This window comes from Kitasatospora sp. NBC_01539 (assembly GCF_045040525.1).
Lineage (GTDB): Bacteria > Actinomycetota > Actinomycetes > Streptomycetales > Streptomycetaceae > Kitasatospora.
Genome location: NZ_CP109390.1, coordinates 2,685,845 through 2,799,844, shown reverse-complemented (window position 1 = coordinate 2,799,844; position 114,000 = coordinate 2,685,845). Strand labels below are relative to the sequence as shown.

The 114,000-nt window shown below is 73.1% G+C and carries 102 protein-coding genes, 1 tRNA gene, 3 rRNA genes and 1 pseudogene (2 of these 107 only partly in view); 61 read left to right on the top strand and 46 right to left on the bottom strand.

The genetic code is table 11. The features are described 5' to 3' along the window. Positions 1-628, top strand: partial view of a DUF6286 domain-containing protein gene (locus OG335_RS12015; RefSeq protein ID WP_405011077.1) — the 3' portion only. 116 nt of this gene lie to the left of the window's left edge; only the last 628 of its 744 coding nucleotides appear in the window; the start codon falls outside the window, past its left edge; it ends in the stop codon at positions 626-628. Next, complete coding sequence (locus tag OG335_RS12010; RefSeq protein ID WP_405011076.1) at positions 625-1,248, top strand: alkaline shock response membrane anchor protein AmaP; 624 nt, start codon at positions 625-627, stop codon at positions 1,246-1,248. Before OG335_RS12015 ends, OG335_RS12010 begins: the two co-directional genes overlap by 4 nt. 7 nt (positions 1,249-1,255) lie before the next feature. On the opposite strand, the gene OG335_RS12005 is transcribed toward OG335_RS12010, so the two are convergent. From OG335_RS12005 to OG335_RS11985, 5 genes and pseudogenes are all read right to left on the bottom strand, one after another. Next, the gene (locus OG335_RS12005) at positions 1,256-2,017 is read right to left on the bottom strand and encodes an SDR family oxidoreductase (RefSeq protein ID WP_405011075.1); all 762 of its coding nucleotides are present in this window, start codon (positions 2,015-2,017) and stop codon (positions 1,256-1,258) included. Positions 2,018-2,118: 101 nt separating this feature from the next. Further along, the gene (locus tag OG335_RS12000) at positions 2,119-3,114 is read right to left on the bottom strand and encodes a right-handed parallel beta-helix repeat-containing protein (RefSeq protein ID WP_405015368.1); all 996 of its coding nucleotides are present in this window, start codon (positions 3,112-3,114) and stop codon (positions 2,119-2,121) included. Between the two features lie 54 nt (positions 3,115-3,168). Then, a pseudogene (locus OG335_RS11995) lies at positions 3,169-3,603 on the bottom strand (carbohydrate binding domain-containing protein); the annotation flags it as partial. A 126-nt stretch (positions 3,604-3,729) separates the two neighbouring features. Then, positions 3,730-4,527, bottom strand: coding sequence for an SURF1 family protein (locus OG335_RS11990; protein ID WP_405011074.1), 798 nt, complete (start codon positions 4,525-4,527; stop codon positions 3,730-3,732). Positions 4,528-4,544: 17 nt separating this feature from the next. Beyond that, entirely contained in the window at positions 4,545-5,555 is a 1,011-nt protein-coding gene (locus OG335_RS11985) for a DEDDh family exonuclease (protein WP_405011073.1), read from the bottom strand. A 166-nt stretch (positions 5,556-5,721) separates the two neighbouring features. Here OG335_RS11985 and OG335_RS11980 point away from each other — a divergent pair, with 166 nt between their 5' ends. The 4 genes from OG335_RS11980 to moaA all read left to right on the top strand — a co-directional run bounded on the left by OG335_RS11980 (position 5,722) and on the right by moaA (position 10,061). Further along, complete coding sequence (locus OG335_RS11980) at positions 5,722-6,765, top strand: zinc-dependent alcohol dehydrogenase family protein (RefSeq protein WP_405011072.1); 1,044 nt, start codon at positions 5,722-5,724, stop codon at positions 6,763-6,765. 182 nt (positions 6,766-6,947) lie between these two features. After that, complete coding sequence (locus OG335_RS11975) at positions 6,948-7,364, top strand: DUF485 domain-containing protein (protein WP_405011071.1); 417 nt, start codon at positions 6,948-6,950, stop codon at positions 7,362-7,364. After that, positions 7,361-8,971 carry a cation acetate symporter gene (locus tag OG335_RS11970; RefSeq protein ID WP_405011070.1) on the top strand — a complete coding sequence of 537 codons (1,611 nt, stop codon included), beginning with the start codon at positions 7,361-7,363 and terminating at the stop codon, positions 8,969-8,971. The genes OG335_RS11975 and OG335_RS11970 overlap by 4 nt, the downstream gene beginning before the upstream one ends. 100 nt (positions 8,972-9,071) lie before the next feature. Further along, positions 9,072-10,061 (top strand): GTP 3',8-cyclase MoaA, encoded by a 990-nt coding sequence (gene moaA, locus OG335_RS11965; RefSeq protein WP_405011069.1) that lies wholly within the window; start codon positions 9,072-9,074, stop codon positions 10,059-10,061. 160 nt (positions 10,062-10,221) lie between these two features. On the opposite strand, the gene OG335_RS11960 is transcribed toward moaA, so the two are convergent. The 7 genes from OG335_RS11960 to OG335_RS11930 form a co-directional block, all read right to left on the bottom strand. After that, positions 10,222-10,467 carry a hypothetical protein gene (locus tag OG335_RS11960; RefSeq protein WP_405011068.1) on the bottom strand — a complete coding sequence of 82 codons (246 nt, stop codon included), beginning with the start codon at positions 10,465-10,467 and terminating at the stop codon, positions 10,222-10,224. A 368-nt stretch (positions 10,468-10,835) separates the two neighbouring features. Beyond that, positions 10,836-11,264: a DUF3099 domain-containing protein gene (locus OG335_RS11955; RefSeq protein WP_405011067.1), complete on the bottom strand. Its 429-nt coding sequence runs from the start codon at positions 11,262-11,264 to the stop codon at positions 10,836-10,838. A 91-nt stretch (positions 11,265-11,355) separates the two neighbouring features. Then, positions 11,356-11,901 carry an RNA 2'-phosphotransferase gene (locus OG335_RS11950; protein WP_405011066.1) on the bottom strand — a complete coding sequence of 182 codons (546 nt, stop codon included), beginning with the start codon at positions 11,899-11,901 and terminating at the stop codon, positions 11,356-11,358. Between the two features lie 31 nt (positions 11,902-11,932). Next, positions 11,933-13,330, bottom strand: a complete 1,398-nt coding sequence (locus OG335_RS11945) for a metallopeptidase TldD-related protein (RefSeq protein ID WP_405011065.1) — start codon at positions 13,328-13,330, stop codon at positions 11,933-11,935. Beyond that, positions 13,330-14,862 (bottom strand): TldD/PmbA family protein, encoded by a 1,533-nt coding sequence (locus OG335_RS11940; RefSeq protein WP_405011064.1) that lies wholly within the window; start codon positions 14,860-14,862, stop codon positions 13,330-13,332. Before OG335_RS11940 ends, OG335_RS11945 begins: the two co-directional genes overlap by 1 nt. A 109-nt stretch (positions 14,863-14,971) precedes the next feature. Then, on the bottom strand, positions 14,972-16,609 hold the full coding sequence (locus OG335_RS11935; RefSeq protein ID WP_405011063.1) for a serine/threonine-protein kinase: 1,638 nt from the start codon (positions 16,607-16,609) through the stop codon (positions 14,972-14,974). Between the two features lie 69 nt (positions 16,610-16,678). Continuing rightward, positions 16,679-17,824: an MBL fold metallo-hydrolase gene (locus OG335_RS11930; RefSeq protein WP_405011062.1), complete on the bottom strand. Its 1,146-nt coding sequence runs from the start codon at positions 17,822-17,824 to the stop codon at positions 16,679-16,681. A gap of 293 nt (positions 17,825-18,117) precedes the next feature. Here OG335_RS11930 and fabG point away from each other — a divergent pair, with 293 nt between their 5' ends. Next, positions 18,118-18,837 (top strand): 3-oxoacyl-[acyl-carrier-protein] reductase, encoded by a 720-nt coding sequence (fabG, locus tag OG335_RS11925; RefSeq protein ID WP_405011061.1) that lies wholly within the window; start codon positions 18,118-18,120, stop codon positions 18,835-18,837. Between the two features lie 2 nt (positions 18,838-18,839). Continuing rightward, positions 18,840-19,607: an enoyl-ACP reductase FabI gene (gene fabI / locus OG335_RS11920; RefSeq protein WP_405011060.1), complete on the top strand. Its 768-nt coding sequence runs from the start codon at positions 18,840-18,842 to the stop codon at positions 19,605-19,607. Between the two features lie 165 nt (positions 19,608-19,772). Here fabI and OG335_RS11915 read toward each other — a convergent pair whose 3' ends face one another. After that, the gene (locus OG335_RS11915) at positions 19,773-20,453 is read right to left on the bottom strand and encodes a FadR/GntR family transcriptional regulator (protein WP_405011059.1); all 681 of its coding nucleotides are present in this window, start codon (positions 20,451-20,453) and stop codon (positions 19,773-19,775) included. Between the two features lie 110 nt (positions 20,454-20,563). Here OG335_RS11915 and OG335_RS11910 point away from each other — a divergent pair, with 110 nt between their 5' ends. From OG335_RS11910 to OG335_RS11900, 3 genes are all read left to right on the top strand, one after another. Continuing rightward, a complete protein-coding gene (locus OG335_RS11910) occupies positions 20,564-21,829 on the top strand; it encodes an MFS transporter (RefSeq protein ID WP_405011058.1) in 1,266 nt (421 codons plus the stop codon). Between the two features lie 43 nt (positions 21,830-21,872). Further along, positions 21,873-21,995: an SGM_5486 family transporter-associated protein gene (locus OG335_RS11905; RefSeq protein ID WP_405011057.1), complete on the top strand. Its 123-nt coding sequence runs from the start codon at positions 21,873-21,875 to the stop codon at positions 21,993-21,995. 87 nt (positions 21,996-22,082) lie between these two features. Further along, a complete protein-coding gene (locus tag OG335_RS11900) occupies positions 22,083-22,610 on the top strand; it encodes a SixA phosphatase family protein (protein ID WP_405011056.1) in 528 nt (175 codons plus the stop codon). Between the two features lie 67 nt (positions 22,611-22,677). Here the strand turns inward: OG335_RS11900 and serB are convergent, their stop codons facing one another. Further along, complete coding sequence (gene serB, locus OG335_RS11895) at positions 22,678-23,943, bottom strand: phosphoserine phosphatase SerB (RefSeq protein ID WP_405011055.1); 1,266 nt, start codon at positions 23,941-23,943, stop codon at positions 22,678-22,680. Between the two features lie 230 nt (positions 23,944-24,173). On the opposite strand from serB, the gene OG335_RS11890 reads away from it, so the two are divergent. From OG335_RS11890 to OG335_RS11880, 3 genes are all read left to right on the top strand, one after another. Beyond that, entirely contained in the window at positions 24,174-26,708 is a 2,535-nt protein-coding gene (locus OG335_RS11890) for an FHA domain-containing protein (RefSeq protein WP_405011054.1), read from the top strand. A gap of 166 nt (positions 26,709-26,874) precedes the next feature. Further along, a complete protein-coding gene (locus OG335_RS11885; RefSeq protein WP_405011053.1) occupies positions 26,875-28,026 on the top strand; it encodes a GAF domain-containing sensor histidine kinase in 1,152 nt (383 codons plus the stop codon). Further along, positions 28,019-28,666: a response regulator gene (locus OG335_RS11880; protein WP_405011052.1), complete on the top strand. Its 648-nt coding sequence runs from the start codon at positions 28,019-28,021 to the stop codon at positions 28,664-28,666. The genes OG335_RS11885 and OG335_RS11880 overlap by 8 nt, the downstream gene beginning before the upstream one ends. A gap of 66 nt (positions 28,667-28,732) precedes the next feature. Here the strand turns inward: OG335_RS11880 and OG335_RS11875 are convergent, their stop codons facing one another. After that, on the bottom strand, positions 28,733-29,533 hold the full coding sequence (locus OG335_RS11875) for a hypothetical protein (RefSeq protein WP_405011051.1): 801 nt from the start codon (positions 29,531-29,533) through the stop codon (positions 28,733-28,735). Positions 29,534-29,735: 202 nt separating this feature from the next. On the opposite strand from OG335_RS11875, the gene OG335_RS11870 reads away from it, so the two are divergent. The 8 genes from OG335_RS11870 to OG335_RS11835 all read left to right on the top strand — a co-directional run bounded on the left by OG335_RS11870 (position 29,736) and on the right by OG335_RS11835 (position 36,623). Continuing rightward, entirely contained in the window at positions 29,736-30,527 is a 792-nt protein-coding gene (locus OG335_RS11870) for an ABC transporter ATP-binding protein (protein ID WP_405011050.1), read from the top strand. A gap of 178 nt (positions 30,528-30,705) precedes the next feature. Further along, on the top strand, positions 30,706-31,116 hold the full coding sequence (locus tag OG335_RS11865; RefSeq protein ID WP_405015367.1) for an NfeD family protein: 411 nt from the start codon (positions 30,706-30,708) through the stop codon (positions 31,114-31,116). 9 nt (positions 31,117-31,125) lie between these two features. Further along, positions 31,126-32,109, top strand: a complete 984-nt coding sequence (locus tag OG335_RS11860) for an SPFH domain-containing protein (protein WP_405011049.1) — start codon at positions 31,126-31,128, stop codon at positions 32,107-32,109. Between the two features lie 102 nt (positions 32,110-32,211). After that, positions 32,212-32,970 (top strand): SDR family oxidoreductase, encoded by a 759-nt coding sequence (locus OG335_RS11855; RefSeq protein WP_405011048.1) that lies wholly within the window; start codon positions 32,212-32,214, stop codon positions 32,968-32,970. Between the two features lie 253 nt (positions 32,971-33,223). Beyond that, a complete protein-coding gene (locus OG335_RS11850) occupies positions 33,224-33,988 on the top strand; it encodes a sulfite exporter TauE/SafE family protein (RefSeq protein ID WP_405011047.1) in 765 nt (254 codons plus the stop codon). A 51-nt stretch (positions 33,989-34,039) separates the two neighbouring features. Then, positions 34,040-34,216, top strand: coding sequence for a DUF1272 domain-containing protein (locus OG335_RS11845; protein ID WP_405015366.1), 177 nt, complete (start codon positions 34,040-34,042; stop codon positions 34,214-34,216). A 3-nt stretch (positions 34,217-34,219) separates the two neighbouring features. Continuing rightward, the gene (locus OG335_RS11840; protein ID WP_405011046.1) at positions 34,220-34,516 is read left to right on the top strand and encodes a 4a-hydroxytetrahydrobiopterin dehydratase; all 297 of its coding nucleotides are present in this window, start codon (positions 34,220-34,222) and stop codon (positions 34,514-34,516) included. 97 nt (positions 34,517-34,613) lie between these two features. Beyond that, positions 34,614-36,623 (top strand): PQQ-binding-like beta-propeller repeat protein, encoded by a 2,010-nt coding sequence (locus OG335_RS11835; RefSeq protein WP_405011045.1) that lies wholly within the window; start codon positions 34,614-34,616, stop codon positions 36,621-36,623. Positions 36,624-36,704: 81 nt separating this feature from the next. Here the strand turns inward: OG335_RS11835 and OG335_RS11830 are convergent, their stop codons facing one another. Further along, on the bottom strand, positions 36,705-37,220 hold the full coding sequence (locus OG335_RS11830) for an HNH endonuclease (RefSeq protein WP_405011044.1): 516 nt from the start codon (positions 37,218-37,220) through the stop codon (positions 36,705-36,707). Between the two features lie 250 nt (positions 37,221-37,470). On the opposite strand from OG335_RS11830, the gene tyrS reads away from it, so the two are divergent. The 6 genes from tyrS to OG335_RS11800 all read left to right on the top strand — a co-directional run bounded on the left by tyrS (position 37,471) and on the right by OG335_RS11800 (position 47,495). Beyond that, positions 37,471-38,736: a tyrosine--tRNA ligase gene (gene tyrS / locus OG335_RS11825; RefSeq protein WP_405015365.1), complete on the top strand. Its 1,266-nt coding sequence runs from the start codon at positions 37,471-37,473 to the stop codon at positions 38,734-38,736. 565 nt (positions 38,737-39,301) lie between these two features. Next, positions 39,302-40,823: ribosomal RNA gene (locus OG335_RS11820) — 16S ribosomal RNA — on the top strand. A gap of 278 nt (positions 40,824-41,101) precedes the next feature. Next, positions 41,102-44,211, top strand: a 23S ribosomal RNA gene (locus OG335_RS11815). Between the two features lie 111 nt (positions 44,212-44,322). Continuing rightward, a 5S ribosomal RNA gene (gene rrf, locus OG335_RS11810) occupies positions 44,323-44,439 on the top strand. The 16S, 23S and 5S rRNA genes sit together here, the layout of an rRNA operon. 369 nt (positions 44,440-44,808) lie before the next feature. Next, positions 44,809-46,536, top strand: coding sequence for a hypothetical protein (locus OG335_RS11805; RefSeq protein ID WP_405011043.1), 1,728 nt, complete (start codon positions 44,809-44,811; stop codon positions 46,534-46,536). Next, positions 46,521-47,495: a hypothetical protein gene (locus tag OG335_RS11800; RefSeq protein ID WP_405011042.1), complete on the top strand. Its 975-nt coding sequence runs from the start codon at positions 46,521-46,523 to the stop codon at positions 47,493-47,495. Before OG335_RS11805 ends, OG335_RS11800 begins: the two co-directional genes overlap by 16 nt. Before the next feature lie 72 nt (positions 47,496-47,567). Here the strand turns inward: OG335_RS11800 and OG335_RS11795 are convergent, their stop codons facing one another. Further along, positions 47,568-48,932, bottom strand: coding sequence for a DUF1015 family protein (locus tag OG335_RS11795; protein WP_405011041.1), 1,365 nt, complete (start codon positions 48,930-48,932; stop codon positions 47,568-47,570). A 103-nt stretch (positions 48,933-49,035) separates the two neighbouring features. Here OG335_RS11795 and OG335_RS11790 point away from each other — a divergent pair, with 103 nt between their 5' ends. Beyond that, positions 49,036-49,530, top strand: a complete 495-nt coding sequence (locus tag OG335_RS11790) for a tetratricopeptide repeat protein (RefSeq protein ID WP_405011040.1) — start codon at positions 49,036-49,038, stop codon at positions 49,528-49,530. Positions 49,531-49,559: 29 nt separating this feature from the next. Further along, positions 49,560-50,675 (top strand): HAD-IIA family hydrolase, encoded by a 1,116-nt coding sequence (locus OG335_RS11785; RefSeq protein WP_405011039.1) that lies wholly within the window; start codon positions 49,560-49,562, stop codon positions 50,673-50,675. Between the two features lie 90 nt (positions 50,676-50,765). Here OG335_RS11785 and OG335_RS11780 read toward each other — a convergent pair whose 3' ends face one another. Beyond that, complete coding sequence (locus tag OG335_RS11780) at positions 50,766-51,113, bottom strand: SCP2 sterol-binding domain-containing protein (protein WP_405011038.1); 348 nt, start codon at positions 51,111-51,113, stop codon at positions 50,766-50,768. 160 nt (positions 51,114-51,273) lie between these two features. Here OG335_RS11780 and OG335_RS11775 point away from each other — a divergent pair, with 160 nt between their 5' ends. The 4 genes from OG335_RS11775 to OG335_RS11760 all read left to right on the top strand — a co-directional run bounded on the left by OG335_RS11775 (position 51,274) and on the right by OG335_RS11760 (position 54,283). Next, positions 51,274-52,275 (top strand): hypothetical protein, encoded by a 1,002-nt coding sequence (locus OG335_RS11775; protein ID WP_405011037.1) that lies wholly within the window; start codon positions 51,274-51,276, stop codon positions 52,273-52,275. After that, positions 52,268-52,423, top strand: a complete 156-nt coding sequence (locus tag OG335_RS11770; protein ID WP_405011036.1) for a hypothetical protein — start codon at positions 52,268-52,270, stop codon at positions 52,421-52,423. The genes OG335_RS11775 and OG335_RS11770 overlap by 8 nt, the downstream gene beginning before the upstream one ends. A 58-nt stretch (positions 52,424-52,481) precedes the next feature. Further along, complete coding sequence (locus OG335_RS11765; RefSeq protein ID WP_405015364.1) at positions 52,482-53,288, top strand: TlyA family RNA methyltransferase; 807 nt, start codon at positions 52,482-52,484, stop codon at positions 53,286-53,288. A gap of 92 nt (positions 53,289-53,380) precedes the next feature. After that, a complete protein-coding gene (locus OG335_RS11760; RefSeq protein WP_405011035.1) occupies positions 53,381-54,283 on the top strand; it encodes an NAD kinase in 903 nt (300 codons plus the stop codon). A gap of 51 nt (positions 54,284-54,334) precedes the next feature. Here the strand turns inward: OG335_RS11760 and OG335_RS11755 are convergent, their stop codons facing one another. Further along, positions 54,335-55,840 carry a PLP-dependent aminotransferase family protein gene (locus OG335_RS11755; RefSeq protein ID WP_405011034.1) on the bottom strand — a complete coding sequence of 502 codons (1,506 nt, stop codon included), beginning with the start codon at positions 55,838-55,840 and terminating at the stop codon, positions 54,335-54,337. 79 nt (positions 55,841-55,919) lie between these two features. Between OG335_RS11755 and OG335_RS11750 the strand changes: the two genes are divergently transcribed. From OG335_RS11750 to OG335_RS11740, 3 genes are all read left to right on the top strand, one after another. Then, positions 55,920-56,741 carry a YitT family protein gene (locus OG335_RS11750; protein WP_405011033.1) on the top strand — a complete coding sequence of 274 codons (822 nt, stop codon included), beginning with the start codon at positions 55,920-55,922 and terminating at the stop codon, positions 56,739-56,741. 75 nt (positions 56,742-56,816) lie between these two features. Beyond that, entirely contained in the window at positions 56,817-58,550 is a 1,734-nt protein-coding gene (recN, locus tag OG335_RS11745; protein ID WP_405015363.1) for a DNA repair protein RecN, read from the top strand. 267 nt (positions 58,551-58,817) lie between these two features. Continuing rightward, positions 58,818-59,987 (top strand): glycosyltransferase family 4 protein, encoded by a 1,170-nt coding sequence (locus tag OG335_RS11740; RefSeq protein ID WP_405011032.1) that lies wholly within the window; start codon positions 58,818-58,820, stop codon positions 59,985-59,987. A gap of 30 nt (positions 59,988-60,017) precedes the next feature. Here the strand turns inward: OG335_RS11740 and OG335_RS11735 are convergent, their stop codons facing one another. Continuing rightward, positions 60,018-61,961 (bottom strand): glycoside hydrolase family 15 protein, encoded by a 1,944-nt coding sequence (locus tag OG335_RS11735; RefSeq protein ID WP_405011031.1) that lies wholly within the window; start codon positions 61,959-61,961, stop codon positions 60,018-60,020. Between the two features lie 628 nt (positions 61,962-62,589). Between OG335_RS11735 and OG335_RS11730 the strand changes: the two genes are divergently transcribed. The 10 genes from OG335_RS11730 to OG335_RS11685 all read left to right on the top strand — a co-directional run bounded on the left by OG335_RS11730 (position 62,590) and on the right by OG335_RS11685 (position 75,368). Next, complete coding sequence (locus OG335_RS11730; RefSeq protein WP_405011030.1) at positions 62,590-64,269, top strand: CTP synthase; 1,680 nt, start codon at positions 62,590-62,592, stop codon at positions 64,267-64,269. Positions 64,270-64,400: 131 nt separating this feature from the next. Further along, positions 64,401-65,042 carry an NUDIX domain-containing protein gene (locus tag OG335_RS11725; RefSeq protein ID WP_405011029.1) on the top strand — a complete coding sequence of 214 codons (642 nt, stop codon included), beginning with the start codon at positions 64,401-64,403 and terminating at the stop codon, positions 65,040-65,042. Between the two features lie 164 nt (positions 65,043-65,206). Further along, positions 65,207-67,195, top strand: a complete 1,989-nt coding sequence (locus OG335_RS11720; protein WP_405011028.1) for a tetratricopeptide repeat protein — start codon at positions 65,207-65,209, stop codon at positions 67,193-67,195. Positions 67,196-67,438: 243 nt separating this feature from the next. Beyond that, positions 67,439-68,554 (top strand): alanine dehydrogenase, encoded by a 1,116-nt coding sequence (ald, locus tag OG335_RS11715; protein WP_405011027.1) that lies wholly within the window; start codon positions 67,439-67,441, stop codon positions 68,552-68,554. A gap of 385 nt (positions 68,555-68,939) precedes the next feature. Then, on the top strand, positions 68,940-70,097 hold the full coding sequence (locus tag OG335_RS11710) for a ParA family protein (RefSeq protein ID WP_405011026.1): 1,158 nt from the start codon (positions 68,940-68,942) through the stop codon (positions 70,095-70,097). A 41-nt stretch (positions 70,098-70,138) separates the two neighbouring features. Next, a complete protein-coding gene (locus tag OG335_RS11705) occupies positions 70,139-70,573 on the top strand; it encodes a hypothetical protein (protein WP_405011025.1) in 435 nt (144 codons plus the stop codon). A 147-nt stretch (positions 70,574-70,720) separates the two neighbouring features. Next, on the top strand, positions 70,721-71,668 hold the full coding sequence (locus OG335_RS11700; protein WP_405011024.1) for a segregation and condensation protein A: 948 nt from the start codon (positions 70,721-70,723) through the stop codon (positions 71,666-71,668). A gap of 407 nt (positions 71,669-72,075) precedes the next feature. After that, positions 72,076-72,663, top strand: a complete 588-nt coding sequence (gene scpB, locus OG335_RS11695) for an SMC-Scp complex subunit ScpB (protein ID WP_405015362.1) — start codon at positions 72,076-72,078, stop codon at positions 72,661-72,663. A 67-nt stretch (positions 72,664-72,730) separates the two neighbouring features. After that, complete coding sequence (locus tag OG335_RS11690; protein WP_405011023.1) at positions 72,731-74,191, top strand: pseudouridine synthase; 1,461 nt, start codon at positions 72,731-72,733, stop codon at positions 74,189-74,191. A gap of 196 nt (positions 74,192-74,387) precedes the next feature. After that, entirely contained in the window at positions 74,388-75,368 is a 981-nt protein-coding gene (locus tag OG335_RS11685) for a helix-turn-helix domain-containing protein (protein ID WP_405011022.1), read from the top strand. A 127-nt stretch (positions 75,369-75,495) separates the two neighbouring features. Here the strand turns inward: OG335_RS11685 and OG335_RS11680 are convergent, their stop codons facing one another. From OG335_RS11680 to OG335_RS11670, 3 genes are read right to left on the bottom strand one after another with little or no spacing between them, the layout of a single operon-like run. Then, positions 75,496-75,858: a DUF952 domain-containing protein gene (locus OG335_RS11680; protein ID WP_405011021.1), complete on the bottom strand. Its 363-nt coding sequence runs from the start codon at positions 75,856-75,858 to the stop codon at positions 75,496-75,498. Between the two features lie 54 nt (positions 75,859-75,912). Further along, positions 75,913-77,517, bottom strand: coding sequence for a mucoidy inhibitor MuiA family protein (locus OG335_RS11675; protein WP_405011020.1), 1,605 nt, complete (start codon positions 77,515-77,517; stop codon positions 75,913-75,915). Positions 77,518-77,519: 2 nt separating this feature from the next. Beyond that, positions 77,520-79,634: a DUF4139 domain-containing protein gene (locus OG335_RS11670; protein WP_405011019.1), complete on the bottom strand. Its 2,115-nt coding sequence runs from the start codon at positions 79,632-79,634 to the stop codon at positions 77,520-77,522. Between the two features lie 279 nt (positions 79,635-79,913). On the opposite strand from OG335_RS11670, the gene OG335_RS11665 reads away from it, so the two are divergent. From OG335_RS11665 to der, 3 genes are all read left to right on the top strand, one after another. Beyond that, positions 79,914-80,999: a prephenate dehydrogenase gene (locus OG335_RS11665; protein ID WP_405011018.1), complete on the top strand. Its 1,086-nt coding sequence runs from the start codon at positions 79,914-79,916 to the stop codon at positions 80,997-80,999. Between the two features lie 214 nt (positions 81,000-81,213). Further along, on the top strand, positions 81,214-81,930 hold the full coding sequence (gene cmk / locus OG335_RS11660; RefSeq protein WP_405011017.1) for a (d)CMP kinase: 717 nt from the start codon (positions 81,214-81,216) through the stop codon (positions 81,928-81,930). 203 nt (positions 81,931-82,133) lie between these two features. Beyond that, entirely contained in the window at positions 82,134-83,588 is a 1,455-nt protein-coding gene (der, locus tag OG335_RS11655; RefSeq protein ID WP_405011016.1) for a ribosome biogenesis GTPase Der, read from the top strand. Positions 83,589-83,678: 90 nt separating this feature from the next. On the opposite strand, the gene OG335_RS11650 is transcribed toward der, so the two are convergent. After that, a complete protein-coding gene (locus OG335_RS11650; protein WP_405011015.1) occupies positions 83,679-84,317 on the bottom strand; it encodes a hypothetical protein in 639 nt (212 codons plus the stop codon). Between the two features lie 213 nt (positions 84,318-84,530). Continuing rightward, positions 84,531-85,436, bottom strand: a complete 906-nt coding sequence (locus OG335_RS11645) for a hypothetical protein (RefSeq protein WP_405011014.1) — start codon at positions 85,434-85,436, stop codon at positions 84,531-84,533. 580 nt (positions 85,437-86,016) lie between these two features. Between OG335_RS11645 and OG335_RS11640 the strand changes: the two genes are divergently transcribed. Both OG335_RS11640 and OG335_RS11635 read left to right on the top strand, forming a co-directional pair. Beyond that, positions 86,017-86,748, top strand: a complete 732-nt coding sequence (locus OG335_RS11640; RefSeq protein ID WP_405011013.1) for a transglycosylase family protein — start codon at positions 86,017-86,019, stop codon at positions 86,746-86,748. A 244-nt stretch (positions 86,749-86,992) separates the two neighbouring features. After that, positions 86,993-87,568, top strand: a complete 576-nt coding sequence (locus OG335_RS11635; RefSeq protein ID WP_405011012.1) for a transglycosylase family protein — start codon at positions 86,993-86,995, stop codon at positions 87,566-87,568. Here OG335_RS11635 and OG335_RS11630 read toward each other — a convergent pair. Then, positions 87,493-88,296: an MBL fold metallo-hydrolase gene (locus OG335_RS11630; protein ID WP_405011011.1), complete on the bottom strand. Its 804-nt coding sequence runs from the start codon at positions 88,294-88,296 to the stop codon at positions 87,493-87,495. The two genes, OG335_RS11635 and OG335_RS11630, sit on opposite strands and share 76 nt — an antisense overlap. Positions 88,297-88,638: 342 nt before the next feature. On the opposite strand from OG335_RS11630, the gene OG335_RS11625 reads away from it, so the two are divergent. The 5 genes from OG335_RS11625 to OG335_RS11605 all read left to right on the top strand — a co-directional run bounded on the left by OG335_RS11625 (position 88,639) and on the right by OG335_RS11605 (position 93,008). Next, positions 88,639-89,376 carry an alpha-ketoglutarate-dependent dioxygenase AlkB family protein gene (locus OG335_RS11625; protein ID WP_405011010.1) on the top strand — a complete coding sequence of 246 codons (738 nt, stop codon included), beginning with the start codon at positions 88,639-88,641 and terminating at the stop codon, positions 89,374-89,376. A gap of 223 nt (positions 89,377-89,599) precedes the next feature. Beyond that, positions 89,600-90,463 carry an acyl-CoA thioesterase II gene (tesB, locus tag OG335_RS11620; RefSeq protein ID WP_405011009.1) on the top strand — a complete coding sequence of 288 codons (864 nt, stop codon included), beginning with the start codon at positions 89,600-89,602 and terminating at the stop codon, positions 90,461-90,463. Between the two features lie 85 nt (positions 90,464-90,548). Continuing rightward, positions 90,549-91,376, top strand: coding sequence for a DUF1684 domain-containing protein (locus tag OG335_RS11615; protein ID WP_405011008.1), 828 nt, complete (start codon positions 90,549-90,551; stop codon positions 91,374-91,376). 34 nt (positions 91,377-91,410) lie between these two features. Beyond that, positions 91,411-92,781, top strand: coding sequence for an MFS transporter (locus OG335_RS11610; RefSeq protein ID WP_405011007.1), 1,371 nt, complete (start codon positions 91,411-91,413; stop codon positions 92,779-92,781). Between the two features lie 153 nt (positions 92,782-92,934). Then, positions 92,935-93,008, top strand: a tRNA-Pro gene (locus OG335_RS11605). Positions 93,009-93,079: 71 nt separating this feature from the next. On the opposite strand, the gene OG335_RS11600 is transcribed toward OG335_RS11605, so the two are convergent. The 18 genes from OG335_RS11600 to OG335_RS11515 all read right to left on the bottom strand — a co-directional run bounded on the left by OG335_RS11600 (position 93,080) and on the right by OG335_RS11515 (position 107,820). Continuing rightward, the gene (locus tag OG335_RS11600) at positions 93,080-94,378 is read right to left on the bottom strand and encodes a tyrosine-type recombinase/integrase (RefSeq protein WP_405011006.1); all 1,299 of its coding nucleotides are present in this window, start codon (positions 94,376-94,378) and stop codon (positions 93,080-93,082) included. Then, positions 94,378-94,554 carry a helix-turn-helix domain-containing protein gene (locus OG335_RS11595; protein WP_405011005.1) on the bottom strand — a complete coding sequence of 59 codons (177 nt, stop codon included), beginning with the start codon at positions 94,552-94,554 and terminating at the stop codon, positions 94,378-94,380. The genes OG335_RS11600 and OG335_RS11595 overlap by 1 nt, the downstream gene beginning before the upstream one ends. Positions 94,555-94,694: 140 nt before the next feature. Further along, positions 94,695-95,795, bottom strand: a complete 1,101-nt coding sequence (locus OG335_RS11590; protein ID WP_405011004.1) for an AAA family ATPase — start codon at positions 95,793-95,795, stop codon at positions 94,695-94,697. Further along, positions 95,792-96,667 carry a DNA primase gene (locus tag OG335_RS11585; RefSeq protein ID WP_405011003.1) on the bottom strand — a complete coding sequence of 292 codons (876 nt, stop codon included), beginning with the start codon at positions 96,665-96,667 and terminating at the stop codon, positions 95,792-95,794. The genes OG335_RS11590 and OG335_RS11585 overlap by 4 nt, the downstream gene beginning before the upstream one ends. Positions 96,668-96,757: 90 nt before the next feature. Continuing rightward, the gene (locus OG335_RS11580; RefSeq protein WP_405011002.1) at positions 96,758-97,465 is read right to left on the bottom strand and encodes a hypothetical protein; all 708 of its coding nucleotides are present in this window, start codon (positions 97,463-97,465) and stop codon (positions 96,758-96,760) included. Positions 97,466-97,487: 22 nt separating this feature from the next. After that, positions 97,488-97,838: a hypothetical protein gene (locus OG335_RS11575; RefSeq protein ID WP_405011001.1), complete on the bottom strand. Its 351-nt coding sequence runs from the start codon at positions 97,836-97,838 to the stop codon at positions 97,488-97,490. Next, on the bottom strand, positions 97,835-99,373 hold the full coding sequence (locus OG335_RS11570; protein WP_405011000.1) for a DNA cytosine methyltransferase: 1,539 nt from the start codon (positions 99,371-99,373) through the stop codon (positions 97,835-97,837). The genes OG335_RS11575 and OG335_RS11570 overlap by 4 nt, the downstream gene beginning before the upstream one ends. Next, positions 99,370-99,960, bottom strand: a complete 591-nt coding sequence (locus OG335_RS11565) for a hypothetical protein (RefSeq protein ID WP_405010999.1) — start codon at positions 99,958-99,960, stop codon at positions 99,370-99,372. Before OG335_RS11565 ends, OG335_RS11570 begins: the two co-directional genes overlap by 4 nt. 119 nt (positions 99,961-100,079) lie before the next feature. Beyond that, positions 100,080-100,574, bottom strand: a complete 495-nt coding sequence (ssb, locus tag OG335_RS11560; protein ID WP_405010998.1) for a single-stranded DNA-binding protein — start codon at positions 100,572-100,574, stop codon at positions 100,080-100,082. Between the two features lie 1,219 nt (positions 100,575-101,793). After that, positions 101,794-102,333: a hypothetical protein gene (locus OG335_RS11555; RefSeq protein ID WP_405010997.1), complete on the bottom strand. Its 540-nt coding sequence runs from the start codon at positions 102,331-102,333 to the stop codon at positions 101,794-101,796. 42 nt (positions 102,334-102,375) lie between these two features. Next, a complete protein-coding gene (locus OG335_RS11550) occupies positions 102,376-102,582 on the bottom strand; it encodes a hypothetical protein (protein WP_405010996.1) in 207 nt (68 codons plus the stop codon). A gap of 15 nt (positions 102,583-102,597) precedes the next feature. Continuing rightward, a complete protein-coding gene (locus OG335_RS11545) occupies positions 102,598-102,789 on the bottom strand; it encodes a hypothetical protein (RefSeq protein ID WP_405010995.1) in 192 nt (63 codons plus the stop codon). 263 nt (positions 102,790-103,052) lie between these two features. After that, on the bottom strand, positions 103,053-105,377 hold the full coding sequence (locus OG335_RS11540; protein ID WP_405010994.1) for an FtsK/SpoIIIE domain-containing protein: 2,325 nt from the start codon (positions 105,375-105,377) through the stop codon (positions 103,053-103,055). A 105-nt stretch (positions 105,378-105,482) separates the two neighbouring features. Continuing rightward, positions 105,483-105,749 (bottom strand): hypothetical protein, encoded by a 267-nt coding sequence (locus OG335_RS11535; RefSeq protein WP_405010993.1) that lies wholly within the window; start codon positions 105,747-105,749, stop codon positions 105,483-105,485. A 26-nt stretch (positions 105,750-105,775) separates the two neighbouring features. Beyond that, positions 105,776-106,945, bottom strand: a complete 1,170-nt coding sequence (locus OG335_RS11530; RefSeq protein WP_405010992.1) for a hypothetical protein — start codon at positions 106,943-106,945, stop codon at positions 105,776-105,778. A 28-nt stretch (positions 106,946-106,973) separates the two neighbouring features. Beyond that, positions 106,974-107,204 carry a hypothetical protein gene (locus tag OG335_RS11525; RefSeq protein ID WP_405010991.1) on the bottom strand — a complete coding sequence of 77 codons (231 nt, stop codon included), beginning with the start codon at positions 107,202-107,204 and terminating at the stop codon, positions 106,974-106,976. Beyond that, a complete protein-coding gene (locus OG335_RS11520; RefSeq protein ID WP_405010990.1) occupies positions 107,204-107,581 on the bottom strand; it encodes a WhiB family transcriptional regulator in 378 nt (125 codons plus the stop codon). Before OG335_RS11520 ends, OG335_RS11525 begins: the two co-directional genes overlap by 1 nt. After that, positions 107,581-107,820 carry a hypothetical protein gene (locus OG335_RS11515; protein WP_405010989.1) on the bottom strand — a complete coding sequence of 80 codons (240 nt, stop codon included), beginning with the start codon at positions 107,818-107,820 and terminating at the stop codon, positions 107,581-107,583. Before OG335_RS11515 ends, OG335_RS11520 begins: the two co-directional genes overlap by 1 nt. Positions 107,821-108,454: 634 nt before the next feature. Between OG335_RS11515 and OG335_RS11510 the strand changes: the two genes are divergently transcribed. Together OG335_RS11510 and OG335_RS11505 are read left to right on the top strand one after the other, a co-directional pair. Then, positions 108,455-109,225: a helix-turn-helix domain-containing protein gene (locus OG335_RS11510; protein ID WP_405010988.1), complete on the top strand. Its 771-nt coding sequence runs from the start codon at positions 108,455-108,457 to the stop codon at positions 109,223-109,225. Continuing rightward, positions 109,222-109,695 (top strand): NUDIX domain-containing protein, encoded by a 474-nt coding sequence (locus OG335_RS11505; RefSeq protein WP_405010987.1) that lies wholly within the window; start codon positions 109,222-109,224, stop codon positions 109,693-109,695. Before OG335_RS11510 ends, OG335_RS11505 begins: the two co-directional genes overlap by 4 nt. Here OG335_RS11505 and OG335_RS11500 read toward each other — a convergent pair. Beyond that, positions 109,692-110,252, bottom strand: coding sequence for an HD domain-containing protein (locus OG335_RS11500; RefSeq protein WP_405010986.1), 561 nt, complete (start codon positions 110,250-110,252; stop codon positions 109,692-109,694). The genes OG335_RS11505 and OG335_RS11500 overlap by 4 nt on opposite strands. 2 nt (positions 110,253-110,254) lie before the next feature. Further along, on the bottom strand, positions 110,255-110,710 hold the full coding sequence (locus tag OG335_RS11495) for a GntR family transcriptional regulator (RefSeq protein WP_405010985.1): 456 nt from the start codon (positions 110,708-110,710) through the stop codon (positions 110,255-110,257). A 348-nt stretch (positions 110,711-111,058) separates the two neighbouring features. Between OG335_RS11495 and OG335_RS11490 the strand changes: the two genes are divergently transcribed. Both OG335_RS11490 and OG335_RS11485 read left to right on the top strand, forming a co-directional pair. Further along, complete coding sequence (locus OG335_RS11490; protein WP_405010984.1) at positions 111,059-111,391, top strand: trypco2 family protein; 333 nt, start codon at positions 111,059-111,061, stop codon at positions 111,389-111,391. 644 nt (positions 111,392-112,035) lie between these two features. Continuing rightward, positions 112,036-114,000, top strand: partial view of a tetratricopeptide repeat protein gene (locus OG335_RS11485; RefSeq protein ID WP_405010983.1) — the 5' portion only. It continues 1,605 nt past the right edge of the window; the window shows 1,965 of its 3,570 coding nt (coding positions 1-1,965); it begins with the start codon at positions 112,036-112,038; its stop codon lies off the right edge, out of view.

Below are 114,000 nucleotides of genomic sequence, written 5' to 3'. Positions count from 1 at the left end.
CGCGGACGGGCCCGGCCCGCTGCCGGAGGACGACCGGCCGCGGCCGACCGCGCCGCCCGGCCCGCCCCGGCGGCCCCGGGCGGCCCGGACCGTCGCGACCGCGACGGTCGTCACCTGCCTGCTCGTACTCGCCGGTGCGCTGCTGTACGACGCCGTGGCCGTCCGCACCGGCCACACGGGCTCGCAGTGGCGGACGGACGTCACCCGGGACCTGGCGGACCGCCGGGTCGACGACCCCTGGGCGCTCGGTGTGGCGGGCGGGGCCGTGGTGCTCGGCGTCCTCCTCTGGGTGCTGGCGTTCGCGCCGGGCCTGCGCGGCTGGCTGCCGCTGCGGCGACCGGGCGCGGCCGTCCACCGGGCCGGGATCGAGGCCCTGATCGCGGCGCGCGCCGCCGAGCTGCCCGGGGTGGAGCGCTGCACCGTCAAGGCGGGCCGCCGCAAGGCCCGCGCCACCGTCACCGGCATCGCCGAACCGGCCTTCGTGCAGCGCGAGTTGCGGGAGGAGCTGGCCCGTGTCCACCTCGCCGGCCCGTACCGGCTGGACGTCCGCCACCGGCTGTCACGCCCCGCGGACCCGCACGACCGGCGGCACGGGCACCGGCGGCTCGCCCAGGAGGCGCCCCGATGAGCAGGTCCGCCGTCAACCGGACGATCCTGGCCGTCACCGGCCTCGCGCTGCTCGTCGGCGGGCTGGCGGTGCTCGCCGGCGGCCTCGACCTCTACAACCGGCTCGACGTCACGATGCCGCACGGCTGGCCGCTCACCGAGACCTACCAGCCGGTGCTCAGCGACGCCGAACGCCACCACTGGTCGGACCGGGACTGGTGGTGGCCGGTGGCGATCGCCGTGCCCGCCCTGGTCGTGGCCGGAGCCCTCTGGTGGCTCTACACCCAACTGCGCCGCACCGGCCCGGGCACCGTCACCGTGCCGGTGCCCGACGGCGACGGCACGGCGCTGCGGCTGCGCACCCGGGCACTCGCGGACGCCGTCGAGACCGAGGCCGTCGCGCTGCCGGACGTCGAGAAGGTCTCCGTGACCGTGACCGGTACGGCGCGCCGGCCGTCGGTGCGCGCTGCCCTGCGCCTCGTGCCCGGCGGCGGGGTGGGCGAGGTCGTGGACGCGCTCGACGCCGGGCCGCTGGAGAACGCCCGCGGCAGCCTCGGGCTCGATGCCCTGCCGGCCGAGCTGCGGCTCAAGGTGTCGGCCCGGCGCAGGCGCGCCGGGCCGAAGCCCCCTCGGGTGGTCTGACGGTTCGTCAGAGCCCGCGCAGGGCGCCGCCGTCGACCGGCACCATCACGCCGGTGAGGTAGGAGGCGGCGGGGGAGAGCAGGAAGGCGGCGACCTTGCCGAACTCCTCCGGGGTGCCGTACCGGCCGAGCGGGATCGCCGCGCTCGCCCGGGTGCGGGCGGCGGCCGCGTCGCCGCTCAGCGCGTCCAGCTCCCGGACGCGGTCGGTGTCGATCCGGGCGGGCAGCAGGCCCACGACGCGGATGCCGCGCGGGCCCAGCTCGTCCGCGAGCGACTTGGCGGCCATGGCGAGGCCGGGCCGCAGGCCGTTCGACATGCCGAGGCCGGAGATCGGCTCGCGGACCGACCCCGACAGGACGAAGCCGATCACACCGCCCTCGGTGAGGGCCTCCGCGGCGACCCGGGCGATCCGGAGCGCGCCGAGGAACACCGACTCGAAGGCGCCCCGCCAGGCGTCGTCGCCCGCGCCGAGCACCGGGCCGGCGGCCGGGCCGCCGACGCTGATCAGCACCCCGTCGAGGCGGCCGAACCGCTCCTGGGCCGCCTCGACCAGGGCGGCCGCGGTCGCCGGGTCGCTGTTGTCGGCCACCACGCCGTGGGCGTGATCGGGGCCGCCGAGTTCGGCGACGGCCGCCTCGACCGACTCCTTCGTCCGCCCGCTGACGACCACCCGGGCGCCGTCGGCGACGAGCTCGCGGGCCGAGGCGAGGCCCAGGCCGCGGGTCGCGCCGGTCGTGACGTACACCTTCTGCTGAAGTCCGAGATCCATGGGGCCATCCTGCCCGGTCGGCGGCCCGGGTGTGCGGTCGGTCCCGTCCGACGGCGCCGGGGGGCTCCGGAGGGCCCGGTCGGGTGCGGGCCCCGGCGGCGTCAGCCCACCGGCACGCCCGGGTTCGCCAGGCCGTCACCGCCGGTCACGGTGTTGTCCGCGGTGATCGTGGCCGGGCAGGAGGCCGCCGCGTAGTTCGTGAGGTCGAAGGCGTAGCGCCCGGTGCCGGACGCGCCGGTCAGGTCGGAGCGGTTGGCCCGGAAGACGGTGCCGCAGCCCCAGCCCGCGTACTGGCTGTGCGTCTGGTAGCCGTCGTTGGTGGTGCGGGTGCCCGTGTTGTGCTCGACGACGTAGTCGTTGCCCTTCACGTCGACCCACGAGTCGTCGTAGTTCACGCCGGTGAGGCCGTTGCCGTCGAAGGTGTTGCCCGACACCAGGCCGCCGGTCGTGCCCTCCTTGAGGTCGATGTTCTCGCCGCCGATGTTCGGGCCGATCGTGTTGCCGGTGATCTGCACGTGGTCGCTGCGGTCGGTCAGCGTGTTGGCGGTGCCGACGTACACGCCCTCGCCCTTGCCGTCGCGGGCCGTGCCGGTGTCGTGGACGGTCGAGCCGCGCAGCACGCCGTAGCTGCTCGACGAGCGGAAGTGCACGCCCTCCATGGTGGTGTGGTGCACGGTGACGGCGTCCAGCTCGACGTGGTCGGCCGCGTCCACCATGATCCCCTTCTGGGCGCCGGTGACGGTGACGCCGTGCACCGTCCAGTACGCGGCCCCGTCGAGGTGCAGGCCGTAGCCGCCGCCGGTGGAGGTGGTGAGCACGGCGTTCGGCGAGCCGGTGACCGTGATCCGCGCGGCGGCGGTGCCCGGGGTGGTGGCCTTGAAGTTGCCGGTGTAGGTGCCGTCGGCGAGCCGGATCGTCCGGCCGGGCACGGCGGCGGTCAGCGCCGCCTGGAGCTCCTTGCCGGTGGACACGTCGACGGTGGAACCGCCGGTCGGGCTCGCGGTGGGTGTCGGGGTGGGTGTCGCGGTGGGTGTGGGTGTCGGGGTGGGTGTCGCGGTGGGGGTGGGCGCCGACGTGCCCGGATCGCCGCCGGTCAGTGAGACGTCGTCCACGGCGTAGGCGCCCGAGCCGTACCAGCCGCTCACCGTGACGGTCACCGGGCCGGCCGACGCTCCGGTGGTGAAGGTGCGGGTGAGCCTGGTCCAGGCGGTGCCGCCCGTCCAGGTGGAGACGGAGACGGCGGAGCCGGAGGCGGCCAGCGTGACGTACGGGCCCTTCACCCACGCGGTCAGCGTGTAGGCGGTGTCCGGCCGGAGGGTGACGGTCTGCGAGCACGGCGCGAGGTCGCCGGCGCCCGGGGTGGCGACGAGGGCCCATCCGCCGCCGTGCGGAGCGGCGGAGTCGGCCTGCGAGGTGCCGGAGCAGGTCCAGCCGGTGAGCGAGCCGGCCTCGAAGCCGCCGTTGGTGAGGAGTTCGGCGGCGGCGGCGCCCGCGCGGTCGGGCAGCAGCGCGAGCGCGCCGGCGGCGAGGAGCAGGGGGGCGGCCGCGGCGAGGCCGCGGGCGCGCAGGGACCGGTACTGCGTCATGGGGTCGCTCCGTGTGGGGGTGAGAGCGTGCCGGAAGAGCGGTCGCCCCACACTTTGGACTAGACCATTGAGGCCGTCAACCCCCGTCAACCCCCGTCCGCGCCGGGCCCGTTGCCCGTCGGCCGGTCAGGCCGCGGCGAGCTCCTCGACGGGCGCCGCCGCCGCGAGCGCCGCGGTCCGTTCCTTCTCCTCGCGGCGGGCCAGCACGACCAGGCCGACCGGCACCAGGGCGGCGAAGAGCCACCACTGCACGGCGTACGCCATGTGCGGGCCGATGTCGGAGTGGTTCGGCTCCGCGAGCAGGGTCGGCGAGTCGCCGGCGGCCGGCTCCGAGGAGGCCAGCTCCAGGTAGCCGCCCAGCACCGTGGCCCCGGTGAGCCCGGCCTGCCTGGTGCTGTCGATCAGCTTGAACTGCCGGTCCGGCAGGCCGCCGCGGTCGCGGATGCCGCTGCTCGCCGTGGTCTCGTCCGCCCGCAGCCACCCGGTCGCCGTGACCCGGCCGGCCGGCGGCGCGGCCACCGCCGGGTAGCTGGTCGCGTCGGCACCGGACTCCACCCAGCCGCGGTTCACCAGCACCGAGCCGCGGCCGTCGGCCAGCACCAGCGGCGTCACGACGAAGTACCCGATGCTGCTGCCGCCCGGCTCGGTGCGCCCGCGGATCACGAACTCGTGCGCGGTGTCGTACGCGCCCACCGCCGTCACCCTGCGCCAGGTGAGGTCGCCCGGCACCGTGAAACCCGGCGCGGAGAGCGAGTCGAACGCGACCGGCGACGCCTTCAGGTTGTGGGCGATCAGCGTGTTGCGGGCCACCCGCGCCTCGTGCCGGTGCAGCTGCCAGAATCCCAGCCGGATCATCGCGGGGATCAGCAGCAGCGCGACGAGCGTGATGACCGCCCAACGCCGGGACAGCAGAAATCGGTACACACCCGGCACGCTACGCCCTAGACGTCCGCCGCCCGGACACCGGGGTGGGGTGCGACCTCGCGGAGCAACTGGAGGAAGGCGTCCTCGCCGACCACCGGGGTGCCGAGCTCCCGGGCCTTGCGGGCCTTGCCGCTCCAGCTGCCCGGTTCGTTGGTGACGAGCAGGCTGGTGAGCCGGCTCACCGAGGTCGCGATGTGCAGGCCGGCCTCGACGGCGCGGTCCTCCAGCAGCTCGCGCTCGGTGGCGGTGTCGCCGGTGATGGCCACCCGCATGCCCTGCACCAGCGGCGAGCCGTCCGCCCACCGCCCCGGGTTCGGGTACGGGCAGGCGGGGCGCTTGCGGCTCGGACGGTACGAGGGCGACCACGAGCCGCGGGCCGGCGCGGGCGGGTCGCCCTCGCCGAGGTCGGTCACCGCGACGCAGGTGGTGAGCGGCAGCGCCAGGCCGACCTGCCGGGCCAGCTGCAGGCTCGGCCGGAACGCCTCGGCCAGCACCCGGGCGTCGTCGAGCGCGTTGTGCGCCTGGCGCTGCTGCACGCCGAAGTGCGCGACCAGCGAGGACAGCTTGCCGTTCGGCAGCGGCAGGCCCAGGTCGCGGGAGAGCACCATGGTGCAGAGCCGCTGGTCGACAGGGGCGCTCAGACCGGCCCGGGAGAACTCCCGCGAGAGCATGTTCCAGTCGAAGAGCGCGTTGTGCGCCACCATCACCCGGCCGCGGAGCTTCTCCGCGAGCTCGCCGGCGATCTCCGGGAAGGACGGCGCGTCCGCGAGCATCGCCGGGGTCAGGCCGTGGATCCAGACCGGCCCGGGGTCGCGGTCCGGGTTGACCAGCGTGTACCAGTGCCCGGTCACCTCGCCCTGCGCGTCCAGCTGGTACACACCCACCGACACGACCCGGTCGGAGCGGCCGAGCCCCGTGGTCTCGACGTCGACGACGGCGAACCCGGCGTCGGACTCGGCGGCGGGGCGGGGTGCCGGGAACGGCGTGGGCCCGGACAGGCCGTCCCACGGGGACTGGATCGCATGCATGGTGCACCACTCTAAGGCCGGGCGGCCGCCGCCCAGGGCCGATCGCCGCGGGCGGTGGCCCGCACGGTGCGGGAATAGAGTGGTCGTCGGAGCAGTCGTACAACCTCTCGACCTGCTCCCGGTCGTCAGCACCCCGACGAGACCCCCCTCCCGCGAAGGACAGCCCATGCGCGCCACCGTGATCCACGGCCCCAACGACATCCGGATCGAGGAGGTGCCCGACCCGGTGCTGCGCAAGCCCACCGACGCGATCGTCCGGGTGGTCAACGCCTGCATCTGCGGCAGCGACCTGTGGGCGTACCGCGGCGTCGCGGCCCGGGCGGCGGGCCAGCGGATCGGCCACGAGTTCCTCGGCGTCGTGGAGGAGGTCGGCCCCGAGGTGACCGGCTTCCGGCCGGGCGACTTCGTCGTGGCGCCGTTCGTCTGGTCGGACGGCACCTGCGACCACTGCCGCGAGGGCCTGCACACCTCCTGCCCCGAGGGCGGCTTCTGGGGCGAGGTCGGTTCGGACGGCGGCCAGGGCGAGGCCGTCCGCGTGCCGTACGCCGACGGCACGCTCGTGCAGCTGCCGCGCGAGACGGCCGGCGAGGAGAAGCTGCTGCCCGGCCTGCTGGCGCTCTCGGACGTCATGAGCACCGGTCACCACGCGGCGGTCGCCGCGGGCGTGCGGCCCGGTGCCACCGTCGCGGTGGTCGGCGACGGCGCGGTCGGCCTGTGCGGCGTGCTCGCCGCGCAGCGGCTCGGCGCCGGCCGGATCATCGCACTGGGCCGGCACGAGGCCCGTACCGCGATCGCCCGCGCCTTCGGTGCCACCGACGTGGTCGCCGAGCGCGGCGACGCCGCCGTCGAGGCCGTGAAGGAGCTGACCGGCGGTCAGGGCGCACACGCCGTCCTGGAGGCCGTCGGCACCGCCGAGTCGATGCGCACCGCGATCTCGATCGCCCGCGACGGCGGCGCGGTCGGCTACGTCGGCGTGCCGCACGGCGGCAGCGCCGGCGTCGACCTCGGCCAGATGTTCGGCCGGAACGTGTCGTTGCGCGGCGGGGTCGCCCCGGCCCGCGCGTACATCCCCGAGCTGCTCCCCGACGTGCTCTCCGGTGCCATCGACCCCGGACTCGTCTTCGACCGCACCGTGGGCCTCGACGGCGTGCCGGACGGCTACCGCGCCATGGACGACCGCTCCGCGCTCAAGGTGCGCATCGCGCTCTGACAGGGGCGCGCGACGCGCCGCACCACGCCCGGGCCGAGGGGCGGTACCGCTGCCGCGGTGCCGCCCCTCGGTCGTGCGCGGGCGCTTTTCGGCCAGATCGGGCGGTGCCCGTCCCCGATCGTGCGCAGACGCTGTTCGGCCCCCGCGCGGTGGATCTAGCATGCAGCCGCACCGCACCTGTGATGCCCCTCACACCCCAGCGATCCACCCGTGCACCCGAAGACGTCAGGAGACACCGAGTGGACACCCCACCGGCCCCCGGGGCCGCCGCAGAGGTCCGACGCATCGAGGAGAGCGAGGAGTTCCGCGGCCTCAGGTCGGCCTTCCGCAGCTTCGCCTTCCCCGTCACCGCCGGATTCATCGTCTGGTACCTGCTCTACGTCCTGCTCTCCAGCTACGCGCACGCGTTCATGGCCACCAAGGTGGTCGGTCACATCAACGTGGCGCTGGTGCTCGGCCTGCTGCAGTTCGCCTCCACCTTCGCGATCGCCGCCTGGTACGCCCGCTACGCGGACCGCCGGCTCGACCCGCCGTCCGAGGCCATCCGCACCGCCCACGCGCCCGCCGCCGTCGACGCGCCCCGGGAGGCCGCCGAATGAACGCCCTGGCCACCGCCGCGAGCGACCACCGCGGCATCACCATGACCCTCTTCGGCGTGTTCGTGCTCGCCACGCTCGGCATCACGATCTGGGCCGGCCGGCAGACCAAGGACGCCGCCGACTTCTACGCCGGAGGCCGCGGCTTCACCGGCTTCCAGAACGGCCTCGCCATCTCCGGCGACTACATGTCGGCCGCCAGCTTCCTCGGCATCGCCGGGGCCATCGCACTCTTCGGCTACGACGGCTTCCTCTACTCCATCGGCTTCCTGGTGGCCTGGCTCGTCGCCCTGCTGCTCGTCGCCGAACCGCTGCGCAACTCCGGCCGCTACACCATGGCCGACGTGCTGGCCTTCCGGATGAAGCAGCGCCCGGTCCGCACCGCGGCCGGCGTCTCCACCATCGTCGTGTCGATCTTCTACCTGCTGGCCCAGATGGTCGGCGCGGGCTCGCTCGTCGCCCTGCTGCTCGGCGTCAGCGGCGACGGGGCCAAGCGCTGGACGATCGTCGCGGTCGGCGCCCTCATGGTGATCTACGTCGCGGTCGGCGGCATGAAGGGCACCACCTGGGTGCAGATCGTCAAGGCCGTACTGCTGATCGCCGGCACCGCGCTGATGACCGTCCTCGTGCTCGCCAAGTACCACTTCAACCTCTCCAGCCTCCTCGGGGCGGCCTCCGAGGCCAGCGGCAAGGGCGCGGCCTTCCTCGAACCCGGGCTGAAGTACGGCACCACCGGCACCACCAAGCTCGACTTCCTCAGCCTCGGCCTCGCGCTCGTGCTGGGCACCGCCGGCCTGCCGCACATCCTCGTGCGCTTCTACACCGTGCCCACCGCCAAGGCCGCACGGAAGTCCGTGCTCTGGGCGATCGGCATCATCGGCGGCTTCTACCTGATGACCCTCGCCCTCGGCTTCGGCGCCGCCGCCATCGTCGGCCCGACGGCCATCAAGGCCTCCAACGCGGCCGGCAACACCGCGGCCCCGCTGCTCGCCCAGGAGCTCGGCGGCGGCGCGGGCTCCACCGGCGGCGCCATCCTGCTGGCGGTGATCTCGGCGGTGGCCTTCGCCACCATCCTCGCCGTGGTCGCCGGGCTCACCCTCGCCTCGTCGGCGTCCTTCGCCCACGACCTGTGGGCCAACGTGATCCGGCGCGGCAAGGCCTCCGAGAAGGAGGAGGTGCGCTCCGCCAAGCTCGCCGCCGTGGCCATCGGCGCCGTCGCCATCGTGCTGGCGCTGTTCGCCGACAAGCTGAACGCCGCCGCCCTGGTGGCGCTCGCCTTCGCCGTCGCCGCCTCGGCCAACCTGCCGACCCTGCTCTACTCGCTGTTCTGGAAGCGCTTCACCACCGCCGGCGCGGTCAGCTCCGTCTACGCGGGCCTGATCAGCTCGGTCACCCTGGTGATCTTCTCCACCGTCGTCTCCGGCGGCAAGAACTCGCTCTTCCCGCACAGTGACTTCCACTGGTTCCCGCTGGAGAACCCCGGCCTCGTCTCCATCCCGATCGGCTTCCTCGCCGGCTGGATCGGCACCCTCCTCTCCAAGGAGTCCGCCGACCCGGAGAAGTACGCTGAACTGGAGGTGCGTTCGCTCACCGGGCTCGGAGCCCACTGACCGGACGGGCCCTCGGACGGACACCACCGCATCGTTAGACTGGCCCGGCCCGCCCGCACAGGCGGCCGGGCCACCCGGCTTTCAGGGGAAGGGCGCCGCCATGCTGCTCGACACCTTCGGCCGTCAGGCCGTCGACCTGCGCGTCTCCCTCACCGACCGCTGCAACCTGCGCTGCACGTACTGCATGCCCGAGGAGGGCCTGCAGTGGCTGGCCAAGCCCGACCTGCTGACCGACGAGGAGATCGTCCGCCTGGTCGGCATCGCGGTGCGCGACCTCGGCGTACGGGAGGTCCGCTTCACCGGCGGCGAGCCGATGCTGCGCCCCGGCCTGGTCGGCATCGTCGAGGCCTGCGCCGCGCTCGAACCCCGCCCCGAGCTGTCGCTCACCACCAACGGCATCGGCCTCGCCCGGACGGCCGACGCCCTGAAGCGGGCCGGCCTCGACCGGGTCAACGTCTCGCTCGACACCCTCGACGAGGACGTCTTCCACACCCTCACCCGGCGCCGCCGCCACCACGACGTCATCGCGGGCCTGGCCGCCGCGGAGGACGTCGGCCTCAGCCCGGTCAAGCTCAACGCCGTGCTCATGCGCGGGGTCAACGACCACGAGGCCGCCGACCTGCTCGCCTGGTGCATCGAGCACGGCTACGAGCTGCGCTTCATCGAGCAGATGCCGCTCGACGCCCAGCACGGCTGGGACCGGTCGCAGATGGTCACCGCGGAGGAGATCCTCGACCTGCTCCGCACCCGCTTCGCGCTCACCCCCGAGCCGTCCGCCGCCCGCGGCGCCGCCCCCGCCGAACGCTGGCTGGTCGACGGCGGGCCCGCGCAGGTCGGCGTGATCGCCTCCGTCACCCGGCCGTTCTGCCGGGCCTGCGACCGCACCCGGCTCACCGCCGACGGACAGGTGCGCAACTGCCTCTTCGCCACCGGTGAGACCGACCTGCGCGAGGCGCTGCGCTCCGGCGCCCCCGACGAGCGGATCGGCGCCCTGTGGCGAGCGGCGATGTGGGGCAAGAAGGCCGGGGCGGGCATCGACGACCCGGAGTTCCTCCAGCCCGACCGCCCGATGTCCGCGATCGGCGGCTGACCGGGCCGTACGGTAATTCCCTGCCGTCGGAGGGTTGTTCGGGTACGCTGCCGTCTTCCGGACCGGAGGGGGCGCTGTGGCGCAGGAGACGGGCATGCCCGACGTCGAACGCCGGTACCAGGTGATCCGCCGGCAGCGCTGACCCCGGGGCCGTGCGGCCTCAGCCGGTGAAGCCGTCCAGCGGGACGACCTCCTTGAGGAAGCCGCGCACCCCCAGGAACTGCGCGAGGTGCTCGCGGTGCTCGTCGCAGGCCAGCCAGGTCTTGCGGCGGTCCGGCGTGTGGAGCTTCGGGTTGTTCCACACCAGCACCCACACCGCCGCGCTGCGGCACCCCTTGCCGGAGCAGACCGGCGGGCCCTCGGGGCCGTCGGTACCGCCGAAGAGGCCGAGCGGAGGGGTGTCCATGCGATGCCGTCCTGTCGGGTGCTGCCGGAGTGTTCACGGCCAGTCTCGCACCCGCCGGGCAGCCGCCCGTACGCGGACATGACGACGCCGGGCAGCCACGGGGGGAGCCGCCCGGCGTCGGTCTGTCGCTCCGACGGGGGATGCGGAGCGCGTACGCAGTATGTCACGGCCCGGCCCCGGCGTGGCTAGGTCTTTCATGATTAATCTGAGCTTCCGCTGAGCCTTCTACCGGGCGAAACGCGGCAGAAGCGGACGTAACGGGTGATCGCTCCGGGCACGACTCAGTCCGCCGGGACGGCGCTGTCGGTGACGGCCGGGCCCGCCGTGCCGCCGGATGTTCAGGCCGTGCCGCCCGGGTCGCCGGGTGCTCAGGCCGTGGTGCCCGCATCCGGAGCGCCGGGAGCGTCCGGAGCGCCGGGAGCATTCGGCGCGTCCGGCGCGTCCGCGGGGTGGGCGAAGCCGGCGCCCTCGGGCCGTCCGCCGCCGCCCCGGCCGCCGGGGCCGAGCATCAGCGGGGTCTGCGGCGACACGTCGAAGGTGCTCGGCAGCCCCGGCGCGCGCTCGCGGCCGGCGTTGGCGATCAGCACCGCGAAGTACGGCAGCAGCACGGCCGCGCCCAGCGCCGCGAACGCCACGAAGCGCTGGACGTCCCAGAGCACCACCGCCAGCAGCACGCACACGGTGCGGACAAGCATGGAGATCACGTACCGCCGCTGCCGCCCGCGCACGTCCTCGGTGAGGCTGCTGCGGGCTCCGGTGATCCGGAAGACCTGTCCGTTGCCGGGGCTCTTCGCCATCTCCAACCGCCTTCGTCCGTGCGCGTACCCTCCCACGGGTGCGGCCCCGTTCACGGTACGCCGTGCCGGGGCCGCACCGGAGCCCGGGGGCTCAGGCCGTGCGGAGGTACCGCGCGGGCACCGCGTCGGTGAGCCACACGCCGTTCGCGCTGACGCGGAACTCGTGGCCGTCGGCGGCCATCGCGGCGGCGTCCACCGCCAGCACCACCGGGCGCCCGTGCCGCGAGCCGACCCGCACCGCGGTCCCGGTGTCCACCGACAGGTGGACGTCCCGGCGGCCCATCGGACGGAGTCCCTCGCGGAAGACCGCCTCCAGGACCCGCCCGGTGGTGCCGTGGTACAGCACCGCGGGCGGGTCGGAGGGGGGCAGGCCGAGGTCGACCTCGACGGAGTGCCCCTGGCTGGCCCGGATGGAGAGGCCGTCCTCGGAGAAGGCGAAGCGCCGCTTGTCGTTCGTCGCCACGACGTGGTCCAGCTCGGCCCGGCCGACCCGCACGCCGTGGCGCGCCAGGGCGCCGAGCAGGGTGTCCACCCCGACCCATCCGGCGTCGTCGAGCGTGATGCCGACGGACTCCGGATCGTGCCGCAGGACGCGGGACAGCCGTTTGGACACCCTGACCGTCTGTTTCTCGTCCACTTCTCCCGTCCCCCTCCGAGGGCCGGGCCTCCTACGAGGCCTGGCTGACCGAACTCATGTTGAAGCCCGCGACCCGCACCGGCGGCATCGCGGCGCGCGTGAACCAGTCGCCCCACTCGCGGGGCAGGCAGCGCTCGGTGCGGCCGACCTCGGTGATCCGCCCGAGGATGTCGACCGGCGACTCGTTGAACCGGAAGTTGTTGACGGCGCCCACCACCTCGCCGTTCTCCACCAGGTAGACGCCGTCCCGGGTGAGGCCGGTGAGCAGCAGGGTGGCCGGGTCGACCTCGCGGATGTACCAGAGGCAGGTGAGCAGCAGGCCGCGCTCGGTGCGGGCGATCATCTCGTCGAGGGTCGGCGCCGCGGCCTGGTCGGCGGTCTCCAGCACGAGGTTGTCGACCGGCGGGTGCAGCGGCAGGCCGGTGAGGCCCGCGGAGTGCCGGGTGGTGATGAGGTTGACCAGCTCGCCGTCGCGGATCCAGTCGGTGGCGGTCAGCGGGTGGCCGTTGTCGAAGACCGAGTCGCTGTCGCCCGAGGAGTGCGCGAGGACGAACGGCGAGGCCTCGATGCCGGGTTCGGCCGGGTCGGAGCGCAGCGTCAGCGGCAGCGGGCTGAGCCGCTCGCCGATCCGGGTGCCGCCGCCGGCCTTGGAGAAGACCGTGCGGCCCTCGACCGCGTCCCGGCCGCCGGACGACCAGCTGAGGTAGACGAGCAGGTCGGCGACGGCGGACGGCGGCAGCAGCGCCTCGTAGCGGCCGGCGGGCAGGTCCACCCGCTTGGCGCCCCAGCCGAGCCGGCGGGTGAGGCCGGCGTGCATCGCGGCGACGTCGACGTCGGTGAAGTCGCGGGTGGCGGCGCCGGCCCAGGCGGAGCCGGTGAGGTCGGCGGTCTTGGCGTTCAGCTCGACCGTGCCGGTCGGCTGGTCGTGGCGCAGCCGCAGGCCGGTGGACGTGCCGAGGTAGCTGCTGGTGACCTCGTGCCGGGCGAAGCCGTAGAGGAGTTCGCCGTTGGCGCGGGCCCGGGCGAACGCCTCGCCGAGGGCGGGGGCGAACGCGGAGAACACCTCGGCGGAGGTCTCGGCGGGCGGCGCCGTGAAGTCCGCGGAGGCCGGCCGCGTCGGGATCAGCGGCCCGGCGTCCTCGGCGGGTCCGGCGGAGCGGGCGGCGTCCTCGGCGGCGCGCACCAGGCTCTCGACCTCGTCGAGGGTGACGGCCTCCCGGGAGACCACGCCGGAGGCGGTGCCCTCGGCGCCGTCGACGGTGGCGATCACGGTGAGGCGGCGGCCCCGGGTGACGCCGTTGGTGGTGAGGCCGTTGCCGGCCCAGCGGAGGTTCGCGGTGGAGTCCTCGTCGGCGATGACGACGGTGCCGTCCGCCCGGGAGAGCTCCAGGGCGCGCTCGACCAGCTCGTGGGGCTTGATCCCGCTCATCAGTGACCGGCCTCCTGCTGCGTGTTGAGCACGTTGACGTTGCGGAAGAGAGCGGACGGGCAGCCGTGGCTGACCGCGGCGACCTGTCCGGGCTGGGCCTTGCCGCAGTTGAAGGCGCCGCCGAGCACGTACGTCTGCGGGCCGCCGACGGCGCTCATCGAGCCCCAGAAGTCGGTGGTGGTGGCCTGGTAGGCGAAGTCCTTGACCTGCCCGGCGAGGCGGCCGCCCCGGATCGCGTAGGCGCGCTGCCCGGTGAACTGGAAGTTGTAGCGCTGCATGTCGATCGACCAGGAGCGGTCGCCGACGATGTAGAGGCCGTTCTCCACCTGGGAGATCAGCCCGTCGGTGTCCGGGCCGGCGGCGTCGGGCTGCAGCGAGACGTTGGCCATCCGCTGCACCGGCACGTGCGCGGGGGAGTCGGCGAACGCGCAGCCGTTGGAGCGGCCGAGGCCCTTGAGCTTCGCCATGGCGCGGTCGAGCTGGTAGCCGACCAGGGTGCCGTCCTTGACGAGGTCCCAGGACTGCGTGGCGACGCCCTCGTCGTCGTAGCCGATGGTGGCGAGGCCGTGCTCGGCGGTGCGGTCACCGGTGACGTGCATCAGGCCGGAGCCGTACGCGAGCGAGCCGAGCTTGTCGAACGTGGCGAAGGAGGTGCCCGCGTAGGCGGCCTCGTAGCCGAGGGCGCGGTCGAGCTCGGTGGCGTGGCCGATCGACTCGTGGATGGTCAGCCACAGGTTGGACGGGTCCACCACGAGGTCGTAGCGGCCGGCCTCGACGGTCGGGGCCTTCATCTTCTCGGCGAGCAGCGTGGGCAGTTCGGCGAGTTCGGCGTCCCAGTCCCAGCCGGTGCCGCGCAGGTACTCGAAGCCGCGGCCGGCCGGCGGGGCGATGGTGCGCATCGAGTCGAAGGCGCCGGTGCGCTCGTCGACGGAGGTCGCCTCCAGCCACGGGTGCAGCCGGACGCGCTGCTGGGTGGTGACGGTGCCCGCGGTGTCGGCGTAGAACTTGTTCTCCTGCACCGTCAGCAGGGCCGCCGTCACGTGCGAGACGCCGTCGGCGGCGAGGAGCCGGCCGCTCCAGTCGGCGAGCAGCGCGGTCTTCTCCGCGTCCGGCACGTCGAAGGGGTTGACCTCGTACGAGGACAGCCACACCGCGTCCGCGTGGACGGGCTCGTCGGCGAGCTCCACGACGTCGTGCGAGCCGGCTGCGCGGCTGATCCCGCCGGAGAGGCGGGCCACCGCGACGGCCTGCTCGGCGACCCGCGCGGCGGCGTCGACGGTCAGGTCGACACCGGCGGCGAAGCCCCAGGCGCCGTCGAGCAGCACCCGGACGGCGAAGCCCAGCTGCACGGTGTCCGAGGTGCCGGAGGGCCGGGCGTCACGCAGCCGCCAGGCGGCGCTGCGCACCCGTTCCAGCCGGAAGTCGGCGTGCGTGACGCCGAGTTCCCGGGCCCGGCCGAGCGCGGCGTCGGCGAGCGTGCGCAGCGGATAGCCGAGGAACAGCGGGTCGACGGCGCGGGGTGTGGGCGGCATCGGGCTCCCTGGGTCGTACGGTCGGGGTCGTCGGGTGCCCCGCGCAGGGGCACCCGATCGCATCATGGCCCGTCGCGGGGCCGACGGGCCAGCGGATTACCACGGCGTGTCAGCCCGGGTTCAGCGAGGCGTCGATGTCGGCGTACAGCTGCTGGTTGGCCGGGGCCGGGTCGGTCTTCTGCTGCTCCCGGTGGTTCCACACGAAGCTGACGGTGAAGTGCAGCACCCGGCCGTCGCGCACCATGTACTGCTCCATCGCCTCGTCGGCCTGGACGCTCTGCAGGCACGGGTACTGGTCCTCCGCGCGGGTGCTGTACGCGTACTCGATCGCCGAGCCGTCGACGTCGCCGTGCAGCACCGACTGCGGCCCGTGCACCACCCGTACGTGGAACCGCTCGGGCGCCGGGTGGGAGTCGCCGCAGAACGTGCCGATGCCCTTGCTCACCTCGGCGAGCCGCGCCGCGGCGTACTGCGCCGCCGACCGGACGGCCTTGCCCTCGTCGCGGAGCTGGATCTGCACGAGCGTGTCGGGGCTGCTCCAGTTCGCCTCGTCGGCGCCGATCCGGGCGATGTAGCCCTCCGGGACGGCGATGCCGATGCCGAGGGAGGCCACCGACCGCGCGGTGAAGCCGGCCGGGACGGTGCGCGGCTCCGGCGTGGAGTCGCGGCCGAGGGCCAGCCAGCCCGCCGCGCCGGTCGCGGCGAGGCAGGCCGCCGTCACGGCGGCGAGTGCGGGTCGGCTGCTCCGGATCCGGCGGAGCAGCCGGTGGCCGCGGTCGGCGGGGGCGCCGACCGGGGAGGCGCCGGCCGCGGTGGCAGGTGCGCCGGAGGTGGCCGCGGCGCGCAGCCGTACGGTGCGGCCGGCCTCGACGGTCTCGGTCGGGGTCCGGTCCGGCGGGGCGACCGGTGCGGCCGGGGCGGCGAACAGTGCCACGGCCTGGGCCGCGGTCGGCCGCCGCTGTGGGTCGCGCTCCAGCAGCGCGGTCACCGGCCCGGTGAGCGCGCCGGCCCGGCGGGGCGGCGGCAGGGGGTCCTGTACGACGGCCAGCAGGGTGCCCTGCGCGGACTGCCGCCGGTAGGGGTGCACGCCCTCCAGGGCCTCGTACAGCACCAGGCCGAGCGCCCACAGGTCGGCGGCCGGGCCGGGCCGCAGGCCGGCGACGCGTTCGGGGGAAAGGTACGGCAGGGAGCCGACGACGGAGCCGGTGCGGGTCAGGTCGGTGCCGCCGTCCAGCTGGGCGATGCCGAAGTCGGTGAGGACCAGTTCGCCCGCGGGGGTGCGCATGACGTTGGCGGGTTTGACGTCCCGGTGGACGATCCCGGCGGCGTGCACCGCGGCGAGGGCGGAGGCGAGCTGCCGGCCGATCGCGGCGGCCTCGGCGACGGTGACGGTGCCGGAGGCGAACCACGCCTCCAGGCTCTCGCCCTCGATCAGCTCCATCACGAGCCAGGGCAGGCCGCCGACGGTCTCGATGTCGTGCACCCGCACGATGCCGGGGTGGCGCAGCCGGGCCGCGGCCTGGGCCTCGCGCTCCATGCGGCGGCACAGTTCGTCGCGGGTGCGGTCGTCGACGCCCGGCGGCAGCTCCGGCTCCTTGAGGGCGACCGGGCGGCGCATCCGCTCGTCGGCGGCCCGCCAGACGGTGCCCATGCCGCCGCGGCCGAGCCGCTCCTCCAGCCGGTAGCGGCCGGCGAGCAGCGCGCCCGGCCCGATCCGGCCGGTCGCCGGCCCCCCGAAGTCGTCCATGGCGCACCATCCTGGCGTGCCCCGCCCCGGGCCGTCAGCCCGGGGCGGGGAACCGGTGTCGGCGGGGCGTCAGGCGACCGTCTCCCACCAGCCGTCGAGCTCCTGCGGCTGGTCGACGTCGACCCGCTCGCCGGGCCGCGGCACGACGAGCGGCACCGCCTGCGCCTTGGCCTCGACGAGCAGCCGCTCGATCGGCTCGGACCACGGGTGCAGGCCGAGGTTGAAGGTGCACCAGTGCACCGGCACCAGCAGGCCCGCGCGCAGCTCCCGGTGGGCGCGGACGGCGTCCTCGGGCGTCATGTGGATGTCGGCCCAGGCGTCGTCGTACGCGCCGATCTGCACGAGGGCGGCGTCGAACGGGCCGTGCTGCTCGCCGATCGCCGCGTAGCCCTCGAAGTAGCCGGAGTCTCCGGTGTAGTAGACCTTGCGGCTCGGGCCGGCGATCACCCACGAGCCCCAGAGAGTGGTGTTGCGGGTGGTGCCGCGGCCGGAGAAGTGGTGCGCCGAGGTGAGCGTGAGGGTGAGGTCGCCCAGGGTGCAGGTCTCGTCCCAGTCGAGCTCGATGATCCGGTGCTCGGGCACGCCCCAGCGCCGCAGGTGGCTGCCGATGCCCAGCGGCACCAGGAACGGCGCCGACTGCAGGGTGACCAGGCGCTTCACGGTGGCCATGTCGAGGTGGTCGTAGTGGTCGTGCGAGATCAGCACGGCGTCGACCGGCGGCACCTCGGCGAGGTCGGACGGCACCGGGTGCAGGCGCTTCGGGCCGACGTGCGCGGAGGGCGAGCAGCGGTCGCTCCAGATCGGGTCGAGCAGCACCCGGCTGCCCTGGACCTCGACGAGCACCGAGGCGTGCCCGTACCAGACGATCTCGACGCCCTCGGCGGCCGCGGCGCCGTGCCGCGGGCGGACGGTCGGCACCGGCAGCGCGGGCACCCGGCCCTCGCGGTCGAAGAGCATCCGGCGCACGGTCTCCGAGCTCGGCGTGCCGGGGGCGGCCGCGCCGGCCACCTCGGACGGGGCGTTGTGGAAGACGCCGTCGCGGTACTGCGGGGAGCGGCCGATGCGCTCCTCGCGGGCGCCGTCGGGGCGTCCGCCGAACGCCGCGGGCAGGTCGCGCAGGGCCCATGCGGCGGTACCCACGGCCGCGGCCAGGGCGGTGAGGGTCAGCAGGCGGCCGCGCCGCCCGGTCGTCCTGGGGGGCTGTGCCTCGGTCATCCGTGCTCCCGCTTCCTTGTCACCGACCGTGTGCCGGGCCTCGCTCTGCGCGCCGCGCGTGATGCGTACGCCCAGAGGGCAACGGGTACGGCGGTGTCGGTTGTTCCCGCACCGGGGGGCCGTTGTCGGGATGTCACAGTTCCCGCCGGACGGACCTGTGGGACGTCGATTCGTCGCGGGCCGACAGGGACCGATAGCGTCACAGTGCGTACGCGTCACGGCGTACCGCAGCGGCCCGGCGGCCACCGGCCGCCTCCCGACGGGCCCAGCCAACCAGGGAGAGAGGTGGATCGTTGAGCCGCTCGGTTCTCGTCACCGGAGGCAACCGGGGCATCGGCCTCGCGATCGCCCGCGCCTTCGCGGAGGCAGGCGACAAGGTCGCCATCACCAGCCGTTCGGGCGACGTCCCGGCGGAGCTCGCCGCCCACGAGGTGATCGCCGTCAAGTGCGACATCACCGATGCCGCCCAGGTCGACGCGGCCTTCGCGGAGATCGAGGAGAAGCACGGCGCGGTCGAGGTGCTGGTCGCCAACGCCGGCATCACCAAGGACACGCTGCTCCTGCGCATGTCCGAGGAGGACTTCACCTCCGTCGTCGACACCAACCTCACCGGCACCTTCCGCGTGGTCAAGCGCGCGGCCGCGAAGATGCTGCGCGCCCGCAAGGGCCGCGTCGTGCTGATCTCCTCGGTGGTGGGCCTCACCGGCTCGCCCGGCCAGGCGAACTACGCGGCCTCCAAGGCCGGCCTGGTGGGCTTCGCCCGCTCGCTCTCCCGCGAGCTGGGCTCGCGCAACATCACGATCAACGTGGTCGCGCCCGGCTTCGTCGACACCGACATGACCGCGGTGCTCAGCGACGAGCGCCGCAAGGAGATCGTCGCCGGGGTGCCGCTGGGCCGTTACGCCCAGCCCGCCGAGGTGGCCTCCGCGGTCCGCTTCCTCGCCTCCGACGAGGCCGCATACATCACCGGAGCCGTCGTTCCCGTCGACGGCGGATTGGGCATGGGGCACTGACCATGAGTGGAATCCTTGAGGGCAAGCGCATCCTGATCACGGGTGTGCTGATGGAGTCGTCCATCGCGTTCCACACCGCGAAGCTGGCCCAGGAGCAGGGTGCCGAGATCATCCTCACCGCGTTCCCGCGGCCGAGCCTGACCGAGCGCATCGCGAGGAAGCTGCCGAAGCCGGTGAAGGTGCTGGAGCTGGACGTGTCCAGCGACGAGCAGCTGGCGGGCATCGCGGAGCAGGTCCGCGAGCACCTGCCGACCCTCGACGGCGTCGTCCACTCGATCGGCTTCGCGCCGCAGGACGCGCTCGGCGGCAACTTCCTGAACACCCCGTGGGAGTCGGTCGCGACCGCGATGCAGGTCTCGGCGTTCTCGCTGAAGTCGCTGACCACGGCGCTGCTGCCGCTGATGCAGGACGGCGGCTCGGTGGTCGGCCTGACCTTCGACGCGCAGTTCGCGTGGCCGAAGTACGACTGGATGGGCCCGGCGAAGGCCGCGCTGGAGGCGACCAACCGCTACCTGGCGCGCGACCTCGGCGAGCGGAACATCCGCTGCAACCTCATCTCGGCGGGCCCGATCGGGTCGATGGCCGCGAAGTCCATCCCCGGTTTCGGCGAGCTGGCCGACACCTGGAACCAGCGCTCGCCGCTGAAGTGGGACCTCAACGACCCGGAGCCGGCCGGCCGCGGCGTCGTCGCCCTGCTGTCGGACTGGTTCCCGAAGACCACCGGCGAGATCGTGCACGTCGACGGCGGTCTGCACGCCATCGGCGCCTGACGTCCGCCGCCCGCGGGGGCGGCCACGGCGGCGCGGGGAGCCCGGCTCCCCGCGCCGCCGTTCGCGTGTCCCGGGGACGTCCGCCGGGGACGTCCCGCGGGGCCTGCCGCCGGTGTCGGCCGAAGGGCCGGCCGGTGGTGTCGGCCGCGGTGTCAGCCGGTGGTGTCAGCCGGTCGTGTCGAGGGCGCCGCAGGCGCCGATGGCCCGGCCCGCCTCGGCGGAGGCGCGGACGGCGTCCCCGGCGCGGACGGCGTCGAGGATGCCGTCGTGCGGCACGTACCGCTCCGGGACCAGCTCGGGGCCGACGTCGCGCCGCAGGTGGGCGCGCATGACCTCGCCGAGGTCGGCGTAGACGGCGGCGATCACGTCGTTGTGCGCGGCGGCCACCACGGCCTGGTGGAAGGCGGCGTCGGCCTGCACGAACGCCTCCGGGTCGCCGGACCGCCAGGCCCGGTCGCGCCGGTCGAGGGCGGCCGAGAGCAGCTCCAGGTCGGCGGCGGTGCGCCGGGCGGCGGCGAGCCCGGCGGCGGACATCTCCAGGCTGGCGCGGAGTTCGGCGACCTGCTCCTGCGCGGCGTCGGCGAAGCGGCGGTGCATCACGCCGGCGAGTTCGCTGGTGGCCTGCACGTACGTGCCGGAGCCCTGCCGGATGTCGAGCAGGCCGTTGTGCGCGAGGGCGCGGACGGCCTCGCGGACGGTGTTGCGGGCGACCCCGAGCTGTTCGACGAGCTCGGCCTCGGTGGGGATGCGGGAGCCGACCGGCCACTCGCCCGAGGTGATCTGGGCGCGCAGCTGTGCGATCACCTGATCGGACAGCGGTGTGCGGCGGGTGGTCGACAGTGCCACGGGGACTCCTGATCCTGTGTCGGGGGCCTCAGACCCTAGCCGTTCCGGGCTTCGGCCGTGTTCCGTCGAACCGGGTGCATCAATTCATCCCATCATTCTATGATGGGCCCATGTCGACCGCAGCAGGGCCTGCCGCCCCCACCCGCGCCGAGGCCCCGCCGTCCGCGCCCGCCCGCCCCCGACCCGCCGCCTGGCTCCTCGCCGCCGCCGTCGCCCTCGCGGCCGTCAACCTGCGGCCCGTCGTCACCAGCCTCGGCCCGCTCCTCGACGACGTCCGGGCCGACCTCGGCATGAGCGCGGGCGTGGCCGGCCTGCTCACCGCCGTCCCCCCGCTCTGCTTCGCCGTCTTCGGCCTCGCCGCCCCCGGCCTCGCCCGCCGGATCGGCCCGATCGCCGCGATCGCCGCCGGCATCGGGGCCGTCACCGTCGGCGTGGCCGCCCGCGCCTTCGCCGGCGGCACCGCGGCCTTCCTGCTCCTCACCGCCCTCGCCCTGGCCGGCGTCGCGCTCGCCAACGTGCTGCTCCCGGTCGTCATCAAGCGGTACTTCCCCGACCGGGTCGGCCCGATGATCGGCCTCTACTCGATGGCCCTGTCGGTCGGCACCGCCGTCGCGGCCGCCGCCACCGTGCCGCTCACCGGCGCCCTCGGCGGCAGCTGGCGGGCCGGCCTCGGCCTCTGGAGCGTGCTCGCCGCCGCGGCCCTCGCCCTCTGGCTCGCCCTCGCCCTGCGCCGCCGCGAAGGCGGCGAGAACGCCGGCCGGGCCCGGGCCCGCCGCCTGCCGATCGCCCGCTCCGGCACCGCCTGGGCGCTCGCCGTCTTCCTCGGCCTCCAGTCGACCGGCGCGTACGCCACGATGGGCTGGCTCCCCAAGATCTACCAGGACGCCGGCGTCCCCGACGCGACCTCGGGCATCCTCCTCGCCCTCGTGATGGCCGTCAGCGTGCCCGCCTCCTTCGTCCTGCCCAACCTCGCCGTCCGCCGCGGCGACCAGCGGCTGTTCGTCGTCGTGCTCGGCCTGTGCGGCATCGCCGGCTACACCGGCCTCGCCCTCGCCGCGGGCACGGCGTCCTGGCTGTGGGCCTGCCTGATCGGCCTGTCGATGTGCGCCTTCCCGCTGGCACTCACCATGATCGGCCTGCGCGCCCGCACCCCCGGCGGCGTCGCCCAGCTCTCCGCCTTCGCTCAGAGCGTCGGCTACCTCATCTCCATCCCCGGCCCGATCCTGGTCGGCGGCCTCTACCAGGCCACCGGCCGGTGGTACCTGCCGCTCGGCCTGCTCGGCCTGCTGCTGCTCCCGCAGATGCTCGTCGGCAGCCGCGCGGGCCGCGACCGGCACATCGAGGACGAGGTGCCGGCCGTCCCCGCCCCGGCCTGACCCCGGTTTCGGCGCGCAGCCGTCCGGATGCGACACTCGGCCCATGCCAGTGCTCGAACCGGATCCGCAGGACGGCCAGAAGAAGCTCCTCCAGCTCATGGGGGTGATCGCCGGCGTGGTCGTGCTCGTCGCCGTCGTCGCGATGATCGCCGCCCGGATCGGCTGACCGCGGCAGGGCCCGGCGGCACACCCGGGGGTGGCGACGACCGGGACCACGCGCCCGACGGCGCATTTTCTGCAAAGCTCTAGGGGTATGAGCGCCGACACACCCCGAAGGATCATCGTCTTCCGTCACGCCAAGGCCGACTGGCCGAACCAGGTGCCCGACCACGACCGGCCGCTGGCCGACCGCGGCCGCCACCAGGCGCCGGAGTCGGGCCGCTGGCTCGCCGACTCCGGCATCAACCCCGACTACGTGCTCTGCTCCTCCTCGTTGCGCACCCGCGAGACCTGGAAGCTCGCCGCGCACGAACTGCCCAAGCGGGCCCGGCGCACGGTCTACGAGGACCGCGTCTACGAGGCCGCCCCGGGGGAGATCATCGCGGTGATCCAGGAGACCCCGGACGAGTTCGCCGACCTGATCCTCGTCGGCCACAACCCCGGCGTGCTCGGTCTCACCCAGGTCCTCGCCGGGGACGAGGGGGACCGCGACGCGCTCAACCGGCTGCGCCTCACCAGCTTCCCGACGTCGGCCGTCGCGGTGCTGAGCTTCGCGGGCCCGTGGAAGTCCGTCGAGCCGGGTGTCGCCAAACTGGAGTCGTACCACACGCCGCAGGACTGACCGCGGCGACGGCACGAGGGGCGGCGGGGAGCTCCGGCCCCCGCCGCCCCTCGCGCCGCCGGTGCGGTCAGTCGCCGGACGGTGCGGTGCCGTCGTCGAGCTCGTCGGCGGCCTCGACCTCGTCACGGGTGATGCCCAGCAGGTAGAGCACGGTGTCGAGGAACGGCACGTTCACCGCGGTGTGCGCCGCCTCGCGGACCACCGGCTTGGCGTTGAAGGCCACGCCCAGGCCGGCCGCGTTCAGCATGTCGAGGTCGTTGGCGCCGTCGCCGATCGCGACCGTCTGCGCCAGCGGCACCCCGGCCTGCTCGGCGAACCGCGCCAGCCAGCGGGCCTTGCCCGCCCGGTCCACGATCTCCCCGGTGACGCGCCCGGTGAACTTCCCGTCCGCGACCTCCAGGGTGTTGGCCGCCGCGAAGTCCAGCCCCAGCTGCTCCACCAGGTGGTCGGTGACCTGGGTGAACCCGCCGGAGACGATCGCCACCTGGTAGCCGAGCCGCTTCAGCGTGCGGATCAGTGTGCGGGCGCCCGGGGTCAGCCTGACCTCGGAGCGGACCTTCTCCACCACGTCGGCGTCCAGCCCGGCCAGCAGCGCCACCCGGGCCCGCAGCGACTCGGCGAAGTCCAGCTCGCCGGCCATCGCCGCGGCCGTCACCTCGGCGACCTTCTGCTCGCAGCCCGCGTGCGCGGCGAAGAGCTCGATCACCTCGTCCTGGATCAGCGTCGAGTCGACGTCCATCACGACCAGGCGCTTCGCCCGGCGGTGCAGGCCCGCGCCCACCACGGCGATGTCGACGCCCAGCGCGGACGCCGCCGGGGCCAGCCCGGCCCGCAGCCGCTCGGTCGGCAGGCCGGAGACGGCCAGCTCCACCGCCGTCACCGGGTACTTCGCGAGCCGGAACACCCGGTCGATGTTGCCGCCCGCCTCGCTGATGCGGCCCGCCAGCGCGGCCACCGCCTCCGCGGTCAGCGGGTGGCCGAGCACGGTCACGTGCGAGCGGCCCTCCCGGCGGGGCCGGTTGTCGCCGGTGCCGGAGATGACCTCGGCCTGGAGCTTCAGCGACTCCGCCCAGCGGTGCACGGTCACCCGCAGCCCGCCCTCGGCGCCCGGCGAGTCCGGCGGCGTCACCAGGACGCACAGCGTTATCCGGCCACGGGTGACGACCTGCTCGATGTCGATCACGTCGACGCCGAACCCGGCGAGCGTCGCGAACAGGCCCGCGGTGATACCGGGGCGGTCCTTGCCGAACACCTTGACCAGCAGGGTGCGCTCGTCGTCGGTCCGCGGCTGCGGGGCGGGGAGGGGCTCTGCGGCCGGATCAGTCACGTTCATGGTGCCTCCCACGCTACCCGGCCCGTCCCGGGCGCCACGTCCCGCGTCCGCACGGTGGGACGACGGCGCAGGTCCGCCCGGCGGCCCGGTTTCGTTGCCGGCCGGTCACAACAGGCCCGGGTGACTTTCAGGTACGGCGGCGGGGCTGGAATGATTCCCCCGTCAGATCACAGGCACGACTCCCCGGCCGGGGAGCCAATCGGGGGACCGAGAGAGCGGGGCAGCGGACAGTGCCGCAACTCGTACTGGAGCTCAACGGGCAGCAGCGCGTGCTGGATCCGGGCCGCGCGTACACCATCGGACGCGACCCGGCCTCGGACTTCCCGTTCGACGACGCGCGGGTCTCCTGGCGTCACGCCACCATCTCGTTCGACGGCACGGCGTGGCAGCTGGTCGACCACGGCTCCACCAACGGCACGTACACCGCCGGCGCCCGCACCCAGCACGTGCCGCTCGCACCGGGCGCCGTCGTCCACCTCGGCAACGCCCAGAACGGGCCCCGGCTCGCCTTCTCGGCGCCCGTCGCGGCCCAGCCGCACGCCGCCGACCTGCACTCCGCCGCCACCAGCCGCGCCCAGCCCGGGCAGCTCGCCCAGCAGCCGTGGGCCCCGCAGGAACCGCCGGTCCACCAGGAGTGGAACACCCCGGCCCCGCAGCCCGCCGTGCCGCAGCAGCCCTTCGCCCCGCAGGCGCACGCCCCGCAGCCGCACGTGCCGTCGCAGGCCCGGCAGCCGTCCGTGCCCGGCGGCCTCGGCAACCCCACCGTGGTGCGCAACCTCACCGCGGGCATGCGCACCATCCGCATCGGCCGCGCGCTCGACAACGACGTGGTCGTCTCCGACCTGCAGGTCTCCCGCCACCACGCCGAGCTGCGGCAACTCGCCGACGGCCGCTGGGAGATCGTCGACCTCGGCAGCCACAACGGCATCTTCCTCAACGGCCAGCCGGTGCAGCGCCAGCTGATGGGCCCGCAGGACCGCCTGACCGTCGGCCACTCCAGCTTCGTACTCGTCGGCGACCAGCTGCAGGAGTTCGTCGACACCGGCGAGGTCACCTTCTCCGCCCGCCACCTGACCGTCGAGGTCGACTTCAAGGGCGGCAAGAAGGTCCTGCTGAACGACGTCTCCTTCTCCGTGCCGGAGAAGTCGCTCGTCGCCGTCATCGGCCCCTCCGGCTCCGGCAAGTCGACCCTGCTGCGCGCCCTCACCGGCTACCGCCCCGCCGACCGCGGCGAGGTGCTCTACGACGGCCACAACCTCTACCAGCGGTTCGCCGAGCTCCGCTCCCGCATCGGCCTGGTGCCGCAGTCGGAGATCCTGCACAAGGAGCTCACCGTCCGCAGCGGCCTCAAGTACGCCGCCCGGCTGCGCTTCCCCGGCGACACCGAGCCCGCCGAGCGCGAGCGCCGCATCGACGAGGTGCTGTACGAGCTGCGCCTCGACAAGCGCGCCGACAACCGCATCACCGCCCTCTCCGGCGGCCAGCAGAAGCGCGTCTCCGTCGCCCTGGAGCTGCTCACCAAGCCGTCGCTGATCTTCCTGGACGAGCCCACCTCCGGCCTCGACCCGGGCATGGACCGCGAGGTCATGCAGACCCTGCGCGGCCTCGCCAACGACGGCCGCACCGTGCTCGTGGTCACCCACTCGGTCGCCGAACTCGCCCTCTGCGACCGGCTGCTCGTCATGGCGCCGGGCGGCTCGGTGGCCTACTTCGGCCCGCCGTCCGAGGCCCTGCACTTCTTCGGCTACGAGACCTGGGCCGACGTCTTCCAGGCGTTCGAGAACTACCCCGACCACGACTGGGCCGGCCGCTACCGCGGCTCCGTCCACTACCGGCAGTACTCGGCCGACGTCGACGCCCCCGTGCACCACGCCACCCCGAGCGTGCCCGCCGCCCAGGTGCGCCCGCCGAAGCCGCAGAGCTGGGGCTCCCAGCTGTGGACGCTGATCCGCCGCTACCTCGCGGTGATCGCCTCCGACAAGGGCTTCATGCTGCTCTCGCTGCTGCTGCCCCTGGTGCTCGGCGGTGTCTCGGCGTTCATCCCCAGCGAATGCGGGCTCGTCGCCTGCGCCAACGGCCGCAACGACATCGCCCGCATGATCCTCCTGGTGGTGGCGTTCGGCGCCTGCCTCTCCGGCTCCGCGAACTCCGTCCGCGAACTCATCAAGGAACGCGCGATCTACGAACGGGAACGCGCCACCGGCCTCTCCCGGTCGGCGTACCTGGTCTCCAAGATCGTCGTGCTGGGCCTGGTCAGCTTCGTCCAGGGCACCGTCATCTCCGCGATCGCCTTCAAGGTCCGCGAGCTGCCCGCCGAGGGCCTGCTGCTCACGAACCTCCCCGCGGTCGAGATGGCCATCGGCGTCATCCTGCTCAGCTTCACCTCGATGATGGTCGGCCTCACCATCTCCGCCCTGGTGAAGACCTCCGAGAAGACCATGCCGCTGCTCGTGATGTTCGCCATCGTCCAGATGGTCTTCACCGGCTCGATCTTCCAGGTCTTCGACAAGCCCGGCCTGGAGCAGTTCGCCTGGCTCATGCCCGGCCGCTGGGGCCTCGCCGCGAGCGGCAACACCCTCGACCTGGCCCACACCTCCGCCGTCAGCTACACCAACCGGGTGCCGCTGATCGACGGCCTGTGGGAGCACTCGATCGGCCACCTCTTCCTCAACTGGTTCGCCCTGCTGGTCATCTCCACCGGCCTCGCCCTGCTCGTCCAGCGCCTGCTGCGCCGCCACGAGCCCGAGGTCATGCAGAAGGGCTGACCGCCCGGCACCACCACCCCGCACCATCGCATCGCCCCGCGCCACGACGGGCGGCACACCCCCGGGACGGGGGAGTGCCGCCCGTCCGCGCGCTCCCGGCGTACACCCCTGGTCCTACACCCGCCGACCCATGACCCGCCCCGGGCCCGGCGGTAGCGTGGGCACCATGCCGCCCGAGGAACCCGCCCCCGCCTGCGACCCCTGCCTCGGCGGGATCGAGGCCATCAGCACCGCCGTGCTCGCCATGAGCGGCCACCTGGAGGTCCGCGAGGTCCTGCGGCGCATCACCGCCTCCGCCCGCTCGCTGCTCGGCGCCGAGTACGCGGCCCTCGGCGTGCCCGACGACCACGGCGGCTTCGCCCAGTTCGTCGTCGACGGCGTCACCGACGAGCAGTGGCGCGCCATCGGCCCGCTGCCCCGCCAGCACGGCGTGCTCGCCACCATGCTCCACGAGACCACCCCCACCCGGCTCGCCGACGTCCGGCAGGCCCCCGCCTTCGAGGGCTGGCCCGCTGCCCACCCCGACATGACCGACTTCCTCGGCATGCCGATCGTCGACGGCGACGAGATCCTCGGCGCCGTCTTCCTCGCCAACAAGGCCGGCGGCTTCACCGCCCACGACGAGGAACTCCTGCGCATCCTCGCCGCGCACGCCGCCCTCGCCCTCGCCAACGCACGCCTGTACGAGCGCAGCCGCGAACTCACCCTCGCCGGCGAACGCGCCAGGATCGCCCACGACCTGCACGACGCCGTCTCCCAGAAGCTCTTCTCGCTGCGCCTCACCGCCAAGGCCGCCGCCACCCTCGTCGACCGCGACCCCGCCCGGGCCCGCGCCGAACTCGCCGAGGTCGCCCGGCTCGCCGCCGAGGCCGCCGACGAACTGCGCGCCGTCGTCGTGGAGCTGCGCCCCGCCGCCCTGGAGGAGGACGGCCTCACCGCCACCCTCGCCTCCCAGGTGCAGGTGCTCGACCGGGCGCACACCGCCGCCGTCACGTTCGGCGCGCAGCACGTCCGGGCACTGCCCGCCGCACAGGAGGCGGCGGTGCTGCGGGTCGCCCAGGAGGCGCTGCACAACGCGCTGCGGCACTCGGGCGCGCAGCGCGTCGAGGTGTCGCTCACCGGCACCCCCGCCCGCGGCGCGGTGCTGCGGGTCGCCGACGACGGGCACGGCTTCGACCCGGACACCGTCCGGCGGGCCGGCCGCCACCTGGGCCTGGTCTCGATGCGCGACCGCGCGGCGTCCGTCGGCGGCACCCTCACGCTGGAGTCGGCCCCCGGCAGCGGGACGGTCGTGGAGATGGAGGTCCCCGGTGCCTGACGGCTCCGCACCGATCCGGGTGCTGCTCGTCGACGACCACCAGGTGGTGCGGCGCGGACTGCGCACCTTCCTGGAGGTGCAGGACGACATCGAGGTGGTCGGCGAGGCCGCCGACGGCGCCGAGGGCGTCGCCCGCGCCCAGGAACTCGCCCCGGACGTCGTGCTGATGGACCTCAAGATGCCCGGCGTCGACGGCATCGACGCCCTGCGGATGCTCCGCGACCAGGGCTCCCGCGCCCGCGTGCTGATCGTCACCAGCTTCACCGAGCATCGCACCGTCGTGCCCGCCCTCCGCGCGGGCGCCGCCGGCTACGTCTACAAGGACGTCGACCCGGAGGCGTTGGCCGGCGCGATCCGCTCCGTCCACGCCGGGCACGTCCTGCTCCAGCCCGAGCTCGCCGAAGCGCTGCTCTCCGACGCCGGCCCGCGGCCCGCCCAGGGCCGCGGCGGCACCCTCACCGAGCGCGAGCGCGAGGTGCTCGGCCACATCGCCGACGGCCGCTCCAACCGGGAGATCGCCCGCAGCCTGCACCTGTCGGAGAAGACGGTGAAGACGCACGTCTCGAACATCCTCATGAAACTCGACCTGGCCGACCGCACCCAGGCCGCCCTGTGGGCCGTCCGCAACGGCGAGGCCTGAGCCGCGTCGCCCGGCGCCCGCGGCTCAGCGCCCGTCGTTCAGCACGCGTCGTTCAGCACGCGTGGCTCAGCGCCGCTCCTCGTCGACCAGCGCGTTGTACGCCGCCGTCTGGGCCCGGCGCGCGGTCCGCTCCAGCGGCACCAGCACCTCCCGGCGGGCCGCCATCTCGGACGCCGACACGGCGGCGCCGTGCCCGTCCGCGGCGATCGCCAGCAGCGCCCCGACCTGCCGCGCCGACTGCAGCACCCGCACCGCCCGCGGCGGGTAGCCGGGTGCCAGCAACTCGTCGTGGCCCCGCCGCCGGTACGCCTCCAGCGCCCGCAGCGCCTCCGGTCCGGCGCCCGCCACGTCCAGCCGGGCGAGCATCACGGTGGCCCGCCGCAACCCCTCCGCGAGCTCCCGCTCGGCCTCGTCCAGCGACGGCACGTCCGCGGGCGGGCCGTCGCCGACCGCGGAGCAGCGCCACAGCACCGTCGCCGAGCGGTCCCCGGCCGGGCCGAACTCCGTGACCTCGGGCACGAACCCGATCGGCGCCCCCACCGCGAGCACCGCCTCCCCGGCCGCCAGCGCCGCCGCGTTGAAGGCCGCCGGGCCGGTCAGCCCCAGCGGGTGCCCCGCGGCCGGCAGGGCCAGCCGCAGGCCCCTCACACCCATCACCCGGAGCCGGCCCATCGCCCAGGTCAGCGCGTGGAGCTCGCCGTCCGCGTCGCCGGGCAGCCCGGTGACGCGGTGCGAGTCGTCGTGGCCGAGCACGGCCGCCGCGGCGTCGTCCGGTGACGCGGCACCGGCGAGGAGGGCGTTGCCCCAGGCGGTGAACCGGGCCGAGCGCGGCTCCTGGAAGGGATTGTCGGCAGGTGTGGCGAGCATCCCGCCAGCCTACGGACAACTCCGCCATCCGCGTGGCGTAGGTTTGCCCTGTGCTGCGTGCCGCGCACCCCGTCCCGCCCCGTTCAGACCGGCGGGAGTACGCTGCCCGCTCGCACCGACCGAGACACGAATGGACCGCACCCCGAGGCCGATGCCGCCGGCCCTCGGACGGCCGACATCTGCATTTGGGGAAGGCGTAGGCATGAGTGACGTGCTGGAGCTGGTGGACGTATCCGTGGTCCGGGAGGGGCGCGCGCTGGTCGACCAGGTCTCCTGGTCGGTCGCCGAGGGCGAGCGCTGGGTGATCCTCGGCCCGAACGGAGCAGGCAAGACCACCCTGCTGCAGATCGCCTCCACGTACCTCTACCCGACCACCGGCACCACCGCCGTCCTCGGCGAGAAGCTCGGCTCGGTGGACGTCTTCGAGCTGCGCGCCCGGATCGGCCTCGCCAGCGCCGCCATGTTCGACAAGCTCCCCGGCGAGCAGACCGTCCTGCAGACGGTGCTCACCGCCGCCTGGGGCATGACCGCCACCTGGCACGAGCAGTACGAGACCAGCGACGAGGTCCGCGCGCTCGCCCTGCTCGACCGCCTCGGCATGTCCGACTTCACCACCCGCCGCTTCGGCACCCTCTCCGAGGGCGAGCGCAAGCGCACCCTGATCGCCCGCGCCCTGATGACCGACCCCGAGCTGCTCCTGCTCGACGAGCCGGCCGCCGGCCTCGACCTCGGCGGCCGCGAGGACCTGGTGCGCCGCCTCGGCGCGCTCGCCCAGGACGCGTACGCGCCGTCGATGGTGATGGTCACCCACCACGTCGAGGAGATCGCGCCGGGCTTCACCCACGTGCTGATGATCCGCCAGGGCAAGGTGCTGGTCGCCGGGCCGATCGAGACCGAGCTGACCGCCCGCAACCTCTCGCTCTGCTTCGGCCTGCCGCTGACCGTGGAGCGCCACGGCGACCGCTGGTCCGCGCAGGGCCTGCCGCTCGGCTGAGCACGCCCGACCGGCCCGGCCCGCCGGTCCGCGGGGCCGGGCCCGACGGCGGCCTGAACCACTGAACTCCGCTGAACCACGGGGCATCCGCACGTACGACCGGTTTCCGCCCCTCCACCTGCGGGAAGCTACGCGTCGTAAGCACTCCCCTCCCTAGGATGGCCCTGTGGACAGCTGGATCTGGTGGCTCCTGGCCGCCGTCGGCCTCGGCATACCGCTGGTGCTCACCGCGATGCCGGAGTTCGCCATGTTCGCGATCGGCGCCGGCGCCGCCGCCCTGACCGCGGCGGTCGGCGGCGGGGTGGTACCGCAGTTCCTCGTGTTCGTCGCGGTGTCGGTCGCCCTGCTGGTGTTCGTCCGCCCGATCGCGTACCGCCAGCTGCAGAAGGGCCCGACGGTCAGGACGGGCATCGAGGCGCTCACCGGCGCCACCGCAGTCGTACAGGAGAAGGTCGACGGGGAGGGCGGCCGGATCAAGCTCAACGGTGAGATCTGGTCGGCTCGCGCGCTGAACCCCGGCAGTGTCTACGAGCCGGGGCAGCAGGTCGACGTCGTCGAAATCCAGGGCGCGACCGCCCTGGTCGTCTAGGGGAGAAACGTGGAACCCGTCCTCATCGTGCTGGTCGTCCTGGTCGTGGTGGCCTTCATCGCGCTGATCAAGACGATCCAGGTGATCCCGCAGGCCAGCGCGGCGATCGTCGAGCGCTTCGGCCGATACACCCGCACGCTGAGCGCGGGCCTCAACATCGTGGTGCCGTTCATCGACACCATCCGCAACCGCATCGACCTCCGCGAGCAGGTCGTGCCGTTCCCGCCGCAGCCGGTCATCACCTCCGACAACCTCGTCGTCAACATCGACACCGTCATCTACTACCAGGTGACCGACCCGCGGGCCGCCACGTACGAGGTCGCCAGCTACATCCAGGCCATCGAGCAGCTCACCGTCACCACCCTCCGCAACATCATCGGCTCGATGGACCTCGAATCGACGCTCACCTCCCGCGAGGTCATCAACGCCGGCCTGCGCGGCGTCCTCGACGAGGCCACCGGCCGCTGGGGCATCCGCGTCAACCGCGTCGAGCTCAAGGCGATCGAGCCGCCGACCTCCATCCAGGACTCGATGGAGAAGCAGATGCGCGCCGACCGCGACAAGCGCGCCGCGATCCTCACCGCCGAGGGCGCCCGGCAGGCCCAGATCCTGCGCGCCGAGGGCGAGAAGCAGGCCGCCGTCCTCCAGGCCGAGGGCGAGGCGCAGGCCGCCGTGCTCCGCGCCGACGGTGAGGCCGCCGCCATCCGTACGGTCTTCGAGGCCATCCACGAGGGCGACGCCGACCAGAAGCTCCTCGCCTACCAGTACCTGCAGACCCTGCCCGAGCTCGCCAAGGGCGACTCCAACAAGCTGTGGATCATCCCCAGCGAGATCGGCGACGCCCTCAAGGGGCTCGGCGGCGCCTTCAACGGCATGACCGGCGGCAACGGCACCCCGCCCGCCGCCGGACCCCGCCCGGTCGACACCGAGAGCAAGGGCGCCGCCCGCCCCCGCGTCGAGACCCGCGAGTACCCGAAGATCGACCCCGAGTGACCCGGCGCTGACCGGACCGGCTCCGGCCCGTACCCCTCCCGCCGCGGAGGGGCACGGGCCGGAGCCGTGTCACATCCGGGCGGGCTGCGTCGTCCCCCTCACATGAGAATCGCCATTGTCGGAGGAACGGGCACGCTCGGACGACGCGTCGCCGAAGAACTGCGCACCCGCGGCCACGAGGTCCGCATCCTCAGCCGCCACTCGCCGGACCACCCGGTCGACCTCACCACCGGCGCCGGCCTCGACACCGCCCTCGCCGGCTGCGACACGGTGGTCGACGCCAGCAACAGTCGCGGCTCCGCCAAGGAGGCCGAACGCACCCTCGTCGCCGGCACCCGCAACCTGCTCGCCGCCGAGCAGCGCGCCGCCGTCGGCCACCACGTCTGCGTCTCCATCGTCGGCTGCGACCGGGTGCCCGTCGGCTACTACCGGGTCAAGACCGCCCAGGAACGCGCCGTGACCGAAGGACCGACCCCGTGGACGGTCGTCCGCGCCGCGCAGTTCCACGAACTGCTCGGCGAGGTCTTCACCCTCCTCGGACGCCTGCGGGTGCTGCCCGTGCCGAGCGTCCGGCTGCAGAGCATCGCCTGCGCGGAGGCCGCCCGGGCCGTCGCCGACGCCGCCGAGCGCCCGCCGCGCCTCGGCCGGATGGAGGTCGTCGGCCCGGAACCCGCCGACGCCCGCGAACTCGCCCGCACCTGGCGGGCCGTCACCGGACGCCGCGCACTCCAACTGCCGGTGCCGCTGCCCGGCGGCGTCGGACGGGCCCTGCGCGCGGGCGCACTCACCACCGACCGGCCCGACGTCCGCGGCACCGTCCCGTTCGCCGTCTGGCTGGCGGGGGAGACCGCCGGCCGCTGACCCCCGCCCCCGGGCCGCCCCGCTCCCGTCGCGCCCGCCCGGGGATCGGCCGTGCCCGGGATCGGCCGTGTCCGGGGAGCGGCTGTGTCCGGGATCGGCCGTGTCCGGGGAGCGGCTGTGTCCGGGGAGCGGCTGTGTCCGGGATCGGCCGTGTCCGGGGAGCGGCTGTGTCCGGTATCACGGAACGGATCGGTCCGCACACACCCGGCCTCCGGCATGATCCTTGCTGACGCCACGAAGGAGGACGGGACCGATGACGCTCTGGGAGGGCCTCGCGGTGCTGCTCGCCGGCATCGGCGCGGGCACCATCAACACCATCGTGGGCTCCGGCACACTCATCACCTTCCCCGTGCTGCTCGCCATCGGACTTCCCCCCGTCACCGCCAACGTCTCCAACACCCTCGGCCTCGTCCCCGGCTCCGTCAGCGGCGTCATCGGCTACCGCCGCGAACTCGCCGGCCAGCGGAACCGCCTGCTGCGCCTCGGCTCCGCCTCCCTCGTCGGCGGCCTCACCGGCGCCTGGCTGCTCGTCCAGCTCCCCAGCTCGGCGTTCGACGCGATCGTCCCCGCGCTCATCCTGATCGCCCTCGTGCTCGTCGTCATCCAGCCGCGGGTCGCCCGCGCGATGGCCGCCCGCCGCGCCGCCGACGCCGGCCCGCCCCCCGAGGCCGGGCCGCTGCTCCTCACCGGCGTCCTGCTGTCGGGCGTCTACGGCGGCTACTTCGGTGCCGCCCAGGGCGTCCTGCTGCTCGCCCTGATGGGCATGCTGCTCCAGGACGACATGCAGCGGATCAACGCCACCAAGAACGTGCTCGCCCTGATCGTCAACGGCGTCGCCGCGGTGTTCTTCCTCTTCGTGGCGGAGATCGACTGGACGGTCGTCCTGCTGATCGCCGTCGGCTCGGCCGCCGGCGGCCAGATCGGCGCCCGCGTCGGACGCCGCCTGCCGCCCCCGGTGCTGCGCGCCGTCATCGTGGTCGTCGGCCTGGTGGCGGTCACCCGCCTCCTGCTCACCTGACCCGCCGTCGGCCCGACCGGAAGGAACCCGGCGGCCCCGGAGACGCGACCGATCTGCGAACGCTGCGCAGTGTCGCTCCGCCCGGACGCCGCCGCCTTCCTATGCTCCTACGAGTGCACGTTCTGCCCGGACCGCACCGGGGCCATGGCCGCCGACCGTCCCGACCGCGGCGGCGGACCGGTCCGCCGGCCGCGCCGGGCCACCGCAGACCGCCCCGACGGGAGCTGACCGATGAGCCGTAACCGGCTGACCGAGGACGAGATCACCACCGCCCTCGCCGACCTGCCCGACTGGCACCGGGAGGGCGGCGCGATCGTCCGCACCGCCGAGACCGCAGGCTTCATGACCGCGATCCGCGTCGTCGACACCGTCGCCGTCGCGGCCGAGGAGCTCGACCACCACCCCGACATCGACATCCGCTGGCGCACCCTGCGCTTCGCCCTCTCCACCCACAGCGCGGGCGGCCTGACCGGCCTCGACACCACCCTCGCCGCCCGCATCGACGAGATCCTCCGCAGCACGGCCTGACGGCCGGTCAGGCGGGCCCGGCCGACGCTCCGGCCGGGCGCCGTCCGGGCCGTGAGATGCTGGCCGCTGGCAGCAGCAGTCGGGACGGACGGATTTCATGGCTCAGGACCCTCCCCGGACCTACGACCAGGGGTACCCCCACGACGGTGCCGGGCAGCAGCCCGACGGCGGCTACGACCCTCAGCAGCAGTGGTACCAGCCGCAGCCGGACGTACCCGCGGACCCGTGGGCCACCACCGGCGCCCAGCAGCCGTACGCGGCCGCCGGCGACCAGCAGGCGTGGCAGCAGTACCAGCCGACCGCGTCCTGGGACGCCCCGCAGCCCGCTGCCCCCGCCGGCACCGACGCGTACTACCCCCAGCAGGGGTACTACGCCACCGGCTACGAGCAGCAGCCCGCGGCCGACCCGTACGCCTCGGCCTACACCGACCCGTACGCCGCCGCCTACACCCCGTACGCGGCGGACCCCGGGACGGCCGCCGCCGACACGGCGCAGCAGGCCCCCGAGCCGCCGCTCCACGCACCGGCCGGCACCCACCAGGGGTACGGCGGCCAGCAGGCGTACCAGCCCTACGAGGCGTACACCGAACCGGTGCAGGGCCTCGACGCCCACGGCCTCGACGAGCCGCTGGGCCACCCGCCCTTCCCGCAGGGCGCGCCGCAGTACGCCGCGTCGGGCGGGGACACCCCGGACCCGGCGGAGCACGGCTCCGACGCCGCCGGGACGGCCGGGCGGCCCTCGCTCGCCGAGCGTGCCCGGTCGGCCGCGGCCGCGGTGGTCTCCGCGGACCACGGCCCCGGCCGCCGCACCCTGATGATCAGGACGGGAGCCGGCGTGGCCGCGCTCGCCGTCCTCGTCACCGCGGGCATCCTGGCGACCGGCGACGACGACCCCGACCGCGGCGGCGCGGGCACCGGCACCGCGTCCGGGCCGTCCGTCACGGTCGCCCACGCCAAGGCCTGGACCGCCAAGCCCGCCGAGGCGTCCGCAGGCGCCGACGACACCCTTGTCGGCAGCTGGGTCACCGCCGACGCGGCCGTCCGCGCGGACGGCACCGGCGTGCACGCCTACGCGCTCGCCGACGGCACCCCGACCTGGTCCGTCACCGCCCCGACCGCCGGAGCCGCGCCCTGCGGGCTCTCCGCGACGGTCGGCGGCACCGGCCTCGGCGGCGTGCTCTTCCGCAGCGGCACCGACGCCAAGAGCCCCTGCACCGCACTCGCCGTGGTCGACACGAAGACCGGGAAGACCGCCTGGACGAAGACCCTCTCCGACACCGAGAACGGCTACGACGCCAAGGTGTCCGTCCTCGGCGACAAGGTGGTGGCGGTCGGCGAGGACAAGGTCTACGCCTGGGCCGCCGCCGACGGCAAGGACCTCTGGCAGTACACCGGGCAGGGCAAGTTCTGCAGCCTCTCCGGCGGCGGCTCCGGGGCCACGGTCGTCCTGCACAGCAGCTGCGCCGACAGCACCCCGGTCGACCAGGCGGTCGCGCTGAACGCCGCCGACGGCAAGGTCACCTGGTGGCGCGGGCTCAACAACAAGCCCAAGACCGTGACGGTGCTGTCCGCGGAGCCCGCCGTGGTCGCCACCAGCGGCGAGACCCCGGCCGACGACCGGATCTTCGCCTGGAGCGCCACCGGCGACCCGGCCGCCGAGATCCCGGTGACCGGCACCGCCGGACGCCTGGACACCGCCCGCGGCTCCTTCGACGTCGCGCCGACGGTCTACTTCCACGAGCACACCATGGTCACCACCGTCGGCCCGGCCGACGGCGGTGTCGCCACCGCGGTCACCGCCTACGACCTCAGCACCGGCAAGACCGCGTGGACGACCGCCGTCGCGGAGAAGCGCAAGGCACGCGCGGTCGGCGTGGAGAACGGCACCGGCCTGCTGCTCGCCGTCGACGAGCGGCTCGACCAGCCCGCGCACATCAGCCGCTTCGCACTCGCCGGGGGCCAGGAGACGCAGGGCGGGGCGTTCCCGCTGGGCACCGGCTCGCTGCTGACCTCGGGACGGGTGCTCAGCGGCGGCGGCAAGGTCGTGGTGCTCCCCGAGCACTCGGCGAACTTCGGCACCGCCACGGGATTCCAGGCCAAGGGCTGATCCGGCGGCACGTCCACGGCCGGCCCGTCCCCCGATCGGGCCGGCCGTCGACGTCCCCGCCCGTCACCCGTCCGCCGGACCTCAGGCGGTGGCGGGCAGGGGCAGCCAGGCGGCGAGCTCGCGCATCTCGGTGTCGCGCAGGCCGAGGGCGAGCATCAGCGTCGCCTCCGGGGTCGGCTCGAACGGGCGCCGCAGCAGTTTCATCCCGGCCTGCTCGGGCGTCCGGTCGGCCTTCCGCTGGTTGTCCTCGGAACAGGCCGCCACGGTGTTGAGCCAGCTGTCGGCACCGCCGCGCGAGCGGGGCACGAGGTGGTCGACGGTGGTCGCCCGCCGCCCGCAGTAGGCGCACAGGTGCTGGTCGCGGACGAGCACACCGCGCCGCGACCACGGAGCGCGTTGTCGGAACGGCACGCGCACGTACCGGTTCAGCCTGATCACCCGGGGCACGGGCACGGCGACGCCGGTACCGCGGACCATCCGGAGCGGATGCGCGTGCTCCACGACCGCCTTGTCCTGCAGGACCAGCACGACGGCGCGCTTCAGGGACACCGTCGTCAGCGGTTCGTAGCTCGCGTTGAGCACCAGCGTGTTGCGCATCGTTCCGGCCACCTCCCTGCGCGGCCGCGCCCCGTGGCACGGCCGGACCCGTCACTGCCGCTCCACGGCGGTGGGTCCACTGTGAACGTCCGGGGCCGGTGCAACAACGGAATTTCCGTCCGCGCCGTGACCGCCCGGAAACCCGCTGGCCGGATGCGCGTACTCTCTAGAACGCTGGAGCCGTCCAGGCACGGGCCCACATGCCGGGCCCGCACCGACGCCGGGACGCGACCGAAGGAGAAGCGTGACCGTGACGGACATCGTCGACGAGCTGCGGTGGCGAGGGCTGATCGCCCTGTCCACCGACGAGGACGCACTGCGCAAGGCGTTCGCGGACGGCCCGGTCACGTTCTATTGCGGCTTCGACCCGACGGCGCCCAGCCTCCACCTCGGCAATCTGGTGCAGATCCTCACCATGCGCCGGATCCAGCAGGCCGGAAACCTGCCGCTCGGCCTCGTCGGCGGTGCCACCGGCCTGATCGGCGACCCGAAGCCCAATGCCGAGCGGGTGCTCAACGACCCCGAGACGGTCGCCGGCTGGGTCGAGCGCCTGCGCGGCCAGATCGCGAAGTTCCTCGACTTCGAGGGCGAGTACGCGGCCCGCATGGTCAACAACCTGGACTGGACGTCCGGGATGTCGGCCATCACGCTGCTGCGCGACGTCGGCAAGTACTTCCGCGTGAACAACATGATCGCGAAGGAGGCCGTCGCCCGGCGGCTCAACTCCGACGCCGGCATCAGCTACACCGAGTTCAGCTACCAGATCCTCCAGGGCATGGACTTCCTGGAGCTGAACCGCCGCTACGGCTGCACCCTGCAGACCGGCGGCAGCGACCAGTGGGGCAACCTCACCGCCGGCACCGACCTCATCCGCAAGGCCGAGGGCAACTCGGTGCACGCCGTCGCCACCCCGCTGATCGTCAAGGCGGACGGCACCAAGTTCGGCAAGACCGAGTCCGGCACCGTCTGGCTCGACCCCGAGCTGACCACGCCGTACGCCTTCTACCAGTTCTGGCTGAACGCGGACGACCGTGACGTCCCGACCTTCCTGCGCATCTTCTCCTTCCGCTCGCGGGAGGAGATCGAGGAGCTGGAGCGCGAGACGGCGGAGCGCCCCGCGGCCCGGCTCGCCCAGCGGGCGCTGGCCGAGGAGCTCACCACGCTGGTGCACGGGGCGGAGCAGTACGAGCGGGCCGTCGCCGCGTCGAAGGCGCTGTTCGGCCAGGGCGACCTCGCGGACCTGGAGCCGGCCACGCTGGCGGCAGCCCTCGCCGAGGTGCCCAGGGCCGAGGTCGCCGAGCTGCTGCCGATCGTCGACCTCCTCGTCGAGACCGGCCTGGCACCGAGCCGGTCCGGGGCCCGCCGCACCATCAAGGAGGGTGGGGCCTACCTCAACAACGCCAAGGTCGCCGACGAGGAGGCCGCGCCGGCCGCGTCGGACCTGCTGCACGGCCGCTGGCTCGTCCTGCGCCGCGGCAAGCGCAACCTCGCCGCGATCGAGGTCCGGCCGAGCTGACGCCAGCCGGCCGAAAACGCACGGTGGTTGAGCAGCCACGACACCCCACAGGGGCCGGATCCAGCCGGATCCGGCCCCGCGTGTTTGACGCTCGCCATCCGGTGCCCTAACGTTGGACGAGTCGCCGAAACCGGTCGTGACCGGGTGGCGGACCCCCCAAACTCTGATGAGCGACCTGTCGCGCACCTATTCGAGAAATCGACCAGGAAATGCGGGCCGAATAACTCTGCTAGAGTCGGGGAGTGCCGAAAGGCAAGAGTGAATCCGATGAAAGAGTCTCCGGAAAGCGGAGCGGAAAGCATCTGATAAGCTCGGAACACGAAAGAGCGAAACGCCCGGAGGGTCCGCTGGAAGGCGGTCCGAAGGAAGTGTCCGTTCCTTGAGAACTCAACAGCGTGCCAAAAGTCAACGCCAGATATGTTGACATCCCCGGTCTCGGACTTGTTCCGGGGTTGGAGATTCCTTTTGTAGTAAATAACACAGCGAGGACGCAGTGCGCGGGGCTCCCTATTCCGGGGGTTGCCGTGCCGCTCAACGCGGGTGTGAACCCGATTGCGGGTAATCATTCACGGAGAGTTTGATCCTGGCTCAGGACGAACGCTGGCGGCGTGCTTAACACATGCAAGTCGAACGGTGAAGCCCTTCGGGGTGGATCAGTGGCGAACGGGTGAGTAACACGTGGGCAATCTGCCCTGCACTCTGGGACAAGCCCTGGAAACGGGGTCTAATACCGGATATGACCGTCTTCCGCATGGTTGACGGTGTAAAGCTCCGGCGGTGCAGGATGGGCCCGCGGCCTATCAGCTTGTTGGTGGGGTAATGGCCTACCAAGGCGACGACGGGTAGCCGGCCTGAGAGGGCGACCGGCCACACTGGGACTGAGACACGGCCCAGACTCCTACGGGAGGCAGCAGTGGGGAATATTGCACAATGGGCGAAAGCCTGATGCAGCGACGCCGCGTGAGGGATGACGGCCTTCGGGTTGTAAACCTCTTTCAGCAGGGAAGAAGCGCAAGTGACGGTACCTGCAGAAGAAGCACCGGCTAACTACGTGCCAGCAGCCGCGGTAATACGTAGGGTGCGAGCGTTGTCCGGAATTATTGGGCGTAAAGAGCTCGTAGGCGGCCTGTCGCGTCGGATGTGAAAGCCCGGGGCTTAACCCCGGGTCTGCATTCGATACGGGCAGGCTAGAGTGTGGTAGGGGAGATCGGAATTCCTGGTGTAGCGGTGAAATGCGCAGATATCAGGAGGAACACCGGTGGCGAAGGCGGATCTCTGGGCCATTACTGACGCTGAGGAGCGAAAGCGTGGGGAGCGAACAGGATTAGATACCCTGGTAGTCCACGCCGTAAACGTTGGGAACTAGGTGTTGGCGACATTCCACGTCGTCGGTGCCGCAGCTAACGCATTAAGTTCCCCGCCTGGGGAGTACGGCCGCAAGGCTAAAACTCAAAGGAATTGACGGGGGCCCGCACAAGCAGCGGAGCATGTGGCTTAATTCGACGCAACGCGAAGAACCTTACCAAGGCTTGACATACGCCGGAAACGTCTAGAGATAGGCGCCCCCTTGTGGTCGGTGTACAGGTGGTGCATGGTTGTCGTCAGCTCGTGTCGTGAGATGTTGGGTTAAGTCCCGCAACGAGCGCAACCCTTGTTCTGTGTTGCCAGCATGCCTTTCGGGGTGATGGGGACTCACAGGAGACTGCCGGGGTCAACTCGGAGGAAGGTGGGGACGACGTCAAATCATCATGCCCCTTATGTCTTGGGCTGCACACGTGCTACAATGGTCGGTACAAAGGGCTGCGATGCCGCGAGGCGGAGCGAATCCCAAAAAGCCGGCCTCAGTTCGGATTGGGGTCTGCAACTCGACCCCATGAAGTTGGAGTTGCTAGTAATCGCAGATCAGCATGCTGCGGTGAATACGTTCCCGGGCCTTGTACACACCGCCCGTCACGTCACGAAAGTCGGTAACACCCGAAGCCGGTGGCCTAACCCTTGGGAGGGAGCCGTCGAAGGTGGGACCAGCGATTGGGACGAAGTCGTAACAAGGTAGCCGTACCGGAAGGTGCGGCTGGATCACCTCCTTTCTAAGGAGCACATAGCCGCTTGCGAGCGAATGTCTCGCACGGTTGCTCATGGGTGGAACGTTGACTATTCGGCACATCGAGTACGGCTCTGTAAGTACTGCTTCGGCGTGGAAAACAGGGATACGGCTTGGTGGGTCGGGCACGCTGTTGGGTCCTGAGGGGACGGCCGTCTGGTCTGTTGCCTCTGGGTGCCGGCCTCACGTGAGGCGCGCTGGTCGCGTCGAGGGTGGGTGTCTGGTCGTTGTTTGAGAACTGCACAGTGGACGCGAGCATCTGTAGGCCAAGTTTTTAAGGGCGCACGGTGGATGCCTTGGCACCAGGAACCGATGAAGGACGTGGGAGGCCGCGATAGGCCCCGGGGAGCTGTCAACCGAGCTTTGATCCGGGGGTGTCCGAATGGGGAAACCCGGCAGTCGTCATGGGCTGTCACCCATACCTGAACACATAGGGTATGTGGAGGGAACGCGGGGAAGTGAAACATCTCAGTACCCGCAGGAAGAGAAAACAACCGTGATTCCGGGAGTAGTGGCGAGCGAAACCGGATGAGGCCAAACCGGCATGGTGTGAGACCCGGCAGGGGTTGCCATGACGGGGTTGTGGGAAAGTTCTTCAGTCGTCTGCCGGCGGCTGGGCGAGTCAGAAACCGTATGGGTAGTCGAAGGACATGCGAAAGGTCCGGCGTAGAGGGTAAGACCCCCGTAGACGAAATCTGTACGGCTTGCTTGAGCTTCTCCCAAGTAGCACGGGGCCCGAGAAATCCCGTGTGAATCTGGCGGGACCACCCGCTAAGCCTAAATATTCCCTGGTGACCGATAGCGGATAGTACCGTGAGGGAATGGTGAAAAGTACCGCGGGAGCGGAGTGAAATAGTACCTGAAACCGTGTGCCTACAAGCCGTGGGGGCATCTCCTTGTGGGGTGTGACTGCGTGCCTTTTGAAGAATGAGCCTGCGAGTTTGCGGTGTGTAGCGAGGTTAACCCGTGTGGGGTAGCCGTAGCGAAAGCGAGTCCGAATAGGGCGGTCATAGTTGCATGCCCAAGACCCGAAGCGGAGTGATCTAGCCATGGGCAGGTTGAAGCGCGGGTAAGACCGTGTGGAGGACCGAACCCACCAGGGTTGAAAACCTGGGGGATGACCTGTGGTTAGGGGTGAAAGGCCAATCAAACTCCGTGATAGCTGGTTCTCCCCGAAATGCATTTAGGTGCAGCGTCGTGTGTTTCTTGCCGGAGGTAGAGCACTGGATAGGCGATGGGCCTCAACGGGTTACTGACCTTAGCCAAACTCCGAATGCCGGTAAGTGAGAGCGCGGCAGTGAGACTGTGGGGGATAAGCTCCATGGTCGAGAGGGAAACAGCCCAGAACACCGACTAAGGTCCCTAAGCGTGTGCTAAGTGGGAAAGGATGTGGAGTCGCAGAGACAACCAGGAGGTTGGCTTAGAAGCAGCCACCCTTGAAAGAGTGCGTAATAGCTCACTGGTCAAGTGATTCCGCGCCGACAATGTAGCGGGGCTCAAGCACACCACCGAAGTCGTGTCATTCACAGAATACGCCCAACGGCGCTGTGGATGGGTAGGGGAGCGTCGTGTGCCGGGTGAAGCAGCGGAGGAATCCAGTTGTGGACGGTTCACGAGTGAGAATGCAGGCATGAGTAGCGATACAAGAGTGGGAAACTCTTGCGCCGATTGACCAAGGGTTCCTGGGTCAAGCTGATCTGCCCAGGGTAAGTCGGGACCTAAGGCGAGGCCGACAGGCGTAGTCGATGGACAACGGGTTGATATTCCCGTACCCGCTTTGAAGCGCCAACGTCGAACCAGGTGATGCTAAGGCCGCGAAGCCGGCCCGGAGTCTTCGGACAAAGGGACGTGGTGGAGCCGCCGGTCCAAGCCTGTAGTAGGTGAGCGATGGGGTGACGCAGGAAGGTAGTCCAGCCCGGGCGGTGGTAGTCCCGGGGTAAGGGTGTAGGCCGAACGGTAGGCAAATCCGCCGTTCATTGAGGCTGAGACCTGATGCCGAGCCGATTGTGGTGAAGTGGATGATCCTATGCTGTCGAGAAAAGCCTCTAGCGAGTTTCATGGCGGCCCGTACCCCAAACCGACTCAGGTGGTCAGGTAGAGAATACCGAGGCGTTCGGGTGAACTGTGGTTAAGGAACTCGGCAAAATGCCCCCGTAACTTCGGGAGAAGGGGGGCCATTCCTGGTGATGAGTCTTGCACTCTGAGCTGGGGGTGGCCGCAGAGACCAGCGAGAAGCGACTGTTTACTAAAAACACAGGTCCGTGCGAAGCCGTAAGGCGATGTATACGGACTGACGCCTGCCCGGTGCTGGAACGTTAAGGGGACCGGTTAGTCCGATTTCGGTCGGGCGAAGCTGAGAACTTAAGCGCCAGTAAACGGCGGTGGTAACTATAACCATCCTAAGGTAGCGAAATTCCTTGTCGGGTAAGTTCCGACCTGCACGAATGGCGTAACGACTTCTCGACTGTCTCAACCACAGGCCCGGTGAAATTGCATTACGAGTAAAGATGCTCGTTTCGCGCAGCAGGACGGAAAGACCCCGGGACCTTTACTATAGCTTGATATTGGTGTTCGGTTCGGCTTGTGTAGGATAGGTGGGAGACTTTGAAGCCGTGACGCCAGTCATGGTGGAGTCGACGTTGAAATACCACTCTGGTCGTGCTGGATGTCTAACCTGGGTCCGTGATCCGGATCAGGGACAGTGTCTGGTGGGTAGTTTAACTGGGGCGGTTGCCTCCTAAAGAGTAACGGAGGCGCCCAAAGGTTCCCTCAGCCTGGTTGGCAATCAGGTGTTGAGTGTAAGTGCACAAGGGAGCTTGACTGTGAGACTGACGGGTCGAGCAGGTACGAAAGTAGGGACTAGTGATCCGGCGGTGGCTTGTGGAAGCGCCGTCGCTCAACGGATAAAAGGTACCCCGGGGATAACAGGCTGATCTTCCCCAAGAGTCCATATCGACGGGATGGTTTGGCACCTCGATGTCGGCTCGTCGCATCCTGGGGCTGGAGTAGGTCCCAAGGGTTGGGCTGTTCGCCCATTAAAGCGGTACGCGAGCTGGGTTTAGAACGTCGTGAGACAGTTCGGTCCCTATCCGCTGTGCGCGTAGGAGTGTTGAGAAGGGCTGTCCCTAGTACGAGAGGACCGGGACGGACGAACCTCTGGTGTGCCAGTTGTCCTGCCAAGGGCATGGCTGGTTGGCTACGTTCGGGAGGGATAACCGCTGAAAGCATCTAAGCGGGAAGCCTGCTTCGAGATGAGCACTCCCACCTCCTTGAGAGGGTAAGGCTCCCAGTAGACGACTGGGTTGATAGGCCGGATATGGAAGCCCTGTAAGGGGTGGAGTTGACCGGTACTAATAGGCCGAGGGCTTGTCCTCAGACGCTCGCGTTCACTGTGTGGTTCCCGGGTAGCGAACAGCTATCGCCGGCGAATCCAAGAAACACTTTATTCAACTAAAAAGTGTGTTTCGCTGAATACCCGATAGGGTTTCGGTGGTCATAGCACGAGGGAAACGCCCGGTTACATTCCGAACCCGGAAGCTAAGCCTCGTAGCGCCGATGGTACTGCAGGGGGGACCCTGTGGGAGAGTAGGACGCCGCCGAACAATTCTTCAAAGGCCGCGGCCCCAGCGATTCGCTGGGGCCGCGGCCTTTTGTGTTTTCCGCGGACATGGAGCAGTACCCCGGTTGTGAGTTCGAGCCCGGACGCGGCTCGGCACTCGATGCCGGACAATGGAAGTGGTGCACGGCCACGTGGCCGGCACCGGGCCGTACAGGGCGTTGGTTCACTGGACGACGACGCGGCCTGGCTGAAGCAGCAGAAGGAGTCACCGGAATGTCGAACCCGCCCCAGGACCGTCCCGAACGTCGATCGGACGACGGCCGTGGCAACGAGCCCCGGTCCCGTGGGGGTTGGTCGAACGATCGGGACCGCGGCCCCCGCCGCGACGATCGCGGTGACCGCCCGTCGTACGGTGACCGCCCCCGCAGCGGCGATCGCCCGTCCTACGGTGACCGTGACCGTGGCGGCGACCGCCCCTCGTACGGTGACCGCCCGCGCAGTGGTGGCGACCGTCCGTCCGGTGGCGGCGGCTTCAACCGTGGTGGTGACCGTCCGTCGTACGGCGACCGCCCCCGCACGGGTGACCGTCCCTCCTACGGTGACCGTCCGCGTACCGGTGACCGCCCCTCGTACGGTGACCGCCCGCGCAGTGGTGGCGACCGTCCGTCCGGTGGCGGCGGCTTCAACCGTGGTGGTGACCGTCCGTCGTACGGCGACCGCCCCCGCACGGGTGACCGTCCCTCCTACGGTGACCGTCCGCGTACCGGTGACCGCCCCTCGTACGGTGACCGCCCGCGCAGTGGTGGCGACCGTCCGTCCGGTGGCGGCGGCTTCAACCGTGGTGGTGACCGTCCGTCGTACGGCGACCGCCCGCGCACGGGTGACCGTCCGTCCGGTGGTGACCGTGAGCGTGGTGGCGACCGTCCTTCGGGTGGTGGCTTCAACCGTGGTGGTGACCGTCCCTCTTATGGCGACCGTCCCCGCACGGGTGACCGTCCGTCCGGTGGTGGCTTCCGTGACCGTGGTGACCGTCCGTCGTACGGTGACCGTCCGCGTACGGGTGACCGTCCCTCGTACGGTGACCGTGAGCGTGGTGGCGACCGTCCTTCGGGTGGTGGCTTCAACCGTGGTGGTGACCGTCCGTCGTACGGCGACCGCCCGCGCACGGGTGACCGTCCGTCCGGTGGTGGCTTCCGTGACCGTGGTGACCGTCCGTCGTACGGTGACCGTGAGCGTGGTGGCGACCGTCCTTCGGGTGGTGGCTTCAACCGTGGTGGTGACCGTCCGTCGTACGGCGACCGCCCGCGCACGGGTGACCGTCCGTCCGGTGGTGACCGTGAGCGTGGTGGCGACCGTCCTTCGGGTGGTGGCTTCAACCGTGGTGGTGACCGTCCGTCGTACGGCGACCGCCCGCGCACGGGTGACCGTCCGTCCGGTGGTGACCGTGAGCGTGGTGGCGACCGTCCTTCGGGTGGTGGCTTCAACCGTGGTGGTGACCGTCCCTCCTACGGCGACCGCCCGCGTACGGGTGACCGTCCCTCCTACGGTGACCGTCCGCGTACGGGTGACCGCCCGTCCTACGGTGACCGTCCGCGTACGGGTGACCGTCCCTCGTACGGTGACCGTGAGCGTGGTGGCGACCGTCCCTCGGGTGGTGGCTTCAACCGTGGTGGTGACCGTCCCTCCTACGGCGACCGCCCGCGTACGGGTGACCGTCCCTCCTACGGTGACCGTCCGCGTACGGGTGACCGCCCGTCCTACGGCGACCGCCCGCGCACGGGTGACCGCCCGTCCTACGGCGACCGTGACCGTCCGCGTGGTGACTTCAACCGTGGCGGCGACCGTCCGTCGTACGGCGACCGTCCCCGTACCGGTGACCGTCCCTCCTACGGTGACCGTCCCCGTCGGGACGACCGGCCGTCCGGCGGTGGCTTCCGTGGGCGCGAGGACCGTCCGTCGTACGGCGACCGTGACCGCGGTGGGGACCGTGGCGGCCGCTTCGAGGGGCGCCGTGACGACCGTCGCGACGACCGCGGGGACTACGACGACCGTCGTGGCTCGTTCGAGCCGGTCAAGCGGCTGCCGATCCCGGACGAGGTCACCGGTTTCGAGATCGACGCGGACGTGCGTCAGGACCTGAAGAGCCTGCCGAAGACCCTCGCCGACGACGTCGCGCGCAACCTCGTGATGGTGGCGCGGCTGCTCGACACCGAGCCGGAGGAGGCCTACAACTACTCGCGGGTCGCGCTGCGGCTGGCGTCCCGTGTGGCGAGCGTGCGTGAGGCCGCCGGCTTCGCCTCGTACATGACGCAGCGGTACGCGGAGGCGCTGACCGAGTTCCGCGCCGCGCGCCGGATGACCGGGCGTTCGGACCTGTGGCCGGTGATGGCCGACTGCGAGCGCGGCCTCGGCCGTCCGGAGCGGGCGCTGGCGATGGCCGGTGAGCCCGAGGTGAAGCAGCTCGACAAGGCCGGCCAGGTCGAGATGCGCCTGGTCGCCGCGGGTGCCCGGAGCGACCTGGAGCAGTTCGACGCGGCCGTCGTGACGCTGCAGAGCCCGGAGCTCGCCTCCAACACCGTCCACCCGTGGACTGCGCGCCTCCGGTACGCCTACGCGGAGGCGCTGATCGCCGCCGGCCGTGGCGAGGAGGCCCGCGACTGGTTCGCGAAGGCCGCAGACGCGGACACCGATGGTGCGACCAACGCCTCGGAGCGGCTGGCGGAGATCGACGGTCTCGAGTTCGTCGACGCTCTGGAGGACGACGAGCCCGGTGTTGAGGCCGCCCAGGACGTGGACGACGCCGACGGTGACGCCCGGGACGAGGACGACGTCCGGGACGACGCCGATGACGACGATGATGACGACGACCTTCGGGACGCCGACGACATCGACGGCGACGTCGACGGCGACATCGACGAGGCCGAGGACGTGGCCGACGAGCGGCAGGCTCCGGCCCGTCGTATCGCCCGCGACGAGGTCGGCGACGACCGCGTGATCTTCGAGGACGAGGAAGACGTCGAGGAGTTCTACGACGAGGACGACCTGGAGATCGACGAGGACGACGAGGACGACCGCGACGGCGCGCCGCGCCGCGGCTGACCGGCCGACCACGAAGGGCCCCGCCCCACGGATCATCCGTGGGGCGGGGCCCTTCGGCGTTTCAGCCCGGTTTCAGCCGAGCCCGAGCGAACGCAGCACCAGCCCGGTCGCCGGCTTCGGACCGAACGAGGTCGACTTGCGCGGCATCGTGACCCCCTGCTCGGCCAGGCGGCGCACCACCCGCTCCTGGACCGGGTGCAGCAGCACGGCGGTGCCGCCGGTGCGGGCGGCCTCCTGCTCGGCGGCGGCCGCGGTGTGCAGGTAGCCGATGTGGTCGGGCGCGTCGGGCACCCGCCAGGTGTGGTCGAGCAGGGTCGCGTGGAGGACGGTGGCGTCCAGGCGGCGCCACTCCTCCGGCCGGTCGGCCCGGACGGTGTCGGCGATCAGTTGCTCGTCCGGATCGGCGACCAGGCGGTAGGTGCCGTCGCCGCCGGTCAGCAGGAACGCGTTGCCACCGTGCTGCTTGGCCTCGCCGAGTGCCTCCAGGGCGGTCTCCAGCGGGCCCGGCACGTCCTTGACGTGCCAGTGCTCACCGAGCGCCGCCAGCGCCCCGGCCACCGGCAGCCGGTACAGCACGCGGTGGATCGCCCGGACGCGGAGCGGGTAGCGGGCGGTGTCGACGAGCAGCACCATGCCGCGGTCCCACGGGCTGCGCGGCAGGTGGCGGTGCTCACGCTGCAGACGCAGGTACATCTCCCACCGATGGTGCCCGTCCGCGATCAGGGCCCGGCAGGTGGCGAGGTCGCGGGCGACCGCGGCGATCTCGGCGTGGTCGGTGACCGCCCAGAGGCGGTGGTCGGTGCCGTCGGTGGTGGTCGTGGCGAGCAGCGGTTCGCCCTCGATCGTGCGTTCGACGACCGCGGCGGCGCCCCCGTGCCCGCGGTAGGTGAGGAGCAGCGGTTCGAGGTTGGCTCGGGTGGTGCGCATCAGGCCGACGCGGTCGGCGACCGGGCGCGGCATGACGTCCTCGTGGGGGAGCACCACGCCGGCCTCGCGGCCGCTGACGGCGAGCGCGCCGATCAGGCCGCGCTGCAGGATGCCGCCGCCGTCCTCGTGGGTGCGCTGCTCGTAGACGTACAGGGCGGGCAACGGGTCGGCGGCGAGCACGCCTTCGGCGCGCCACTGGGCGAGGAGCCGGGCGGCGTGCCGGTACCGGGTGTCGCGGTCGGGCCGGTCGCCGTCGTCGTCCGGTTCGGGGCGGGGCAGGATCAGCCGGACCACGTTGTGCGGGTCGGCGGTCTCCAGGTCCAGCCGACGGCCGGGGTCGACCACGTCGTACGGGGGCGAGGTGACGGCGGCGAGCGTACCGACCCGGTCGGGGACGTACCGCAGGCCGCGGAAGGGGGACAGGGACAGCCCTGCGGTGGCGACGTGCCCGGGATCGCCGGGGCCCCCCGCCGGAGCCGGGGCTCCGCTGTCTGCACTGGGTGCACTCATTCTGGGCATGTTAATCGCGTACGCCGTGTTGGGAGATCGTTGTGGGCAGGCAGCGCCCGGTGCCGTCATCGGATCGGGCCGCGGACGGGGAGCGAGGTACGGCATGAGCAGTGGCCAGGAACGGGTGGACGGGGCCGAGGGCACCGGCGCCCCGGACGGCGACGTCTACGACTGGTTCCGGCGCGGTGTCCGGCTGCTCGACGAGCGGCACCCCGCGGCGGCGGTGCAGCTCCTCGCCCGCGCGGCGGAGGAGGAGCCGCAGTCGCGGTCGATCCGGGAGGCGCTGGCGCGGGCGCAGTTCGACGCGGGGTCGTACGCGGCGGCGCTGGAGAGCTTCCGGGCCGTGGCGCAGGCCGATCCGTCGGACGACTACGCTCAGTTCGGGTGGGGGGTGTCCGCGGCCCGGCTCGGCGACTTCGAGTCCTCCGCGGAACACCTGGCGCTGGCGGTGGCGATGAGGCCCGACAACCAGCACTACCGGGCGGCCCTGCGTCAGACCAGAGCGACGCTCGCCGCCCGCGAGGGCGCCTTCGGACCGCTCGTCCCCGGCGCGCCCGGCTACCTGGCGCCGCCGCAGGACCCGCACGACGAGGCATGACGACGTACCCGATCGAGGAAGAGCAGCCGATGACGGACACTTCGACCACCGAGCCGACCGAGCCGACCGAGCCGACCGAGTCGACGGGGCGGACCGGGACGGCGGACGGGACCACCGGTGCGACGGGACGGCCGCGCACGGCCCCCGGTGGGTCGGAGCGCCCGCTGACCGACGCGTACGACACGGCACTGCTCGACCTGGACGGGGTGGTCTACGCGGGCCCGAGCGCGATCGACCACGCGGTCGACGCGCTGGCGCAGGCCCGCACCGGCGGCATGCGGCTGGCGTACGTCACCAACAACGCCTCGCGCCCGCCGCGGGTCGTCGCCGAGCACCTCACCGAGCTCGGGGTGCCCGCCGACGCCGAGGACGTCATCAATTCGGCGCAGGCGGCGGCCCGGCTCGTCGCGGAGAAGGTGCCGGCGGGTTCCAGGGTGCTGGTGATCGGCGGGGCCGGGCTGGTCGAGGCGCTCGCGGAGCGCGGTCTGGTCGCCGTCCGGTCGCTCGACGAGCAGCCGGTCGCGGTCGTGCAGGGCTTCGACCCGTCGCTCGGCTGGAGCGACCTGGCGGAGGCCTCGTACGCGGTGGCGTCCGGTCTGCCGTGGGTCGCCTCGAACACCGACCTGACGGTGCCGACCGCCCGCGGCATCGCGCCCGGGAACGGCTCCCTGGTGGCCGCGGTCCGCACCGCGACCGGCGCCGAGCCGGAGGTCGCGGGCAAGCCGCTGCCGCCCATGCACCGGGAGACGGTCATCCGGACCGGCGCGAAGCGGCCGCTGGTGGTCGGCGACCGGCTGGACACCGACATCGAGGGCGCGTTCAACGGCGGGGTCGACAGCCTGCTCGTGTTCACCGGGGTGACCACGCCCGCCCTGCTGCTCGGCGCGCCCCCGCAGCACCGCCCGACCTATCTCGCGGCCGACCTGCGGGGGCTGCTCACCGGGCACCCCGAGGTGACCGGCGAGGGCGGCGCGTACACCTGCGGCGGCTGGACGGCGCACGCCGAGGACGGCGTGCTGCACCTGGACGGTACGGGCGACCGTTACGACGGGCTGCGGGCGCTCTGCGCGGCGGCCTGGACCGCCGGCGACCGGGAGGGCGAGGCCCCGGACGGGCGCAAGGCCCTGGCCGAGCTGGGTTTCTGACCGCCGCGCCGCCCGAGCGCACGAACGGCCGCACCGGCGGCCGGCCCGGCTGTCCTGCTCCGGTGCCCTGCTCCGGCGGCCGGGGTCCGGTCAGAGCAGGGTGCGCAGCCGGAGCAGGTCGCGGAAGCCCGCCTCCAGCCGGACCCGGCCGGAGGCCCAGGCGGAGGCGAAGTTGAGCCGGCCACCGACCATGTCGACGAGGTCGTCGCCGGTCATGGTGAGCCGGATGTCGGCCTTCGCGGGGGGCGGGCCCGGTGTCTCGACGACGTCGACGATCCGGCCGCCGCGCAGGCGGCCCGAGAAGGTCAGGCCGAGGTCGGTGAGGTGGCAGGTGAGGGAGCGGTCCAGCGCCGCGGCCTTGCGGACGTCGCCGTCGGAGCCCGCCATGTTGCGGCTGAGCTGCTCCAGTGCCGCGCGGCACTCCTCGGTGCTGGCCATCGGTCCCTCGGCTCCCGTCCGGTCCGGTCGGCCGGGGCGGCCGTCCGATCGGGCCCCACGCTAACCCAGCGGGCGTCGCGGTAGGACGGTGGTGCAGCGGTGCGGGGGTGGTACGGGGTAGCGTCGGGACCGGACCCGGGCAAGCGGAGGAGGCGTTCGGATGCTGCGTGATGCGGTGCGGGGCGTGGTGGTGGTCGCGGCGGGGATCGCGGAGGAGGCCGGACGGCGGGTGGTCGGCGCGGCGGCGGAGCTGCTGGAACGCTCGGGCGTCGACGTCGCGGCCGTCGAGCGGCGCGTCACGGAGCAGCTCCCTCCGTCGGTGCAGTCGCTGCAGGTGCTGGCCAACGAGGCGGTCACGGTCGGCCGGGCCGGTGTCGACCTGGCGGTCGGGGTGGTCCGTGGCGAGATGGAGCGGGCCTTCGAACGCGTCGGCGACCAGGCGGTGAGGGTCGGCGTGGTGCTGAGCTTCCTGGAGAACCGGTTGCGCGGTGCCGAGCCCGAGCCCGAGGAGCCGGCGTCCGAGAAGCGGGCACCGCGGGCGGACGGACTCTTCGAAGCCGGCTGGGACGGTGCGGAGTGGACCCCGGAGACGGAGTGGGCCACCGGCACGGACTGGGCCGGGGAGGAGGAGCCGGAGGCGGCGGGGTTCGCCGCGGCACCCGAGGAGGAGTCCGTGAAGCCGGCCCCCGCGCCGCGTGCCCCCGCGAAGAAGCCGGGGTCCGCGGACGGCGCCGCACCGGCGGCGAAGCGGTCGCCGGCCAAGCGGAGCCCGTCCGCGCGGAGGACCGCGGCGACGCCCGCCGACATGCCGGCGGCGGACGAGGCCGCCGTCACGGAGCCGCCGCCCGCGTCGGCGAAGAAGGCGGCGAAGAAGGCGCCGGCGCGGAAGACCACCGCCCGCAAGGCCGTCCCGGAGAAGCCGGCCCCCGAGCAGGCCGCGCCCGAGCAGGCCGCCCCCGTGAAGCCGGCTGCTGCGAAGAAGGCGGCGGCGAAGAAGACCACCGCCAAGAAGACGACGTCGAAGCGGACGACCACGCGCAAGGCCACCGCCAAGCGCACGGCGGCCCAGCCGCCGGCCGCGAAGAAGGCGACCGCGCGCAAGACCGTGGTGAAGAAGACCGTCACCCGCCGTCCCGGCACACCCGAGGACGGCGATGCCTGAGACCGCACCCACCGGGCACCCCGGGGTGGACGACGCCCTGGGCCGGCTGGAGGCCCTGGACGGGGTGGAGACCGAGGCGCACCCCGCGGTGTACGAAGATGTCCACCGGCGGCTCTCCGACATCCTGGCCGCCCTCGACGACGATTGACCGCCCGTCCCGGCCGCACCGGCCGGACCGGCACGTAGGAGATGGAACAGCAGTGGCAGTGGCACGACGCCGACTCGACGCGGAGCTGGTACGCCGCAAGCTGGCCCGCTCGCGCGAACACGCGAGCGAACTGATCGCGGCGGGGCGGGTGACGGTCGGCGGTGCCACCGCGACCAAGCCCGCGACGCAGGTGGAGACGGCGGCCGCCGTGGTGGTGGCCAAGGACGACAGCGACCCGGAGTACGTGTCGCGCGGCGGCCACAAACTGGCCGGAGCCTTCGCCGCGTTCGTCCCGCAGGGCCTTGCGGTGGAGGGCCGGCGCGCCCTGGACGCCGGCGCGTCCACCGGCGGCTTCACGGACGTGCTGCTGCGCACCGGCGCCGCGCACGTGCTGGCGGTGGACGTCGGTTACGGCCAGCTGGCGTGGTCGCTGCAGAGCGACGGGCGGGTCACCGTGATGGACCGCACCAATGTGCGCGAGCTCACGGTGGAGCAGATCGGCGGCACCCCGGTCGACCTGGTCGTGGGCGACCTGTCGTTCATCTCGCTCGGCCTCGTGCTGCCCGCCCTGGCGGCCTGCTGCGCGGCCGACGCGGACCTCGTCATGATGGTGAAGCCGCAGTTCGAGATCGGCAAGGACCGGCTCGGCAGCGGCGGTGTGGTGCGCAGCCCCGAGCTCCGCGCCGAGACGATCCGCCAGGTCGCCGGGCAGGCGTGGCAGCTCGGTCTGGGTGTGCGGGCGGTGACGGCGAGCCCGTTGCCGGGGCCGTCCGGCAACGTCGAGTACTTCCTGTGGCTGCGCCGTGACGCGCCGCAGCTGGATCCGTCCGAGGCGGACCGGGCCGTGGCGGAGGGCCCCCGATAGGCTGCGGGCGGACGTCTTCACCCGCCACCGGGCGTGGCGGTCGGGTACGGGTCGACGGGGACCCGGCAGGCGTGAGGGAGAGGGCAGCGGGCATGAGCGACGGACGGACGGTCTTCCTGATTGCGCACACCGGCCGGGAGGCGGCCCTGCGCAGCGTGGAGGGACTGGTGCACGGCCTGCTGAAGGCGGGCATCAGAATCCGGCTGCTGGCGTCCGAGGCGGTCGGCCTCGACCTGCCCGAGGGCGTCGAGCGGGTGCCCGGCGGGCACGGTGCCGCGGACGGCTGCGAGCTGATCCTCGTCGCCGGCGGTGACGGCACGCTGCTGAGGGGTGCGGAGCTGGCCCGGGAGTCGGGGCTGCCGATGCTCGGGATCAACCTGGGCCGGGTCGGCTTCCTGGCGGAGGCCGAACGCGACGACCTGGCGGTGGTGGTCGACCGGGTGGTGGACGCCGACTACGAGGTCGAGGAGCGCATGACGATCGACGTCCTGGTGCGCACCAACGGCGATGTGGTGCACGAGGACTGGGCGCTCAACGAGGCGTCGATCGAGAAGGCCGCGCGGGAGCGGATGCTGGAGGTCGTGACCGAGGTCGACGGCCGTCCGGTCTCCCACTTCGGCTGTGACGGGGTGGTGTGCGCGACGCCGACGGGCTCGACCGCGTACGCGTTCTCCGGGGGCGGGCCGGTGGTGTGGCCGGAGGTCGAGGCGCTGCTGATGGTGCCGATCAGTGCGCACGCGCTGTTCGCGCGGCCGCTCGTGACCTCGCCGGCGTCGGTGCTGGCGGTCGAGGTGCAGCCGAAGACCCCGCACGGGGTGCTCTGGCTGGACGGCCGGCGGTCGGTCGAACTCCCCGCCGGTGCACGGGTGGAGGTCCGCAAGGGCCGTACGCCGGTGCGGCTCGCGCGGCTGCACCGGGCGCCGTTCACCGACCGGCTGGTGGCGAAGTTCGCGCTGCCGGTGGCGGGTTGGCGCGGCCGGGCGGCCAACCACTGACGGTTCGGGGCGGACACCCCGTCAACCGGCCTCCTGCGGCGGGGCTCCCGGTCAGATCGTGAGGGCCGGGGTGCCCGCCGTCCCGGTGCGGCGGCCGTCGCGGGCGACGAGTGCGGCCGCCTCGGCCAGCCGGTCGACGGCCTGCCGGGCGGCGCCCGGCGGGACGGACAGCGGGATGCGCAGGTAGTCCTCGAAGGCGCCGCCGATCCCGAAGAGCGCGCCCGCGGCGAGCCGCACCCCGACCTGTTCGCCGGCCGCGGCGAGGGCGGTGCCGGAGGTGCCGGTGGTGGACAGCCAGAGCGCGAGGCCGCCGGGCGGCACCGTGAACCCCCAGTCGGGGAAGCGTGCGCGGAGTTCGACGGCGAGGGCCTCGGCGCTGGCCCGCAGCCGCTGGTGCTGGTGCGCGCGGACCTCGGGCAGCCGTCCGGCGATGAGCTCGGCGGCGATCAGCTGGTCGAGGACGGCGGTGCCGACGTCGTGGAACACCCGGTTGTCGGCCAACTGCCGTACCAGGGCGGGTGCCGCCCGCAGCCAGCCGATCCGCAGGCCGCCCCAGAGCAGCTTCCCGGCGGAGCCGACGGTCACCACCTGCGCCGTCCGGTCGAGGGCGGCCGTGGGCCGGGGGAGCGCCGACCCGTCGACGCCCCAGCCGAGTTCGGCGGTGGTCTCGTCGACGATCAGCACGGTGCCCGCCGCCCGGGCCGCGGCGAGCAGGGCGCGCCGCTGCTCCTCGTCGATCAGCGCCCCGGTGGGGTTGTGGAAGTCGGGGATGACGTACGCGCACTTCGGGGCGGCGCCGCGCAGCACGCGGCGCCACTGGGGGAGGTCCCACGTGCCGTGCTCGGCCATCGGGACGGGCACCAGGCGGGCGCCGCCGCGGCGCAGCGACTGCAGGGTGTGGGCGTAGCTGGGGGCCTCGACGGCGATGCGGTCGCCGCGCCCGGTCAGGGCCCGCCGGGCGAGGTGGAGGGCGCCCATCGCGCCGTTGGTGACGAGGATCTGGTCGGGGGTGGTCGGCAGGCCGCGTTCGGTGAAGCGGCGGGCGACGGCCTCGCGCAGGACGGGGACACCGGTCGGGTAGTTGCCGTGCCCGGCGGCGTACGCGGGGAGCTGTTCGACGGCGCGGGCGGCGGCCTCGCCGAGGTAGGGCTGGGGGGCGGGCAGGGCGGCGACGCCGAGGTCGACGACGGTGTCGCGTTCGTCCGGCGGCACGGGGTGGAGCGCGTCGGCGGGGGGACGGGTGCCTTCCGGCAGGGTGGTCCAGCTGCCGGCGCCGCGGCGGCTGCGCAGGTAGCCGTCGGTGCGGAGGGCCTCGTACGCGGTGGTGACGGTGGTGCGGCTGAGGGTGAGTTCGGCGGCGAGTTCGCGTTCGGCGGGCAGGCGGGTGCCGACGGGGAGGCGTCCTTCGGCGACGAGCACGCGGACCTGCGCGGCGAGGGTGCGGTAGGCGGGGCGGCGGCCGGGGGTGTCGGGGAGCCGGGCGGTGCGGAGCAGCCGCGCGAGGGCGGGCGGGGTGAGGGTGGTGTGCCACTCGGACATCGGCGTTCCAGTCCACATGGTTCGGATTGGACCTGGATCAGGCCCGGCCTGCCCGACCATGATGGGGCCAATTCGCGCACCGCCGCAAGGAGAGTTCATGGCCGCCACGACCGCCCCGCCGAGCCCGGCACCCACGACCGGCACCCCCGACGCCGCCACCGCCCCGGCGGTCGGCCCCGGCACGGTCCACGCTCCCGACGCAGTCCCCCACGCCACCCCCGACGCCGCGCCCGCCCCGGCCGAGGGGGCGGCGGCCCGCACGGACCGGCTGGGCCGCCGGCTCACCCAGCTCGCCGCCGGGCTGGTGCTGTACGGCGTCAGCATGGGCCTGATGCTGCGCGCCTCGCTCGGCGGCAACCCGTGGGACGTCCTCCACCAGGGCCTGTCCCGCCACCTCGGCCTGAGCGTCGGCGTCTGGGTCACCCTGGTCGGCGCGGCCGTGCTCCTGCTGTGGATCCCGCTGCGGCAGCGCCCGGGCGTCGGGACCGTCGGCAACGTGCTGGTGCTCGGCGCTGCCATGGACCTCACCCTGCGGCTGGTCGACGGCCCGCACGCCGTGGCCGCCCGGATCGCCCTCCTCGCGGCGGGCATCGTGCTCAACGGCCTCGCCACCGGCCTCTACATCGGCGCCCGCCTCGGGCCCGGCCCGCGCGACGGCCTGATGACCGGTCTGCACCGCCGCACCGGCCGCTCGCTGCGGCTGATCCGCACCGGCATCGAGCTGACCGTGCTCACCGTCGGCATCCTGCTCGGCGGCACCTTCGGCGTCGGCACGGTCGCGTACGCGCTGGCGATCGGGCCGCTCGCGCAGGTCTTCCTGCGGTGGTGCACGGTGCCGCCGCGGGCCGGCGCCGCGCCGGCGGCCGACCCGGCCGGTCCGGTGTCCGGGGATGCCGGGGAACCGGCCCGGAAGGGATGAACTTGGGGCCACCGGCCCCGGGCTCGTCGCGCGCCGACGGTGGGGTCTCGTAAGGTCGTCACCGTGTTGGACGAGATGCGGATACGGGATCTTGGCGTGATCGACGACGCCGTGGTCGAGCTGGCACCGGGATTCACGGCCGTGACGGGCGAGACCGGTGCGGGCAAGACCATGGTGGTGACCAGCCTCGGCCTGCTGCTCGGCGGCCGGGCCGACCCGGGGCTGGTGCGCAACGGCTCGGACCGGGCCGTCGTCGAGGGGCGGATCAGCCTGCCCGAGGGATCGCCGGTGGTGGCCCGCGCGCTGGAGGCGGGGGCCGAACTGGACGAGGGCGAACTGCTCATCAGCCGTACGGTCTCCGCCGAGGGCCGCTCACGCGCCTACGTCGGCGGCCGTGCCGTGCCGGTGGGCCTCCTCGCCGAGCTCGGCGAGGACCTCGTCGCCGTGCACGGCCAGACCGACCAGCAGCGGCTGCTGCGGCCCTCGCGGCAGCGCGGCGCGCTCGACCGGTACGCCGGCGGGACGGTCGCCGCACCGCTGGCCCGCTACCGCGAGGTGTACCGCCGGCTGCGCGAGGTCTCGGCGACGCTGGAGGAGCTGACGACCAGGGCCCGCGAGCGCGCCCAGGAGGCCGACCTGCTGCGCTTCGGCCTCGACGAGGTCGCCGCCGCCGAGCCGGTCGCCGGTGAGGACACCGACCTCGCCGCCGAGGCCGAGCGGCTCGGCCACGCCGACGCGCTCTCCTCCTCCGCGACGCTCGCGCACGCCGCGCTGGCCGGCGACCCGGCCGACCCGGACGCGATCGACGCCGGCACCCTGGTCGCCCAGGCCCGCCGCGCCCTCGACGCCGTCCGCCACCACGACGAGCGCCTCGCCGGGCTCGCCGACCGCCTCAACGAGGTCGGCTACCTGCTGGCCGACGTGGCCGGCGACCTCGCCGGGTACGCCGACGACCTGGACGCCGACCCGGTGCGGCTCGCCGCGGTCGAGGACCGCCGGGCCGTCCTCACCCAGCTGCTGCGCAAGTACGCGGGCACCGAGGGCACCCTCGCCGAGGTGACGGAGTGGGCCGAGGCCGGTGCGCTGCGGCTCGCCGAGCTCGACGGCGACGACGACCGCATCGACGAGCTCGGCGCCCAGGAGACCGAACTGCGCGCCGAGTTGGCGGATCTCGCGACCGAGGTGTCGGCCGCCAGGCACGCCGCCGCGGACGCCTTCGCCACCGCGGTCTCCGCGGAGCTCGCCGAACTCGCCATGCCGCACGCCCGGGTGACCTTCTCGATCTCCCAGGTCGACGACCCGGCGGGCATCGAGGTCGGCGACCGCACCGTCGCGTACGGCTCGCACGGCGTCGACGAGGTCGAGGTGCTTCTCGCGCCGCACCCGGGCGCGCAGCCCCGTCCGATCGCCAAGGGCGCATCCGGCGGTGAGCTGTCGCGGGTGATGCTCGCCGTCGAGGTGGTGTTCGCGGGGGCCGACCCGGTGCCGACGTACCTCTTCGACGAGGTCGACGCCGGCGTCGGCGGCAAGGCGGCCGTCGAGATCGGCCGCCGGCTCGCCAAACTCGCCGAGTCCGCGCAGGTGGTGGTCGTCACGCACCTGCCGCAGGTCGCGGCGTTCGCCGACCGGCACCTGGTGGTGGAGAAGACGAACGACGGGGTCGTCACCCGCAGCGGCGTCAAGGTGCTGACCGACGAGGAGCGGGTCCGTGAGCTGTCGCGGATGCTCGCGGGCCTGGAGGATTCCGAACTCGGCCGTGCGCACGCCGAGGAGCTCCTCGCCGCCGCCCGGGCCCCGCGCGGCCGCTGACGGTCGGCCACCCGGCGGCCGTCCCCCGTTCGGCTCTCCGTCGGCCGGGGGACGGGCCGACGCGCCAGCACACGCCGCCGACTGTCCAAGACCCGGCCCGACCTGGCATGGTGGCGGCTGGACAATGGCTTTCCAGTCCCGAGGGCCGTCCGCGGGAACCCGCCTCCGCCGCCCACCGGCGACCGGGGGCAGCAGTCGGCCGACCCGGCCGGCGCACGGGGGTCCGGCGACGGTGCTCGTCACCTGAACGAGTCGGAGCGAGACGACGTGGACCATTCCGCCGCCCGGGGCGCCGCAGCGGCCCCTGAAGAGCCCGGACAACTGCGTGCGGTGCTCGTGCTGTCGGCCGGCACCGGCGGCATCGGCGCCCATGTGCGGTCGCTCGCCCTGGGGTTGACCGCCCACGGGGTGACCGTCACGATCTGCGCGCCCGAGGCCGCGGACAGCCGGTTCGGCTTCTCCCGCACCGGCGCGAGGTTCCACCCCGTCGACATCACCCCGACCGCGGGCGCCCGCAGCGACGCCGCCGCGATCGGCGAGCTGCGCCGCGCGTTCACCGGCGCCGACGTCGTCCACGCGCACGGGCTGCGGGCCGCACTGCTCTCCGACCTCGCCCTGCGCACCGCCGGGCGGTTCCCCGGTCTGCGCCCGGAGACCCCGCTGGTCGTCACCTCGCACCACGCGATGCTGGCCACCGGCATGGAGCGCCGCCTGCAGCGCCTGATGGAGCGCCGGGTGGCGCGTGCGGCGGACCTCGTGCTCGGCGCGTCCTCCGACCTCGTCGCGCGGGCCCGGGAGCTCGGCGCCACCGACGCGCGGCTCGGCCCGATCGCCGCTCCGCCGCTGCCGCCGGCCGGCCTGGACCGCGAGGCGGCCCGGGCCGCGCTCTTCGGCGGCGAGGACGAGCCGGAGCGGCCGGTGGTGCTCGCGATCGGCCGGCTGGTGCCGCAGAAGGCGTTCGCCCTGCTGCTGGACGCCACCCCGCCGCTCGCCGACCTCGACCCGCTGGTGGTGATCGCCGGCGACGGGCCGGACGCGCAGGGCCTGCGGGAGCGGGTCGCCGCCGAGGAGCTGCCGGTGCGCCTGCTGGGTCACCGGACCGACGTGCCCGACCTGTTCGCCGCCGCCGACGTGGTGGTGGTGTCCAGCCGCTGGGAGGCGCGTTCGCTGGTGGTGCAGGAGGCGATGCGGGCGGGTGTGCCGGTGGTGTCGACCGCGGTGGGCGGCGTGCCGGAGCTGGTCGGCGACGCCGCGGTGCTCGTCCCGTACGGCGACGCCGCCGTGCTCGCCGGAGCCGTCCGTGCGGTGCTGGGCGACCGGGACCGCCGGAAGGTGCTGGTCGAGGCCGGCCGCCAGCAGCTGGCGACCTGGCCCGACGAGGCGGCGACGGTCGCCCAGGTGCTGTCGACGTACGACGAGCTCGTGCAGCGCGGCTGAGCCGCCGGCCGGGCCGCACGAGCCCGCGGGTCAGGCCTGCGGTTCGTCCGCGGCCCGGCCCGCGCCGTACGCGCCGCCGCAGGCGGTGAGCCGCAGCGCGGTGTCGATCAGCGGCACGTGGCTGAACGCCTGCGGGAAGTTGCCGACCTGGCGCTTGGCGACCGGGTCCCACTCCTCGGCGAGCAGGCCGACGTCGTTGCGCAGCGCCAGCAGCCGGTCGAAGAGGTCGCGGGCCTCGGAGACCCGGCCGATCATCGCGAGGTCGTCGGCCAGCCAGAACGAGCAGGCGAGGAACGCGCCCTCGTGGCCGCTCAGGCCGTCGACGTTCGCACCCTCCTCGGAGTGGGTCGGGTAGCGCAGCACGAAGCCGTCCTCGGTGGACAGCTCCCGCTGGATCGCCTCGATGGTGCCGATGACCCGCTTGTCGTCCGCCGGGAGGAAGCCCATCTGCGGGATGAGCAGCAGCGAGGCGTCGAGCTCCCGGCCGCCGTAGTACTGGGTGAAGGTGTTGCGCTCCACGTCGAAGCCGCGCCGGCAGACGTCGGCGTGGATCTCGTCGCGCAGGGCCTTCCAGCGCTCCAGCGGGCCCTCGGTGGCGGTGTCCTCCAGCAGCCGGATGGTCCGGTCGACGGCGACCCACGCCATCACCTTGGAGTGGACGAAGTGCCGGCGGGGGCCGCGGACCTCCCAGATGCCCTCGTCGGGCTCGCGCCAGTGCTTCTCCATGTAGGTGATCAGCTTCAGCTGGAGCTGGTGCGCGTGGTCGTTGCGGACGAGGCCGGTCATGTGGGCCAGGTGGAGGGCCTCGACGACCTCGCCGTAGACGTCGAGCTGGAGCTGCCCGGCGGCGCCGTTGCCGACCCGCACGGGCTGGGAGCCCTCGTAGCCGGGCAGCCAGTCGAGGGTCGACTCGGTGAGCTCCCGCTCGCCCGCGATGCCGTACATGATCTGCAGGTTCTCCGGGTCGCCGGCGACGGCGCGCAGCAGCCACTCGCGCCAGGCGCGGGCCTCCTCGCGGTAGCCGGTGCGCAGCAGCGAGGAGAGCGTGATCGCCGCGTCGCGCAGCCAGGTGTAGCGGTAGTCCCAGTTCCGCTCGCCGCCGATGTCCTCGGGCAGCGAGGTGGTGGGGGCGGCGACGATGCCGCCGGTGGGGGCGTAGGTGAGCGCCTTGAGGGTGATCAGCGACCGGATCACGGCCTCCCGGTAGGGGCCCTGGTAGGTGCAGTGGGCCACCCACTCCCGCCAGAACCGCTCGGTGGCGGCGAGGGCGTCCTCCGGATCCGGCGCTGCGGGCGCGGCGAGGTGCGAGGCCTGCCAGGTGAGCGCGAACGCGATCCGCTCGCCTTCGGCGACGGTGAAGTCGGCGTAGGTGGTGAGGTCGCGGCCGTACGTCTCGGCCTCGCCGTCGAGCCACACGGAGTCCGGGCCGGCGACGGCGACGGTGCGGTGGCCGCCGTCGGGCTGCTCCACGCGGTGCACCCAGGGCACGACCTTGCCGTAGCTGAAGCGCATGCGGACGGCGGAGCGCATGCGGACGCGGCCGGAGACGCCCTCGACGATGCGGATCATCTGCGGCACGTCGGGCGTGCCGAGCAGGTGCCGGGGCGGCATGAAGTCGATCACCCGGACGGTGCCGCCCTGGGTGTCCCACTCCTGCTCCAGGATCAGCGAGTCGCCGCGGTAGGTGCGGCGGTCCGCGGGCACCGCGGGGGCCGCGGCGGTGGGCGGCGGCACCCGGAGCTCACCGGTGTCGGTGACGGAGCCGGCGGCGGGTGGGGCCGCCGGCCGGTCTGGCACCTCCTCGGCGGGGCCGATCCGCCAGAAGCCGTGCTCGTCGGTGCCGAGCAGGCCCGCGAACACGGCCGGCGAGTCGAAGCGGGGCAGGCACAGCCAGTCCACCGCCCCGTCCCTGCTGACCAGGGCAGCGGTCTGCATGTCCCCGATGAGTGCGTAGTCCTCGATACGGCCGGCCACGTGGGTCTCCAGTTCGCGATGTGGCTGCGTCGACGGCGGGGCTCTGCGGGGCCGGAGTCGCCCGCCCGGCCAGGGGCACTCGCGAGGTCCGTGGGGTGGCGGAAAGGCTCGTGGAGTGCCCGTACGGGGCCTGGTCGGCCCCTGGCCGAGGCCCGGGCGCTGGGGTGGGACGGGGAGGATTCCGGTCGCGCATCGGGGACCGAGCGGAGTCGACCCGACCCCCTCGCCCTCCGCGTGCTGCTGTCGGCGATGCGTCCGTGCAGAATACGTCGGCCGGGGCCCCGACGGCACGCGCAGGGACGATCCCCGGGTGTACTCGCACCGAACTGACCAGCCCGGCTGGTCCGGCCGGGGGATCCGGGGTGATCCTTCCGAGCCATCCGGAGCTGATCACTCCTCCCGGTCAGCGACGCGCGACGGGGGCGCGCCGCCCCGGGCCGGACCGCGCCCCGCCCGGGGCGCTGATACCCTGGTATCCCGTGGACCGGTGGGCAGCGTTCAGCTGAGGACCCCCCGACCGACGACTCGACGGCCCGCCGGACCTCCGGCGTGCACCGCGTCGACGCGTACGCCAGGGAGGTCCGGCCACCGGAGTCACCCTCGACACGCGACCCACGGGAGCCCCCTCTTGGCACAGCCCCATTCCGGCAAGTCGGCCACCGGCCGCGCCGTGACGACCAAGCACCTCTTCGTCACCGGGGGTGTCGCCTCTTCGCTCGGCAAGGGGCTCACCGCCTCCAGCCTGGGCGCCCTGCTCAAGGCCCGCGGCCTGCGCGTGACGATGCAGAAGCTCGACCCGTACCTCAACGTGGACCCGGGCACGATGAACCCGTTCCAGCACGGCGAGGTCTTCGTCACCGACGACGGCGCCGAGACCGACCTCGACATCGGCCACTACGAGCGGTTCCTCGACACCAACCTGCACGGGTCGGCGAACGTCACGACCGGCCAGGTCTACTCGACGGTGATCGCCAAGGAGCGCCGCGGCGAGTACCTGGGCGACACCGTCCAGGTCATCCCGCACATCACCAACGAGATCAAGTCCCGGATCCGCCGGATGGCGACCGACGACGTCGACGTCGTGATCACCGAGGTCGGCGGCACCGTCGGCGACATCGAGTCGCTGCCGTTCCTGGAAGCCGTCCGCCAGGTGCGCCACGAGGTCGGCCGGGACAACGTCTTCTTCGTGCACGTCTCCCTGCTGCCGTACATCGGCCCCTCGGGCGAGCTGAAGACCAAGCCGACCCAGCACTCGGTGGCCGCGTTGCGCAACATCGGCATCCAGCCGGACGCCATCGTGCTGCGCGCCGACCGCGAGGTGCCGCAGGCCATCAAGCGCAAGATCTCGCTGATGTGCGACGTCGACGAGGAGGCCGTGGTCGCGGCCATCGACGCCAAGTCGATCTACGACATCCCGAAGGTGCTGCACGGCGAGGGCCTGGACGCGTACGTCGTGCGCCGCCTCGACCTGGCCTTCCGCGACGTCGACTGGACGGTCTGGGACGACCTGCTGCGCCGGGTCCACGAGCCCCAGCACATCGTGAAGGTCGCGCTGGTCGGCAAGTACATCGACCTGCCCGACGCCTACCTGTCGGTGACCGAGGCGCTCCGTGCCGGAGGTTTCGCCAACAACGCGCGCGTCGAGATCAAGTGGGTCGCCTCCGACGACTGCCTGACCCCGGAGGGCGCGCAGGAGCAGCTCGGCGACGTCGACGCGGTCTGCATCCCCGGCGGCTTCGGCGACCGCGGCGTGGACGGCAAGGTCGCCGCGATCACCTACGCCCGCGAGAACCGCATCCCGCTGCTGGGCCTGTGCCTGGGCCTGCAGTGCGTCGTCATCGAGGCGGCCCGCAACCTCGCCGGCCTGCCCGAGGCGAACTCCACCGAGTTCGACGCCGCAGCCAGGTACCCGGTCGTCTCGACGATGGCCGAGCAGCTCGCGATCGTCGACGGCAAGGGCGACCTCGGCGGCACCATGCGCCTGGGCCTCTACCCGGCGAAGCTCGCCGAGGGATCGATCGTCCGCGAGGTCTACGGCGGCGAGCAGTACGTCGAGGAGCGCCACCGCCACCGCTACGAGGTCAACAACGCCTACCGCGCCGACCTGGAGAAGACCGGCCTGCAGTTCTCCGGCCTCTCCCCGAAGGGCGACCTCGTGGAGTACGTCGAGTACCCGCGCGAGGTCCACCCCTACCTGGTCGCCACCCAGGCGCACCCGGAGCTGAAGTCCCGTCCGACCCGTCCGCACCCGCTCTTCGCCGGGCTGGTGGCGGCGGCCATCGCGATCAAGACCGGCGCCCAGCAGTAGGCCCGGACCACGGACGGCGGTCGTGCGGGTTCCCCCGCACGGCCGCCGTCCGGCTGTTTCCGGGGCGACATGGGCGCAGGCTGAGGGGGCGTCGGGTTAGATTGTGTCGTACTGACGAAAAGGGGAGCGCGATGGACTTTCAGCAGCAGATCAGGGACGCGGCCGAGCAGTGGCCCGTCCGCGCCGGCGAGACGCCCTTCAAGGGCCGGGTCACCGGGGTGCGCACCGAGGAGGTGCACATGCCCGACGGCTCCTGGGCGCGCCGCGACTACCAGACCCACCCGGGCTCGGTGGCCGTGCTCGCCGTCGACGACCGGCAGCGCGTCCTGATCCTGCGGCAGTACCGCCACCCGGTCCGCCAGCGCCTGTGGGAGCTCCCCGCCGGCCTGCTGGACGTGCCCGGCGAGAACCCGCTGCACGCCGCGCAGCGCGAGCTCTACGAGGAGGCGCACTGCCAGGCCGGCGGGTGGCGCGTGCTGGTCGACTTCTACACCTCGCCCGGCGGCACCGACGAGGCCCTGCGGCTCTTCCTCGCCACCGACCTCTCCGAGGCCGACGGCGAGCGCTACGCCGCGCACGGCGAGGAGCTGGAGATCGAGACCGCGCGCGTGCCGCTCGCCGAGCTCGTCGGCCTCGTGCTCACCGGGGCGCTCCACAACCCGACCCTGGTCACCGGCACCCTCGCCCTGCACGCCGCCCTCACCGGCGACGGCCTGGACGCGCTGCGGCCCGCCGACTCGCCCTGGCCGGCCCGGCCGTTCCGCAGCGAGTGACACCACCGCTTGATCCACCGGGGTGATTCACCGGTTGGTAGTACCGGATGTCAGCCCGGCCGGACCGTCCGCGCGAACTACGCTTCCGGCACAGGGCCCCGTCCGGGCCCCGGCATGCGGGTGACCGACGGGAGCTGGCGCGGGTGGCGAGGAAGACGGCGACCATGGACGACGAGCGGTCCGGCGGCCGCGCACCCGTCCCGGCGGAGGCGGACGGCCTCCCGGCCGGGCCCGTCGTCTTCGCCGGGCGGCGCGCCGAACTCGCCGCCCTCGCCACGGCCGCCGGCCGCGGCACCGAAGGCCGCGGCCGGCTCGTCGTCCTCGCCGGCCGGCCCGGCTCCGGGCGCACCGCCCTCGCGGTCCGCTACGCCCGCTCGGTCGCCGCGCAGTACCCCGACGGGGTGCTCCACGCCCGGCTCACCGCGCCCGACGGCAGCCGTACGCCGCCCGGCCGCGCCGCCCGCTGCCTGCTGGAACAGCTCGACGCGGTGCCGGCCGGGCTGCTGCCCGAGGGCGGACCCGACGGCGTCGACGAGCCGGCGGCCACCGCACTGCGCGCCGTCCTCGCCGAGCGGCGCGTCCTGCTGCTGCTGGACGACGTCCGCGACGCCGCCCAGCTGCGGCCGCTGCTCGGCACCGGGCCGGGCTCCCTGGTGCTGGCGGTCACCACCGGCCCGCTCACCGGCATCGACTCCATCGACCCGGTGATCATCGGCGGCCTCGACCAGGCGTCCGCCGTCGGCCTGCTCGGCGACCTGGTCGGCGGCACCCGCGTCAGCTGCGACCCGGTCGGCGCCGCCGACCTCGCCGAGGCCTGCGCCTGCCGCCCGGCCGCGCTGCGGCTGACCGCCGTGCGGCTGCGCGCCGACGCCCGCGCCGCCGTCACCGACGCCGTCACCGAACTCGCCGCAGCCGCAGGCCCCCGCGAACGGCCCGCCGCCGGCGGCGCCCGCGACACCGGTTCCGCGGCGGGCGACCGGCCCGCCGAGGACACCGCCGACGGCCCGGACGCGGAGGAGGAGCGGCGCCGCGCCCGCGCCCTCCTGCCGGAGGACGCGCCCGTGCCCGTGCCCGACGGCGACCCGCTCGGAGCGGCGTTCGAACTGCTCTACCGCACCCTGCCCGCCGCCCAGGCCCGCATGCTGCGCATGCTCACCCTCGCGCCCTGCCAGCTCGCCGACCTGCGCACCGCCTCCGCGCTGGCCGGCTGCCCGGCGCCGGAGGCCGCCGCACTGCTCGACCGGCTCGCCGGGCAGGAACTGCTGACCGCCGAGGCACCCTCCGGCGACGGCACCCCGCGCTACCGGGTGCCCGGCTGGCTGCACCCCCGGCTCGTCGAGCTGCGCGCCGAGGCGGACCGCCCCGCCGAGGTCGAACTCGCCCGCGCCCGGCTGCTGGAGCGCCTCGTCCGGATGGTCGACTCGGCGCAGGCCCTGCTCGCCCCCGGCGACGGGCCCCGGCCCGACCCGCTGCCCGGCGCCCTGCGGCTGAGCGGGGCCGGGCACGCCGCCCGGTGGCTCGACGAGGAGCGCGACCAGCTCCTCACCGCCGTCGGCGGCGCGATCGGGCACGGCGACCTCGACGGCTCCGCCGGCCGCCTCGTGGCCGCGCTGCTGCGCGCGCTGCCGCTCACCGAGGCCACCGCCCCCGCCGACCTCCACCGGCTGCACGAGCTCGTGCTGGAGGTCGCCGAGCGCGGCACCGCGCCCCGGCGGGCCGCAGCCGCCCTCCTCAACCTCGGCGACCTGCAGGCGGCGGCCGGCCGCTGGGAACGCGCCGCCGAGCGGTACCGCGACGCCCTCGACCGGGCGCGCGCGGCGGGCGACGACGCCGGATGCGCCCGCGCGTTGGAGAGCGCGGCCGGGTGCTACCGGGCGCTCGGCGACCCGCTGCGCGCCGGTGACTGGTACGGCCGGGCGCTGGCGCTGCGGCAGCAGGCCGGCGACGCCCCGGGGGAGGCCCGGCTGCTGGCCCGGGTCGCCGAGGCGCACTCCGCGCAGCGCCGTTTCGAGGAGGCGCTGCGCGAGTACCGGGCCGCGCTCGGGATGCTCCGCCGACTCGGCGACGACCGGGGCGCGGCCTCGGTGGGACACGCCCTGGACCGCCTCCAGCGGCAGCTCGCCGGCGAACTCGGCCACCCGATTGCGGAGTAGTGTCTGGTATGCGCGATTCGTTGGCCTATGGGGTGGCCGACACCTTGCAAGCCTACGAACCTGCCAATGAGTCCGGCTGATTTAGTCACTTTGGAAGGCTGGCGTATCTGCTGGGCTTCATTACACTCGACACCAGTCGCGCAGCGAACCGTGCCCCGGCGTTCTCCGGAGGCTTTCCCCGCGCGCGCCGCCCGCCGGTCTTTCCCCGGCCGGGACCCCCAGGCAAGAGGGACGTGTTTAGCCGTGAAGGTCGGCATCCCCCGCGAGGTCAAGAACCACGAGTACCGCGTGGCCATCACGCCCGCCGGCGTGCATGAGCTGGTCCGCAACGGACACGAGGTCGTCATCGAGGACAACGCCGGCGTCGGCTCCTCGATCCCCAACGAGGAGTACGTGGCCGCCGGCGCGACCATCCTCCCCACCGCCGACGAGGTGTGGGCCGCCGCCGACCTCCTGCTGAAGGTCAAGGAGCCCATCGCCGAGGAGTACCACCGCCTCCGCAAGGGCCAGACGCTCTTCACCTACCTGCACCTCGCCGCGGACCGCGCCGGCACCGAGGCGCTCGTCGCCTCCGGCACCACCGCCATCGCCTACGAGACCGTGCAGCTCGCCAACGGCGCCCTCCCGCTGCTCGCCCCGATGTCCGAGGTCGCGGGACGCCTGGCACCGCAGGTCGGCTCCTACCACCTGATGCGCTCGGCCGGCGGCCGCGGCGTGCTGCCCGGCGGCGTGCCCGGCACCCACCCCGCGAAGGCCGTGGTCATCGGCGGCGGCGTCTCCGGCTGGCACGCGGCCACCATCGCCATCGGCATGGGCTACGACGTGACCCTGCTCGACCGCGACATCAACAAGCTCCGCGAGGCCGACAAGGTCTTCGGCACGAGGATCAAGGCCATCTCCTCCAACTCCTTCGAGCTGGAGAAGGCCGTCCTCGACGCCGACCTCGTCATCGGTGCCGTGCTCATCCCCGGCGCCAAGGCCCCCAAGCTCGTCACCAACGAACTGGTCTCCCGCATGAAGCCGGGCTCCGTGCTCGTCGACATCGCGATCGACCAGGGCGGCTGCTTCGAGGACTCCCGCGCCACCACGCACGCCGACCCGACCTTCCAGGTCCACAACTCGGTGTTCTACTGCGTGGCCAACATGCCGGGCGCCGTCCCGAACACCTCTACCTACGCGCTCACCAACGCGACGCTGCCCTACATCGTCGAGCTGGCGAACCGCGGCTGGAAGGAGGCGCTGCGCCGTGACGCGGCGCTCGCCAAGGGCCTGAACGTCCACGAGGGCCAGATCACCTACGCGGCGGTCGCCGAGGCCTTCGACCTGGCCTCCGTCCCGCTGGGCAGCGTCCTCGCCTGAGGCCGGACCGACCCCGTACGCCCCCGGCCCGCAACGCGCGGGCCGGGGGCTTCGGCATGCCCCGGCGCCGGCCGGGAGCCACCCGCCGACGCGGTGACCGCCCGGTGGACGGCCGATGTCAATTCATGTGCGTCGTGTCACCCGCCCTGCGGACCCGGTCGGTGCGGTCACCCTCCCGTGGGTGGCGCCTGCCGTGGAATCGTCAGGGTCCCAGGGGTGCGCAAGCCTTGACAGAAGGCGGTCCGGGAGCCGACACATCATGCCCACTACCGTGGATTGTGTTGCTGCGAACGCCTGGAACGGCCTAGAGTCGCAAATCGTCGGCATGCTGCCACGCTGACGTATCGACATAGAGTCCTGGAAGCCCAAGGAGGTAAGACGACTTGTGAATGAGTCGACATTTGCTCCCGGGGGTGGTCAGCCAGGACTGGCGGAGCGCGCCTCCGGACAGCCGAACGACGAGTACGCCCGGCAGTCCACGGTGGGCACGGTGGAGGTCGGCTCGGTCGCGGTCCGCACCTTCGAGGCCCGCCAGCACGCCGCCCAGGCGCCCGGCGACTACGACGCCGAGCTCGCCTCCTACGGCCTGGCCTACGCCGACCTCGCCTACGGCCCCTACGACGACCCGGACGCCGAGTACGAGCCCGATCCGGAGTACGCCGCCACCCTGGCCCCCGACGCCGCCCGGCAGCGCCGCGAGCGCGTCGGCCCGACCGGCCGCCCCCTCCCGTACTTCCCGATCCCCGCACCGCTGGCCGAGCACGGCCCCGCGCAGATCGTCGCGATGTGCAACCAGAAGGGCGGCGTCGGCAAGACCACGTCGACCATCAACCTGGGCGCCGCGCTCGCCGAGTACGGCCGCCGGGTGCTGCTCGTGGACTTCGACCCGCAGGGCGCGCTCTCGGTCGGCCTCGGCGTCAACCCGATGGAGCTCGACGTCACCGTCTACAACCTGCTCATGGAGCGGGGCCTGACGGCCGACGAGGTGCTGCTGAAGACCGCCGTCCCCGGCATGGACCTGCTGCCCTCCAACATCGACCTCTCCGCCGCCGAGGTGCAGCTCGTCAGCGAGGTCGCCCGCGAGTCCGCACTCGCCCGGGCCCTCAAGCCGCTGCTGCCCGACTACGACTACGTCATCATCGACTGCCAGCCCTCCCTGGGCCTGCTGACGGTCAATGCCCTGACGGCGGCTCACAGCGTCATCGTCCCGCTGGAGTGCGAGTTCTTCGCGCTGCGCGGCGTCGCGCTGCTCACCGAGACCATCGAGAAGGTCTGCGAGCGGCTCAACCCCGACCTGCGCCTCGACGGCATCCTCGCCACCATGTACGACTCCCGCACCGTGCACAGCCGCGAGGTGCTGGCCCGGGTCGTGGAGGCCTTCGGCGAGCACGTCTTCCACACCGTCATCGGGCGCACCGTCAGGTTCCCCGAGACCACGGTGGCCGGCGAGCCGATCACCACGTACGCCACCAACTCGGTCGGCGCCGCCGCCTACCGCCAGCTCGCCAGGGAGGTGCTCGACCGGTGCCGCCCCGCCGAGTGAGTCTCCCGGGAGCCGACGAGCTGTTCCGGACCACCGGGGGGATGGCCCTGTCGCCCTCGCTGGGCCGGCCGGCCGAGGCCCCCCGAGCGGAGACCGCCCGGCCCGCCGACCAGGGCGCGCCGGAGGGCGGCACCACCCCCGCGGGCGCCGAGGCCGCCCAGCAGCAGGCGGCCGCCGAGGCCGCCCGCCGGCACGCGGCGGCCGAGGAACAGGCCGCCGAGCAGCGTCGGCCGCGGCCGCGCAACCGCGCGGCACGACGGCCCTCAGGCCGGGAACGGCACGACGAGAAGATCACGGTCTACGTCTCCGCCGAGGAGCTCATGGACCTGGAGCACGCCCGGCTGGTGCTCCGCGGCGAGCACGGCCTCGCGGTCGACCGCGGCCGCGTGGTGCGCGAGGCCATCTCCGTCGTGCTGGCCGACCTGGAGCAGCGCGGCGAGGCGAGCATCCTGGTACGGCGCCTGCGCGGCCGCTGAGCCGCCGCACCGCACCGCACCTCCGGCCGACAGCCCACGGCTCAGGACCCGAGGCTCAGGACCCACGGCCCGCCGCCGCCCGCGACGGGCGTGTCGCGGGCCCACCGGGCCCCGGGCGCGGCCCCGCCGGGCGAAGATGGTGGGGCCATGACGAGCCCGACCGAGCCCCCGCCGCCGGCCTCCTCCGCCGCCCAGGCCCCCGCGGACGCCCCGCCGCTCGCGGACACCGCCGGCCCCGGCGCGGGGCACGGCGGCTTCCGGGTGCGGCTCGACAACTTCGAGGGCCCCTTCGACCTCCTGCTCGGCCTGATCGCCAAGCACCGGATGGACATCACCGAGATCGCCCTGTCGAAGGTCACCGACGAGTTCGTCGCGCATATCCGGGCCATGGGCCCCGACTGGGACCTCGACGCGGCGACCGAGTTCCTCGTCGTCGCGGCCACCCTGCTCGACCTCAAGGCCGCCCGGCTGCTGCCCGCCGCCGAGGTCGAGGACGAGGAGGACCTCGCCCTCCTGGAGGCCCGCGACCTCCTCTTCGCCCGGTTGCTGCAGTACCGCGCGTACAAGGAGGCCGCGGCCGTCCTCGCCGAGCGCTGGGCCGCCGAACAGCAGTGCCGCCCCCGCACCGTCGGGCTGGAGCCCCACCACGCCCTGCTGCTGCCCGAGGTGGTCATCACCCTCGGCCCGGAGGGCTTCGCCCGGCTCGCCGCCCGCGCGATGACGCCCCGGCCCCGGCCCGTCGTGTACGTCGACCACATCCACACCCCGCCGGTGAGCGTCCGCGAGCAGGCCGGCGTGGTCGTCGACCGGCTCGCCGCGCTCGGCAGCGCCACGTTCGGCAGGCTGGTGGAGGACGCGGAGAACACCCTGGTGGTGGTGGCCCGGTTCCTCGCCCTGCTGGAGCTCTACCGCGAGCGGGTGCTCGACTTCGAGCAGCCCGACGCACTCGGCGAGCTGCTGGTGCACTGGGTCGCCGAGGCGGACCGGCAGGTCGAGGTCACCGACGAGTTCGACCGGCCGCCCGGCGAAGCCGCGGAGCCCCGTACGGACACAGCCCCCGCCGGAGGGGCGGGCAAGGACGGAGAGCGACAGTGAACGGTGAGCACCCGCGCCCCGGACGGCGCACCCTCGGACTGCCCGGCCAGGCCCGCCCCGACGAGTGGCAGGAGCCCGCCTACGGGCCGGAGGGGGGGCAGGACGACCCGGACCGCCCCGCCATCCCCGCGCCCGCCGCAGAGCCGCCCCAGGAGCCCCGGACCGGCCCGGCAGGGTCCGCCGCCCGGCCCGGCGCGGCCGCCGCCCCCGCGGAAGCGCCCGCGGAAGCCCCCGCCGGGCCCGCCGCGGACACCTCCGAACCCGAGCCGATGCCCGACCCGGCCCCGCTGCCGAGGCCCGACCCCGAACCCGACCCCGTGCCGGACCGGCCGGAGAAGGACGCGGATCCCGCGGCGGCCGCGGCGGAACCCGGGGTGCCGCTGCGGGCCGCACTGGAGGCGATCCTCATGGTCGTCGACGAACCCGCCACCGAGACCCACCTCGCCTCGGTGCTGGAGCGCCCGCGCGCCGAGGTCGCCGCCGCCCTGCGCGAACTCGCCGCCGAGTACGAGATGCAGGGCCGGGGCTTCGACCTGCGGCTCGTCGCCGGAGGCTGGCGTTTCTACACCCGCGCCGACTGCGCCCCGGCCGTCGACCGCTACGTCCTCGACGGCCGGCAGGCCCGCCTCACACAGGCCGCACTGGAGACTCTGGCCGTCGTCGCCTACCGGCAACCGGTGTCGCGCAGCCGGGTCTCAGCCGTCCGCGGTGTGAACTGTGACGGCGTGATGCGTACCCTGGTACAGCGAGGACTGGTGGAAGAGACCGGCTCCGAGCCCGAAACAGGTGCGATCCTGTATCGGACGACGAACTACTTCCTGGAACGGACTGGGCTGCGAGGCCTGGACGAGCTGCCCGAGCTCGCGCCCTTCCTGCCCGAGGTCGACGACGTGGAAGCGGAGTCCCTCGAAGGCACGACGATCGCGGAGGCGGTCGCCGCCGCACACGCGGACGGCGGCGGTGACGAGGCGAACCGGTCTGTGTCTGACCGGTGAGGGGGCGGTGAGGTCGGCCGGGCACGACACGCACACCCACGACGGAACACGACGTACGGACATTTTGATGCGCAGCAGTGGCAACGGCAGGAACAGCAGCGGCGGCGGACAGGGCCGGGGAGGCCAGGGAGGCCAGGGACGCGGCGGACAGGGCGGGGGCCGGAGCGGCGGCTCGTCGTACGGAGGCGGCGGCAGCAGCAGCGGTGGCGGGTCGCGTGGCGGCTCCTACGGCGGCAGCGGCGGCGGTGGCCGCAGCGGTGGCGGCTCGTACGGCGGCGGCGGTAGCAGCAGCGGTGGCGGCGGGTCGCGCGGCGGCTCGTACGGCGGCAGCAGCGGCGGTCGGAGCGGCGGCTCGTCGTTCGGCGGCAGCAGCAGTGGCGGCGGTAGCCGGAGCGGTGGCGGCTCGTACGGTGGCGGCAGCGGCGGTGGCGGGTCGCGCGGCGGCTCGTACGGCGGCGGGCGGGGCGGTTCCTCGGCCCCGCGTCCGAGCGACCGGCGTGACGACCGCAGGGACGACCGTCGCGACGACCGCAAGGACGACCGGTACCCCGACCGTCCGCTGCGTCCCGAGGAGCGGCGCTACGACCGCCCCGAGTTCGGCGGCGGTCCCCACGCCTACCCCGGCCGCACCAGTGCGAGCCGCCGTCCGACCCCGGCGCCGAAGCCGCGCCGCGAGGGCCAGGGCGCCCCGGGTGACCCGCGGCGCCAGCCGCAGCGCTCGCGCGAGCTGCAGGCCAAGATCGAGGACGCGGTGCTCGCCCGGCACGACAAGCCGGTCGTGAAGACCCCGAAGACCTTCGGCGAGCCCGAGGGCGAGCGCCTGCAGAAGGTGCTCGCGCGGGCCGGCATGGGCAGCCGCCGGGCCTGCGAGGAGCTCATCGAGCAGGGCCGGGTCGAGGTCAACGGCAAGCGCGTGACCGAGCAGGGCAAGCGGGTCGACCCGGAGCACGACGAGATCAAGGTGGACGGCCTGACGGTCGCCACGCAGTCGTTCCTGTTCTTCGCGCTGAACAAGCCGGCCGGCGTCGTCTCCACCATGGAGGACCCGGACGGCCGGCAGTGCCTGGGCGACTACGTCACCAACCGTGAGACCCGGCTCTTCCACGTCGGCCGGCTCGACACCGAGACCGAGGGCATCATCCTGCTCACCAACCACGGCGAGCTGGCCCACCGTCTCACCCACCCCCGGTACGGCGTGACCAAGACCTACCTCGCCGCGATCCAGGGCCCGATCCCGCGCGACCTCGGCAAGCAGCTCGCCAAGGGCGTGGAGCTGGAGGACGGCTACGCCCGGGCCGACAGCTTCAAGGTCATCTCGAACGTCGGCAAGAACTACCTCGTCGAGGTCACGCTGCACGAGGGCCGCAAGCACATCGTGCGCCGCATGCTCTCCGAGGCCGGCTTCCCGGTGGAGAAGCTCGTGCGCACCCACTTCGGCCCGATCGCCCTCGGCGACCAGAAGTCGGGCTGGCTGCGCCGCCTCACCAACCCGGAGGTCGGTCAGCTGATGCACGAGGTCGGCCTGTAGTCACACCTTCGAATCGAAGGCCTCCCCTCCGTTCGGCGGGGAGGCCTTCCGGCTGTTCGGCGGGGAGCCCGTGTGAACCTCGCCCCAGCAGCTTGTCATGATGTGGATCTGTGGCGCAGGATGGCCACCGGGCATCGGGTCGACGAGTGGCGGAACTGCGCCACGGAGCCGCTGGCCGCATGGGGGAAGGAGTGGCGTGCTCGACGCATTCGGAGCGCTCGGCCTGGGACGGCCGGACGGGCAGGTGTACGCGGCCCTGGTGGTCACGCCGCAGTCCACCGCCGAGGAGCTGGCCGGCCAGTGCGAGCTGACGCTGCAGCAGAGCCAGGAGGCGCTGGACAGGCTCGCCGAGCAGGGCATGGCCACCCGCGCCCCGGTCGACCGGGAGCGCTACCTCGCCGTCGCGCCGGACGTGGCCATCGGCACCCTGATCGGCCACCGCGAGGCGGAACTGCGCAGCGCCCGCGCCGAGATGCACCGGCTGATGGACGCGTTCCGCGAGGCGTCCCGCTACACCGACCCGGCGCACTCCGTGGAGGTGCTCACCGGCGGCGAGGCCATCGCCCAGCGGCTGGAGCACCTCGTCGACACGAGCCAGTACCAGGTGCGCGGCTTCGACTGCCCGCCGTACATCCAGGACCCGACGGCCCAGATGCCCCGGCAGCGCTCCAAGCTGAAGGCCGGCGTGCGGTTCCGCACCGTCTACGACAAGGACGCGGTGGCCTGGCCCGGCCGGCTGGAGAAGGAGATCCTCATCGGCGTCGAGGACGGCGAGGAGGCCCGTGTCCGCCCCGCGCTCCCGATGAAGATGATGATGTCCGACGACAAGATGGCGATCATCCCGATCACCGTCGGCGACAGCGTCCTCGACGCCGCCTACGTCATCCACCCCTCGGCGCTGCTCCAGGCGCTCGACGCGCTCTTCGAGGCCGAGTGGGAGCGGGCCGTGCCGCTGCAGGCCGCGATCGGCGACGGCGAGGCCGACCAGGGGCCGGAGGCCGACCACCGCAAGCTGCTCGGCCTGCTGGCGGCCGGTCTCACCGACGAGTCGATCGCCCGGTCGCTCGGCTGGAGCGCCCGCACCACCCAGCGGCGGCTGCAGAGCCTCATGCGGCAGCTCGGCGCGACCACGCGGTTCCAGGCCGGCATGGCGGCCCGCGAGCGCGGCTGGCTCTGACCGCGCGGCCGGCCCCGGGGACGTGCCGCCGGAGTCGGCCGGGCTGGTCGCGCCGACCTGACCGGGGGCCGGGCCCGGCGCGGCGGCCCCGTGCGGCACCCTGCGGGGGCCTGCCGTCAGCCCGCCGTCAGCTCCAGGGCAGCAGCAGGGACCAGCTGCCGTCCTCGCCGCGTTCGACCTTCTCCAGTCCCACCACGGCCGTCCGGTTGAGCCGGCCGTAGATGTGCGGGAACAGCACGTCGGGGTCGGCGCCGGGCGGCGGCGGGCCGGAGGGCGCCTCCCACTTCACCATCGGCTCGACGAGCTTCTCCTCGACCAGCAGCGCCATCAGCGGTTCGGGCGTGTCGGCGAAGAAGAGGTTGGCCACGGCCAGCGCCGTCCGCTCGTCGGGGGAGCAGTGGATGAAGCCGTCGGTGAGCAGCGAGGCGGCCGCGTACGGCCGCCCCGGGTCACGCAGCCAGTCGTCCAGCGGGGCGAGATGGTAGATCATGGGTCCTTTGTACCGGAGTCGACGGGCCAAATCCGGTCGGCTCCGGCGGCCACGTCACAGGCCCGCCACCTTCGACGCGGCGGACACCTCGTAGACCAGCGTGAGGGTGCGCCGCCCGCCCGGCGGCAGCGGTACGTCCCAGCGGACGACGCCCTCGGCGTCCACCTCGTCCGGCGCGGGTGAGCACGCCTCCCCGCGCAGCCGCACCTCCACCGCCGACACCTCGGAGACCGGGATGCGCTCCCGGACGGCCACCACCTGCTCGTCCTGCTCCTCCGGGCCGGAGAACCGCGACACGTGCAGCCGGACGGTACGGGTGACCACGGTGCGCTGGGTCAGCCCGGCGGAGCCGCGGCTCTCCTCCGTCACGCGGACCACGCGGTAGCCGTCCGAGCTGCCGAAGGCCAGCTCCGCGGGGGCGCCGGGCGCCGTGAACAGCAGCGCGCCACGGCCGGTGAACCCGCTGCCCTGCACCAGGTCGACCGGGCCGGCGAGCAGCGCGTGCCCGGCGTCGTTGCGGAACCGCACCACCCGCGTGACCAGCGGCGACAGCTCCGGTGCGGCCGCGAGACCGCTGGTCGCGGCCGTGCCGAAGGACGTCAGCGGCACCCGGTGGGCCCGGCCGTCCGAGGGCACGGAGGCCGGCGCCGGCGCCTTCAGCACCCGCACCTCGCCGCCGTCGTCGACGCCCGGCAGGCCCTCGTCGGACGGCCCGGTGGAGCCGATCGCCTCCTCCCGCAGCTCGACCTCGACCGTCCGCCGCTCCTCGCCGGTGCGTTCGCGCAGGCTCAGCACGTCCTCGGTCAGCCGCGGCGGCTCCGACGCGAGCGCGGACCGCGCCGTCGACAGCGTCAGCCGCACCCCCGACCAGTCCTCGCCGGTGCGCTGCCACACCACCGCGTCCGTCTCCAGGGTCAGCCTCCCGTCGGCCAGGGTCGCCCGGTACGCGGGCCGCCACAGCGCGCACGGCGTCAGGTGGCTCACCCGCAGCGGCACCGGGCCGGCCGTGTCGGCCTCCACCGTCAGCTCGACGTGGGCGACCAGCTCGGCGGGCTCCTCCTCCGCCTCCTCCAGCGCCCGCAGGGCCGCGGTCAGCTCCTCGGAGAGCAGGTCGGTGCGGGCCCGGGCGGCCCGCAGCTGCTCGCCGTACGTGTCGCGTTCGCCGTCGATCCGGTCGAGCTCGCGGCTCCACCGGGCGCGCTCGGGCTCGCCCCGGCCGGCGCCCTCGCCGACCTCCCGCAGCAGGTCGGCGGCGAGCTGGGCGAGCAGGGCGAGCCTGGCCTCCAGGCGTTCGGCCAGCCGCTCGGCGGCCCGGCCCTCCTGTTCCAGGGCGTGGACCCGGCGGCGCAGCGGCGAGTCGTCCTCGGTGGGCGGCAGCGGTGCGCGGGGTGTCCAGCTGCGGACGATCCGGGCGTCCAGGACGCGGGCCGGGCCGTCCGGCTCGGCCCGCAGGGAGCGGTCGACGGCGAGCGCGGAGACCGGCCCGAGGCGGAGCCGGGTGACCCCGGCGGCGAGGTCGGCGACCGCGGTGCGCTCGATGTGCGCGCGGTCCTCCAGGCAGGTCACGGCGGTCACCGGCAGCGGCAGCGCGGCCTGCGCGCCGCCCGCGGCCGCGGACGGCGGGGTGGCGGGGAGCGGGGTGGTGGGTGTGGCGGTCATGGTCAGCTCCTCCGGTTGCCGCCGACGAGGGCCTTGCCGGCCGGGATGCGGATCTCGTAGCCGCCGTCGAGGGCGGTGGTGCCGCCCGCGGGCAGTTCCACCCGCCAGCGGCGCGTGCCGGCGGGGTGGGAGTCGCTCGGGTGGTCCGGGGCGGTCCAGGCCGCGCGCTCCTCGATCCGGACGTCCGTGTCGGCCGTGACCGGCACGCGCTCGCGCACCTCGACGGTGACGGCGTGCGACAGCCGGTTCGCCAGCTCCACGTGGATGCGGTGGTCGAGCACCGTGACGTTGTTGCGCAGGCCCGCGGTCGACTCGTGCAGCTCGGTGCGGCGCGACACGCGGACGGCCTCCGCCTGCCCCAGGCCGACCCGGCGGGCCGCCCCCGGTGCGAGCGTCGGCAGGGCGGAGGTCAGCAGGTGGTCGCCGTCCGCGGTGACCTCCACCGGGCCGGCCAGCAGGGCGCCCGCGCTGTGGTTGGAGAGCACCAGGGTGGCGTACACGGCCTCCTCGACCGAGGGCACGCACACGTACTCGGTGCGCAGCGACACCTCGATCGCGCCGACGGTGACGGTGTGCCAGGTGCCGTCCGAGGGGATGTCGGCCCGCGCCTCGGCGTCGTACCGCTGGTCGAACGAGCCCGCCGACGCGCGCGGCCGCACCGCGTGGGCGGGCAGCGGCAGGGCGGACACCGAACGGGCCCGGTTCTCCTGGAGCACCGTCGCCGCGTCGTGGACCGCGTCCGGGACGAGCAGGCCGCGGCGGTGCGGCGCGTCGTCGGGGCCGTTCAGCAGCAGGCCCGCGTAGTCCAGCTGGGACTCCGACGGGCCGGGCGGCGGCAGCACCTCCGGCAGGGCGTCCGCCTGGGCGCCGAGCGGCGCGCCGCGGTCGACCGGCGCGGCCGTCCTGCGGGCGCGCACCGGGGCCGCGGGCGGCGGCGCACCGTACGCCTGCGGGGCGGGCGCACCCGGCGGCGCCGGCACGGCGGACGCCATGGGGGCCGCCATCGGGAACGCCGCACCGGTCGGGGCGGGAGGCGGCTGCGGGACGGGCATCGCCGCGCCGAACGTCCTGTCGCCGCCCGCGCCCTCGGACCCGCCGCCCAGCGCGCCGCCGCCGCCCGGCCGTCCGGCGCGGCCCGGCCGCGGTGCCGGGGCGACCGGCCGCCGCGTGCCGCCGAACTCCGGCTCCGGCGGGCGGCCCGCCGCGTCGTACCCGGCGAAGAGGTCGCGCAGCCCGCCGGGGGGCTCCCGCCAGCCCGGCGGCGCCGGCACCGGCTGGCGGCGGCCGATCCGCAGCGAGCGGAGTTTCGGCAGGTCCGTCCGGCGGTGCAGGTCGGCCGTCGACAGGCCCACCCGCACGCCCGTCCAGTCCTCCCCGGTGCGCTGCGCGAGCTGCGCCCGCAGCAGCAGCGTGCCGGAGTCGTCGCCCTGCCGGTACGTCAGCCGGTACGTCGGCACCCACACCGCGCCGGGCACGCCGTACTCCAGCTCCAGCCCGACCTCGGCGCCGTCCGGCACGCCGTCGAGCGTGACCAGCGCCGTGCGGGTGAGCGCCGTCGGCTCCGCGCGGTCCGCGGTCGACGCGCGGGCCAGAGCGTCGATCGCGACGGCGAGCGCGTGCTCGGCCAGCCGCACCTCCTCGGCCAGCAGCGCGGCACGCGCGTGGAGCGCGGTGAGCCGCTCGTCGACGAAGTCGGCCAGCTCCAGCCAGGCGTCCGCGGGGACGCGGCGGTGCGGCTCGTCGGACTGCGGCGCCGGCGGCACCGCCCGGACGCCCGCGATCTCCGCGATCCGGGAGTCCTGCCGGGCGGCGCGGCCGCGGGCCGCGTCGACGACGTCCCGGGCGCGCTCCACCCGCCGCTGCAGCTCCGGCAGGTCGGCGCGGTCGCGCAGCTCCGCCTCGGACTCCAGCCGCACCGACGTCACCCGCGCCCCGCCGGACAGCACCGACGCCCGCAGCGACGACGCGTCCGCCACCCGGGGCAGGCCCGTCAGGCGCACCCGGCCGTCCGCCGGAACCGTCCCGCGCGCGTGGCGCCGGCACAGCGCCCCGCTCGCGTACACCACCACCGAGTCGAGCACCGACTCCCAGCGTCCTGCCGCCGTCTCCGCTGACACCCCGTCCTGCCCCCTTCGTCCGTCCCGTGAGCCCGGGGCGCCCAGTCTGCCCCCGCCGCCGCCGCGGCGCGCCGGATTTCCCCTGCGCGTCGGGAGAGTGGACGGCGAGCGGCCCGCGGTGGTTGCGTGGCATGCCCCGCAGGCCGCCGACGGCCACCGGTGCGGCCCGCCGGCGGCCCGGGGGCGGCGGGCCCGGGCGGACACCGGCGGGTCCGCTGCGAGAGGATGGGCGCACGGCGGACCACCGCCGGCCACCCGCACCAGGAGACGCACCCCGCCATGCGCACAGCCGCCGTCATCGGCACCGGACTGATCGGCACCTCCGCCGCCCTCGCGCTCGCCGGACGCGGCGTCGCCGTGTACCTGGAGGACGCGGACCCGGACGCGGCCCGCACGGCCTCCGCCCTGGGCGCGGGAACCACGGAACTCCCCGACGCACCGGTCGACCTGGCGATCATCGCCGTGCCGCCCGCCCTCATCGGCAAGGTGCTCGCCGACTGCCAGCGCCGCGACCTGGCCCGCTGCTACACCGACGTGGCCAGTGTGAAGGCGGGCCCCCGCAGCGAGGTCACCGCGCTCGGCTGCGACACCGCGCACTACATCGGCGGGCACCCCATGGCCGGCCGCGAGCGCTCCGGCCCGCTGGCCGCCCGCGCCGACCTCTTCGAGGGCCGTCCGTGGGTGCTCACCCCCACCCCGGACACCGACACCGACACCCTCAACGCCGCGCTGGAGCTCGTCGCCCTCTGCGGGGCCATGCCGATCGTCATGGACGCCACCGCGCACGACCGCGCCGTCGGCCTCGTCTCGCACGCCCCGCAGCTGCTCTCCTCGATCATCGCCGCCCGCCTCGAACACGCCGACGAGACCGCCGTCCGGCTCTCCGGCCAGGGCGTCCGCGACGTCACCCGCATCGCCGCCTCCAACCCCGCGCTGTGGGTCGACATCCTCTCCGCCAACGCCGGGGTGGTCGCCGACATCCTGCAGGAGGTCGCCGCCGACATCGACGACACCGTGACCGCCCTGCGCGCCCTGCAGGCCGCCGACGAGGGCGAACGCCGCGCCGGCGCCTCCGGCATCGAGGCCGTCATGCGCCGCGGCAACACCGGCCAGGCCCGCATCCCCGGCAAGCACGGCGCGCCGCCCACCCGCTACGAGACCGTCACCGTCGTGCTCGGCGACCAGCCGGGCGAGCTCGGACGGCTCTTCGGCGAGGTCGGCGCCCTCGGCGTCAACATCGAGGACGTCACCATCGAGCACTCCTCCGGCCAGCAGGTCGGCCACGTGCACCTCGACGTCGCCCCCGCCGCCGTGCGGCTCCTCACCAACGGGCTGCGCGACCGCGGCTGGAGCGTCCGGGACTGATCCGCCCCCTTCCGTACCCTTCCGCACCCTGACCGGCCTCCGGGTGGCCGACGCCGATGCCGTCACCGCACCGGTGCTCCTGCTCCGGTGGCCGGAGCTGCGCCGGTGGGCCTTCGCGATCGGCGGGCGCCCGGACGGGGACCCTCCGCCGGTCCATTAACCTTGAGATAGTCATCCCGGCCGAGCGCGCCGGACCGAGAGAGAGGTTCGCCCCGTGGACACTGCCGACCGAGCGCACGCCCCGGTCGTCGTCGCCATCGACGGACCCTCCGGTTCCGGCAAGTCGACCGTCTCCCGGGCGGTCGCCGCCCGGCTCGGCCTGAGCTTCCTGGACACCGGCGCCATGTACCGCGCGATGACCTGGTGGATGCTGGCCAACGACGTCGACGTCGACGACGCCGAGGCGGTCACCATCGCCTGCGGCAAGCCCGTCATCCTCTCCGGCACCGACGCGGCCGGCCCGACCATCACGGTCGACGGCCAGGACGTCTCCGGCCCGATCCGCGGCCCCGAGGTCACCGCCAAGGTGTCCGCGGTCTCCGCCGTCCCGGCCGTGCGCTCGCGCCTGGTCGAGCTGCAGCGCGGCTGCGCCGAGCACGCGGTGCGCGGCATAGTCGCCGAGGGCCGGGACATGGGCACCGTGGTCTTCCCCGGGGCCACCGCGAAGATCTTCCTCACCGCCTCGGGCACCGCCCGCGCCGAGCGCCGCGCCGCGGAACTCCGGGCGAAGGGCGTCGACGAGGAGACGATCACCGCGATGGCCGCGGACCTGGCCCGCCGGGACGCCGCAGACTCCTCCCGGGAGACGGCCCCGCTGACCCAGGCCGCGGACGCCGTGCTCGTCGACACCAGCACGCTCACCCTCGACCAGGTGATCGACACCGTCGCCGCCCTCGTCGAGGAGCGGTCGCAGGAGCCGTCCGCCGCCTGAGCCGTTCCGACCGCCTGACCGCGGCACCGCGGCACCACCGCCGTGCCGCAGCACCACCTGAACCCCCTGAACCGTTCGTGAACCACCCCGGACCGTCCGGTCCGACCCTCAGGCCACAGGATCGTGGCCTCGCGCTGCCCGCACGGGCAGATACGCACGGCGTGCCCCTGGGAAGGGCCGCGCCGGGAAATGGAAAACCGAGCATGAGCAACGACACCACCACGGCCCACGGCGAACTCGGCGACAGCGAGTACGCGGAGTTCCTCGCGCTGGCCGCCGAGGAGGGCTTCGACGCCGAGGAGATCGACGCCGACCTCGACGCCGCCTCGCACGGACCGCTGCCGGTGCTGGCCGTCGTCGGCCGCCCGAACGTCGGCAAGTCGACCCTCGTCAACCGCATCATCGGCCGCCGCGAGGCCGTCGTCGAGGACCGCCCGGGCGTCACCCGCGACCGCGTGACCTACGAGGCGACCTGGAACGGCCGCCGCTTCAAGCTCGTCGACACCGGCGGCTGGGAGATCGACGTCCTCGGCCTCGACGCCGCGGTCGCCGCGCAGGCCGAGTACGGCATCGAGTCCGCCGACGCGGTGCTCTTCGTCGTCGACGCGACCGTCGGCGCCACCGACACCGACGAAGCCCTGATCAAGATCATCCGCAGGGCGGGCAAGCCCACCGTCCTCTGCGCCAACAAGGTCGACGGCCCGTCCACCGAGGCCGAGGCCACCTACCTGTGGTCGCTCGGCCTCGGCGAGCCCTACCCCGTCTCCGCCCTGCACGGCCGCGGCTCCGGCGACCTCCTGGACGCCGTCATGGATGCCATGCCCGAGGCCCCGCCGCAGACCTTCGGCTCCGGCCCGCTCGGCGGCCCCCGCCGCGTGGCCCTGATCGGCCGCCCGAACGTCGGCAAGTCCAGCCTCCTCAACAAGGTCGCCGGCGAGGAGCGCGTGGTCGTCAACGAGCTGGCCGGCACCACCCGCGACCCGGTCGACGAGATGATCGAACTCGGCGGCAAGACCTGGAAGTTCGTCGACACCGCCGGTATCCGCCGCCGCGTCCACCTCACCGCCGGCGCCGACTTCTACGCCTCGCTGCGCACCTCCTCCGCACTGGAGAAGGCCGAGGTCGCGGTCGTGCTGGTCGACGCCAGCGAGACCCTCGCAGAGCAGGACACCCGGATCATCTCGATGGCCGTCGAGGCCGGACGCGCCGTCGTCATCGCCTACAACAAGTGGGACCAGCTCGACGAGGAGCGCCGTTACTACCTGGAGCGCGAGATCGAGCGCGACCTCGTCCAGGTGCAGTGGGCCCCCCGCGTCAACGTGTCGGCGAAGACCGGCCGCCACATGGAGAAGCTCGTCCCCGCCATCGAGACCGCGCTGGCCGGCTGGGAGACCCGCATCCCGACCGCGCGCCTCAACGCCTTCCTCGGCGAACTCGTCGCCTCGCACCCGCACCCGGTGCGCGGCGGCAAGCAGCCCCGCATCCTCTTCGGCACCCAGGCCGGCGCCCGCCCGCCGCGCTTCGTGCTCTTCGCCTCCGGCTTCCTGGAGGCCGGCTACCGGCGCTTCATCGAGCGCCGCCTGCGCGAGGAGTTCGGCTTTGCCGGCACCCCGATCTCGATCTCGGTGCGGGTGCGCGAGAAGCGCCGCAAGAAGTAGGACCCACCGTCGACGGCCGGGGCCGGGCAGCGATCACGCTGCCCGGCCCCGGCCGTTCTCGCGACCCCCGGCGGCGGGGGACGCGCAGGTTCAGCGCTGCTCGCCCGAGCGGCCCGGCGGCAGCTGCAGCACCGACCGGTGCCGCCCGCCGGCCGTCACCACGTCGGCGCCCACCGGGAGCCGCCCCCCGACGACGGCCTCGGCCGCCCCGGCGCCGGGCCCGCCGGCCTCCGCCCGGCCGGAGCCGAGGTACCCCGCCGCCACCCAGCCCTGCCCGCCGCCCGACGCCTGCGCGGCCGCCACGCGGCCCTGCTGGTGCTCCACGTGCTGCAGCCGGCCCGAGGCCTCCGCGAACGCGCCGCCGTCCGCGTCGCCGTGCGCGTCGCCGTGCGCGTCGATGTGCGCCTCGCCCGTGGTCCGGCTCTCGGAGATGAACTGCGGCATCCCCTGCGCGTGCCCCGGGAACGTCTCGAACGCCTGGTGCTGCGGGTACGGCGCCGCACCGGCCGACCCGGCGTACCCGTAGCCGCCGAACACGGGGAGGCGCAGCTGCTCCTCGTCGGTCCGGTCACCCGGGAGGGCCCGGAAGAGTCTGCGGTACTCGGAGTACAGCGAGTCGTAGATCGGGGTCGGCGAGGTCGGGCGGCCCGCGTCGTACGCGGGGCGCATGCCCGGAATGGTGAGGGCGGCGGACGGGCGGGTGGTGGGAGCGACGTCGTAGCTGTACACGTGAGGGCCAACGAGCGAAGCCGCCCGGGGATGCGGGGTCGGGACGGCCCTCATCCCCGGGCGGCGCGCGGCCGGCCGGTCGTGTGCTGCGCACCGGGCGCCGGAGGTGCGCCGGGTGCCGGTGCTGGTGCTGGTGTTGGTCCCGGGTGGGCCGGTGCTGCCGGTCCCGGGCGGGCCGGTGCCGGGTGGGGCGGTGCCTCTCCGAGGGGCGGGTCAGGTGCCGGCGAGCGGGAGCATGCCGGCGGCCAGGATGCCCTGACCGGCCGCCCGGTCGAGGGCGATGCGCAGCAGGTCCTCGCGGGGCTGGCGGCCGATGGTGCCGGCCGGCACGGCGTACATGATCACCTCCGAGCGACGGCTCACGGAGGACCGCCAGGCGTCGGTGACCTGGAGCGGCTGGTGGGCCTGCCACCAGGCGGTGCTGCCCCCGGCCGCGGAGGGCTGCAGGATCGCGTGCAGCTGGCCCATCGCCATCAGCACCGACCAGCCGGTGAGCGGGCGCACCGGCACCCGGTCGACCGAGCCGACGAGCTGGAAGCCGTGGTCGGTGAGGAGGGAGAGGAACTCGTCCTCCGCCGAGCCGCTGCCGGGCCGGGCGATCGGGCCGGTCGGCTCGACGACCAGCGCGGCGTACGGGGTGTCCCCGCAGAGCACCAGGCCGCAGGTGACGCCGAGGACGGCGGGCTGGGCGCCGGGGTCGGCCGGGGCGTACTGCTGCGGCGCGGGGGCCGGTGCGGGTGCGGGCGCGGGGACGCCCGGGTAGGCGTGCGCCGGGGCCGGATACCCGGCGTGGGCGGCGTGCACGGGCTCCGGCGCGTAGGCGGACGGGGCGGGCGCGCCGATGCCGCCCTGCGCCTGGCTGATCGAGCGGACGGCGCCCAGCAGCTGCTCCTCGGCCACCGGCACCACCTGGGACGGGATGCAGCGGGCGTGGGCGAAGGCGAGCACGGCCGTCTCGTCGCCGATGAAGAGCACCGTGCTGGTGGCCTCGCGCAGCGAGTCGCCGGGAGCCCGGCAGGAGGTGCAGTCGTAGGCGTCGGGGGCGTGGGCGCCGGCGAGCAGGCGATCCGCCTCGTCGTCGCCGATTTCGGCTCGTACTTCGTCGCAGACATCGAGCATGCGCGGCAAGGGGACTCCTCCGGTCGTCAGGGGTGGCACGGGCGCACGTGACCGCCATTCCCAACGGGCCGCCTGTGGCCGGGGTCACGGGTGCGTCCGGCGGCGACGGGATTTGCCGCGGATCTGACTGCAACGGGTGGACGAATGGTCGCCGTCTGTCGATCCTGTGCCCGAGGTCACAGCCCGTCACCGGTGAGCAGGGTCACGGCCGGACGAGGGTTGATCATGGAAAATATGGTCAAACCGGGCAAAGCGCTGCGATCTGCTAGATCGATACCGGCGGTAACGCGTCGCTGAGCTGCGCGGACCCGAAACCGTTTGGTGCCCGGCCGGACGACTCGTAGCTTTTTGGGCAGTGCACCGAGCACTTCCCGGGTTCACCCCCACGCACCGCCCACCGGCCCGACCGGTCGGAGCCGGTGCCCGCCGCAGCGGCTGACCACCGCGGCCGGCGCGGAAGGTGGCCGGGGCGGCACGGCACGTACGACACGTGCACAGCCGCCTTGCGGACGAGGCAGACGAACCGGGCCCCCAGGGCTCTGGTTCCGCATGCCCGCCCGGGGCTGTGGAGAGGAATCCCATGACCTTCCGTAACGAGTCCGCCGCTGCCACCACCACCGCCGTCAAGCGCAACCGCGTGCGGACGGCCCTCGTCGGCGGCGCCATGGTCGCCGCCCTCCCGGTGGCCGGCCTCGTCACGGCCAACTCCGCCTCCGCCGCCTCCGTCTCCACCTGGGACGCCGTCGCCCAGTGCGAGTCGGGCGGCAACTGGGCGATCAACACCGGCAACGGCTTCTACGGTGGCCTGCAGTTCACCAACAGCACCTGGGCCGCCTTTGGCGGCACCGCGTACGCCTCGCAGGCCAACCTCGCCACCAAGGCGCAGCAGATCTCCGTCGCCGAGAAGGTCCTCGCCTCGCAGGGCCCCGGCGCCTGGCCCGTCTGCTCCGTCAAGGCCGGCCTGACCAAGGGCGGCGCCGCCGCCCAGGTCGACACCACCACCCCGGCGCCGAAGGCCGCCGCGCCCAAGGCCGCCACCCCGGCCACCACCGCGCCGAAGGCCGCCGCCCCGGCCACCCCGGCGCCGAAGGCCGACACCGAGCAGAAGGCCTCGCGCAGCGAGACCCGCGCCAAGTCCGACTGGAACACCAAGAAGACCGACGGCGGCTCGTACACCGTCAAGGCCGGCGACACCCTGAGCAAGATCGCCAACGCCAAGGGCGTCGACTGGAAGACCCTGTACGACAACAACGCCGGCGTCATCGGCAGCAACCCGAACCTGATCCTCCCGGGCCAGGTCCTGTCGGTCTGACACCGGACCCCCGAACCACCCGGCACTGCGCCCTCCGCCCACGCCTGACGCAGCGCCGACACCCGCCGGCCGCCGCCCGTACCCCGCGTACGGACGGCGGCCGGCGGGCGTTTCCGGTGCGTGCGTGCGTGGCGGGCGGGCATGGGTGCGTACGGGCGGGCGGGCGTCTCCGGCGGGCGGCGTTTTCGTGCGGTGGCTACGCTCGGGTGCTGTGTGCCCCGAGGCCCTGAGGGTGTTCCGTACGGTGTTCGCGCCCCTGATCCTGCTGCCGGGCGTGCTGGTGTCGGGCGTGCCGGTGTTGGGCGTGCCGGTGTTGGGCTGGTCGGCGTCGAGTGTGCGGGTGTCCGCGCCGGCGGCGGCGGCCGCCGACGCCGACCTTCCCACGCCCGATGCGGTGTGGGACGCCCTCGCCGACTGCGAGAGCGGCGGCGACTGGCAGGCGGACACCGGGAACGGCTACTACGGCGGCCTCCAGATCTGGCCGCCCACCTGGGCCGAGGCCGGCGGACTGCAGTACGCCGTCCGCCCCGACCTCGCCGCCCGGCGCGAGCAGATCACCGTCGCCGAGGAGATCCTGCGCCGACAGGGCTGGCAGGCCTGGGCGTCCTGCGCCCGGCAGATCGGCCTGCTGCCGCGGACCGGCCCAGGCCGCGACCCCGATCCCGGCCCCGGCCCAGGCCGCGACCCCGATCCCGGCCCCGGCTCCGGTCCCGGTCCCGGTCCCGGTCCCGGCCGCGGCGTCGCTCAGCCCCAGACCAGTTCGCCCTTCGCCACCTTCGTGCCGAGCTCGACGGCCACCGGCAGGCCCGCGTCCGGGTAGAGGCGCAGCATCGCCGTCTGGGCCGCGGCGGCGTCCGGCGCCTTGCCGAGCTCCCGCTCGAAGTCCTTCAGGTAGTCGCGCGTCCAGGTGATCGCCGAGGTGTCGGTCGGGGCGCCCGCCGTACGGTGCCCGGCCACCACCAGGGCCGGTTCCAGCGCCTCCATGGCGTCCAGCAGGTCGATCCAGGCGGCGCGCTGCGCGGGGTCGGGGGTGTCCGCCGTCCACACGTGCACGCCCTGGAAGAGCGCCACCCCGCCGAGCATCACCCGGCTGCGGTGCTCCCAGAGGAAGTGGTGGCCGGGCAGCTTCGGCTCGAAGCCGCGCACCTCGAACCTGTGCCCCTCGAACGTCACCACGTCACCGTCCAGCGGCTGCAGCCGCGGCGGCCGCGTCGGCAGCTCGCTGCCCAGGTGCGCCCAGACCGCCAGCTTGGCCGGGTACGTCTCCGCGATGTGCGCCACGACCTGCGGGTGGGCCACGAAGCGGGCGTCGGGGAAGGCGTTCTGCACCTCCTCGGTGCCGAAGTAGAAATCCGGGTCGCCGTGGCTCACCACGACCGTGCCGAGTGGCCGGCCGACGGCCCGGACGACCTCGGCGAGCCGCCGCCCGTCCGAACGGGTGAACCCGGTGTCCACCAGCATCGTCCCGTGGGCGCCCGTGACGAGCACGGCCGTCTTGTGCATCGACGACTCGGGGAGGTCGACGACGGCGAAGTCCAGCCTGCTCATACCGGCTCCTTCGGGGGCGCGGCGCGGCGCGGCGTACGCGCAGCGGCGGGGCGGGCGGGGAGCCCGGCGCCGCAGGGGCGGACCGGGCCTCCCGACCAGCGTGGGCCGCCGCGCCCGGCGCCGCATGTCGATCGGGCGGGAGCCGATCGGACGGGGGCCGATCGGACGGGAGCGATCGGACGGGAGCGATCGGACGGGAGCGATCGGACGGGGGTCGATCGGGCCGGGGACGGTCCGGCGGTCCCCCGGTGCCGTTCGGGCGCTGTACGGCACCGGGGGAGTGCGCCGCTGCCGACGGCCTCCGCGGGCTGGAAGGACTGGAACGGCTGGAAGGATGGGGGCATGAGCGGCGACCCCCTCCCGTTCCCGCGCGAGCGCGCCGACCCGGCCCCCGGCGCGGTGCACCTCCCCGACTGGCTGGCCCCCGCCGAACAGCGCCGACTCGTCGAGTCCTGCCGGGCCTGGGCGCGCCCGCCCGCCGGGATGCGGACCGTCCGGCTGCCCGGCGGCGCCGAGATGTCCGTCCGGACGGTCTGCCTCGGCTGGCACTGGTACCCGTACGGCTACGCCCGCACCGTCGTCGACGGGGACGGCACCCCCGTCAAGCCGTTCCCCGACGAACTGGGCGACCTCGCCCGCCGCGCCCTCACCGCCGCGTACGGCCCCGACGGCCGGGCCACGGTCGCCGGCACGGCCGGGTACGCGCCCGACATCGCCGGCACGGCCGGGTACGCGCCCGACATCGCCGGCGCGGCCGGGTACGCGCCCGACGTCGCCCTCGTCAACCACTACCCGCACGGCGCGCGGATGGGCCTGCACAAGGACAGGGACGAGCGCACCGACGCGCCGGTGGTCTCCCTCTCCCTCGGCGACACGTGCGTCTTCCGGTTCGGCAACACCGAGACCCGCACCCGCCCGTGGACCGACCTCGAACTGCGCAGCGGCGACCTCTTCGTCTTCGGCGGCCCCGCCCGGTTCGCCTACCACGGCGTCGTCCGCACCCTGCCCGGCACCGCCGACCCCGCGCTCGGGCTGACCGGGCGTCTGAACATCACCGTCCGGCAGTCGGGCCTGGCCTGACCACCGCTCGCCGCTCGCGGGACGGTGGCCGCCGCCCGCGGGACGGTGGCCGACACGCCTGCCCACGACACGCCGACGGCCGGAATCCCGGTGATCGACACCCCCGGGCGGCGGGAATTCCCCGATACGGAGGAGACTTCTCGGTAGACGTAGAAGGCGCCGGGCGCCGCCGGACCGGAGATCCCGGGACCGGCGGACGGCGGCCGGGAGAGGACACACGACCATGGGGACGCCCGTCGACCAGCTCGTCGACCTGCTCGACCTGGAGCAGATCGAGCTCAACATCTTCCGCGGCCGCAGCCCGGAGGAGGCCCTGCAGCGGACGTTCGGCGGCCAGGTCGCGGGGCAGGCGCTCGTCGCGGCCGGCCGCACCGTCGAGACCGGCCGGCCCGTCCACTCGCTGCACGCCTACTTCCTGCGCCCGGGCGTGCCCGGCGTGCCGATCGTCTACCAGGTCGACCGCATCCGCGACGGCCGCTCGTTCACCACCCGGCGCGTCCTGGCGATCCAGCAGGGCCGGTCGATCTTCGCGCTCACCGCCGACTTCCACCTGCCCGAGCAGGGCGGCATCGAGCACCAGGACGCCATGCCCGACGTGCCCGCGCCCGAGGACCTCCCCAGCGCCCTCGACGAGGTCGGGTCCCGCCTCGGCGAACTGCCGCCCTTCATCAGCCGCCGCCAGCCCTTCGACATCCGCTACGTCGACCGGCTGCGCTGGACGAAGGAGGACCTCGAAGGCGTCCAGCCGCGCAGCGGCGTCTGGTTGCGCACCAACGGCGCCCTCCCGGACGACCCGCTGATCCACGTCTGCGCCCTCACCTACGCCAGCGACATGACGCTCCTCGACGCGGTCCGCGCCCCCGTCGAACCCCTCTGGGGCGAACGCAACTTCGACATGGCCTCGCTCGACCACGCCATGTGGTTCCACCGGCCGTTCCGTGCCGACGAATGGCTGCTCTACCAGCAGGAGTCGCCGATCGCGCACGGCGCCCGCGGCCTCGCCCGCGGCGAGATCTTCGACCGCAGCGGGCAGCTGGTCGTGTCCGTCGTCCAGGAGGGGCTCTTCCGTCCGCTCGGACGGCGCTGACCGCCGCCCGCACCGTACTCGCCGCACCGCACGCCAGAGCAAGCCCGCCGCACCCGCCCCGCGCCGACGCCCAGGAGGACATCCGATGACCGCCGCCGAGACCGCCCTCGAATCCTGGCACCGCTGGACGGAGGCCCGCACCGCCGCCGCCGGAGCCCCGCACGGGCCGCTCGCCCTCGTCGGCACCCACTGGCTGGGGCCCGACCGCGAGCGCATCCCCGGCCTCCCCGGCGAATGGTGGGCCCACGACGGCACCGTACGGCTGCACGTCGAGGCCGCCGACGGCATCCTCCCCGAGGGCGGCGACGCGTCCGTGCACGGTGGCGCGTACCTGCACGGCGAGGTCGCCCTCCACCCCGACACCCACCCCGAGCCGCAGCGCGCCACCCACGGCGAGCTGCGGCTCGTGCCGATCGAACGCGAAGGCGAACTCGCCCTGCGGGTCTTCGACCCCGCCGCACCCGCCAGGACCGCCTTCGCCGGCATCGACACCTACCCGTACGCCCCCGACTGGGCCGTCACCGCCGTCTTCACGCCGTTCGAGCGCGGCGACCAGGCCCTCACCGTGCCCAACGCCGACGGCCGGGAGCGCCCCCTCGCGCTCGCCGGGCAGATCGCCTTCACCCTCTGCGGCGAGGAGCACGCACTCACCGTCGGCCGCTCCACCGGCGGCCGGCTCAGCGCCGTCATCGCCGACACCACCAGCGGCCACGAGACGTACCGCTTCCGGTTCCTCACCCTGCCCGCCCCCGACGCCGACGGCCGCACCGTGCTCGACCTCAACCGGGCCTTCCTGCCGCCCTGCGCCTTCGCCGACCACTTCATCTGCCCGTTCCCGCCCCCGGGCAACAAGCTCCCCGTCGCCGTGGAAGCCGGCGAACGGCACGTCGTCACCAAGGGGGAACCCGCCTGACGCCGGCGAAGACCCCTGGCCGACGATGGGGGGCATGCCCTCAGACCATCCCGCCGCCGCCCCGGCCCCCGGTGCCCCTGCCGACGACCACGCCTCCGCCGGTGACGCCTCCATACCCGTAGCAGGACCGGAACCCGTCCCGGCAACGCCGTCGCGCGGCCGCCTGGGCCGCGCCGCCCGCGGAGCCCTCGCCGACATCGGGCCCCTGCGCGACCACCCCGACTACCGGCGCCTCTGGTTCGGCCAGACCGTCTCCTCCGTCGGCCAGCAGATGACCGCCGTCGCCGTCGCCGTACAGGTCTGGGACCTCACCCGCTCCAGCTTCGCGACCGGCCTCGTCGGGCTCTTCTCCCTCGTCCCCCTCGTCACCCTCGGCCTCTGGGGCGGTGCCGTCGCCGACACCGTCGACCGCCGCCGCCTCGGCCTCGTCGGCTCCGCCGGCCTCGCCGTCGTCTCCGTCCTCCTCGCCACCCAGGCCGTCCTCGACCTCGGCGCCGTCGCCCTGCTGTACGCGGCCGTCGCCGCCCAGGCCGGATTCTTCGCCCTCGCCTCGCCCGCGCGGTCGTCGATGATCCCCCGCCTCGTGCCCAAGCACCAGCTCCCCGCCGCCAACGCCCTCAACACCGTCAGCATGAACCTCGGCATGACCGTCGGACCCATGCTCGGCGGCCTCCTCATCGGCGCGTACGGCGTGCAGTCCGCGTACATCGTCGACGCCGTCGCCTTCAGCGCCACGCTGTACGCCATGTGGCGCCTGCCCGCCATGCGCCCCCTCGGCGACCGCAAGGGACGCGCCTCCGTCCTCGACGGCCTGCGCTTCCTCGCCACCCGCCCCAACCTGCGCACGAGCTTCCTCGCCGACCTCGCCGCCATGATCTTCGGCCTGCCGCGCGCCCTCTTCCCCGCCATCGCCGCCGGTTTCTACGGCGGCGGCGCCGGCACCGTCGGCCTCCTGGTCGCCGCCCCCGCCGTCGGCGCCCTCTGCGGCGCGCTCTTCTCCGGCTGGGTCGGCCGCGTCCACCGCCACGGCGCCGCCGTCCTCGCCGCCGTCGCCGCCTGGGGCCTCGCCATCGCCGGCTTCGGCCTCGTCCACAACCTCTGGATCGGCCTCGCGCTCCTCGCCGCCGCCGGCTGCGCCGACACCGTCAGCATGATCTTCCGCAACACGATGATGCAGGTCGCCGCCCCCGACGAGATGCGCGGACGCCTCCAGGGCATCTTCATCGTCGTCGTCGCCGGCGGCCCCCGCCTCGGCGACTTCGAATCCGGCACCGTCGCCGCCCTCACCTCCTCCGTCACCATCGCCGTCGTCACCGGCGGACTCGCCTGCGTCGCCGCCGTCCTCCTCCTCGCCGCCCGCCGCCCCGCCTTCCTCCGCTACGACTCCCGCCACCCCACCCCCTGACCAGCCAACTCGCCACCACCCCCCACACCCGAAACCTGGCAGCGAGCACCCCTCCACGTGCTGTATTGTTTTCCACGTCGCCGGGAGACCGGAGGCAAGGTCAAGAAGCCGAAGATCACCGACCCCGGTCGGCGAACCGAAGCAACAGGACCACGGGACGTGGCGCAGCTTGGTAGCGCACTTGACTGGGGGTCAAGGGGTCGCAGGTTCAAATCCTGTCGTCCCGACAGTGGTCGGAGAGCCGGAGACATAGTCTCCGGCTCTTTTGACATCCACGGGTGACATCAGCCCCGTCTGATCAGCGCTTCGCCGGCACCCCGGCGGCCGGCCCCTCTCCGTCCTCGGGGTCGTCCGTACCGGCCTCGGCGACGATGCCGAGCGCGTCGTCCATCCGGTCCGCCGCCTCGCGCAACGTCGTCTGCATGACGTGCGCATAGGTATCCAGAGTCATGGTGATGGTGCTGTGCCCCAGCGTCTCCATGATGGTGCGAACGGCGACCCCCTCGGCGAGCATCAGCGAGGCGCAGGTGTGCCGCAGATCGTGCACCCGGATCCGCCGCACATTGGCCGCGGCACAGAGCGCCGCGAGGCTGCGGTTCAGGTTCCGCGGGTCCAGTGCCGTGCCGGTCAGCGTGGTGAAGACCAGCCCCTCGGGCTGGATGTCGAGGGGCTGCCACTCCATGCCCGCCTCGGCGCGCTCCTGGAGCTGTTCCTCACGCCGCTTTCGCAACTGGGCGACGCAGGAAACCGGCAACGCGATCGTGCGCAGGGAGCGGGCCGTCTTGGGGGTTCCGAACACCAGGCTGCCCTTCACCCGCTGAAGGTTGCGCCGCACCCGGAACTGCCGCGCATTGAGGTCGATGTCCGACCAGGTCAACGCGAGCACCTCGCCTCGCCGCAGGCCCGTCGAGACGAGCAGCAGCCAGAGCGGGTAGAGCCGGTGGTCCCGTGCGGCCCGCAGCAGGAGACGTACCTCGGCCGCGTTGAGCGGCTGGACCTCCTTGTGGGGCACGGAGGGACGCTCCACCAGTCGGGCCACGTTCCGGGCCAGCAGTTCCTCGCGCACGGCGTTCTGCAGCGAGGAACGGAGCACGGCATGGGCGTACTGGACCGTGCGTGCCGAGGGGCGCCGCTCGCAGCACTTCCCGATCGCGCAGCACTCGCGCTTGTCGGAGGCCCGGTTGTGGTCGACGCGGCGCAGGCAGCAGAGGCAGCCGGCGCGGAAGTCAGCGAGGAAGCGGCGCACATCCGCCGGAGTCAGCCTGTTGAGCGGCTTCCGGCCGAGTGCGGGAACGATGTAGACCCGCGTGATGGGTTCATAGCTCGACATGGTCGAGGGCTTGTACCGCTCGGGCGCCACGGTCCGGAGCCAGTAGTCCAGGTACTTGTCGACCGGCATGCTGGACGTGATGGCGGGGATGCCCTGGCGGGTCTTCTCCTGCATCTCCGTCAGCTTGTCGGCGACCTCGGCCCGGGTCTTGCCGTAGACCCACTTGCGGGCGCGGGTGCCGTCGGGCTTGTAGACGTACGCGGCGGCGGCGTAACGCCCGTCCTTGCGGCGGGTGATGGTGCCTTCGCCGTTGGCTCGCTTGGCCATCAGTAGTTCTCCTCGATTCGCTGGCGCATGTAGGCGGTCACGTCTGCGGCGTCGAAGCGCCGGCAGCGGCCGATGGTGAAGCTGGGAAGCGCTCTCGACCGGATGAGGTCGTAGACCTTGCTGCGGCTGAGCCGGAGCGCAGCCATGACCTCGGGCACGGTCAAAGCGGCGGGCATTGCGGTGGACAAGGGGCTCCTCCGGGTGGTCGGTGACTCCTGGGCAGGGCTGTCACTGTGGTGTCACTGGCATTTGCACAGGTCAGCGGCCTGCGGTGACATGAGTGACAGCTGTGACAGTCGGGGGGTGGTTCGGTCTGTCACACCGGCTTGGGGACGACGTAGGCGCCGCTGGCGTCGGTGTGGAGCTGGCCGTCCTTGGCCATGCGGGTGCACGTCTGGCGGGTGTTGGCGTAGTCGAGGCCGGTGGCGTCGGCGATGTCCTTGGGCTTGGCGCCGGGGTGGTGGCGGACGTGGGTGAGGATGGTGGCGCGGGTGTCGCCGATGGTGTGGTCGGTGGCGGGGCCGTCGAGGAGCTGCCAGTGGCCGGTGTCGGGCTGGAAGGCGAGGGCGTGTTCGTTCTCGTCGACGTCGCGGCCGGTGATGTGCAGGACGCCGTCGGCTTTGCCGCGTGAGCGCTTGAGGACGAGGGTGGCGTCGGCTGCGCCGGCGAGGCCGTTGGTGCCGGAGACCTCGGCGAGGAAGTCGTCGGAGCCCATCTTGCGGACGTGGTGGACGAGGATCGTGGCGACGGAGTGGCGGTCGGCGACCTGTTTGACGTGGCCGATGGCGGCGTAGTCGGCGTCGTAGGCGGCGGTGCCGGGGGCGGAGTTGCCGCGGACCTTGGCGAAGACGTCGATGACGACGAGGCGGGCGCTGGGGTTCTGGGTGAGCCAGCGGTCGAGGGCGTCGGCGCCGCCCTGGGGGAGTGGCGGGAACTCGGTGACGAGGGTGAGGTCGCGGGGTGCGGGGCGTCCGGCGAGGAGTTTGCCCATGCGGGTCTTGAGGCGGCGTGGGGTGTCTTCCAGGGCGAGGTAGAGGACGGGGCCGGGTTCGACGGGGACGGTGCCGAAGGCGGGGCGGCCGGCGGCGACGTCGAGGCCCAGGCCCAGGGAGAGCCAGGACTTGCCGACCTTGGGTGGTCCGGCGAGCAGGCTGACGCCTTCGGCGAAGAACCCGGGGACGGCCCAGCGGGGTTCGGGGAAGTCGGTGGCCATCAGGTCGGCGGCGTTCCACACGGCGCGGGGCCTGGGCGGCGCCTGAGGGGCCGTGGGGGCGGCCTGCGGCGGTTCGGGTGCCGTGTCGGCCCACGGGTCCGTGGTGGGGTCAGTTTCGTCGGGCCAGGGGGCGTCCTGCGAGTCGTTCACGACGCGCAGGTGCGGGGCGGGGCGCGGGTTGTCGGGGCCTGCGGGGCGGGTCATGCGGTGTGTCCGGCCTGGGCGAAGCCGTTGGTGACGGCGCGGGCGGCGTAGTCGGCCGGGACGCCGACGGATTCGGCGGCGTCCATGAGGTGGCGGGCGATGGTGTCGAGGTCGCAGGGGCCGGGGCACTGGGAGTGCTGGGCGGCCAGGAAGCGGGCGACGCCGAAGGTCTGGGAGCTGGCGCCGGACTTCCGGTGGGCCCGGATCTTGGCGATGCCGTGCTGCAGGCCCCGGTTCAGGTAGCTGTCGGTGTGGCGGCACCCGCCGCTTCCACTCCGGGACCACCGTGCCGCGGTGGGAGAAGAGACCACCCGGCCGCCCGGCGGGGGAGGGGTGGTCTCTTCCTTGCGCGCCAGGGCCTGGACGGAGGCCGGAAGCCGGGCGATGGTGCCGGTGCCGGGGCCGAGCCAGCGGGCGTACGCTGCATGCGACTTGATGTCCACGCCGGGTCGGACGGAGTTGGCGGAGGGCATGACGCCGCGGTAGATCCAGTGTTGGCCGCGGGTGGTGGGCACGGTGCGCGTCGCGGGCAGGGTGGCCTGGGCCCAGGCGACGGCGTCGTGGGTGTCGAGGTCGAGGACGGTGACTCCGGCTCCGCCGGGGTGGTAGGCGAGGCCGTGGGCCTCGCGCCAGGCCGGTGCCCAGGCGGGTCCGGTGAGGACGGCGGGGTCGGTGGTGGCGGCGGCCCATGCGTGGCACGGCGCCGGGCAGATGCACGGGCCGGCGCTCTTCATGTTCGGCCGTCCTCCGCAGGCGTTGCCCACGCACTGCGGGCAGTTGCCGAGGGGAAGTTTCCCCGCCCGGAGCATCAGCACGGGGACGCCCGTCCGGGCGAGGGCGAGGGCGTCGGCGAGCAGGTGGTGTGCGGGCATGGTGCGGCCTTCCGTCATGGTGCGGGCTCGGGGAGGGAGGCGGGCCGGTGCTGCTGGACACGGCACCGGCCCGCCGCGCGGGGGTGGTGCTCAGGCCGCGGTGAGGTGTCGGCTGGTGGCCGCGATGGCGTTGAGGGTGTCGGTCCAGGTGGTGCGCAGGGCGGTGCGGTCGTGGCGCTCGTCGTCGGGGGCGCCGGGCCGGTCGTCGTGGCGGATGGGCATCTGGAGGCCGAGGAAGTCGTGGCCGGCGGCGACGAGCAGGGGCTTGCGGGGCCCGGCGGACCAGGTGGTGAGCGGTTCGTACCGGTTCGTGGGGGCGTGGGCCCAGCGGGCGAGGAAGGCGGCGCTGTAGTGCGCTTCCTCGGTGAGCTGGGGTTCGGCGGCCAGGGCGGTGGCGAACAGGGGCCGCCACTTGGGGAAGTGGCCGGCGAGCGGGGCGTTGGCGGACAGCCGCAGGGAGCGGGTGCCGTCGCTGACGGTCAGCGAGCCGTCGGGGGTGCGGGTGGTGGGCCGGTCGTGGGTGAGGGTGAGTTCGGCGGCGTGGCGGCGGGTGGGGCACAGGGCCCGCAGGGCGGTCAGGTCCGTGCGGGCGATGACTGCGGACCAGGTGTCCTGAGTGGTCTCGGGGGCTTTGCGGCGGGTGAGGGCGAAGGTGTAGCGGTCGGTGGCGCAGGCGTACAGGTGGGTGCCGGTGGCTTCCAGGTAGATGCCGTTCAGGACGGGCAGGGTCTCGTCGGTGCCGATGTGCGGGGTGAGCTGCCGGATGATCGTCGGCAGGTCGGGGAGGGTGACGCTCACGGTGGGTGCCTCCGGTTCGGGGTCAGAACAGGGCGTCCGGCTCGGTGGCCGGGGCAGTGTCGTGCCGGGCCTTGCGGGCGGTGCGCTGGGCTGCGTCGTGGCAGGCGGGGCACCAGGCGGCGAGGTCGCGCTTGGGCAGTGCGGCGGCCTGGTGCGCGGGCAGCAGCAGGGTGGCGGGTTCAGCGGGGGCGGCGATGAGGTGGACGGTGCCGCCGTGGTGCTGCTGGTGGCCGCCGTGTTCGCGGTTGCAGCGTCCGCCGTCCTTGGCGTGGGACTTGCCGCAGGCTCCGCGGCACTGGCAGCGGCCCGCTGCCGCGGCCAGGACGGCCTGCCACAGGTCGGCGCCGGCCAGGGGCGGGGTGCGGCCGGTCACCGCAGGTCCGCCGGTTCGAGGTCGTGGCCGGTGACGGCCTCGACGAGGGCGGAGACGAGGACTTCGGCGACGGGCGGGGTGACGGCGTTGCCGTACTGGCGGACCTTCTCGCGCTTGGTGCCGAGCACCGTGTACCGGGCGGGGAAGGCCATGGCTGCGCCGATCTCGCCGGGCTCCAGCATCCGGAACAGCACGTCCTCGACCGCCACCCGGGGGCCGTTGACGAGCGCGTACCGGTCCCGGGTGGTCAGTGCCCCGATAGGGTCGGCGACCGGGCGGGCGGTGGTGTTGCCGTAGTAGGGCAGCAGCAGCGACGACCAGTCCGGTGCGGTGTTGTTGGCGGTGACGAGGCCGTGGTGGTTGCCGGAGGCGGTGACGGTGGCGAGCGCGTCCAGCACCGGGCGCGCGTCCGAGGATCCGCCGCGCAGTTCGGCGATGAACGGCAGCCAGGCGAGGCCGGTCTCGTTGCGGGCGGTCTGGGTCCGCAGCGGCTCCGACGCCGGAGCGGCGCTCTTGCCGTCGCGGCCCTCGGCGGGGACGAGCAGCGGCGGGACGGCGAGGCCGTCGTTCTCCCGGGTGGTCCGGGCGGGCGCCGGGCCGGTGACGGGGGAGGCGTCCTCGCGCCAGGTGCCGCCGGCCGGGGTGAGCAGCGGCACCGCGTACCTGGCCAGTCCGGCGCGGACGCGGTCGAGGGTCTTGGGGGACAGTTCGCGTTTGCGGTCGCCGATCGGCGTGCCCGGGAGGGTCCAGTCGATCGCGGACGCGGCCGGGAGCACGGGGGGTTCGAGGACGGCGTTGCGGCAGGTGACGTGGGGGCAGCGGTAGAGGTACTGCTGGCGGTAGCGGCCCATGTCGGCGCCGGGCTTCTTGAAGGCTTGCACCGCCCGCACCACCTGCTCGCAGCCGGGGCACCACGCCGTGGGGCGCAGCCACTTGTCCCAGTCCGGGTCGCGTCGGAGGTCGGCGTGCCAGTAGGCGAGGTAGAGGCGGTCTCGGGACTGGGGGGCGGGGGTGGTGGTGCGGGGTCGGGCGTGCATGGAGTTGAGGGCGATCAGCCGGGTGCGGTACCCGAGGGCCCGGATGTCGCCGACCCATGCGGTCCACAGGTCCCAGGCGCGGACGTCGATGACGTTCTCGACGACGCCGGCGAGGACCGGTTTGCCGCGGGCGGCCGTGGCCTCCAGGTAGCGGGGGACGTCCCACATGAGGGCGCGGGAGCGGTCGGTGGCGGGGTCGGGGAGGGTTTCGCCGAACAGGTCGGGCTGCTTGTCGAAGTCGCGGGCCTTGCCGCGGGCGTTGGACCACTTCGGGCATTCGGGGGAGGCCCAGAACAGGTCGGCGGCGGGGAAGGCGGCGACGTCGGTGTCGTGGAGGTCGCCGAGGAAGTGGTCGGCGGCGGGGAAGTTCGCGGCGTGGGAGGCGATGGCCTTGTCCCAGTGGTTCGCGGCGAGGACCGGGGTGACGCCGGGGACGGCGGCGGCGCCGGTGGAGGAGCCGCCGGCGCCGCAGAAGAAGTCGATGTAGGTCAGGGTCACCGTGCACCCCCGGCGAGCAGGTCGGTGACCAGGTGGGCGTGAGTGTTGGCGAAGCGGACGAGTGCGGCGAGGGTGTGCTTGGCCTCCACGGTCATACGCGGGCCCGGCTCGTGGGTGCTCGGCTCGCTGATCAGGTCGCCGGGGACGGGGATGGCGAGGTGTGCGGTGGCGGACAGGGCCGGGCGGGTGGAGGTATCCGGCTGGACCAGGATGGGCCACCGGTGGTCGTCGGCCCAGGCGTTGGTCAGGTCGTGCCAATCGGTGAGGCTGTGCGGGCGGTGGGCGAGGTGGTGGTGGCGCAGGGGTACATCGATGTGCAGGACGAGGCCGCCGTTCTCGTCGACGGCGGGCGCGAGGTGGTGCAGGTCGGGCCGGATCCGGACGTAGCCGGGGGACATGATGGGGCCGGTGGCGATCCGCCACACGGCCGCGGCGAACGCGGGCGCGGGGAGCGGTCCGTCGTCGTCGTGCAGGTCGCGGGCGTGCTGGGTGAGGTAGACGCCGAAGCGGGAACGGCCGTCGGAGGCGCGCTCGCGGTCGGTGGTGTCGTCGAGGACGGCGAGCGTGCGGGTGCTGAACTCGGGCATGCTGGTCTTCCTGCTCTCGTGGGAACGGGACGGGACGGGCCCCGCGGCAGCCGCCTCTCTGCCAAGAAGCCGGAGGCTGCCGCGGGGCTTTCGTGCTGCTCGGAGGGGCGACGCCGTGCCTAGAACGGCGGCTCGGCACCGGAGTTGCCGCCGGTCGGGGCCGGGCCGAATCCGGCCCCGACCGGGGCGGGGGCGGCGTTCGCCCATGGGTCGGCGGCCGGAGCGGCATTGCCGCCGTTGCTGGTGCGCTGGGTCTTGGTGACCTTGGCGGTGGCGAACTTGATGCTGGGGCCGATGTCGTCGAGGTCGAGGCCGAGCATGGAGCGGTTCTCGCCCTCGGGGGTCTGCCAGTTGTGCTGGACGAGGCGCCCGGTGGCGACCACGCGCATGCCCTTGGTCAGGGTGTCGGCGGCGTGTTCGGCGGTCTCGCGCCAGGCGGTGGTGCGCAGGAACAGCGCGGTGCCGTCCTTCCACTGCCCGGTGGTCTTGTCGTAGGTGCGCGGGGTGGAGGCGATGGTGAAGCGGGCCATCGCGACGCCGGCGGGGGTGAAGCGGAGTTCGGGGTCGTCGGTGAGGTTGCCGACGACGGTGATCGGGGTCTCTCCCACGGACACGGGTGCCTCCAAAGGGGCGTTCGGGTGTCGGGAGCGGGTCTGTCCGTCCCCCGCACCGCCCGACATCCGCATGGGGATGGGTGTCGGGCGGAACAGCGGTCGGCACAGGCAAACAGCGCTAGAGGAACGTCTCTGGCACTTGCATGCAGCCGGGCTCCATGCACGGCGGCGGAACGGATTTCAAATTCCATCCCGGAATTACCGCAGTCCTGGGGGGCATGAAGAATTCATCACCGCTCTCCAGGATGATCATCGTTTGGGATTCGGCCGGATGTACGTCGAGGATGATCCAGCGATCCCCGGAGCGACTACGGCAGAAAACTACACAAACTTCCCTTGCCCTTCCGTTGAGGAGTTGAAGGCCGTGAACATGGTTTTTGGTGTTCACTGTTGGGGATGCTTCGCGGAATGTCGGACGCCACGGTGACACCGGGGTGTCTACCCAACTGCCCCCCTGCCTGGCGGGGCCGGGCCACCCATTCCTGGTGAACGGATAGCGCCTCGGGTCAGCCTGGATTCCCATGCTTGGGCGCATCTCTGAGGCGGCGACGAAAGTTCGATGGAATGTGAGATCGTCGGTGGCGAAGGTTACTCTGGCCCGGCGCCCCCGCTTGCTGAGAAATGTTCCGTGGAGCAGGCCCCACCCGTCAGGTGTGGGAGCGAGACCTGCAGAGGAGCACCAGGAGAAATAATCTGTACCAATTTCGGCGGAACTATCCGGAGAGAGCTCGGAGTGCTCCTTGAGCCGCGGGTCACGGAGCTCGGCTGAAATCCTCACAGGAGAAATCCTGTGGAGCGTTGCTGGAGGGTTCCTTTTCTGCTTCACCTGCTTCATGCCCTGAATTTTGTCGGACGCGGGCGAGCCTCCGCCAGCGAGGTTTTGCCAGCGGTTCCTCGCGGACGTTCAGGGGTTGTGAGCTGCGCTTATTGTCTGACGTGGGCCTCGATGCCCTCTTCGGGGCCACCCCTGGGTGGAAACCCGTTGCGAAGTCGTTATGTTGCCGCACCGGGCGGGGGCTTCGGTCGGTGGGGGCAAGTGGGCTCTTGAGCACTCATGTTGGCCGCAGCTGGATCGAGCACCCTTTCCTCCTGAGGTTTTTGAGGAGCCGTGGCAGGCGGCGATGGCGGTGAGGAGGTCGGGCCGCTTCCCGGCGTAGGAAGTGCGGCCCGTCGGGTGCGGGTCCGCGCCGCTGGAGGAAGGGATTGGCCCTCTGGTCGGTCAGCCGTGGGCGCGGGCGGCGGCGATGTCGAGGGCGCGGTGGACCTGGGCCGGGGTGCGGCCCTCGGTGTCGTTCCAGCGGTCGACGGAGCGGACGGTGGGGTCCTGGGTGGTGAACTGCTCCATGAGGAAGCGGCGGGCGCGCATGGCGGTGGCCTCGGTGCCGTATCCGGCGGTGAGGACGGCGAGCTGTGCGCCGAGCAGGCAGCGGCGGCCCTGCTCGTCCCACAGCCGGCCCTGGCACCAGCCGTGGACGGTGAGGTAGCGGGAGAGGAGGCGCAGGTGGGTGGCGGTGTCGATCGGGACCGGGGCGGGCGGGCGGCGCCGCAGCCGGTCCAGTGCCGTGGGCTGCGGGCGGGTCAGGCCCAGGTCCCAGGCGATCGGGGCCCGGCCGTGGGCGCAGACGGCCGGGACGGCGGGCCGCAGGGGTGCGGGCTGGGTGGCGAGGTAGGCCTCGATCTCGCGGACCAGGGCGCCGCCGTCGGCGGTGAACGCGAGGTCCGGCAGGCCGAGCAGGGCGGCGGTGCGGGTTGCGGGCATGGGTGGTTCCTCCGTTCGTTCGGCCGGTGGCGGCGCGGATGGTCAGCGGGTCTGCTGGATGAGTGCGCCGAGAAGTTCGGGCCGATTGGCCGAGCCGAGGTAGCGGCCCTGACCGGTCCACAGGTGCCACCACTGGCCCGGGTGGGTGGTGCTGGCGGTGTGGGCGCAGGTGACGTCGCCGTAGGCGAAGACGTCGAGGACGGTGTCCTGCTCGGGGCCGGGCTCGGTGCTGCTCGCGTCGGTGGGCATGGCGGATCCCTTCGTTCAGTGGAGGTTGGCGAGGGAGTGGAAGAGGCCGGTGATGGCGTGGTTCACGGCGGGGGCGATGCCGGTGGAGGCGAGGTAGAAGCCGAACAGCGCGGCGACGGTCGCGCCGCTGAGGGTGACGGCCTTGAAGCGGAGCATCAGGGCGAGCGCGACGCCGAACAGCAGGGCGGCGGACACGGTGAACAGCACGAGCGGGTCTCCCTTCCCGGGAGGCTTGTTTGGGTGGATTTGGGCAGGTCGGCGCGCCCTGACGGACCTTCGCCGGCGCGGGATCGCCGCAGGTCGCAGGGGTGCCGGTTGCGGTCCGACCCCTGCCGGAGGGCGCCCAGGGGGGTGCGTTCCGGCAGGGGTCGGCAGGGGTACTGACCGGGCGTGCGGGGCTGTGACCTGCGACTTTCCAATGCCGGCGAAGGTCTGTCAGGGGTGCAAACCGGGACAGGTCGGCCTGCGGGTCAGTCGGTGCCGTTGAGGCGGGAGGCTGCCGCGCGCAGGTCCGCCAGGGTGTAGCCGTTGGGCCGGGAACCGTCCGGGAGGGTGATCCGGACTGCCTCCAACTCGACTCCGAGGTCGGCCAGTTCACTGCGCAGGGCCTTGCCGGAGCGAGACAGCCACGCGGCGTCGCTCTCGCTGCCGGCGCGGCCGTAGCGGCCCGGGTCGGTGCCGGCGAGGTGGCCGAGCAGGTCGGCGCTGCTGATCACGCCGTCGCCGGTGGCCTCGGTGGCCCGCGCCATGTGGTCCAGGACGGTGCGGCGGACCATGGAGCCGAGGCCGTCGGTGCCGCCGGCGGCGGCGCTGACGCCGGTGGTGCGGGCCATGGCGGCCTCGATGGGGTCGTCGTAGTGGCCGGGCAGGCATCCGGCGGCCTCGCGCAGTTCGATGCCGCGTTCGATGAGGGGGAGGATCTCGCCCGCGGCTTCGTCGATGAACAGGGACCGGACCTCGATGACGCCGGTGTCGGGGGTGGTCAGCCAGGCGCGTCCGCGGCTGGTCTTCTCGATGGGGATTTTGGAGGCGTCGTAGCCCTGGCCGACCATGCCGTCGCCGAGGACGACGTTGGAGGCGCCGGGGGATTCGACGCGCATGGCCATGCGGGCGGAGAGGTTGCCGCGCAGGCGGGGGGTGACGATCTCGGCCTCGGGGTACTGGGTGGCGAGCGCCAGCACGATGCCGACGGCGGCGCCCACGGCGGCGATCTGGGCGAGGAGTTCGGTGATCTCCTCGGCGTACTTGCCGGAGGGGCCGTTCTTGGCGGTGTAGGTGGCGAGTTCGTCGATGATGACCAGTTCGATGCCGCCGAGCTTGTCGATCAGCTTCTCGTTCGCCTTGGAGAGTCCGGCCTCGACCAGGATTTCGGTGCGGCGGTTCATCTCTTCCACCATGAGGCGGAGGAACTTGACGAGGCGGGCGGGGTTGCGGCGTACGAAGGTGGCCAGGGCGCGGGCGTGGGGGACGTACTCGCCGGCGCCCTTGCCGTCGAAGAGCCGGATCCGTACCCGGGGGTCGAGCATCGCGGCGGCGAGCAGGTTGGCCAGGCCCATGCCCTTGCCGGAGCGGGTGGCGCCGGCGAACAGGAACGAGTAGTCCGAGAGGGTCGGGCGCAGGACGTTGCCGCGCTTGTCGAAGGCGAGGGGGAAGCCGTCGCGCCAGGTGTTCACCTGCTTGGCGCGGGCGGCGACGAGCGGGTTGCGGCGTGTGGCGAGGAACGGGTTCTGGCCGCAGGCCCAGATCGCCATGCGGCGGCCGTTGGAGCCGACCTGGCGGATGTCGAGGTTGGTGCGGTCGATGCCCATGGCGGCGGCGATCTCGTCCGCCCGGTCGCGGGCCTTCTTCACGGTCACGTCGGGCAGGTCGATGACGGCGTGCCAGGCGTTCGGCACCGCGGGGTCGATGGCGCACGGGGTGACCATGGTGAGGCGCTGGTTGTCGCCGATCACGCGGGCGGCCTTGAACGCCCGGTCGAGCATCGACTCGGTGAGCGGGTCGCCGTCCGAGAGGGCCCGCACCTCGGCGTCCCAGACGGTGTCCCGGTCGGGCTTGCGGCCGAGGAACGCCTCGACCGCGAGCACCGTGCCGAGGCCGAGCAGCAGGCCGGCGCCGCCGAGCGCGACGTACGCGGCGAGGACGGCGGTGATGGGGAGGCCGTAGGCGACGAGGGCGCGGGCGAAGCGGATCCGGCGCCGGTTGGACTTGGCCTTCTTGTGTGCGGCGACGGCCGCCACCGCGACGGCGAGGGCGGCCTCGGACTGCTTCTGCGCCAGGGCCCGGTCACCGGGCAGCAGGGTGAAGCGGGCGCGGCGGGCGAGGTCGCGGGCCTCGCGGGTGGCGATGTGGGCCTGGTGGCCGGCGGCCTGCACGTGGGCGCCCTCGAACCCGGCCGTCCACCGGGCCGAGCGCCGTATCCCACGGAAGGCCTGGGCGCCATGCCCGCGGTCGGTGCGCTGCCGGGCCAGCCACCGCCGCAGGGCGCGGCGGGCCTGGGTGGAGCGGGCACGGGCCATCGTGCGCCGCCCGTCGCGGGTGCGGATCCACTGCGGCATCAGCGGCCGGTCCCCGGCCACGTCCTCCCGCCCGCTCGCCGCCACCACCGGCGCCACCGGCAGCGGGGCGGTGTCCTGCGGCAGGTACACCGAGTCCACGACTGCGTCCTCGGCCGGGGCGGGCTGCGGAGTGTTCTTGGTGCGGCGGCCGGGGAACGGCAGCACCTCGCCACCGCCACCGTTCGGGGTGTTCGCGGCGGGGGCGGGCGGGCCGCTCGGGGCGTGTTCCTCGTGGTTCACTTCAGGTTCCTTCCTCACTGCTCAGTGGTGCGGAAAGGGGCCCCGGGCGGCCGTTCGATGCTTGGCGGCTTGGCGGCCGCCCCGAGGTGTGATGCCAGTGACGCGTCAGCCCTGGTCGCCGGTGGCGGGCCAGGGGATGGAGCGGCAGTCGGCGGCGTGCCTGTTGGCGGCGTCGCGGGCGGTGTGGCGCTGGGTGCTGCCGAAGCTGTCGGTCCGGCAGCCGAGGCACAGCCACTTGAAGGCCAGTTCGGGGCCGTTCAGGTCGGCGGCCTCGGGGTGCTGGAACAGAGAGACCAGGGCGGAGCCGAGGGTGAGGAACACGGCCTCGGTGCCGACCGGCAGCCCGGTGACGGGGTCCTTGCGGATGAACATGCGGATCTCCTGTGGGGCTTGAGGGGTCAGCTCGCGGCGACCTGGCCGCGCCGGCTGCCGCGGGCGGCGATCGCCATGGCGCGGCGAGCGACCGGGGAGTAGCCGAGGGTGTCGCCAGCACGGCGCACGGGCGGGGTACCGCCGTTGGCACGGCGGCCGTCCGGACGCTTCACGGCGGGGGTGTTCGAGGGGCGGGTCAGCTGGGATTCGACCTGCGGCTTTTCCACCTTTTCGACCATTTTCGTCCGGTCGTTGGCGGCGTCCTTGACGGCGGCCCTGGCGGCCACCCGCGCGGCGATGGACTCGGCGGTGTCGCCGAGCGTGGCGCCCTGGGTGTCGTCCCATGCGCGCTTCCACGTCGGCTCGCTCGGGTGCAGCTCGCCGACCGCTGCGGCGAGGGCGACGGCGCGCTCCCACACCTGCGGCCACTGCACCGAGCGGAGCTGCTCGACCGCGGCGCGCTCCTCCGACTCGCGCTCCGTGGCGGCCTTCTGCTCGGCGGCCTCGGCGGCGATCCGCTTCGCTTCGGCGCGGCGCAGGCGGCGGCTGACCTTGCCGTCGCGCTTGCGGATCCGGCCGTGTTCGTGGAGGTCCCACACCAGCGGTCCGGCCAGCGAGCAGAACGCGCCGCCCAGGCCGGTACCGAGACCGAACTCGGCCGAGCCGTGGAGGTAGTTGACGGTCGCGGCGAACAGCGCGACCGCCCCGGCCAGTGCCCGGTAGTGCCAGGACGGCCGGTGGTCGTCGATTGCAGCCTCGGCGCCCTTCAGCAGCGCCCACGCCAGACCCTCCAGCACCAGCGGCGCGGCAAGCAGGAACGGCGCCCTGGGGGACCAGAACGCCATCACCTGGAGCGGCAGCGAGACGACCACGCAGATGACCGCGATCGTCCTCGCGTAGGTCCGCCACTGGGCCGCGGACCGCTCCGCCTTCTCCCGGACGGCCTGGGCCTCGGCCCGCAGCCGGGCGGCCTCGCGCTGCTTCTCTGCGGCGGCCTGGCGGATCTCCTGGGCCCTGGCCTCGCCGGCGGCGATCTCGGCGGCGGCCTTGGCCGCCTTGAGCTGGTTGGCGATGTCGGCTGCGGCCTTGGTGGTCTGGGTCTTGGCGCGTAGGGCCTCGGCCTCGGCGGCTTCCTTGCCCGCCGACTTCGTTGCCGGGCGGGTGCGGCCGGTGGGCCGCAGTTCGGTGATGCTCATCAGTCCCCCTCGGGAATCTCGAAGCGGCTCAGGAACGGGCGAGGTGGCGCAGTACGCGGATGCGGCGGGCTGCGCGGCGGCGCAGGGCGGGCAGCGTGCTCGCCACCAGCAGGCCGCCCACGACGGCGCACACCGCGGTCGGGTGCGCCAGCAGGATCACGGTCACGGTGGTCAGCGCGGCAGCCACGGTGCGGGCGGCGGCGGGGAAAGCGGCGGCGAGCAGCAGCAGTGCCACCCCGAGGCGCCGAGACGGGGCCATCACGCCGCACCGTCCTTCCGGGCGGTGTCGGTCGCGCGCCGCTTGAGGAGGCGGCGCTCGTCGGCGGTCAGCCCGCCGAAGACGCCGAACGGCTCGCCCCGGCGCAGCGCGAGCGCCAGGCACATCTCCCGCACCGGGCAGCCGGCGCACACCGCCTTCGCCCGGCGGGTCGCGAATCCGCTCGCCGCGGGATCGGCGTCCGGGTCGTCCGGGTCGGGCTCGGCGTAGAACAGGTCGGGGTCCATGCCTTGGCAGGCGGCGCCGCGCAGGTCGCCGTCCGGGGACGGGACGACCTCTGCGGCGTAGGTGCCGGTGGGGCGGGCGGTCAGGTGCGGGCGGGCGGTGCCGCGGATGCCGCGGCGGACGAAGCGCGTCATCACGCCGCCGCCTTCCAGCCCAGAGGCCGGCGGCGCTCGGCCGTGCGCATCAGCGCCTTGGCGTAGCGGGCGGGCTCCGGGGCCAGGTCGTGCAGCACGTCCCGGGCGACGTCGAGGCGTACCACCGTGTCGGTGGTCTCGTCGTCGGCGCCGGCGAACAGCTCCACGTCGATGCCGAAGGCCAACTCGGCGAACTCGGAAGCCGTAGCGGCTTCCTGGCCTGCAACAATCAGTCTCACGGGTCCTTCTCCAAGGGCGAGGGCCCGGCGGGGCGGCTTCTCTCCCGGTCAAGGTCAGGAAGCCGCCCCGCACTTCGGGCAGAAAAAGGATCACCAGCCGGGGCGGCTGTGGTCGGGCCCGCAGGCAGCGCCTCAAAGGCACGCCGCGGGGAGGTCTGTGCGGTGCAGGTCCGCTCATCCCGAGCAACCTGCCGCCGGTCTTGCACTCCACGGGAGAGACCGGAACTCCACTGATGGGGCCCGGCCCCGAGGGTCTGGCCCGCCACCGCGCGGCCCCTTCCGAGGGCCGTGGGACGGCAGCATTGTCAAAGAACGAGCGCTTCCCTGGCCGGCCCCCGCAGGAGCCGACTTCCGGACGCATTTGCGCAGCTCAGGGCAGCCCGAAGAAGGGCTGTCAGTTCGCCAGTCCCGCCATGCGAGTCATGTTGAACATGTCTCTTACGATGGCGCTGAACCGACGCTTCGTCAAGTCCTTCGTTGATTCGTCGGAGATCCGCCCCGACCGCGCATCACTAGATTCGCGCGTCCTGGCATGTCGAGATATGGCGTCAGTGGACGACCTCGAACCGACTTCGCTACGGTCAAGTCGTCCCGCATCGTCCAAGTGCCACCGCATCGTCCAGGGGAGGGCGGCATGGCCAATGAGCGGCTTCGAGGAGCGATCTTGGCAAGCGGCCTGACGGTCGAGCAGATCGCAGAACGAATCGGTGTCAGCGCGCGCACGGTGGAGCGCTGGGTCGAGGCCAAAGACCAGCGCCGACCGTACCGGCGCTTCCAGTACGCCTTGGCGAACCTCCTGCAACACGACCTGTCGGACCTCTGGCCGGACGAAGAGAGCGCAAGCCAGACGGCCGAGGCCGGCCGCGCCGAACTCGTCAGGCTCTACCCGCACCGCGCGGTGGTGCCAAAGGACTTGTGGACTTCGCTCTACTCAGGCGCCGCCCGGCACTTCGACCTGGTCGTCTATGCGGGCTTCTGGCTCTCTGAAGACCCGACCTTCTTCCGACTGATCAGGGAGAAGGCGAACGCGGGCGTGTCCGTCCGGATGATGCTCGGTGACCCGAACTCACCCCAGGTCGCGCAGCGAGGCGAGGACGAAGGGATCGGCCCGGCGATGGCTGGGAAGATCCGCAACGCGCTTGCCAACTACGCGCCGATCTTCAACGTGCCAGGGGTTGAGTTCCGCCTCCACTCGACCACGCTCTACAACTCGCTCTACCGAGCCGATGACGAGATGCTCGTCAACGGCCACGTCCATGGTGTTGGCGCCTACCTCGCGCCCGTGCTGCACCTCTCGAAGGTGCCTGGCGGGGAGCTGTTCAGCACGTACGCGGCAAGCATTGAGCGAATCTGGGAGAGTTCCCGAAGGATCACTTCTCCGAGGCTTGAAGGCGAGGCGGCATGAGCCGGATCGACTACATCAACGACCCCAACGCGCCAGTGGCGAACTCGGTGGTCCCGTCGGTCGTTGCCGTTGTGCAGGACGATGGCGGGCGGGTGCTCCTAATCCACAAGACGGACAATGGGTTGTGGGCGCTCCCCGGTGGCGGCCACGATATCGGCGAGTTCGTCGCCGACACGGTGATCCGGGAAGTGCGCGAGGAGACCGGTATCGATGTCGAGGTCGTGACGGTCACAGGGCTTTACACCGATCCCGGGCACCTCATGGCGTACGACGACGGTGAGGTCCGGCAGCAGTTCTCGATCTGCTTCCGCGCAAGGCCGATCGGCGGAGACCTTCGGACGAGCGAAGAATCGAAGGAGGTCCGCTGGGTGAACCCTGCGGACCTCGAAGACCTCGACATTCATCCGTCCATGCGGCTGCGGATCCAGCACGCGCTCGACCCGGACCGCGCTCAGCCCTACATCGGCTAGGTCGCGGGGCCGGCCAGCGTCAGCCTGCGCTCGACGCGGTGGGCCGCCGCGTGGATCTCCGGTTCCGCCCGGCAAATGAACCGCCCGACGATGCTGTCCGGCCCGTACCGGCTCACGATCTCGGCAACCCTCGCCGGAGTCGTTGTGGACGTGCCGTCCGGGGTCGTGGTCATGTCGCAGTAGATCAGCGCATCGACCAACCCCGGCTCCTCCAACGGGAACTCGGCCTCCAGCTCCTCGCGCAGCCCTCGCTCCTCCGCCTCCAGCAACGCACAGGAGTGGTGGGCGACCAGCCGGACAATCCGCTCGTCCACCCGCTCCACGTTGCGAAGGAACCGCGCGCCGTCAAGGGGATGGAAGCCGGTGTCGGTGATGCGGGGGGAGTAGCCAACGTCGTGCAGCACAGCGGCAGCTTCAAGCAGTTCAGCATCCGGTCCCAGGATCGGCGCCAGCATGCGAGCCCGCCCGCCCACTCCCTGGGAGTGGGCCCAGCGGCGGGGAAGGTCGTCGGCGAGGAGTGCTTCAGCGAGGTCGTAGGCCCACACGGTGGCGTCCATTCCTAGGGGGTGGGTGGTGCGGTACTTGGGCCGGGCAGCGCGCGGACAAAGCGGCCCTTGCCCTGCCGGACCTCCAGCACGCCGGCGCCTTCGAGCTGCGCCAGCGCGCGGCGCACGGTACCCCGGGACGCGTCGGTCAGCTTGCAGAGCTCGCTCTCGGATGGGAACCCGTCGCCCGGCGCTAAGCCTTCCTTGGCGATTACACCCACGATCCGGTCGTAGACCGTGGGCGCTGCTTCCGCAGCCGCCACGGTCCGGCGGGTGCCCTGCCGGGACCGGATCAGGCCTTCGTCCGTCAAAACCTTGAGCGCACGCCCGACGGTGCTCCGAGCCACGCCGTATCGGTCCATCAGCTCAGCCTCGGACGGCAGCGCGGTCGGTCCAGAACCGTCGCCGATTTCGGCACGCAATGCCTCGGCGATCTGTAGGTACGTACCGCGCGGACTGCGCTCGCTCACTGGGCGACCCTCCTCGTCCTGTGCCTTTCCACAATGATGGATGCCGTAGATCGGGGCCACCATCGAGGTCTGGTCAGTATGACTGAGGTTATGTGGTGGTCCACTGACCCGAGGCGGCGGCCGTTCGATGCTCCAGCGGGCAGGAGTCAAGACCACCTTCAGCGCTCGACCGGTAGGGAGGGGACGAAACCTCGCGGCGTGAAGCACGGTGGGCGTGTGTGTCTGCCCTTGAACCGTTCGGCGAGGTCGGCGAGTGGTCCCGATTTGGATGCTTCGCCTGCATGCGGCGCGATGGCGGCTCTACGGTGTTCGTGTCGATGTAACTGGTCGTGTGAGGAGGCAGGTTCAGTGGACATTCCATTGGTGGAGGCGGTGGCCGCGGTGCGGGACGAGCTGATTGCGGCAGCGAGGCTGGGAGGGGAGCACCCGGAAGTGGTGTTTTCGGTGGGGCCGGTGGAGATGGAGTTCGAGGTCGAGGTGCGCGCGGACGCGAAGGCTAAGGCCGGGTTCAAGCTGTGGGCGGTCGGTGCGGAGACTGAAGCTGCTGTTTCTCGTGGGCGCACCCATCGGGTGTCGTTCACACTCACCCCACGCAGCGCGCACGGTGGAGATCTGTTGGTCAGTGGTGGTGCTGGCCGGCCAGCTGGACCCGGAGACACGTCAGGGCGCATTCCAGACTGACCGCGCTGTGGCCGGGATAGCAACTCTTCTGTGGCAGGTTTGGGTGCGGGCGGGGTGAAGGGAAGCTCGGGGTGGAGCGGTCGCGTCTGGTTGGTGTAACCGGGCCGAATGGTCCAGGGTCGGGATATGCGGTTGGTGGGCGGTTGGTGTTGACCTCCGCCCACGTTGTCGTCGGCAAACAAGTTGGGAGTGTGGACCTGGTTGGACGGCGGGTTCAGGTGTTCCACGTCGGCGGGAACGGTGTCCTGGATGCGACCGTGGTGTGGTGCGGTACGGCGGGCGGACGAGACGATGCAGCGCTTGTCCTCGTCGATGACAGCCTGGGTTGGGCCGCCCCCGTTACCCCGGTGCGTTGGGGCCGTTTGGTCACCGACCGGCCCGGTGTCGACTGTGAGACGTGGGGCGTACCTGATGTCGCCCAAGGCGCGGGTCTGGCCGTGGAAGCCGTCCAACTGTGTGGCAGGTTGAACCCGGGCAGTGGAATCACTCAAAACCGGTACGTGATGGACCTCCTCCAGCAGCCCCCGGAGTGGTCCAGGCCCAGTACTTCCCCGTGGGGAGGGTTGTCGGGTGCGGCGGTGTGCTGCGACCGCTTGCTGATCGGTGTAGTGGCCTCTGAGCCGGCACACTCCAACCATGGAAAGTTGAACGTAGTCCCGGCCTACGTCCTGCACCATGACCCGGCCTTCCGTGCGTCACTGGCCAAGCACGGTGCCGGTCCAGCCTCTTTGGACGCTGTCGAGCTGCAGCACCTCGCCGATCCCGCCGCCGTGCCCGGTCGTTCCGGAGTGGTGCGCTCGCCGGCCGCGCTGCTGCATGCCGCGCGGCAGACCGTCCCATTCCACGGCCGTCGGCAGCTATTGGATGAGTTGACGGCTTGGTGCGCCCGGGGCGGGTTCGGGGCGTGGCTGGTATATGGGCCTGGTGGGCAGGGCAAGACCCGCCTCGCCCACCACTTTGCCTCGCTACTGGCCGCCGATCGGTGGGCAGTTCTGTGGCCTGGCCCCGACGTTACTGCGGACCAATTGGGGGCGGTGCGGCACGTCTCAAAGCCGCTGTTGGTCGTTCTGGACTACGCGGAGACCCGTACAAGACAGCTGGCCGCTTTGGTTGAGGCTGCCGCTGAGCACCCCGATACCCCGCCGCTCAAGGTGCTGCTGCTAGCTCGCACCGACAGTGACTGGTGGCGCCAGGCCACCACCGCCAGCAGCTTGGCTCAGGACTACTTGGAAGCCTCATCCACCTGCCTGCTGACTCCCTTGGAGGATGATCCCGTAGCGAGGCCCGGCGCCTACCGCGCTGCTGCCCGTGCTCTTGCTGGCGCCCTAGCCCAGGTCGAAGGCCTGCCCATTCGGGACTGGCTGGGCGCTGCGAATAACCTGCCGTTGCCAGTGTGGCTGGGCGAGGACGCCTACGGCAACGCCCTCACGCTTCACATGACGGCCCTCGCCGACCTTCTCGACACCGCTGGCTCTGGCGAGGCCGACAGATCGGACGGGCACGATGCGGCTCGTGGGCCGGTTGAAGGCGTGGAGGACCGGCTACTCGGACATGAACGCCGTTACTGGCACCACAGCGCCGTCGCTCGCGGTCTGATTCCGACCCTGTCCACCCTCACGCTGGAGACGGCCCTGGCCGCGGCCTATTTGGCTGGTGCCGCCGACCGTGAAGGCGCCGACATGCTGTGGCGGCGGCTGCCGGCCTTGGCAGACCAGCCCCGCGATCGGCGCGACACCGTAACCGGTTGGATTACTGCTCTATATCCCGCTCCTGCGCCGCTGCTCTGGGGAAACCTTCAGCCCGACCGCCTCGCCGAACGCCACATCGGTCGCGTCTTGGACACTAACCCCGCCATGGCTGATCACCTCCTTGACGGCGCCGAGGAAAGACAAAGAATCCAACTCCTGACCGTCTTCAGTCGGGCCGCCGCCCACCCCGTCTTCCACCACCGGCTTGATACCCATCTCACTGACCTCTGCATTCGCCATCACCAGCGGCTCGCCGTCCAGATCATCACAACTGCTACCCGCACCGACCATCCAGCCCCTCTTATCGCCGCACTCGACGCCATCACCACCGATTTCGGCAGCACCCTGGACGATCTCACTACTCTCAATGACCTGCTTCCGGGTTTCAGCCAGCGGCTTGCTCGCACTGCCCTCCAACTCACCCACACCCTCACCAACCGCTACCGCCCTCTGGCTGAGGCGACCCCGAACACTTATCTGCCCGGCCTTGCCATGGCCCTGAATAACCTGTCCGCTCGGCTTGGTGAGTTGGGGCGGTGGGAGGAGGGTCTGGCTGCGAGCAGTGAGGCCGTCGATCACTACCGCCCGCTGGCCGAGGCGAACCCGGACGCCTACCTGCCCTCCCTCGCCGCATCCCTGAACAATTTGTCGCTCCAGCTTGGTGAGTTGGGGCGGTGGGAGGAGGGCATGGCTGCGAGCAGTGAGGCCGTCGATCACTACCGCCCGCTGGCCGAGGCGAACCCGGACACTTACCTACCCGACCTCGCCATGGCCCTGAACAACCTGTCGCTTCGGCTTGGTGAGTTGGGGCGGTGGGAGGAGGGCATGGATGCGAGTGGTGAAGCCCTCGACATCCGTCGA

Bases quoted from the DNA above. Each gene is read 5' to 3' on its own strand.
- OG335_RS12010 (WP_405011076.1), top strand. From the start codon at position 625: ATGAGCAGGTCCGCCGTCAACCGGACGATCCTGGCCGTCACCGGCCTC.
- OG335_RS12005 (WP_405011075.1), bottom strand. From the start codon at position 2,017: ATGGATCTCGGACTTCAGCAGAAGGTGTACGTCACGACCGGCGCGACC.
- OG335_RS11985 (WP_405011073.1), bottom strand. From the start codon at position 5,555: ATGCATGCGATCCAGTCCCCGTGGGACGGCCTGTCCGGGCCCACGCCG.
- OG335_RS11980 (WP_405011072.1), top strand. From the start codon at position 5,722: ATGCGCGCCACCGTGATCCACGGCCCCAACGACATCCGGATCGAGGAG.
- OG335_RS11975 (WP_405011071.1), top strand. From the start codon at position 6,948: ATGCCCCTCACACCCCAGCGATCCACCCGTGCACCCGAAGACGTCAGG.
- OG335_RS11970 (WP_405011070.1), top strand. From the start codon at position 7,361: ATGAACGCCCTGGCCACCGCCGCGAGCGACCACCGCGGCATCACCATG.
- moaA (WP_405011069.1), top strand. From the start codon at position 9,072: ATGCTGCTCGACACCTTCGGCCGTCAGGCCGTCGACCTGCGCGTCTCC.
- OG335_RS11960 (WP_405011068.1), bottom strand. From the start codon at position 10,467: ATGGACACCCCTCCGCTCGGCCTCTTCGGCGGTACCGACGGCCCCGAG.
- OG335_RS11955 (WP_405011067.1), bottom strand. From the start codon at position 11,264: ATGGCGAAGAGCCCCGGCAACGGACAGGTCTTCCGGATCACCGGAGCC.
- OG335_RS11945 (WP_405011065.1), bottom strand. From the start codon at position 13,330: ATGAGCGGGATCAAGCCCCACGAGCTGGTCGAGCGCGCCCTGGAGCTC.
- OG335_RS11940 (WP_405011064.1), bottom strand. From the start codon at position 14,862: ATGCCGCCCACACCCCGCGCCGTCGACCCGCTGTTCCTCGGCTATCCG.
- OG335_RS11935 (WP_405011063.1), bottom strand. From the start codon at position 16,609: ATGGACGACTTCGGGGGGCCGGCGACCGGCCGGATCGGGCCGGGCGCG.
- OG335_RS11930 (WP_405011062.1), bottom strand. From the start codon at position 17,824: ATGACCGAGGCACAGCCCCCCAGGACGACCGGGCGGCGCGGCCGCCTG.
- fabI (WP_405011060.1), top strand. From the start codon at position 18,840: ATGAGTGGAATCCTTGAGGGCAAGCGCATCCTGATCACGGGTGTGCTG.
- OG335_RS11910 (WP_405011058.1), top strand. From the start codon at position 20,564: ATGTCGACCGCAGCAGGGCCTGCCGCCCCCACCCGCGCCGAGGCCCCG.
- OG335_RS11905 (WP_405011057.1), top strand. From the start codon at position 21,873: ATGCCAGTGCTCGAACCGGATCCGCAGGACGGCCAGAAGAAGCTCCTC.
- OG335_RS11900 (WP_405011056.1), top strand. From the start codon at position 22,083: ATGAGCGCCGACACACCCCGAAGGATCATCGTCTTCCGTCACGCCAAG.
- serB (WP_405011055.1), bottom strand. From the start codon at position 23,943: ATGAACGTGACTGATCCGGCCGCAGAGCCCCTCCCCGCCCCGCAGCCG.
- OG335_RS11885 (WP_405011053.1), top strand. From the start codon at position 26,875: ATGCCGCCCGAGGAACCCGCCCCCGCCTGCGACCCCTGCCTCGGCGGG.
- OG335_RS11875 (WP_405011051.1), bottom strand. From the start codon at position 29,533: ATGCTCGCCACACCTGCCGACAATCCCTTCCAGGAGCCGCGCTCGGCC.
- OG335_RS11870 (WP_405011050.1), top strand. From the start codon at position 29,736: ATGAGTGACGTGCTGGAGCTGGTGGACGTATCCGTGGTCCGGGAGGGG.
- OG335_RS11855 (WP_405011048.1), top strand. From the start codon at position 32,212: ATGAGAATCGCCATTGTCGGAGGAACGGGCACGCTCGGACGACGCGTC.
- OG335_RS11850 (WP_405011047.1), top strand. From the start codon at position 33,224: ATGACGCTCTGGGAGGGCCTCGCGGTGCTGCTCGCCGGCATCGGCGCG.
- OG335_RS11840 (WP_405011046.1), top strand. From the start codon at position 34,220: ATGAGCCGTAACCGGCTGACCGAGGACGAGATCACCACCGCCCTCGCC.
- OG335_RS11835 (WP_405011045.1), top strand. From the start codon at position 34,614: ATGGCTCAGGACCCTCCCCGGACCTACGACCAGGGGTACCCCCACGAC.
- OG335_RS11830 (WP_405011044.1), bottom strand. From the start codon at position 37,220: ATGCGCAACACGCTGGTGCTCAACGCGAGCTACGAACCGCTGACGACG.
- OG335_RS11795 (WP_405011041.1), bottom strand. From the start codon at position 48,932: ATGAGTGCACCCAGTGCAGACAGCGGAGCCCCGGCTCCGGCGGGGGGC.
- OG335_RS11790 (WP_405011040.1), top strand. From the start codon at position 49,036: ATGAGCAGTGGCCAGGAACGGGTGGACGGGGCCGAGGGCACCGGCGCC.
- OG335_RS11785 (WP_405011039.1), top strand. From the start codon at position 49,560: ATGACGGACACTTCGACCACCGAGCCGACCGAGCCGACCGAGCCGACC.
- OG335_RS11780 (WP_405011038.1), bottom strand. From the start codon at position 51,113: ATGGCCAGCACCGAGGAGTGCCGCGCGGCACTGGAGCAGCTCAGCCGC.
- OG335_RS11775 (WP_405011037.1), top strand. From the start codon at position 51,274: ATGCTGCGTGATGCGGTGCGGGGCGTGGTGGTGGTCGCGGCGGGGATC.
- OG335_RS11770 (WP_405011036.1), top strand. From the start codon at position 52,268: ATGCCTGAGACCGCACCCACCGGGCACCCCGGGGTGGACGACGCCCTG.
- OG335_RS11760 (WP_405011035.1), top strand. From the start codon at position 53,381: ATGAGCGACGGACGGACGGTCTTCCTGATTGCGCACACCGGCCGGGAG.
- OG335_RS11755 (WP_405011034.1), bottom strand. From the start codon at position 55,840: ATGTGGACTGGAACGCCGATGTCCGAGTGGCACACCACCCTCACCCCG.
- OG335_RS11750 (WP_405011033.1), top strand. From the start codon at position 55,920: ATGGCCGCCACGACCGCCCCGCCGAGCCCGGCACCCACGACCGGCACC.
- recN (WP_405015363.1), top strand. From the start codon at position 56,817: ATGCGGATACGGGATCTTGGCGTGATCGACGACGCCGTGGTCGAGCTG.
- OG335_RS11725 (WP_405011029.1), top strand. From the start codon at position 64,401: ATGGACTTTCAGCAGCAGATCAGGGACGCGGCCGAGCAGTGGCCCGTC.
- OG335_RS11720 (WP_405011028.1), top strand. From the start codon at position 65,207: ATGGACGACGAGCGGTCCGGCGGCCGCGCACCCGTCCCGGCGGAGGCG.
- OG335_RS11705 (WP_405011025.1), top strand. From the start codon at position 70,139: ATGGCCCTGTCGCCCTCGCTGGGCCGGCCGGCCGAGGCCCCCCGAGCG.
- OG335_RS11700 (WP_405011024.1), top strand. From the start codon at position 70,721: ATGACGAGCCCGACCGAGCCCCCGCCGCCGGCCTCCTCCGCCGCCCAG.
- scpB (WP_405015362.1), top strand. From the start codon at position 72,076: ATGGTCGTCGACGAACCCGCCACCGAGACCCACCTCGCCTCGGTGCTG.
- OG335_RS11690 (WP_405011023.1), top strand. From the start codon at position 72,731: ATGCGCAGCAGTGGCAACGGCAGGAACAGCAGCGGCGGCGGACAGGGC.
- OG335_RS11680 (WP_405011021.1), bottom strand. From the start codon at position 75,858: ATGATCTACCATCTCGCCCCGCTGGACGACTGGCTGCGTGACCCGGGG.
- OG335_RS11675 (WP_405011020.1), bottom strand. From the start codon at position 77,517: ATGACCGCCACACCCACCACCCCGCTCCCCGCCACCCCGCCGTCCGCG.
- OG335_RS11665 (WP_405011018.1), top strand. From the start codon at position 79,914: ATGCGCACAGCCGCCGTCATCGGCACCGGACTGATCGGCACCTCCGCC.
- der (WP_405011016.1), top strand. From the start codon at position 82,134: ATGAGCAACGACACCACCACGGCCCACGGCGAACTCGGCGACAGCGAG.
- OG335_RS11645 (WP_405011014.1), bottom strand. From the start codon at position 85,436: ATGCTCGATGTCTGCGACGAAGTACGAGCCGAAATCGGCGACGACGAG.
- OG335_RS11640 (WP_405011013.1), top strand. From the start codon at position 86,017: ATGACCTTCCGTAACGAGTCCGCCGCTGCCACCACCACCGCCGTCAAG.
- OG335_RS11630 (WP_405011011.1), bottom strand. From the start codon at position 88,296: ATGAGCAGGCTGGACTTCGCCGTCGTCGACCTCCCCGAGTCGTCGATG.
- OG335_RS11625 (WP_405011010.1), top strand. From the start codon at position 88,639: ATGAGCGGCGACCCCCTCCCGTTCCCGCGCGAGCGCGCCGACCCGGCC.
- tesB (WP_405011009.1), top strand. From the start codon at position 89,600: ATGGGGACGCCCGTCGACCAGCTCGTCGACCTGCTCGACCTGGAGCAG.
- OG335_RS11615 (WP_405011008.1), top strand. From the start codon at position 90,549: ATGACCGCCGCCGAGACCGCCCTCGAATCCTGGCACCGCTGGACGGAG.
- OG335_RS11610 (WP_405011007.1), top strand. From the start codon at position 91,411: ATGCCCTCAGACCATCCCGCCGCCGCCCCGGCCCCCGGTGCCCCTGCC.
- OG335_RS11600 (WP_405011006.1), bottom strand. From the start codon at position 94,378: ATGGCCAAGCGAGCCAACGGCGAAGGCACCATCACCCGCCGCAAGGAC.
- OG335_RS11595 (WP_405011005.1), bottom strand. From the start codon at position 94,554: ATGCCCGCCGCTTTGACCGTGCCCGAGGTCATGGCTGCGCTCCGGCTC.
- OG335_RS11590 (WP_405011004.1), bottom strand. From the start codon at position 95,795: ATGACCCGCCCCGCAGGCCCCGACAACCCGCGCCCCGCCCCGCACCTG.
- OG335_RS11585 (WP_405011003.1), bottom strand. From the start codon at position 96,667: ATGCCCGCACACCACCTGCTCGCCGACGCCCTCGCCCTCGCCCGGACG.
- OG335_RS11565 (WP_405010999.1), bottom strand. From the start codon at position 99,960: ATGCCCGAGTTCAGCACCCGCACGCTCGCCGTCCTCGACGACACCACC.
- OG335_RS11555 (WP_405010997.1), bottom strand. From the start codon at position 102,333: ATGCCCGCAACCCGCACCGCCGCCCTGCTCGGCCTGCCGGACCTCGCG.
- OG335_RS11550 (WP_405010996.1), bottom strand. From the start codon at position 102,582: ATGCCCACCGACGCGAGCAGCACCGAGCCCGGCCCCGAGCAGGACACC.
- OG335_RS11535 (WP_405010993.1), bottom strand. From the start codon at position 105,749: ATGTTCATCCGCAAGGACCCCGTCACCGGGCTGCCGGTCGGCACCGAG.
- OG335_RS11530 (WP_405010992.1), bottom strand. From the start codon at position 106,945: ATGAGCATCACCGAACTGCGGCCCACCGGCCGCACCCGCCCGGCAACG.
- OG335_RS11525 (WP_405010991.1), bottom strand. From the start codon at position 107,204: ATGGCCCCGTCTCGGCGCCTCGGGGTGGCACTGCTGCTGCTCGCCGCC.
- OG335_RS11520 (WP_405010990.1), bottom strand. From the start codon at position 107,581: ATGACGCGCTTCGTCCGCCGCGGCATCCGCGGCACCGCCCGCCCGCAC.
- OG335_RS11510 (WP_405010988.1), top strand. From the start codon at position 108,455: ATGGCCAATGAGCGGCTTCGAGGAGCGATCTTGGCAAGCGGCCTGACG.
- OG335_RS11505 (WP_405010987.1), top strand. From the start codon at position 109,222: ATGAGCCGGATCGACTACATCAACGACCCCAACGCGCCAGTGGCGAAC.
- OG335_RS11500 (WP_405010986.1), bottom strand. From the start codon at position 110,252: ATGGACGCCACCGTGTGGGCCTACGACCTCGCTGAAGCACTCCTCGCC.